Consider the following 113,070-nt stretch of genomic DNA (forward strand, 5'->3'; position numbering starts at 1 on the left):
CTCGACGTGGCGCCCCGCGTCCCCGTCACCGCCTGACCCGGCAAGGAGACTGAACGATCATGGCAACACCCGGAACGGCCAAGCGGATGTGGGCGCTCGACTCGCCCACCTTCACCGTCGACAAGTCGCTGCTATTGCTCGGGGCGAGCGGTGAGTGCACCATCCCGATGCCCGCCTTCCTGATCGAGCACCCGAAGGGCCTGGTCCTCTTCGACACCGGCCTGGTCCCGGCCGCCGCCACCGATCCCGAGGGGGTCTACGGACCGCTCGCCGAACACCTCGGGCTGAGCTTCCTGCCCGAACAGACGGTGGACGCGCAGCTCGAGGCGCTCGGGTACAAGCTGTCGGACATCAAGTACGTGATCGCCTCGCACACGCACTTCGACCACACCGGCGGGCTCTACCTCTTCCCGGACGCCCAGTTCTACGTGGGCGAGGGCGACATGAGGTTCGGGTTCTGGCCCGACCCGGCCGGGGCAGGGTTCTTCCGGCAGGCCGACATCGAGCCGCTCCGCGGCCGTAACGTGCTCGAGGTGCCCGGCGTCGACCACGACGTGTTCGGCGACGGGAGCGTCGTCATCCTGTTCACCCCGGGCCACACCCCGGGTGAGCTGAGCCTGCTGGTCCGGCTCCCGGGTCGCAACTTCATCCTCACCGGCGACACGGTGCACCTGCGGGACGCGCTGACGACGATCGCCCCGATGCCCCACGACGCGGACACGGTCCAGTCGCTGAGATCGATCCGGCGGCTCAACCTGCTCCGCGACTCCGCCGACGCCACCATCTGGATCAGCCACGACCCGGAGGACTGGGCCGAGTTCAAACACGCGCCGAACTGCTTCGAATGATCACCGGCCGGAATCCGTGTCCCAGAAAGGAACACGGATTCCGGCCGCAATCGGTATAATCTTTCCGCTAAGTACCGGGACGGACGCCCACTGGACGCCCGATGGACGCGGAGAGTGATCGATGACGATCCTTCAGCACGCGGTGGCCCACGAGCGTGAGGCATTCCTCGACGGCCTCGCCCCTTGCACGATGCGTCCGGAGATCGCCGTGTCCTGGCGTCGCTGTTCCTACCTCGACGTGCCGGTGGACGCCATGATGCCACGCTACGCCCCTGACTTCGATCACGAGGCACCCCTGGTGCGTGCCGCCCGTCCCGTGCTCGACCACGTCAACGAGCGGCTCGGCGACCTCGGCATCTCCTTCCTGCTCACCGACGCCTCGGCGCGCATCCTCGACCGCACCTCGTCGAACGCACACCTGCTCGGCCGCCTCGACGCCGTGTCGGCGGCCGAGGGATTCGTCTTCGCGGAGGGCGAGGTCGGCACCAACGGGGTCGGCACCGCGCTCGAACTCGGCCGGACGGTCCGGGTCGACGGCCACGAGCACTACGCCGGGGACCTGCACGAGTTCACCTGCGTCGGCGTCCCGATCCGGAGCGCCGACCGCAGGCTGCACGGCCTGCTCGACGTCACCTGCGCCGCCGACCACGACAACTCGCTCGTGGTGTACATCGCCGAACAGACCGCACAGCAGATCGAGCAACGGCTGTGGGCGCAGCAGTCGGGAGCGGAACGGGCACTGCTCGACCGGTTCGTGGCGGCCTCGCGACGCGTTCGTCACGACTTCTTCGTGATCAGCGAGCGGTTGCTGATCAGCTCACCTCGTGCGGCCCAGCTCCTCGACGGAACCGAGCAGGCGCTGGTCTGGGAGCAGGTCACCCGGCTGCTGCGGACCCCCGATGTCTCCGAGGCCGAGCTGGAGCTGCCGGACGGCCGGATGGTCGTGATGCACGGCGAGTCCATGCGTGACGGCGGCGACGAGATCGGCGCGATCGTCGAGATCCGGGAGGCGCCCCGTCCCGAGGGCTCGACCGGCGGTGGCCGGGGTCGGCCGGCCACCCTCCCCGGCCTGGTCGGCGCCGACCCGGCGTGGCTCCGGGCCTGTCAGGCGATCGCCGTCCGCGCACGCGACCGGGTCGTCGTCGTGTCCGGCGAGCCGGGCGTGGGGAAGACCGCGGTGGCCGAGGCGGTCCACCGCCACTTCGATGGCGGCGGATCCCTCGTCGTCAAGGACGCCGAATCGATGACGGTGGACGGCCCGTCGGCCTGGATGGCAAGTCTGCGATCGGATCTCGTCGGCGTGCCGGGCACCATCGTGGTGAGGCACGTCGACGGGCTCTCGCCCGCGGCGTTGCGCACCCTGACGTCGCTCTTGCACGGGGTGCACGCGCAGGGATGGCGTTGCCTGGTGACCGCCGGCACGCAGACTCCTCCGATGACGGCCGGCCACGATGACCAGCGGTGTGCCGTCGTCGCGCTGCCGCCGCTGCGCAACCGGACGAACGACATCCCGGCACTCGCCCGGTCGTTCGCCGCGCCGGCGCGGCTGGCGCCCGAAGTCGTCTCGCTGCTCATCCGGACCCCGTGGCCGGGCAACACGCGGGCCCTGCGGCACGCGGTCGACCAGGCGCAGACCGTGGCGCGGGGGAGCGAGGTGCACGTCGGCGACCTTCCCGACGATCTGCGCGCCCGGGCGTACCGCCGCCGCATGAGCCGGTTCGAGCGGGCCGAGCTGACCGCGATCATGGACGCGTTGAGCGAGGCGGCCGGGAACAAGAAGGCCGCCGCGTCCCTGCTGGGGATCTCCCGCTCGACGCTCTACCGGAAGCTGGAAGCGGCGGGACTCAACCTCACCTAGGTCGCGGATCACGGCGGAGACCGGCGACGGCGGACGACCAGAAAGGGCGCTGACACCCAGGAAACACGTGGGAGCCGAGGTCCGGCGCGCGACCGAGGATGGAGACTCCTTAAACTGATGCCCGGTACAGGATGGACGGCACGTTTCCCTAGGGCGGTCCTCTCTACCGATGGCAGGGACGGAGTTGGACGTGGACCGCTTGGATCAGTCGGGCCCGCGAGGTGTCGCGAGCGAGGCCCCGATGTACGGCCGTCGTCAGCCGAGGCTGCCCAAGGCCTCCGACGTCCTGGCCGACCGGTTGCGCGGGCAGATTCTCGGTAACCAGATGCAGCCGGGCGAGCCTCTGCGGTCCGAGGCCACCCTCATCGCCGAGACCGGGTTCAGTCGGGGGACCGTGCGCGAGGCGTTGCGGCTCCTCGAGTCCGATGGGCTGATCGAGATCCGGCGTGGCCCACACGGCGGCATCAGGGTGGCCGAGCCCGACCTAAGTCACGTCACCCGCTCGCTCGCCCTCCTGCTGACGCTATCCGGGACGACGATGCGGGCGTTCTCCGAGTTCCGCCAGCTCGTCGAACCCGCGGCGGCGGCCGCCGCCGCGCGCACGGCGACCGAGGAGCAGCGCGGGTGGCTGCTCGCGCTCGCGAACGCGGGATCGCCGCGCAACGGTTCGTGGGAGCCGTCGATCGAGTTCCACGAGGCACTCGGGGTCTGCAGCAACAACGAGATCGTCCGTCTGGTCATCGCGGCGTTCGGGCAGGAACTGACCTGGCACGTTCCAGGCGAGCAACTCTCCGACCGTGACATGGAGGAGACCCGCCGCGCCCACCTGAGCATCGCGCAGGCGGTGGCGGCCGGGGACGCCGACCGCGCGGCGAAGGCGATGGTCCGGCACCTGCAGCAGTTCGAGCGCGTGCTGGCCGCGAACGGCCGGCTGGACCAGCCCGTCCTGCCCCCGGAGCGCTGGCTGTCGAACTGAGCAGGCCCGCCCGGCGGTCCCGTTGACTGGTGCGCGAGGTTAGCGACGGCTAACGTAGGGTTCCTGGGTCGAGTGGGGGTGCACATGCCTGTCGTGAACGGGAGCGAAAGCACCGTGTCGCTACGGAAGTCCGCGTTGCTCCAGGCGGCGGCCGACCTGTTCGCGGCCAGGGGCTACCACGCGGTCAGCACCGATGACATCGGCCGTGCGGTCGGGATCTCGGGTCCTGGCGTGTACCGCCACTTCGCGAGCAAGCTCGAGTTGCTGATGACGCTCTGTGACGCGGCGATGGACCACCTCCTCGACGGATCCCGGGCGATCGTCGAGTCCGCTGATGCTCGCCCGGCCGCAATCGCGCAGCTCGTCGAGTTCCACGTCGAGTTCGCGGCGAGCGAACGCGCACTGCTTGCGGTCTACCTCCGTGAACAGCGGGAGCTCCCGGTCCGGGAGCTGCGACAGCTACGTCGTCGTCAGCGTGAGTACGAAGGTGTCTGGTGCGAGGCCATCTCAGCGGAACATGGGGACCTGGCCGAGCTCGACGTCCGCGCAGTGGTCAAGGTGATGCTCTCGATGCTGAACGGAACGGCGCACATCAGGGACGGCATCTCGCGGGCCCGCCTCGTCGGGCTCTTGGAGCAGCTCGCCGCGGGTGCGCTGGGCGGTGTCGGGATCGACATCAGCAGTGGCCCCGCGACCGGCTGAACGACCCGTTTGTCCATCCTCAGCTGCGTGCCGTCATGAAGTCCGGTCGGCGTAGGCCGGTGGCCGCGTGGGACCGGCGACGTCAAGACGGGTCCTCGGTCGGGGTGGCGCGGGTGGGCTCGTCGGGCAGGCCGAGCTCGTCGAGGATCCGGTCGGTGTGCTCGCCGAGGGCGGGCACGGCGCCCATCGGAAGTTCGACGTCACGGAAGGTCATCGGCGGCAGCACGCCGCGGATGTCGCCGGCCTCGGTGGACACGGCGCGCCAGCGGTCCCGCTCGTGTAGCTGCGGGTGCTCGACCAGCTGCGCGGTGGTGTTGATCTGGGCGGCTGGGATCCCGGCCGCGGGCGAGACGCTCGTCGAGCGCGGCGGTGGTCCATCCGGAGATGTGTGCGGCGACGGCGGCGTCGCAGTCGGTGCGGTGCCGGACCCGGTCGAGGTTGGTGGCGAAGCGGGGGTCGGTGGACAGGGCGGGGGCGCCGAAGACGTCGCCGACCAGGGTGTGCCAACCCCGGTCGTTCTGGACGCCGATGAGGATCTCGCCGTCCGCGGTCGGGTAGGCGTCGTAGGGGGCGATCGCGGCGTGGCTCAGGCCCATCCGCGGGATCTGGCGGCCGCCGTAGAGCTGCATGTAGAGGGGGTGGCCCATCCACTCGACCGCGGAGTCGAACATCGACACGTCGACCACGGCGCCCGCTCCGGTGCGCTCGCGCCGGAACAGGGCGGCCAGGACGGATGTGGCCGCGTAGAGGCCGGCGGCGATGTCCGCGTTGGGCACCCCCGTCTTGGTCGGGGTGTCGGGGGTGCCGGTGACGGCGACCATTCCGGACTCGGCCTGCACGAGCATGTCGTAGGCCTTGCGGTCCCGGTGCGGCCCGCCGGTGCCGTAGCCCGAGATGTTGACGACGACGAGGCGCGGATCGGTGGCCCGGAGCGTGTCGGCGTCGAGCCCGAGCCGGTCCACGACGCCGGGGGCGGTGTTGTGCAGGAACACGTCGGCCCGGGCGACGAGCTCGTGCACGACGCGGCGGCCGTGCTCGGACTTCAGGTCCACGGCGAGGGACTCCTTGCCGCGGTTGAGCCAGACGAAGTGGGTGGCCAGGCCGAGTACGGCGTCGTCGTAGTGGCGGGCGAAGTCGCCCTCCCCTGGACGTTCGATCTTGACGACGCGGGCGCCGAGGTCGGCCAGGTGCCGGGTCGCGATCGGCCCGGCGACGGCCTGCTCGAGCGCAACGACGGTGATGCCGGCCAGGGGCAGCTCCGGTGCGGGGGTCACGACCGGGCCACTGCCTGGCGGACCAGGCCGCCGCCGATGATGAGGCGCTGGATCTCGCTGGTGCCCTCGTAGAGCCGCAGCAGCCGGACGTCGCGGTAGATCCGCTCGACCGGGATCTCCTTCATGTACCCGGCGCCGCCGTGCACCTGCACGGCGAGGTCGGCGACCTTCCCGACCATCTCGGTGCAGAACAGCTTCACCGCGGACGGGGCGATGCGCCGGTCGGTCCCGTCGACGTAGGCGCGGGCGGCCTCGCGGACCATGGCCCGCCCGGCCATGACGCCGGTTTGCATGTCGGCGAGCATCGCCTGGACCAGCTGGAAGTCCCCGATACGCTGCCCGCCCTGAGTGTTCTGCGCCGCGTAGGCGACCGACTCGTCGAGTGCGCGCTGCGCGGTCCCGACCGCGAGCGCGGCGATGTGCACCCGGCCGCGGGCCAGCGAGGTCATCGCTGCCCTGTAGCCGGCCGCCTCGTCCCCGCCGACCAGGGCGTCGGTGGGCACCCGGACGCTGTCGAACGCGACGTCGGAGGTGGTCGATCCCTCCTGGCCCATCTTGGCGTCCTTCGGGCCGACGGTGACGCCGGGCGCGTGCGCGGGGACGAGGAACACGGCGATGCCGGGCGCCCCGGGCGCCGGGTCGGCGTAGCGGGCGAAGACGACGAACAGGCCGGCCGAGGACGCGTTGGTGATGTACTGCTTCTGGCCGTCGATCATCCAGTGGTCGCCGTCGCGGCGGGCCCGGGTGCGCAGGCCGGCGGGGTTCGACCCGGCGCCGGGCTCGGTGAGTGCGAACGAGGCGACGACCTCCCCGGAAGCGATCCGGGCCAGCCATTCCTTCTTCTGCGCGTCGGTGCCGAAGCCGACGAGCACCTGGCCGGCGATGCCGTTGTTGGTGCCGAACATCGAGCGCAGCGACAGCGAGGTGTACCCGAACTCCATCGCGAGCTCGGCGTCCTGGGTCAGGTCCAGGCCGATGCCGCCCCACTCGGACGGGATCGCGTAGCCGAACAGCCCCATCTGCGCCGCCACGGTGCGCAGGTCGTCGGGGATCCGGTCCTCGCGCATGATCTCGTTCTCCCGCGGGACCACCGCGGTCCGGACGAAGTCCCGGACCTGCTCGTGGATGAATCGGAAGTCCTCGGCGGACACCTCGGACATCGACGGCGCTGGCTGGCTCATGCGTCGATCGTCGCCCGCAATCCAGAGCGAGTCCAAGACTAGAATACCGGCTATTGTTGCTCACGGAGCATCAATGAGGGGCGCGAGATGGATGTGCAGAGACTGCGAATCTTTGTCGCAATCGCCGAGGAGCTGCACTTCGGCCGGGCGGCCGAGCGGCTGCACCTTGCGCAGCCCTACCTGAGCCGCTGCGTGCGCGTGCTGGAGGCCGACCTCGGTACGGACGTCTTCCGGCGCACCACGCGCAGGGTCGAGCTGACGCCGGCCGGTTCGGCGCTGTTGCCGCACGCGCGTGCGCTGCTGGCCCGCACCGACGAGGCGCGCGCGGCGGTGACGGCCGCGCGGGACGGCCGCAGCGGCCGGGTCCGGATCTCCTTCGCCGGGCCGTCGGCCCACGTGGCGGTCGGCCGGCTGGCCCGCGCGGTGCGCGAGCAGCACCCGCTGGTCGACCTCGACCTCCGGCCCGGCCGCTACGGCACCGCGGCCGTGGCCGAGCTGCTCGACGACGAGGCCGATCTGGTGCTGGCCCGGTTCGCCGCACCTCCGGTCGGGGTCGCCAACCGCAGCGTGGCGCGCGACCGGTGCGTCGTCGCCGTGCCCGTCCGGCACCGGCTCGCCGACGCCGCAGAGGTGCGGATCACCGATTTCCGTGACGAGCCGTTCGTCGCCTTCCCCGAGTCGTTCGGGTCGGCCGTGCGCGCGACGCTGGTCGAGCGCTGCCAGGCAGCCGGCTTCGCCCCGCGGTTCGCGCAGCCGGCACCCGATTCATGGACGGCCACGGCGCTCGTATCCGCCGGAGTCGGCCTGCATTTCACGACGGCCAGCGCTGTCGCGCACCTCCCCCTCGACGGCGTCCGCGTACGCGAGATCGCCGATCCGCTGCCCCTGATCGACGTGTACCTCATGTGGCGCCGCGACGACGACTCATCTGTCCTACGGCGGGTCTTGCGGACCTCGGAGGAGATACTTCCCGGACGCTGATGCCGCTACCGAGTGGTCGGTCGATGGGCGCCTTGGAGCTGGATCGCCCAACCAATACAGGACGAACGATGCCGATCCGCTCGTCGCTGCCGACGCCGACCGTGCCCCGGACGTACCGACTTCGACCACGTCGCCGACCCGCCCCCGGCTGGTCAGCGCCGACTCTTCGCTCTCGCGCCCGGTGCTGACCGCTGCGAGCTGCCTAGGCAGACGGTGAACTCGACTTGCCGGCCGGTCGGCCTCGACGTAGCGAACTCGGATCCAGTTTCCGGGTCTCCCAAGCCTCCTGATGTCTGCCGCTGCGAGGATCACGGTCAGTCGCCGGTCGAGATCCGGTAGGTCTGCAGCTTGCGGTACAGCGTTGTCCGCCCGATGCCGAGTGCGGCCGCCGCCTTCGAGCGGTTACCGCCGCAGCGGTGCAGCGCGCTGACGATCGCGTCACGCTCCGCGGTCTCGATCATGCTGAGCCCGCGGGGCGGAGCCTTCTGCATGCGCGGTGGGAGGTCGGCCGAGCTGATGCTGCGGCCGGCGCGGCGGCGCGCCAACTGTTCTACGGTCCGCCGGAGCTCGGCGAGGTTGCCGGGCCACGGCCAGGCCATGAGGGCTTGGAGCGCGTCCGAGGTGAACCGGGTGTCCCGCTGGCCGCGTGGGAGGCCGGCCACGATCTGGGAGACGAGGCGCGGCACCTCGGCGGACATCTCCGGTAGTGAGGGCAGCCGGACCGTCGTGCACAGCGCCGCGACCACGGCCGCGACGTCGTGGTGGGCGGTGTCCAGGTCGACGGTGAGCGCGACCGGCACGCTCGAGTCCTCGATGGCGGTCCTGATGCGGCGCAGGTCCTCGGCTGCCGCGTCGTGGACGTGGTGGAGCACGACGGCGGGCGCGCCGGTATCGGCGAGGGACTTCGGGCACCCGGTCCGGGCGAGGTCGACGACGAGCGGCGGCGAGCCGGTCGCCTCGGCCAACGCCGCCGTGGCCGCGGTGAGCTTCCCGCTGCCCGCGGGGCCGTCGACGGCCAGGACCTCTCGGAAGCCGACCGCGCTCCTGAGCAGGTCGGAGATGTCGGGAACCGGATGCAGAGGCACCGGCGGCGAGGCGCTGCGGCGTGCCCGCCGATGGTCGGCGGACCGGTCGGGTTCGGGGCCACGCGGTGATTCGAGCAGTCGCACGCAGAAGGCCGGGCCGGTCGGCCCGACACCGTCGACGCGCTCCACGAGGGCGTCAGCCCGGCCGCTTGCCAGCCGGACCGCGCGCCGGTGCTTGCCCGCGCGCAGCCCGGACTCCGCAAGGTCGCACCAGAGCAGGGCGTGGGTCTCCGGCGTGATGTGGATGAGCCCGGCGGTGTTGCCGAAAGCCGTGTTCTCGGTGACGACGATGACCGGCTGCCGATCGGTGCGTGTCGCCAGCAGGAAGGCCTGGATCAGGATGCGTTCGTGAGCGCCCAGCATTGCGGTGAGGTTGCCCTCGATCTGTCGCCCGACGTCGGTGGCCATCGCGGTCATCAGCGGGCTGACCTGGTCGGATCGGCAGGCCAGCGCGAACGTGCCCAGCAGTTGCCCCGTGAACGGCTCGAAGATCGGTGTGCCCGCGCAGGTGAGGGGTCCGAGCAGCTCGTTGTAGTGCTCGAAGCCATGCACCAGCAGCGGGCGGCGCTCGCGCGCCACCGTGCCCAAGCCGTTCGTGCCCATCGACAGCTCCGAGAAGTCGAACCCCTCTGCGGCACAGGAGTCGTCGAGAATCCGCAGCTGCTGGGGCTCCCCGGCGCGGCGCATGATGATGCGCCCCTGGTCGTCGCTGAGGAACATCGCCACGCGGGCGTCCCCGAGGTCGTCGCCGAGCCGGTCGAGGACCGGTGCCGCTGCGGTGTGCAGCCGCGGCTGCAGGTCGGTGACATCGGCGAGGTAGGGGACCTCGTGCCGGCCGACCGGTACCTCGGCGCCCACGCAGCGCCGCCAGCTGCGCTCGATGACCGCGCGGACACCGGACTGGGCAACAGGCGTAGCGAGAAGCCCCCGGTCCATGAGCCGCTCGAGGGCATGCCGCATCCGCGCCTGGTCGGGCTGGTTCGAGTGGGTCGGATCAGTGATGGTCGGTTCGCTTGGCAAATGCCGCTCCTCGTCGTCGAGTCGGCGTGATCGGGCACCCGCTCCCGACGGTCCACCCTAGTCGGGCGGATGGCGCCGATCTCGCGGTCGGCGCCATCCGCCCGACTGTGCGGGCAGCAGCCTCAGACGGAGGCCGGCTCGGCGTCGCGACGCATCGCGAAGCCCTCGTACCCGGCGCCTTCGACCTCGGCAAGCTTCTGCCGGTAGGCCCCCATCCCGGCCATGTAGAACATGACGGTGCTCTTCTTGCCGGCCACGTTCTGGCCGAAGATCCACGACTCGACCTTCGGGAACAGGGTCATGTTCGCGATGGTCGCGCAGAGCTCGGTCCACTCGTCCTCGGCCTGGCGCGTCGGCTCCACGGCCGCCACGCCGTCCCGCTCGGCGGTGCCGATCAGGTCGCTGATCCACTCCACCTGCGCCTCGATGCTCGGCGGAAGGTTGGTGAACGGCCCGTTGGGCCCGAGGATCATGAACATGTTCGGGAAGCCGTGCGTGGACACGCCCAGGTAGCTGGTGGGCCCGTCGGTCCAGTACTCGTCGATGTGCTTCCCGTCGCGGCCGCGCAGGTCCATGGCACGGTAGTTGCCGTCGACGGCGTCGAACCCGGTCGCGAAGACGAGGACGTCGAGCTCGTGGACGACCCCGTCGGCCGTGCGGACCCCGGCCGGGGTGATCTCCTCGATCGGGTTCTCCTTGATCGACACCAGCGACACGTTGGCCCGGTTGAAGGTCTCGAAGTAGCCCTCGTTGCACAGCGGGCGCCGGGCGTAGGTGTCGGTCGGGGTGAGCTTGCGGGCGGTCTCCGGGTCGGTCACGGTCTCGGCGATCTTGGACCGGATGAACGCCGCGGCGGCCTCGTTCGCCGCCGGGTCGGTGGCGACGTCGGCGAAGGTGCCGAACATGAACCGGAAGCCGTTGCCCTTGTCCCAGTTCTCCTGGAACACCCGCTGCCGCTCCTCGTCGGAGACGCTCGCGGCCTCGACACCGCTCTCCTGGAAGCCGAAGGCCACCACCGAGTTACGGACCTGCTCCCAGATCGCGTCGAAGTTCTCCTTCGTCTCGGCGACCTCGGACTTCTCGACCGGGCCGTTGCCGGACGGTACGACGTACTGCGGCGAGCGCTGGAAGACCGTCAGCTGGTCGGCGGTCTTGGCGGCCTGGACGATGAACTGGGTGCCGGTGGAACCGGTTCCGATCACCCCGACGCGCTTGCCGGTGATGTCGAGGTCGGCCGGCCAGGCGTTGGTGTGGGTGAGGGTGCCGGCGAAGCGGTCGATGCCGGGGATGGCGGGCATGTTGGTCTTCGCGAGCAGGCCCAGCGCCGTCACCAGGTACCGGCTGGTGAACTCCTCGCCGGTGCTCGTGCGGACCTGCCAGACGTTGCGCGCCTCGTCGAACACCGCGCCCGTGACCTCGGTGTCGAGCTGGATGTCGCGGCGCAGGTCGTAGCGGTCCACGACGTGGTTGAGGTAGCGCTCGATCTCGGGCTGCTCGAGGTAGCGGGTGGTCCAGTCCCACTCCTGCAGCAGGTCCTTGTCGAAGGAGTAGCGGTAGACGAAGCCCTCGGTGTCGGACTTGGCGCCGGGGTAGCGGTTGAAGTACCAGGTGCCGCCGACGCCGCCGCCCTTCTCGAAGGCCCGGACGGTCAGCCCGCGCTCGTTGCGCAGCTTGTGCAGCATGTAGATGCCGCCGAACCCGCTGCCGATCACGATGGCGTCGAAGTCCACGGTCGTCGTGGTGTCACTCATGAGGGTGCTCCTGTCGGTGAGGGAGGTGGGCGGGCGGCGTCAGCCGCGGTACCAGTCGGCGACCGCGGCGATCTCGGCGTCGGCCTCCGGCGCGTTTCCGGCGAGGAACGGGTAGACGTGCTGCATGCCCTCGGCGACGGTCAGGGTGACGTCGACCCCGGCGGCCTCGGCCCGCTCGGCGAGCCGGGTGGCGTTGTCCAGCAGAGACTCCGCTCCGCCCGCGTTGATGTAGAGACGGGGGAAGCCGGTGAAGTCGGCGTAGAGGGGGTTGGCCAGCGGTGTGGACGCGGGGACGGCGCCGCCCGCGAGCACGCCGGCGATCATGCCTTCGAGCAGCGGCACGGTGATGAGGGCGTCGGTGGCGTCGTTGGTCACCAGGGTCTCGCCCTTGTTCTCCATGTCCAGCCACGGGGAGAACGCGATCACCCGGCCGGGCAGCGGCTTGCCCTGCTCGCGCAGCGCCAGCGCGATCGCGACGGCCAGGTTGCCGCCCGCCGAATCGCCGATCGTGGTGATGTCGCCCGGTGCTATGCCGCGCTCGGTCAGCGCGGTGAACGCCGCGACGCCGTCCTCCACCTGCGCCGGGTGCGGGTGCTCCGGGGCGCGGCGATAGTCCAGGACGAACGCCGTGACGCCCAGCGCCTTGGCGACGTGCGCTGCGAGCTTGCGGTGGCTCGACGCCGAGCCGACGGCGAACCCACCGCCGTGCGTATAGAGCAGCACCTGCGAGGCGTCCGCACCGGCGGGCAGAGCCCAGATCCCCGGGACTCCGCCGACGACCTCCTCGCGATAGGTCACGTCTTCCGGCTCGCGGGTGGGCTGGTGCCACTCGTCGAAGATGCTGCGGAACAGCCGCATGGAGAGGTCGGGTGTGGTAGCGATGATGTTCGACCAGTCCGCGTAGAGCGCCCGCAGCGCGTCGGACTCGGGCGAGGTGGACGTCGGCCGAACCGACGGAGCCGCAGTCATGTGGTCCTCCTTGACCTGTGGCGCGAGCTCTCCCGTGCTGGGCCCGGGCTCACGCTGTGCGTTCTGGCTCACACTGTGGCGACCGTCTCGCCGCCGTAGTTGTTCCGATATGGAACGCTCCGCTGCGTCGACCGGAGGGGCGCCGTCACCTGCGCCGGTGACATGACGGCATCATGTAGGCCATCCGCAGCGGTGTAGGTGCCCGGAAGGCACCGCAGGCTCGGCCAGCTGGGGAGGCCGGTCGCGATTGACCGCGGCCAGTCCATCTCACCGTAGGCGGCCATTTACCGCCCCGGTGACGGCCAGTGTTCTCCCCGCTGGCGTCCGCCGAACAGCGACGTGCCGCCAGATATGTCCCCGGTGATCGAGCATCCGATGCCCGCGGCGAGGGTCTGCGGTGAAGCGCGGGCGAGCCCGCTGTGTCCAGCCCCGGGCCGTCGCCCGGTTTGGTCGCCCGTCGAAGGCACCGACAGCGGTTGATCCACGTCGTGGATCGTCAGGCACTGGCCTCGTGCATTGCTCCTTCAGCGTCCGACCGTGCGTCGCTGCCAGGCGGTGGGTGACCCGACCCTGCCCGCCGGCGGTCTCACGAGCGAAGGGCCGAGCCCCCGCCCGATGCCGAGTGAGACCGCTTCAGTTGGTCGTCGCCTGATCGCCATGCCCGTGCGGTCTCACATCGAAGGGACCACTGTCATGACCATAGTTCCGAGCTCGTTCCCGACGATCCCCGCCGGCCTGTTGCGCGTCGGGGACCTCATCCACCACCCTGGCCACCGCGCCGTCGCCTACGTCCTCGTGGCTCGGGTAGCCGTGGTCGACGGCGTGGTGCACCTAATGGTGTACGACGCCGCACACCCCGACGGCATCCCGGCGACCTACCGGCCCGACGAGCGGTTGCTGCTGGCGTGTCGGGACCTGATCGAACCCGCCGACGGACTTCGGGCGTGGACCGACGCGAGCTGGCGGCGCTCGCACCGGCGTGGGGCGGCGATCGCGCTGATGGACCAGATCCGTGCCCGAAGCGTCGGGGTGCCCGCGATCATCGGTGCTGACAACAACGTTGATTCGGAGATCGGTCGGCTACGCGGTCGCGACCCACTGCCGCCCCCGGGTGGTGTCGATCGCTGAGCTGGCCGATCTGTTGGACATGCAGCATTGCAACGGCTCGCTGGTGCTGGACGTCGACCAGCCCGCGGTGCGCGCTGTTCCTACCCTGTTCGTGCAGCTGAAGGACGTCGAGGGCGGTGGCGGGTCGTGGAATGGCGGGGACGTCGTCGCGATCGTGTCCGAGTGGTTTGCCCGGTTGGGGTTCGACCCGGACCGGACGCTCGACCAGCTCGGAGGTCGTGTCGTCACCACCTCCCCGAGCTGCGGCGCGGCCGGCCGCCGCCTTGGCGACGAGGTCGGCCGCCCGAGGTCGAAGCCCGATCACGACGTGCCCGGCGCGGACGGCGGGTTCGCGGTGATCGATCTGGACCGGGTCGCCGAGCTGGTCCGCGCCGCGGGTGTCGAGTGTGTGATCGACACCCTGGGTGGTGGCGTCGCCGTGCTGCTGGCCGGGGCACCGACCGAGGAGCCGGCGTGGGCGTTTCCGTGGGCGGTGCAGGCCGGACCTGGCCGATTCGACTGGGACGAACCGTCGTGGGCCTCGACCCGGGACCTGCGAGTCGGCCCGGACACCGCCGACGGGGACGCCGCGGTACTGGTTCGGGAACTCGGCGCGGTGACTGAGGAGCAGATCGCCGACCTGGTCGTCACCAGTCCATGCGCCTGGGTCGGGCGACGCTGAGCGACCACACGGTGGAGTAACCGGTGACGCCGGTGGGCGGGCGGTCGGACTGACCGCTGGGCGCGCTCGGCCGGTGTTCATCCCCCACTCCGGCCGCGTGTGCCAGCCACGACGGGTACTCCGCCTTCTGGCGGTCCGGGGCGGTGACAGCGGTTCGGACGCTGGAACGCCGTCGGGCACCGGTCGCAGAACACGTGCTGGAGCTGGTCGTGGTCGTGCGCGGTGGTCCGGAAGTCGGCCGACGGCGGTTGGTCGACCCGCCCCATGTCGTGACAGCCCGCGACAGTGGCTCAGCGGCGTGCTGGCAAACCTGGGCGTGCGGACCGGAACCTGATCAGGTCGAGACGGCGTCGACTGTGGACCATTCGCCGTTCCCGCACCGCGGGCCAGGTGCGGGCGCCGTCTGGGTCGATGTCGGGAAGAAGCGCGCGTAGCCGTTGCCGCCCAGGTACAGCGCGGCGAGCAACCTCACGACCGAGTCGTGAGTAGGCGGGGTCGACGGTGGTGACCCGAGCTGCGGGTTGATCGCGGTGCCGTACTGGGTCATCTGGGGTCGGAGGCGCCTGGGTGCGTAGCGCCGCACTCTGGCATCGCCGGCCACGGCCCTGGCCGATGAACCCGGCCGTCGCCATCGGGGTGAACCGTCGCACTGCCGACCCGGGCCGGTCACCGCTGGCTGCCGCCGGTCCACCCCGAGTGGCGCAGCCGGAATCCCCGCCCGCCGCGGACGGCGCTGCCCGGGGCGAGTGCGCCCCGCACCGGGGCGCCCGAACCGCTGGAGCCACGCTCCGGCCAACCCTTCCAGGAGCCAGCCGTGACCCTCACCGCCAACCCCGGAGACACCGTCTCCACCATCACGCGACCCGACGAGCGACCGCACGCTGCCGTCCCCACCGCCGATACCGCCGCCGCTACCGGTTCCGAGACCGATGACGCGCCACCGCGTGCGGACGTCGATGCGACCACCGGCCATGACAGTGAGCCGGTGGGCGAGCTGCTTCGTGTCGATCCGCGCACTCTGGTGATCGGCGCAAACGTGCGCCGCGACGTGGTGCTGGACCGCCCGTTCCTGCGCTCGATCTCCGACCGCGGTGTCCGGGAACCGATCATCGTCCGCCGCGACGACCACGGCGTGCTGGTGGTGCGCAAGGGTAAGCGCCGCACTCTGGCCGCGGTCGAGACCGGCCGCCCCACTGTCCCGGTGTTTGGTCGAGTCCGGCCGGCCCGGCGAGGACCCGGACGCCGAGGACCGGGGCGAGGTGATCGACCGGATCGTCGATCAGCTCGAGGAGAACCAGCATCGCGCCGCCACCCACGAGGCCGACGAGGTCCGGGCGCACCAGCAGTTGCTCGACCTCGGGTTGACCGCGGGTCAGATCGCGCGGCGCACCCACGTCCCGAACGCCCGGGTGAAGCAGACCACCGCGGTCGCGCGCAGCGAGCTCGCCGCGGCGATGGAGCGCTACGACCTCACCCTGGACCAGGTCGCGGTCATCGCCGAGTTCGACGGCCCGGACGGCCCGGACGTCGAAGCGGTGAAAGCGCTCACCGTGACCGCGGCCAAGGAGCCTGCCCAGTTCGCGCACGTCGCGCAGCGGCTTCGCGATCAGCGCGCCGACGCCCGCCAGGTCGCCGACACCGTCGCCGAGCTGACCAACCAGGCCGTGCGGGTCCTCGACCCGGAGGACACCGGCAGCGCGGCGCAGCTCAGCGGGCTGCGGCTTGACGCGCAGACCCCCAGCGGGACCGAGCTCGACCCCACCACGCACGGCGGGTGCCCCGGCCATGCGGCAACCGTCGAGGTACACCGCGGCTGGGACCGCCAGCCCCAGGTCAAGGTCGTCCACTGGTGCACCGCACCCGACGAGCACGGCCACGTCGCCCGTTGGGGCCGTGTCGCGCCGACCGACGACGGCGACGGCGGGGGCGACGGCGAGGGCGCACGCGAGCTCGCCCATGCCGCCGAGCAGGCCAAGAGCGAACGGCGCCGGGTCATCGCGAACAATCGGGACTGGGCCTCCGCCACGTCCGTACGCCGTGACTGGATGCGCGGGTTTCTCGCCCGCCGTGCCGCTCCGCGCGACGCCTTGCCCTACATCGCGACGACTCTCGCCCGTGGCGGGCACGATCTGCACCGAGCGATGGAATCGGGCCACCCCACAGCGTGCGAGCTGCTTGGCCTCACCCCGACCGGGAGCGTCTATGCCGGGAGTCCGAACCCGATCGAGGCCCTCACAGCGACAGCAACCTTGTCGAGGGCCACACAGCTGATCCTCGCGGTACTGCTCGGGGCAGCCGAGGATGCCACCAGCTGCCAGACCTGGCGCAACCCGACCCGGGACAACCGCGCCTACTTCACCGCGCTGCGGGACTGGGGCTACCCCCTATCCCCGGTCGAACAACTCGTCCTCACCGACAACGACGCCACGCCATCCCAGCCGGCCGACACCTCCACCACCGGCGGGGCCGCTCGCGACGCTGAGGACAGCGTCGATGAGCGCGCGGTCCTCGACGCCGTCACCGACGACGTCATGTCGGCCGCCGAGGAGACAACCTCCACCTGACGTAGGACCGGGTGGGGCCGCCGAGACGGCCCCACCCGGTTCTTCACCGAGAGGAGGACCGGCCATGTCCCGGGACTGCTTCACCCCCTACGACTGGAGCCGCAGCTACCTGCTGCCCGCCGACGTGGCCAGCAACATCGAGCTGCGCGGCAGCGTCGGCATGCTCGGCGCCCACAACGCCGCTCGTGGCCTGCTCGTCGAGGTCTGCCGGCACACTGGCGCCCACCCAGCTGGCCTGCACTACGCAGAGACCGTGCTGGGCGACGGCGCGATCATCGTCGTCGACGTCACCGCAACCGCGCACCGACCAACGGCGAAGCACTCTGTGTGAAGACTTGCACCCGGCACCGCCGCCACGAAGACGCTCGCAACGGCGATTGGTCGGTCAGCGTCGACGGTGTGGCGTATCCCGGGGAGGACCGGAGGCGTCCGCCGTCCCCACCGATGCAGGGCTGGATCGTGCACCGGCTGGTGCGTCGTCCGACGTCGGGCTGATTGCGCCGCGGCTGGAGCGCGTCGCCTGTGCACCGACCGCGTGCCGTCGGGACGATCTTGTTCGCGGGTGGCGTCCTGGGAGCGCGGCGTGGGCAGGAGACGCCCGAAGGTCAGCACACCGCGGGCGGGGCGAGCGGCGATGAACCCGGACCCGGTCCGACCGGGTGGGACAGGCCTCGGTGCGCTCGGACGCCTGGCGGCGTTCCCACCCGCTCGGACGAGCCCGGAACCCCCGCCGTCCCTACCGGGACCCCACCCGCGCCGCGCTGAGGCCAGGGCCGCGTCACCCACCACCACCACCGAGCACCAGGGAGCAACCGTCATGAACAAGATCACCGTCCACGGCAACCTCACCGGCAAGCCCGAACTGCGGCACTCCCGGTCCGGGGTCCCGGTGGCCACATTCACCATCGCGGCGAACCGGCGCCGCCTCAACCGGCAGACCGGGAACTGGGTGGACCTGCCGGCGGTGTTCCACCGGGTCGTGTGTTTCAACGCCCTGGCCGAGAACGTCGCCGGGAGCCTGGACAAGGGCACCCCGGTCGCGGTCACCGGCGAGTTCGCCGACGACAGCTACAAGCGCGAGGACGGCACCTCCATCCGCCGGATCCAGATCGAGGCCGCCGACGTCGCCGCGAGCCTGCGCTACGCCACCGCCACGCTCACCAAGAACCCGCGAAACGGCGCCACCGCGCAGCCTTCCGAGGAGCCCGACCGCGCCACGGACGTTGCCGAGGACGGCGCCGAGGCGGCTGAGCGGCCCGCACTGAGCGTCGTGGGAGCCGACTGAGTCGGCTACACGGCGGGCCCGGACCACAGCGGTCCGGGCCCGCCGCACTGCCGGAGAAGCGCTACCACGGTGGGCGTCCTCGCGTCGGTGTCGCACCGTGCCCGCGAACCCGGACCACGCGCCAAGCCGCTACCCGAGCACCCACACCCGGACACGATGCGGCGCGCGGCCCGGAACCACGGGCCGTCCCGGTGCTCCGACGCGAGGAGAACATCGTGAACGACGTCCCGCACCACCCATCCGCTGCGCCGACGCCCGCCCCGGGCCGGCTCGGCGCCGCAGCCGCACGCGCCGCTCGGAAGGGCTGGCGGGTGTTCCCCGCCGTTCCCCGTGGCAAGGCGCCGGCGATCGCCGACTGGCAGAACGCTGCGACGACCGACCTCGACCAGATCACCGCATGGTGGCGGGCGATGCCGTGGAACGTGGCCGTCAGTGCGGGAAGATCCGGACTTCTCGTCATCGACCTCGACGTCCGGCGTAGCGCCGCCGCAGCGCCGCGGGGGGCCAGCACGCGGGACGGGTACGCCATGCTGCGTCGGCTCGCCGCCGCTGCCGGCGAGCCGCCGCCCACCGACACCTACACGGTCGCGACGCCGGGCGGGCTGCACCTGTACTTCCGCCAGCCCGACGGCGTACAACTGCGCAACACCCAGAGTGTTCTCGGGGCCAATGTGGACAGCCGCGGCCTTGGCGGATACGTCATCGCGGCCGGCTCCGTCCGCGCCGTAGGCATCTACCGGGTCGTCAGATCCCGCCCGGTCGCAGAGCTTCCGAACTGGGTGATCGCGGCGCTCACCCCAGCGCCGACACCCGCCCCACCGACGCGTGGCCACCCGTCGATGACACCGCTGCTCAACGGCAGGGCCGAGGCCTACCTGCGTGCGGTCGTCGACGGCGAATGCGCCGCCGTCGCGGCGGCGACCGTCGGACACCGCCACCGGACACTGCTCCGCGCGGCGCGCAGGCTCGGGCACTGGGTCGGTGGATCGGCCCTCAGCGCGACCGCTGCCCGCCTCGCATTGACCGATGCGGCCAAGAGCTATGTCGGCGTCGAGGGCTACACCGCCGCGCAGGTCGCTCGCGACATCCGCGACGGGCTCGCCTACGGTGCGGGGTCCCCTCGAATCTTCGCCGATGTCGAGAACCGGACATAGCTCCGGACGTCGCGGTCGGGCCGAAGGTAGGGATGCGGCCCGGGTCGGCCGCAGCGATGGGTCGGGCCTCCGGTGCTCGGCTCAGGTGGATCGCCCGGAGGTCAGCACACCGGGGCGGGGGCGAGCGGCGATGAACCCGGCCCACCCATCCCGGTGAGATCGCGTGCGGATCCGACATCGGCCGCCGGTCGGGAGGGCGATCACACCGGGATGAGCGAGCCGGAACCCCCGCCGTCCCTGCGGGACCCCCGCCCCGGCGTGCTGAAGCTGCGCCGCGTTCCCCCAACGCCGAGCACCGGAGACCCTCATGACCATCACCGCTACCACCGAGATCACCGAGTTCGACACCCGCGCAACCCGCCTCGCGGTCCTCGAAGCCCAGGTCTGCGAGGCCCGCGACGATATCCGCGTCGCCCGCCTCTGCGACGACCTGTCCCTCGCGTTCGACGCGCTCGAGTCCCTGGCCACGCTGATGCAGCACACCCTGCAGGAGCTCGCGCACCTCGGCGTCGAGACCAACCCGCGCTGACCACCCCGGGCACGTGGCCCGCCCGGAGTCTGGGCGGGCGGTGACGGTCGTGGCGACTGGGCTGCGTCCGGGCAGGGTGTGGTCTCGAAAAGGATGGACCGCATGCATCCGGGACCCTTATCCCCTGCCGCCCCGCAGAACCGCGAAGCGGGAGAGCAGGCGGGCCGGGTGACGTTCGTGCGGCGGGTCGACGAGGCGCCACTGGGACAGCTGGCTACTTCAGCCGGTCGCGGTTCGGTTTGCGACATGGTCGCGATCCTGACCTGACATCGGTCGCACTCACCTCGCTCACGACGGTCACAGGCAGTGCAGTGCACGGTGTCTCGGCATCATGGGGCGGTCCGAGCCGGGCGAGTGATGATCACCCTAGTCCGCCGGCCGCCAGGCTGCCCAGCAGCCGAATGGGACGCCCGTGCGGACTATCCGCCGTGGCGAGCAGATTAACAATCTGGCCAACGCCTGGATGGACAGGCACATGCGGGGTGGCTTTTGCCTGCTCAGGTACCATAATAGAACGTATGTTCGAGTATGTCGCTCGGTCGTGGGCCCGGGAGCGGGTACTGACCGCGGTCGGTGACGGCCCTACGCTGCCCAACGTGGGTACCTGGTGGAGCGATGACGAGCGTGCGGCGCTTGTCGCGCTGCTGCGCACTCGGCCCGGCGGGATGAAGTGGCCGCAGATCGTGGCCGAGGTCGACGCCCGCTCCAGCGCGCTCGCGCTCTGGAACGAGTACAACCCCGCCGACCTGTTCAGCGATTCCGCAGCGCCTGGGCTGCTCCAGGCACGCGCGGATATCGACGAGTGGCGGGCCGCCGACCTCGGGTTTCTGACGTTCCTGGACGCCGACTACCCGGCGCAGCTCCGCGAGATCCACGACCTGCCGCCGGTATTGTTCCACCGGGGCAGGCTCCTCGACGACGAGATCGCCGTATCCGTGGTCGGGTCCCGGGAGGCGTCCCGGCAGGGGCTCGACGCCGCGCGTGCGATCGCGACGGGCCTGGTGGAGCGCGGCATCACCGTGGTCGGCGGGCTTGCGGCCGGAATCGACACGGCCGGTCACATGGCTGCGCTGGAGGCGGGCGGGCGCACTGTTGCGGTGATCGGCACTGGGATCCGGAAGTACTACCCGGCGGACAACCGCGAGTTGCAGGATCAGATCGCCGACTCTGGGCTGCTGCTCTCGCAGTTTTGGCCGGAGGCGCCCCCGACGAAGCAGACCTTCCCGATGCGTAACACCGTGATGTCCGGGTTTGGCCGCGCGACGATCATCGTCGAGGCGGGGGAGCACAGCGGCGCCCGAATCCAAGCCCGTCGAGCGGTCGCCCACGCCCGCCCAGTGATCCTCACCGAGATGGTGGTGCGGGTGAACAAGTGGGCACAGGCGCTGCTTGACCGCCCCGGTGTCCATGTCGCGACCAGCACCGCCGAGGTGATGTCGATCGTGGAGAAGGTGACGGCGCGACCGTCGGACATGCTGTCGTTGCTGCGGGTCGCTGCCGGGTGACAAGCAGTCTCGCCGAGTTCTCGGAGCAGGCGCGGGCGTATCTGTTTTCGCAGGTCGGTGACTGTTTTACCAACACATCGCGCGGACCTGGCCGCTGCTTGGTGTGCACGGGGCCAACCGGCATCGCCGAGGTGCAGCTGTGCGGGCAGTGCTCACGGCAGCGAGCCGAGTTCGGCGTGGGGCTCGCCGATCTGGTGGTGCCGCTCGCCTACGTGCGCGGGTGGATGACACCGCAGCACCAGTCCGAGCACCTGGTGCGCCGCTACAAGTCGCCGGTGCAGCCGTCGCGATGGTGCGCTGAACTCCTCCAGTTCATGATCCACGCGGCGTCCGCTATCCACGGGCCGTGCATCGCGGCGGCGGCCGGTAGCTGGTGGCAGGTGATGACAATCGTGCCGTCGGCGACGCGGCTGGGTGCCGACCATCCCGTGGTCGGCCTGGCGCAGCAGGTGTTCGAGCACGGCAACAACGTCGACCGCGTGCTGCTGACGCCCACAGAGCACATTGCGTCCACGGACCGCCACCCACGCCGGGACATGTTCACCCTGTCGCCAGAGGTCGCAGCGAGGGTGCGCGGCAGACACGTCCTGGTCATCGATGACACCTACGTCTCCGGCTCCAGATCGCAGTCGGCTGCCCTGACGCTCAAGACGGCCGGTGCACAGCGGGTGACCGTGCTGTGTGTCGCCCGGTGGTTGAGCTACCGATGGGACGACCACTGGCGCCTCATCGAGAGCGTCCTGGCGCCGTACGACGCACTGATCCGCCCGGTAGGTTCAGGCCCCTGTCTCGCGCCGCGTTGATCGGCGATCACCTTGCGGCTACGGAGTGCACCACGCACGGTCCTCCGCTCGTCGTCCCCGGAGCGCACGAGCGTGCCGTCGTTCCCCTGGCGTCAGAGGCTTGGCGGACGCGCGGGCTGAGCCTCGGGAGCAGATCAGCGATACGAAGTACAGCTTGGAAGTACAGCTACGCCAGCCGCCGCAGGCATCTTCTGCCAACCTCATCGTGCCCTCTGACCTGCGCAGATGCTCTCCGCAACCTCGCCGCCCGCAGTTCACACCGAAGAGGTCACTGGTTCGATCCCAGTATCGCCCACCAGCACAAACGCCCCTCACCGCATCGCGGTGGGGGGCGTTTGACACAGGTTCTGACAACAACGCGTGCGCTACTCGTCAGTCGCCGCCTGGCACGGACTGCTCAACGGCTCTGGAAACGGTGTCGGTCAGCGCTTCCTCCATGAGTTCGAGCGCCTCGACGACCGAGCTGTCGAACACCTCGCTGTAGATGCCCAGGGTCACGTTGATGTTGGCGTGACCGAGGATCATCTGTGCGTCGCGGGCTGGTACACCGAGGTCCTTCAGCAGCGTGGCTGCGGTTCGTCGCAGGTCATGGAAGACAATCCTCGGTAGAGCCTCGGCGGCCACGATCCGGTCGAAGGACCGCGACAGGTTGCGCGGCTCGATCGGCCGGCCGCTGCGGGTGGTGAATACATACCCCGACTCCTCCCAATCCTCGCCCGCATCCATCCTCTGGTCCCGCTGCTTGGCGGCCTGGGCGAGGAGTGATGCCCTGGCCATCGCGACGAGGGGGAGCGTTCTGGTTCCCGAGCGGGTCTTGGTCGGCCCCCTCACCAGGCCACCCCCGACCCGGATGAGGGTCGCCTCAACGCGGAGCCGTCCAGCGGCGAAGTCGACGTTCTCCCAGTGCAGTGCGGCTATCTCACCTCGCCGCAAGCCGTAGATCATCGCGAGGACGAAGACTACGTAGGCGCCGTCGCCCCGGGCGGCGTTGAGGAACCGGCGCGCCTGTGATGCGGTCCACGCCGTGCGGCGGTCTCGGTGTTCCTCCGGCAGCGTCGTCAGCTGGGCGACGTTGCGGGTGACGAGCTCCTCTCTCGTCGCGCGGCCGAGCGCGGAGCTCAGTACTTCGCGCATCATGCGGAGCTTCGGAACTGAGTCGCCCATCGCCCGCCGGCGGTTGAGGAACTCCTGCACGTGCCGGACGGACAGCGTGGCGAGCTTCTGTCGGCCGAGTCCCGGTCGCAGGTAGATCTCGATCGTGGATCGGTACTTCGCCATCGTGGTCGGGCGGAGCTTGGGCTCGGCTACTTCCTTCAGCCAGTAGTCGAGGTACTCGGACACGGTGGGTGTGCGCGTCGGGATGATTCCGCCGGCGTTCACGCGCTGGGTGAGCTCGGCGAGCTTCTGGGCGACATCGGTCCGGGTCTTGCCGTAGATCCATTTCCGTCCCCGGCTCCCGTCAGGGCGAGTGACGTACGCCGCTGCTACGTAGCGACCATCTGCTCTCTTGGCAATGGTCCCCTCGCCGTTTCCTCGCTTGCGTCCTCGTCCGCGGTGCGGGGCATCGGGGGAGTTCATGTGGCCTGGCTTCCGAGGTGCTCCAGGAAGCGTTCGAAGTCCTGGGCCCGCACCCGATGGCAACGACCCAGATGGACGCTGGGCAGGTCACCGGCCCAGATCAGTTGGTAGACCGTCCATCGGGAGACCTGGAGCCGCTCAGCGACCTGGTCGAGAGTGAGGAGATCCGCTGCAGGCATATGGGTGCCTCCGTAGGTCAGGCACTGCACGAGTGCCGCCGCCGTCGAGAGTTGACGTGCGTCGACGGTCCTGAGCGGTGTGGCTGCCTCGTGTCTCCGCCGTGGCTGACCAGCTCGGCGTGCCGGTCCGATGACCTCGAACGTCTCCATCCCGTGGTCCGCATCCACTGGACTCGCCCACAGCTGCGGACTGATGAGGTTGTTCACCGCGGGTCGGACTCGGGTGTGCCGAGGCCATGACCGCTGGTTGGGTAGAGCTGCCGGTCGAAGCGTTGCGGTTGCTCGACACCGTTGCTGAACCACGCCACGGGATGGCGGGTGCCGAGCTGTCCGACCACGAATCGTGTCACCGACGCGGACAGGATGCGGTGGTCTCGTGATCGGTCTGCGGCGTAGCTGCAGGCGCGGTGCTGATCGGTGAAGACGATCTCTACCGCACCCACCTCATCGGGCCGTGTCACGTGAACGGTGAACACGGTGCACGTCGTGCTGTCGTTGGTGTTGCCCATCCGTCCAGCCTTTCGGGCGACCGAATGGCCAAACAGGTCTACTGCGCTTATGGGGACAACTTCGGCCGCGGACGAGATGCCCTCGGACGATATGAGCGGTCTGTCCGAGGACCAGCTGCTCGACGCGGTGAAGCGTTCGGAGGAGGTCCGCCGTGCCGGTCGGCAGCGGACGGGGCGTCTCCTGGCTGAGTTGCATCGGCGGGGGCGGTTGTCATGGCCGGCGATCGCGCGCGTCACGGGGATCCGGCAGACGACGGCGTACGACCTCGCTCAGCCGTTCCTCACTTCGGACAGCGGGGACGAGGGTTCTCCGCGCTGAACCGGCCGATCGCCAGCCGGTGATGGCTGCGCCGGTCGGGGTGGAGCTGCCGACTCTGCCCGACGTCGCATCGCGTCGGCGAAGGCCGGCGGCCCGTCCGATGCGAGTGAGATCGCCCTCGAACCGACCTGAGGCGGGGTCTTCGGGGCGATCCCACCGTCGATCGGCCGAGCCGCCGGGGCCCTTCGCACGCGCTGCGGCGCCGGGCTGCCCGAGCCGCGCCCCACCGCCACCGGCGGGGCCATCCGGGCGACGTTCTCGGGTGTCCAGCCACAACGCGGAGTCATCATGACCCAGTCCGACACGTTCCTGACCACCCGCAACGCGACGGTCGCCGACCTTGCCCGGCTGCTGCAGGTCCAACACGCCGGCAAGCTTGACGTCGTCGCCCCGGCCTGGAGCCTGATCGCCGAGCGCGGCGACCTTCGGCTAATCGGCGTCGGCGAGCCCAGCCTCACTCCGGACGGCGTGACCGTCGGGGAGACGCGGCTGCGCCCGACCGCTCTCGCGGACGCGGCGATCGCCGACAAGCTCGGCATCCCGGGCACCTACCTGCGACGGCTGCGGGCCGAGCAGATCGGCCTGTACGACGCGAACGTCAACACCTGGCTGGCCGATGACCCGGACCGCCGGTTCCTGGTCCGCGGCCTGCGTGACCCGGCCAGCGGGACCGGGGTCGTCCGCGCTCTGCTGTCGGACTCCTACCGGGTCGTGGACAACCTCGACGTCCTGATGGCGGTGCTGGAGGGCATCCGCACCGCCGGCGTCGAGGTCGACATCGCGCGGTGCGACCTGACCGAGCGCCGCATGTACGTGAAGGTCCGGGCTCCGCAGATCGCCGAGTACGCCCCGGACCTGCTGGCCGGGTACCGCAGCCCGTTCACCGGGGCCCGTGGCGCGGACAACCCGACGGTGTTCGCGGGGTTCGTGGTGTCGAACTCCGAGACCGGGCACGGGTCGTTCTCGCTGACCCCGCAGCTCACGGTGCAGGTCTGCGACAACGGGATGACCATCTCCAAGGACGCGATGCGCGAGGTCCACCTCGGGGCGCGGATGTCCGACGGGGTGATCCGGTGGGCGGCCGACACCCAGGGTGCGTTGCTGGACCTGGTGGTCAAGCAGGCGCGGGACGCGGTCGCGACGTTCCTCGACCACGGCTACGTCCGGGCCGCGCTCGCCGAGATCACCCGGCAGGCCGGGATCGCGATCAGCGACCCGCAGGCCACCCTCGACCACGTCGGGAAGGCGCTGCGGTTCACCGCCGAGCAGCAGGCCACCATCCTCGCCCACTTCATCCAGGGCGCGGATGTCACCAGTGGGGGAGTGCTGCACGCGGTCACCTCGGCCGCGCAGACCATCGACGACGCCGACGTCGCTCACGACCTGGAGCGGTGCGGGGTGAAGGCGATGGCGCTGGCCGCCGCCCACGCGGCCTGAGGCGCGGTCGGGGTCGGTCCGGCGCTCTGCCGGGCCGGCCCCGATGGTGGCGACATGGGTAGTGGCGACGTCACCCAGGGCGAATCACCCGTACGCGGTTCGAACATGCGTTCGCTCTCGCGGTAGCGTCGGGCCTCGCGGTGGCCGGGCGTCGGGGAAGGGCGCATCGGCCGCCGCGATCTCGCGAGCACAGGGGAGGACCCACCGTGTCGGCCAACATGACACCGTCGGAGCGTCGCGGCGCGTACAACCGGGCCAACGCGCGTGCGATCGCCGAGACCGCGCAGATCCTGCGCACGGTGGCCCAGCACGACTCACACACCGACCCGTTCCGGGGCGATCTGGGCAAGGCTCAGGCGTCCGTGCTCGACGCGGTGAGTCGCCACGTCGCTACCCTGCCCCGCGAGATCACCACCGAGGCTCTCGCGGTGGTGACCGCGGTCGACCGGCTGACCGGGAACCGCCGCACGACAGGCAGCTGACCCGGCGATAGGCCGCGGTCAGCCGGTCAGGTGTCGGGTGAACCACCGGGTGAGGATCTCGTCGACCGCTCGGGCGGTGGGCCGCTGCGGGGCCGGTTCCAGGCCCGGTTCGTCGGCCAGCGGATGCGCCAGGCCACGCACGGTCACCAGCTCGACCGTGCTCGGGTCGGTGTAGCGCCTGCGCAGGGCCTCGACCAGGTCGGTGGCGTCCATGCGCAGGTCCGGGTGGTCCTGCTCGCCACTGACGAGCAGCAGCGGTGGGCGGGTGGTGAGGTCCCCGGTCCGGGCGACGAAGTCCATGTCGTCGGCCACCCGGCGCGCCTGCGGGGTCCAGCGGTACGGGTGCCCGGCGAGGTCGTCGGTGAGCCCGACGACCGACCGCAGCCGCACCGCCGGGTTGACCAGCGCGACCGATCTGATCGGGATCTCCGTCGTGGTCAGCACCTGCAGCGCCACGGCGGCGCCGAGGGAGGCGCCCAGCACGCTGATCGGCCCGTCGTCGACGGCCAGCTGATCGCGCAGCGCGTCGAGCGCTGCGGGGAACTCAGCCGCGGCCTGCCGGGTGAGCGGGGCCAGGAACGACAAGAGCGCGTCCTCGCGGGCAGCGCGATGATCGCGTCGACGCGGCCGTCGACCATCCGGGCCCCGCACATCGGCATGCCCAGGTGCACCCGCCAGGCCGGCACCCCGGTCATCGGCAGGGCGGCGGCGAACGCAGTGTCGGTCCGTGGTGCGTCGAGCATGTGCCAGGTCACGAGCAACGGCGCGGGATCGTCGCTCGGCCCCGCTGGTGGGAGCGCGGTGAACGGCACGCCGGCCGCGGTGCCGGTGATCGTGGTCATGGGTCCCCCTCGGGCGTGCGGCTCGCCACCGTAGGGGGGCTCGCCGGCGCGATGTCCTGCTTTCGCCGTGAGCCGAACCGGCCGTCGACGGCGCGTGGCCGGGCGTCAGCGTCCTGCGCGTCGGGGGGACGTGGACTGCGGCAGACCCCGGGGGTGCGGGGCGGGCACTCTGGCAGCGCCGCCCGGGCGGGGCGATGAACCCGCTTGCTGCCGTCCGGGTGAACCGGCCTTAGGAGCTCCCGCGAGAGGTATGTGCCGGCGACGTGCCGGTCCACACCGGCCGACGCAAGCAGAACCCCCGCCCCGCCCGGTCGCCGCTGCCCTGGTCGAGTGCGCCCCGCATCCGCCGGGCACCTGCAGCGCCGAGCCCGCTCGGCCCTTCCGAGGAGCACCTCGTGACGATCACCGACACCCGACCGACCACACCCGACAACGACCCGGACCACACGCCCGCACCCGAGGCGAGCACCGACACGTGGGGCGAACTGCTCGTCGTCGATCCCACCACGTTGGTGATCGGCGCCAACGTGCGCCGGGAGGTCGCGCTGGACAAGCCGTTCCTGCGCTCGATCGCCGACCGTGGCGTGCGGGAGCCGATCACCGTCCGCCGCCGCACAGACGGCGGGCTGGTGGTGCGCAAGGGCAAGCGCCGCACCCTGGCCGCGGTCGAGACCGGACGCCCGAGCGTCCCGGTCCTCGTCGAACCCGGCGCCCCCGACGACGACACCGACACAGCCGGGACGGAGGAGTCGATCGAGCGGATCGTCGATCAGCTCGAGGAGAACCACCACCGCACCAGCACCAGCGAGGCCGACGAGGTGCGCGCCCATCAGCAGCTGCTCGACCTCGGACTGACCGCCGGGCAGATCGCCCGACGCACCCACGTCCCGACCGCGCGGGTGAAGGCCACCGCCGCGGTCGCGCGCAGCGAGCTCGCCGCCGCGGTCCTGGACCGCTACGAGGTGACGCTGGACCAGGTCGCGGTGATCGCGGAGTTCGACGACGGCACCGACGCCGGGGTCGAGGCGGCCAAGGTCCTGACGGTGACCGCGGCCAAGGAACCCACTCAGTTCGAGCACGTCGCGCAGCGACTGCGCGACGACCGCACCGACGCCGCCCTGGTCGCCGAACAGGTCGCCGAGCTCACCACCGCCGGGGTCCCGATCCTCGACCCGGACGCCACCGGCACGGCGGCACAGATCAGCGGACTGCGGGCGAACACGGACCTGCCCAGCGGCACCGAACTCACCGCCGAGCAGCACGCCCTCTGCCCGGGCCACGCCGCGCAGGTGGAGATCCGCCGCGGCTGGGACCGCCAGCCCCAGGTCCGGGTCACCCACTGGTGCACCGACCCCGACACCCACGGCCACATCGCCCGCTGGGACCAGGCGACCGCCCACACCAGCGGGCCCCGGACGGGGGCGATGAGCGAGGAGGAGAAGGCGCAGCGACGGCTGGTCATCGCGAACAAGCGGGAATGGGACTCCGCGACCACGGTCCGCCGCGACTGGCTGCGCGGCTTCCTCACCCGCCGCACCGCACCCAAGGACGCGGTGACCTACCTCGCGGTCACGCTCGCCCGAGGCGGGCACGACCTGCGCCGGGCGATGGAGTCCGGCCACCCCAGCGCCTGCGAACTGCTCGGGATGACCCCGGTCGGCAACGTCTACACCGGCCGGGCGAACCCGATCACCGACGCCGCAGCCACAGCAGCCACCCCGCGGGCGACGATGCTGGCGTTGGCGGTGCTGCTCGGGGCGGCCGAGGACGCCACCGACCGGCAGACCTGGCGCAACCCGACCATGGACCACCGGGCCTACCTCACCGCCCTGAGCCGGTGGGGCTACCCGCTCTCGACGGTCGAACAGCTCGTCCTCGCTGCCCCCGAGGGCCCGGACCCCGACGCAGCCGTCAACCCCGCATCGGGTGCTGACGATGACTCCGCCGAAGGCGACGAACTCACCGAGCCGGAGACGCTGACGACCGACTGACAGCAGACCTGGTGGGCCGCTCCCCGGGGCGGCCCACCAGGCACGCCAGCCGTCATCACGAGGCGACGCTCGCAAGGTCACGGCCCGGGTCGAATGCGCAAGCCTTACCAGCGATGCCGCGATGAGCACGTGCATCACCGCCTCCGGGGCCTGGTGCTCGCCAGGAGACGCCCGAAGGTCAGCACAACGTGGGCGGGGCGAGCGGCGATGAACGCGGGCCCGGTCCGATCGGGTGGGACGGGCCTCGCTGCGCTCGGACGCCTGGCGGCGTTCCCACCCGCTCGGACGAGCCCGCAACCCCCGCCGTCCCTGCGGGACCCCACCCGCGCCGCGCTGAGGCCAGGGCCGCGTCACCCACAACCACCAGCACCTGGAGACCCTGATGAACAAGCTCACCATCCACGGCAACATCACCGCGAAGCCCGAGCTGCGGTTCTCCCGCTCCGGAGTCCCGGTCGCCACCTTCACCGTCGCGACCAACCGCCGCCGGCTCAACCGGCAGACCGGCACCTGGACCGACCTGCCCTCGGTGTTCCACCGGGTCGTCTGCTTCAACGCCCTCGCCGAGAACGTCGCGACCAGCCTGACCAAGGGCGCCACCGTCGCGGTCACCGGCGAGTTCGCCGACGACACGTACACCCGTGAGGACGGCACCACCGTCCGCCGCACCCAGATCGAGGCCGCCGACGTCGCCGCCAGCCTCCGCTACGCCACCGCCACCCTCACCAAGACCCGCCGCACCACCTCGAGCCCGACCGGGCCCGAGGACCGCGACGACGAGACCACACAGCCGCTCGACGCCGAGCGGCCCGAGCTCACCGTAGTCGGCTCGGACTGAGCCGCTTCCGTGGCGGGCCCGTCGGTTCGGGCCCGCCACGGACCCATTCCTGCCGGGTCGGGCGGTGCGGTGGCCTCGCGCCGGGATCGCACCGTTCCACGGGCCCGGGACCACGCGCCAGCCACGCATCGACCACGCCGATCGGCAACGGTGTGGCGCGCGATCCGGACCCGCGGACCTCCCGGTGCCCCCGACGCGAGGAGACCACCGTGCCCCACCACCCACACCCCCACCCTGGACGACTCGGCTCCGCCGCCCGACGCGCGGCCCGACGCGGCTGGCACGTGTTCCCCGTCCACCCCCGCAGCAAGGTCCCCGCCGTCTCGGACTGGGAGAACATCGCTACCACCGACCTCGACCAGATCGCGGCCTGGTGGCAGTCCAAGCCCTTCAACATCGGGATAAGCACCGGCCCCTCCGGGCTCCTCGTCATTGACCTCGACCCCAGCCACGGCGTCCCCGCCCCCGACCGATGGCGCGACGCTCGACACGGAAGCGACGTCCTGACCCGGCTCGCCGCCGACGCCGCCGAGCTGGTCCCCGAGACCTTCACCGTCGCCACCCCCTCCGGAGGGCGACACCTCTACTTCCACCAGCCCCACGGCGCGCGGCTGCGCAACACCCAAGGCGGGTTGGGTTGGCGCATCGACACCCGGGGCCACGGCGGCTACGTCCTCGCCGCAGAATCTCGCGGGCCAGCAGGCCGGCCCTACCGTGCCGTGAACGATCACCCCGTCGCGAACCTACCGGCCTGGCTCACCCAAGCTCTGACACCCAGCTCTCCACCACCGTGTCGAGACATCCGGGACGCAGCCCCGCGCTCGGGCACCGTCGCTCACGCACCTCGAGCGCAGGCCTACCTACGGGCCGTCATCGACGGAGAACGACACGCGGTCACGACGGCCGAGATCGGCCACCGACACGCCGCCCTGCTGCGCGCCGCACGTCGACTCGGCCATTGGGTCGGCAGCGGCACCCTCGATGAAGCAGACGCCCGCGCCGCCCTGACCGAAGCCGCGGCCCGCCACCTCGGTGTCGCCGGCTGCACCGCCCGCCAGATCGACCGCGACATCACCGACGGACTCACCTACGGAGCCCGCCGCCCCCGCTACCTCGACGACATCGCCCACCACCGGCCGAAGACCTGATCAGCAGCACCTCGCGCCCTGATTGCTGCGCCCGTCCACCGGCCCGAATAGCGCGCCGTTGTGGCGCGTCTGCGCATTCCGTGATGCCGGTGACGGGCCTCCGGAGCACGGCGGCGATGGACCGCCCGAAGGTCAGCACACCGGGGCGGGGCGAGCGGCGATGAACCCGAGCCCGACCGATCGGGTGGGACGAGCCTCGCTGCGCTCGGACGCCTGACAGCGTTCCCACCCGATCCGCCGAGCCCGGAACCCCCGCCGGCCCTGCGGGCCCCCACCCCGGCGCGCTGAGGCAAGCCGCGTTCCAGCGACACCGAGCACCGGAGGCCCACATGACCACCACCCAGCCCATCACCGCCGACACCGAGATCACCGAAACCGACACCCGCGCCACCCGACTCCAGGTACTCGAAGCCCAGGTCTGCCAGGTCCGCAACGATCTTGCCTACGCAACCGCCAATGCCGACATCGGCTACGCCCTCAGCGCGACCGAACAGCTGGCAACACTGCTCCAGCACACCCTCCAAGAGCTCGCAGAAATCGCTCGATAGCTGCGCTGGGACCTGGCTCGCTGGCCCGCCGAGTCGCGGGCCAGCGACGATTAAGCTCTGTTCTCGTTGGCTAGTTCCGTGTCAAGCAGGTCTAATGCTGCTGCCCCCAGCGCATATGCCCAGCTCAGAGGATTTTGACGTTCCCATCCATCCGTGGGAATCCGGCCGAATCCGGGCCCGTAGTTACTCAGTTAGTTACCCACTTGTCGATCTTCGAGCGGACCACATCTGCTGTCGACCCGTGGTCGATACGTGGCTGCGGGTGGTCTTCACCAGCCGGACCCTGGCGTGCGGCCAGCGGGGGGCAACCCAGATGGAGCCCGAGGGCACCTGGCCTCAGCGGTACTGCGCTTTCAGCAGCGGCCGGTCGACCTTGTTCGTCGCGGTGCGCGGGATCGCGTCCACGATCTCGATGCGTCGCGGTCGCTGCAGCCCGCGCAGGTTGGGGTTGGACGCGCAGTAGGCCGCAATGGCCTCGGGGGTGACGCCGTCACCGCGCGGGACGACGAGGGCAGTGACCTTCTGGCCCAGCCGCTCGTCCGGTGTTCCGATCACCGTGACCTCGGCGATAAGCGGGCACGCCGCGAGATGGCCCTCGATCATCTGCGGGAAGACGTTCTCGCCGCCCGAGATGATCATCTCGTCGGTGCGGTCGATGTAGTACAGGAACCCGTCCGGGCCCGAGCGGACGAGGTCGCTCGTGCGGAACCACCCGTCCTCGGTGAACTTGGCGGCGTTGACCTCGTCGAGCTGCCAGTAGCCGGGAGTCACCGCGTCTCCGCGGACCCACAGCTCCCCGACGTCGTCGGATCCGACGGGCAGCGGCTCCGTACCGCCCACCGGCACGATGCGGACCTCGGTGATCTGGTCGAGCGGGAGCCCGAGCGACCCCTCGCGGCGCGCCAGTTCGAGCGGCTCAGTGACCGACAGACCGCTCTGCTCCGTCTGACCGTAGATGTTGGCGGCCACGATGCCGGTCGCCTGCGTGAGCGCCTTGAGCCGCGCCTCGGGCAGGGCGCTGCCGCCGATGGCGCAGACCCTGATCGACTCGAGCGGCAGCTCGCGCCCGTCGAGGAAGTTGAGGATGTCGAACATCATCGCGGGAACGAGCGCGGTGATGGTCGGGCGCAGGGACACGGCGTCGTCGAGGTAGTCGCGCACCTGCCAGCGGCGCAGCGTGACCGTTCCCCCGGTCAGCAGCGTGGGCAGCGAGATCAGCTGGAGGCCGCCCACGTGGAACAGCGGGGTGCAGACCAGTGCGTGGTCCTGCGAGGTCATCGACCAGCAGTCGATGATCGCCTCGCACACGGCCGACGTGTTGCGGTGCGTCTGGCGCACGCCCTTCGGCGTCCCGGTCGACCCGCTCGTGTACATGATGAGCGCGTCGTCGCCGTCGCGGCGGGGGGTGATCGCTCCGAACGCCGTGCTCGTGAGGGCGTCGGAGAAGAGGGCGGCGGCACCCGGCACCCCGGCCTCGTCAGGCGCGGCGACGGCCACGATGTGATCGGCGGCGTCGACGCCGTCCAGAGCCTCGCGCAGCCGGGCGACGTCCGACGCCGGCGCGACGAACAGCTTCGTGCCGGAGTCGAGCGTCGCGTGCCTGATCGCCGCGGGCGGGAAGATGTAGTTGAACGGGACGGCGACGCCCCCGGCGTGCCAGATCCCGAGGACGGCCACCAGCCACTCGGGCTGGTTGTGCATGAAGATGCCCACCCGGTCGCCCGCGTGCACACCCTGCTCCCGCAGGTGGCCGGCGAACCGGGCGGCCTGCGCGACCAGCTCGTGGTAGCGGATCTCGTCGCCGCCGAACCGGATCGCCACGTTGTCGGGATGGAGCCGCGCGGCGCGGTGCAGGGCAGTCAGGACGTTCATCCGGCGGCGCGCTCCCTCGTTCGGTCGGCCCGCCATCGGACCGACGACCTCGTGTGTGATGCGCCGACGACGTTAGGGATGCGGGGACCCGCGGGTTGTTGCAGTCCGCGACAGTCGGACGCGCGGTCGGATCACGCGCGGTGGAGCGGATTGCGACACGGCGACGGCGGGGCGGCGCCTAGCGTCGCGACGACCACCGCGCTGCGGTGGTGTGGACCGACGAAGGGAGGCCGGACGATCGTGAGCGCCGGCGACGTGACCTATGCGGTGGAGGACGGGGTCGCCGTCCTGACCCTCGACCGCCCCGATTCCCACAACGCGCTGACCGTCCACATGGTGCAGCGGTTCGCCGAGGCCTCGGCCGCCGCGCAGGCTGACGACTCGGTCCGTGCCGTGGTGGTGACCGGCGCCGGGGAGAAGGCGTTCTGCGCCGGCGGTGACCTGGCCGAACTGATCCCGCGACTGACCGCGGGGGAGGTGGAGATCCTCACTCCCGACCCGGCGAAGCGGTTCCTGTCCGACGTGTTCAAGCCGGTCATCGCCGCGGTCAACGGCATCTGCGTGGCCGGTGGGCTCGAGCTGATGCTCGGGACGGACCTGCGGATCGCCGCCGACACGGCCGTGTTCGGCCTGCCCGAGGTGCGGTGGGGGCTCATCCCGGGAGGTGGCAGCCACGTCCGGCTCCCCCAGCAGGTCCCGTGGGCCTTCGCCATGCAGCTCCTGCTCACCGGGGACCACGTCCCCGCCGAGCGCGCCCACGCCGCGTGGCTGGTCAACGAGGTCGTACCGCGGGCCGAGGTGCTCGACCGGGCGCTCGCCGTCGCGCAGGGCATCGTCCGCAACGGGCCCCTGGCAGTGCGCACCGCGAAGGAGATCGCTGTGCGCGCCCTGCAGAACGAGCCGCGCTTCGCGCTCGAGGCCGCGCTCAACCAGAGGGTCCTGACGTCCCACGACGCGACGGAGGGCCCGCGCGCCTTCGTCGAGAAGCGCGATCCGCAGTTCCGGGGAGCGTGAGCCTGCTGTCCTACATCGCTACAGCACAGGGGCGCCGCAGCGTCCTACGGTCCGGCCATGGACCTCGACCTGACCGACCAGGTGGCGCTCGTGACCGGTGGTGCGTCCGGCATCGGCGCGGCGTGCGTGCGCGAGCTGGCCGCACTGGGTGCCCGCGTCGTCGTCGCTGACCTGTGCGCGGACGCCGCACGGGCGACGGCCACCGAGATCGGCGAGCGGGCGTACGTGGTCACCGTCGACGTGACCGACGCCGCGTCCGTCGCCGCCATGGTGGACGCCACGGTCGACCGGTACGGGCGGCTCGACATCGCCGTCAACAACGCGGGTGTCGGCATGCCGGTCAAGGCGGCTGTCGGCGAGACCCGGTGGGAGGTGTGGAGGCAGGTCCTCGACGTCAACCTCGACGGCGTCTTCCTCTGCATGCGCGCCGAGCTCGCCGTGATGGCGGGGGCGGGCGCCGGATCGGTCGTGAACGTGGCGTCGGTGATGGGTGCGGTCGCGTCACCCGGAGCCGGCGCTTACGTGGCGTCCAAGCACGCGGTGGCGGGCCTGACCAAGACGGCGGCACTCGACTACGCGGCGCACGGGGTGCGCGTCAACGCGGTCGCGCCGGGCTTCGTCGACACCCCGATGCTCGCCGGCCGCGGCGACGACCACCTCGACCGCATCGCCGCGGCCCACCCGGTGGGCAGGTTGGGGCGCGCCGACGAGATCGCCGCGGTGGTCGCTTTCCTTGCCTCGCCCGCCGCGTCCTTCGTGACGGGCGCCTACATCCCCGTGGACGGCGGCTACCTCGCGCAGTAGGCGCGTGCCGACCACGACGACCACGCCGACCCGGGTTCCAGGAGATCACCATGACCGATCGTTTCCGGCTGCGCAGCGCACTGGTCACCGGAGCGTCCGGCGACATCGGTTCCGCGGTCGCCCGGGCCCTCGTCGCCGAGGGTGCGCTCGTGACGCTGGTCGACCGCGACGTCGTCGCGGTGTCGGAGCTGGCCGCCGAGCTGGGAGCCTCCGCCCGCGCCGAACCGGCCGACGTCACGTCGGAGGCCGAGGTCGAGCGCGCCGTCGCCACGGCCGCCGAGTTCGGACGGGGTCTGCACCTCGTGTTCAACAACGCCGGGATCGAGGGTGCGGTCGGCCCCCTGCACGAGCTGGACCTCGCAGAGCTCACCAGGGTGCTGCAGGTGAACGTGGTGGGCGCGGCGGCGGTCCTCAAGCACACCCTGCCGCTGCTCGGACCCGGTTCCGTCGTCGTGCAGACGGCATCCACCGCCGGCCTGTCGGGGGCGCCCTTCGTGGGTCCCTACGTCGCCTCGAAGCACGCGCTGCTGGGACTCACGAAGGTGGCGTCACGAGAGGTCGCAGCGCGGGGGGTGCGGGTGGTGGCCATCTGCCCCGGACCGGTGGCCGGCCGGATGATGCAGCGTATCGACAGCGGACGAGCCGCGGCCGGGACGCCGTCGGGAGCTGCCCGGACCCCTGCCTCGACCACGCTCGACGACGGGCGGTACGCCACGGTCGACGAGGTGGTCGGAGCCGTGCTGTTCCTCCTCGGGCCCGAGGCCGGGTTCGTCAGCGGGTCGGGCCTCGTGCTGGACGGTGGACGGCTCGCCTGAGGCCGGCGCAAGGACCGGGTGCCCGCGGACGTCCCGGGGATGGAGCGGATTGCGACACCGCGACCCTCCGTCGCCTGCCTACCGTCGGTACGGCCGGGAACAGGCCGGAGCTGGGCCGTCCGTGCGTCACCACCGGACCGGGCGGGACTCGAACGTGCAGGGAACCGGAGACGACATGACCGTTGAACTCGTACCTACCATCCACCCCGATCACCGCGAGCTGGTCGAGTCGATCTTCTCTGCGGTCGAGGGCGTCCTCGCCGCCTGTCCCAGGGAGCTCTACGTCCGGCGCTCGCGCGAGAAGGCGCATGCACCGGAGCTGTGGGACGCGCTCGTCGCGGCCGATCTCCTCGCCATCGGCATCCCGGAGGAGCTCGGCGGGGCCGGCGGCGGGCTGACCGGGTGCACCGCGGTGATGGAGGCGCTGAGCCGCGCGGGGGTGCCGCCCCTGCAGTACTCGCTGACGACCTTCTCGCGCGAGGCGATCCTGCGTCACGGCACGGAGCGCCAGATCAAGGAGCACGTCCTGCCCACCATCAGCGGGCAGCGCCGCTTCTGCCTCGGGGTGACCGAGCCGGAGGCGGGTACCAACTCGTTCGCGTCGCGGACCGTCGCCAAGGCGACCGGCACGGGCTACCGCATCAGCGGGCAGAAGGTCTACATCTCGGCGGCCGACGAGGCCGACCACATCCTGCTGCTCGCGCGCACCGCCGGGCCCGGCGAGAAGGTGGGGCGACGGTCGGGGTTCGGGCTCTTCGTCGTCGACATGTCGCTGCCCGGCGTCGAGCTGCGCAGGCTCGACATCGAGTGGCACGCGCCGGAGTACCAGTTCGAGGTCTTCTTCGACGATGTCGAGGTGCCCGCCGACGCCCTCATCGGCGAGGAGGGGCTCGGGTTCGACAACATCCTGTCCTGCCTCAACCAGGAGCGCGTCGTCATCGCGGCGTGGGCCCTCGGGCTAGGGGAGTACGGGCTCCAGAAGGCCGTCGAGTACGCGAAGGTCCGCGCACCGTTCGGCACGCCGATCGGCGCGCACCAGGGGGTGCAGCACCCGCTCGCGCTGGCGAAGGCGGAGATGGAGGCGGCTCGCCAGGTCATGTACTCCGCCGCCGGGGAGTACGACTCCGGCCGGGACGCCGGTGCCCAGGCCAACATGGCCAAGCTCCTGGGCAGCCGGGCCGCGCTCGCCGCCGTGGACGCTGCGATCCAGACCCACGGCGGATCGGCCTTCGTGTACGAGACCGACGTGATCACGCTCTGGCCGATGATCCGCGTCCTGCAGATCGCGCCGATCAACAACGAGAGCGTTCTGAACTACATCGGTGAGCGCGTGCTGGGCCTGCCCCGGAGCTGACCGTGTAGCGCCTTGCGACAACCCCGTGTGGCCCGCAGTTCCTACCGTCGTGCAGGACCGGAGAGCCCTGGGCCTCCACGACCCTGACGAACGGGAGCAACGGCCACATGAGGTCAGCAGTGATCGTCGACGTCGTCCGCACGGCATCGGGCAAGGGCAAGCCGGGTGGCGCGCTGTCGGACGTGCACCCGGTGAGCCTGCTCGCCGACACCCTCCGCGCGCTGCTCGAGCGGACCGGCATCGACCCGGCCGGCATCGACGACGTCATCGCGGGTTGCGTGTCGCAGGCGGGCGAGCAGACCCTCAACATCGCCCGCAACGCCGTCCTGGCGGCCGGCATCCCCGAGTCGGTCCCCGGGACCACGGTGGACCGGCAGTGCGGGTCGAGCCAGCAGGCGGTGCACTTCGCGGCGCAGGGGGTCATGGCGGGCGCCTACGACGTCGTCCTGGCGTGCGGCGTGGAGTCCATGAGCCGGGTCCCGATGGGCTACAGCTCGGTCGACCAGCACCCGACCGCGCCGCTGCGGGCCCGCTACCCGGAGGGGCTGGTCGGGCAGGGCGTGTCCGCCGAGCTCATCGCCGCGCGGTGGAAGCTCGACCGTGAAGCCCTCGACGCCTACTCGGCGCGATCGCACGCCCGCGCCGCCGCGTTCGGTGCGGAGGGCGCGTTCGACCACGAGATCGTGCCGATCACGGTCAACGGGCAGGTCCACGACACCGACCAGACCGTGCGCGCGTCGACCACCGCCGAGGGCCTGGGTGGTCTCAAGCCGTCCTTCGCCGACGAGGCGCTCGGGAAGCGCTTCCCGGAGATCGAGTGGAGCATCACCCCGGGCAACTCCTCGCCGCTCACGGATGCCGCGTCCGCCGCGCTGATCATGAGCGAGGAGCGCGCGCAGCAGCTCGGGCTGCGCCCGCGCGCCCGGTTCCACGAGTTCGCCGTGACCGGCAGCGACCCCCTGCTCATGCTGACCGGCGTCATCCCCGCCACGCAGAAGGTGCTCGCCCGCGCCGGGATGTCCATCGACGACATCGACACCTACGAGGTCAACGAGGCCTTCGCACCGGTGCCGCTCGCCTGGCAGCACGAGCTGCACGCCGACCCCGAGAAGCTCAACCCGCGGGGCGGGGCCATCGCGCTGGGCCACGCGCTGGGCGCGTCAGGGGTGCGGCTGCTGGCCACCATGGTCAACCACCTAGAGGCCACGGGCGGCCGGTACGGGCTGCAGACCATGTGCGAGGGCGGCGGCATGGCCAACGCGACGATCATCGAGCGGCTCTGATGGCCGTGGGCAGGATCGTCGCGGACTTCTCCGGGTCCGCCGTGCTGATCACCGGCGGCGCCCAGGGGATCGGGTTCGAACTGGCGCGGTACTTCGTCGACGCGGGCGCGAAGGTCGCGGTGCTTGACCGCGACCCCGACGCGTTGAAGACGGCCTGGGACGGGCACGGCGCGGTGCGCACCTTCGCGCTGGACGTGTCCGACGCCGCCGCCGTCACGGCCGCCGTCGACGAGTTCGCCGCGTGGGCCGGGGGGATCGACGTGGCGGTGAACAACGCCGGTATCACCCGGGACACCGTGGTCTGGAAGATGACCGACGAGCAGTGGAGGTCGGTGCTCGACGTGCACCTCGGCGGCACGTTCGCGGTGACCCGGGCGGTCGTCCCGCACATGCGCCGGGCCGGTTCGGGCCGGATCGTGAACGTCACGAGCTACACCGGCATGCACGGCAACGTGGGCCAGGCCAACTACGCGGCGGCGAAGGGCGGCATCATCGCCTTCACCAAGTCTGTGGCCAAGGAGGTCGCGCGCTTCGGCATCACGGTCAACGCGATCTCGCCCAACGCCTCGACGGCGATGGTCGCCGCGATCCCCGCGGACCGGCTGGCCGAGATGACCGCCACGGTCCCGCTGGGCCGGTTCGCGGAGCCGGTGGAGATGGCGCCCGCGGTGGCGTTCCTCGCCTCCGAGCAGGCCGCGTACGTCACGGGCGTCGTGCTGCCGGTCGACGGGGGTGTGTCGATGTGACCGGCCTGAACCCGTCCGCGACGGCGCAGGACCCGGTACCGGTCCTCGGCATCGCGGCCACGCCACTGGTCGTGGAGTCGGACGCGGTCCTCGACGAGCTGGTGTTCGACGCCGTGTCGCAGGCGCTGCGGGAGGCCGGGGTCCGCAAGCAGGAGCTGGGGCTGTCGGTCACGGCGTCACTGGACGTCTACGACGGCCGCAGCATCTCCAGTGGCCTGACCAACGCCGCGTCGGGCGGCTACCTCGCGCAGTCCTACCGGATCGAGGGCGACGCGGGCCAGGCGATCATCGCCGCCGCGCAGGCCATCGCGGCCGGTGACGCGGACCTGGCCGTGGCCGTTGGCGTGTACAACCCGGAGGTCTCCGCGCCGGACCGCCGCGCGTTCCTGCAGCAGATCTCCAACCTCGGCTTCGAGCCCCACTTCGACCGGCCCGTCGGGCTGTCCGCGGAGACCGTCCTCGGCCTGCACGCCGGCCACGTCATCGACTCCGGTGAGCTGACCGAGGACGAGCTGGCCGAGATCGCGGCGGCGGAGATCAACCGGGGCGCGGCCGGGCCGCGCGCACTGCGCACCGCCCGCGTCACCGCGGCGGACGTCCTCGCGTCGGCGCCGGTCAACGGCCCGCTCCGGGAGCTGATGCTGCCCGCGGAGTCGACCGGCGCGATCGCCGTGGTCCTCGGGTCACTGGCCCGGGCCCGCCGCGCGCTGCGCCCGCGCGCCGTCCTCACCGGATGGGGGCAGGGCACGAGCGACACGACGGCGGGCGGGCAGTGGCTGACCGACCCGGCCGCGGCCACGCGCCGCGCCGCGCAGGAGGCCTACCGACGCGCCGGGCTGGACGGACCGGCTGAGGAGGTCGGGGCGGTCGAGCTGACCGCGCCGACACCGGCGCTGCAGGGGCCCGTGCTCGACGCGCTGCGCCTGGCCGACGGCAAGGCCGAGGTCACCCCGTCCGGCGGGGTGCGCAGCTCGTACCCCGGCGTCGCGAACGGGGCGTTGCGGCTGCTCGAAGCCGTGACGTGGCTGGAGCACAACGGGGGACGGGCGGTCGCGCACTCGACCGACCTGCTCCTCGGAACCGTCGCGGACACCGCGACCGTGCTCGTCGTGGAGGGGGTCTGATGGCCGCGCGTGCCGTGATAGCCGGGGTCGGGATCACCGCGGCGACCTCGCCGCGACGGCAGGAGTCGTCGTCGCTGGAGCTGGTCCAGGAGGCGGTCTGGGGCGCCCTGGAGCACTCCGGTGCCTCGCCGTCGTCCCTGGACGGGATCGTCATCGGCAACATCGACGGCTTCGAGGGCACCGTCCTGGGGGCCAAGCACGTCGTGCGCAGGCTCGGTCTGGGCACGGAGCTGCCGGTGTCGATCCTCAACACCGGGGGCACCACGGGCGGCAACCTGATGCAGGTCGCCGCGCGCCAGGTGCGCTCCGGGGACCGGAGCCGGGTGCTGTGCATCGGCGGCCCGACTTTCTTCGGATCGGTCGACCTGCAGGCCGCGATCAACACGAACTCGCCGATGGTCGTCGAGCAGCCCCTCGGGATGGGCGCCTACCACATGGGCGCGTTCTACCCGAGCGCCTACGCGGAGCGGTTCGGGGCGACCGTCGAGGACTTCGCGGTGAGCGCGGTGCAGGACCACGAGCACGCCTCGCGCAACCCCTACGCGCACCTGCGCAACACCCTCACGATCGACAACGTCGTCGGTGCCCGGCCGCTGTCGAGCCCGATGACGATGGCGATGGTCTGCCCGGTCTCCACGTCGGCGAACGCGCTGCTGATCAGTTCCGAGGAGGGTGCGGCGGACCTGGGACCGACCCCGGTGCTGATCCGCGCCATGGGCACCAGCAGCGACCCCTACCTGGGCGGCGGGAAGAACGACTTCGCCGCGATGGAGAACCTCGCCATCCTGGCGGCGCAGGTCTACCGGCTCGCCGACGTCCGCGATCCGCTCGCCGACATCGACGTGGCGGAGGTCTTCTCGCCCTACGCCCCGATGCAGCCGATGCAGCTGGAGGCGCTCGGCTTCGCGCCGCCCGGCGGCGGCATCGACCTGATCCGGTCCGGTGGCACGCGGATCGACGGCGCCATCCCGGTCAACCTGTCCGGCGGACCGCTGTGCACCAACGCCGGTGTGGCCGGAGAGCTCGCCCCGTACGTCTACGTCGCCCTGCAGCTCATGGGCGACGCACCACCGGAGATGCAGGTCCACGGCGCACGTCGCGGACTCGCCCACGGCACCGGCGGCACGTTCTTCCAGTTCGAGAACCTGGCCGTCCTGGAGAGGCAGGAACGCTCATGAGCACGCCCATCACGACCCAGCGGGTGCACTGGGACCTCGACTACGACGTCCACCTCGGAGCCACGTGGGGCCGGTTCATGGAAGGGCTGACGAGGCGCACGATCCTCGCCAACGCCTGCCCGGACTGCAGCCGGGTGTTCGTCCCGCCCCAGGCCTACTGCGAGGCCTGCTTCGTGCGCACCGACACCTGGCAGGAGCTGCCCCCGGAAGGCGTGGTCGAGGCCTTCACCGTGGCCTGGCAGAGCTTCCGCGGCGGCCCGACCCCGCCGTACGCAATCGCGGGCATCCGACTCGACGGAGCCTCCACCCTGCTCATGCACTACGTCCGCGGGCTGGACCTGTCCGACCCGTCGGCGGTGCGTGAGCAACTGCCCTCGGGCACCCGCGTGCGCGCCGTCTGGGCCGACGAGCGCACCGGCCAGATCCTCGACATCTCGCACTTCGAGAAGACCTGACCGGACCGGTCCGCGATCTGTAGCGCAATGCGACAACGACCGGCCCCCACACGCTGCCAGCCTTGAGTCCCAGGTCACACGAGCCGGCCGGTGGCCAGGCCGTGACCCCACATCTCGTGCAGTCCCGAACCGCTCTTGCGTGCGCCTAGGAGGCCCCGTGAAGGTCCACATGACCAACCTCATCCAGAACTACAACAACGCCAGCTCCGACTACGACATCTATCAGGACCAGATCGCGCTGTCGCTGCGTGCGGACGCCGACGGGTACGAGAGCATCGGCTGCGTCGAGCACCACTTCGACCCCGGCTACTCGATGTGTCCCGACAACACCCAGTTCCTGTCCTACATCGCCGGACGCACCACCAACGCCAAGGTGCACACGACCGCGGTGATCCTGCCGTGGAACGACCCGATGCGCGTCGTCGAGAAGATCGCGCTGCTCGACAACCTGTCCGACGGCCGGGCGATCTTCGGCATGGGCCGCGGGCTGGCGCGCCGGGAGTTCGAGGGCTTCGGCATCGAGATGGGCGAGTCCCGCGAGCGCTTCGACGAGGCCGCCGAGATGATCATCCGCGGTCTGGAAGCCGGGTACGTCGAGGGCGACGGCAAGTACTACGCGCAGAAGCGCGTCCCGGTGCACCCCGCCCCGCTGGCCACCTTCCGAGGCCGCACCACCTGTGTCGCGATGAGCCCGGACTCCGCGGTGGCGGCGGGCAGGCTGGGCGTGGCGATGATGGCGTTCATCCAGGGCCCGATGGAGACCATGCACCTGCCGATGATCGAGCAGTACCGCGAGGCGTACCGGGAGACCCACGGCGGTGAGGCCCCGGCACCTCTGATGATCGACCTGACCTACTGCCACCGCGACGCCGACGAGGCCCGCAGGGTCGCCTACGAGCACGTCGGCAACTACTACATGAGCTGCGTCGAGCACTACGAGTTCGGCGGCCGGCACTTCGAGAGCACCACCGGGTACGCGTCCTACGCCGCGGCGAAGCAGGCCATCGACGAGTACGGCCTCGAGGCCGTCGTCGACATCTACGTCAACGGCCAGATCTGGGGCACCCCGGAGCAGATGATCGCCAAGCACGAGGAGCGCAAGGCGATCGTCGGTGCCTACGAGCCGATCATGGTGTTCCAGTACGGCGGCCTGATGGGCGAGAAGGCGGCGGGCAGCTACGACCTGTTCACCTCGGAGGTCCTGCCCACCCTCCAGAAGATGTGACCTGACCCCGTTGATCACCGACGATCGAGGAGACCCTCATGGCGAGTGCTGAACTGTCCCGGGCCCGTGACCTGCTGACCCACCTGGTCTCCGAGCCCGAGGCCGACATGAACGACTACCGCAGGCTCTACGACGAGGTCCTCGCGAACTTCGAGCTGCCCGCCGACGCCGAGGTCGAGCACGTCGACGCCGGCGGGGTGCCCGCGATCTGGGTGAGCGCACCCGGGACGTCGCGGGACCAGGCCGTCGTGCTGGTGCACGGCGGCGGCTGGTGCATGGGCAACGCGAACGGGTACCAGGAGTTCGGCTACCGGATCTCGAAGGCCGCCGATGCTCGCGTGCTGGTCGTGGACTACCGGTTGGCCCCGGAGAACCCGTTCCCCGCCCCGCTGGACGACACGGTGGCCGCCTACCGGTGGGCCCGTGAGCAGGACGGTGTGCGCCGGGTCGCGTTCGTCGGCGACTCCGCGGGCGGCGGGCTCGTCGTCTCCGCGCTGGTGAAGCTGCGCGAGGACGGGGACCCGGCCCCGTCGGCGTCCGTGGTGTGCTCGCCGTTGGTCGACCTGGCGGGGGAAGGGGCGTCGCTGACCGAGCGGGCCCACCTCGATCCGCTGCCCGCGGCGGCGCTCGTCACCGCGATGGGCGGCGCCTACCTCGGCGGTGCCGAACCGAAGTCCACCCCGCTGGCCTCGCCGCTCTACGCGGACCTGGCCGGCCTCCCGCCGCTCAAGGTCTACGTCGGGACGGACGAGGGGCTGCACGACGACTCGGTCCGCCTCGTCGAGCGGATCACCGCGGCGGGTGGGCAGGCCGAGCTCGAGATCGGGCAGGACATGGTGCACATCTGGCCGGTCTTCTCCTTCCTGCCCGAGGCGCAGGCGGCGACCAGCGGCATCGGCGATTTCCTCCGCAAGGGTTTCGCCGCCGAGTAGCTCCGCGTGTGCGCGGTGGGTGGTGCTCCCGGGCGCCGTCCACTGCGCACCCCCCATGTCTCGACGGGCGAGGGCCGCCGCGGCCGCTCGCCCGCACACCCGATCCGAGGGCAAGGAGAACGCGATGGGCAGGTTCGACGGCAAGGTGGTCCTGATCACCGGGGCTGGACGCGGGCAGGGGCGTTCGGACGCCGTCCGCTTCGCGGAGGAGGGTGCCGACATCGTCGCCCTGGACGTGTGCCACGACCTCGACACCGTCCCGTACCCGCTGGCGACCTCGGCGGACCTCGCCGAGACCGTCAAGGAGGTGGAGAGCCGGGATCGACGGATCCTGTCCTTCGAGGCCGACACGCGGGACTACGGACGGCTCGAGGCGGTCGTCGACGAGACGGTGTCCGAGTTCGGCCGGATCGACATCGTCGTGGCGAACGCCGGGATCTGCACCGCGGCCCCCATCTGGGAGCTGACGCAGGAGACGTGGAAGGAGATGATCGACGTCAACCTGACCGGTGTCTTCAACCCGGTCCGCGCGGCACTGCCGACCATCATGGCCCAGGGTCCGGGCGGAGCGATCGTGCTGACGAGCTCGGCCGCCGGGCTGAACGCCTTCCCGAACATGGGGCACTACACCGCAGCCAAGCACGGGGTGACCGGCCTGATGCGCAGCCTCGCGGTCGAGCTCGCGCCGCACGGCATCCGGGCGAACTCGGTCCACCCGACCACGGTGGACACGCCGATGGTGCAGAACCCGGCGTTCTGGGCCCTGCTGGGTGCACAGGACGCCGAGGGTGCGCAGCCGGGTTTCCGGTCCCTCAACGCGCTGCGGGTCCCGTACGTCGAGGCCGTCGACATCAGCAACGCCGTGCTCTACCTGGCCTCCGAGGAGGCCAGGTACGTGACGGGGGTGGCACTCCCGGTCGACGCCGGCGGGGCGATGCCGTACCGCATCCCGCACAGCGCCTGACCGCGAGGCGACGACGTGGGGGGTGCGGCCGACGGCCGCACCCCCACGTCGTCGTGTCGCTACTTGACGAGCAGCCCGGCGTCGATGGGCAGCGGCACCCCGGTGATCAGCCGCGCATCCTCCGACGCGAGGAACACCAGCGCCCTGCTGATGTCGACCGGCTCGGCCCAGGCCACGGGGAGGGCGTGCATGCTCGCCGAGGCGACCTCGAAGTCGTCCCGGGTCGGGTTCTCGAGGTCGGGCCGGAAGATCTTGTAGGTGGCGTCGTTCATCAGCATCGCGGTGTCCACCTGCGTCGGGTGCACGCTGTTGACGCGGATGGAGTGCGGGGCGAGCTCCGCGGCGAGGACGCGCATCAGGCCCACCACCCCGTGCTTGGCGGCGGTGTACGCCCCGATGCCCTGGTAGCCGCGCAGACCGGCCATGGAGCTGGTGAGGATCATCGATCCGCCCCGGCCGCCCTCGATCAGGTGCGGCACCGCGGCCTTGCAGGTCTTCCACACGCCGGTCAGGTTGATACCGAGCATCTGCTCCCAGGCGTCGTCGGTGATCTCGTGCGCCGGCACCGAGTTGGCGGCGATCCCGGCGTTCGCGGCGACGACGTCGAGCCGGCCGAACTCCGCGACACCGGCGTCGAGGGCGGACTTCAGGGCCGCCCCGTCCCGGACGTCGACCTCGGAGGTCACGACGCGCCGGTCGAGCTTTTCGACCTCCGCCGCGGTCTCGGCCAGCTCGGCGGCGGAGCCCAATCGGTAGCCGAGGCCCAGTTCGGGGAGGTCGTGGGCGATGTCCACCGCGATGATGTCGGCGCCCTCGCGGGCGAGCTCGATCGCGTGGCTGCGGCCCTGACCGCGGGCAGCGCCGGTGACGAAGGCGACCTTGCCGTCGAGACGACCCATGTGAGTTTCTCCGTTCTGGAGCGAGCCGGGCGGGACCGCCGCGGCCGAGTGCGGCGGCGACGCTAGCCAGGGGCGTGGCGCCCTCGGTGTCGCAATCCGCTCCACCTCTCCTCCCGGACCCGAGGTCAGGAGCGTTGTCGCGGTTTGCGACAACCACCGGGGGCGTCTCGCTCCTAGCGTCAAGCCGAGATCGGCGGCCGTGCACGTGGTCGTCTCTGACGAGAAGGGCGACCGTGACCAGTACCGCGACCGCGCCGGGCTCGAGCGGATCCCTGGACGCGGACGGCCTCGCTGCCCGGGTTCAGGCCCTGCTCGACGACCACGACCCGGCCACCACCGACCGGATCGACTTCCTCCGCACCCGCTTCGACGCCGGCCTGGCCTGGGTGCACTACCCGGAGGGCCTCGGCGGTCTCGGTGCCGATCCCGGCCTCCAGCCAGAGGTGGACGTCGCCCTGGCCGCGGCCGGGGCCCCGGACAACCGGCCGCACACCAACATCATCGGGTTGGGCATGGCCGCGCCGAGCATCCTGCGTTTCGGCACGCCTGATCAGCAGCGGCGCTGGCTGCGCCCGCTGTGGACGGGAGAGGAGATCTGGTGCCAGCTCTTCAGCGAGCCGGGTGCCGGATCGGACCTGGCGAACGTCGCGACGAGCGCTCGGCCCGACGGTGACGGCTGGGTGGTCAACGGTCAGAAGGTGTGGACCTCGCTGGCCCACGACGCGACCTGGGCCATCCTCGTCGCGCGCACCGACCCGGCGCTGCCCAAGCACCGCGGCCTCACGTTCTTCGTCTGCGACATGAGCGCGCCCGGGGTGGACGTCCGCCCGCTGCGGCAGATCACCGGTGAGAGCGAGTTCAACGAGGTCTACCTCGACGACGTCCGCATCCCCGACGACCAGCGCCTCGGCGAGGTCGGACAGGGCTGGGCGGTCACGCAGAACACCCTGATGAACGAGCGCGTCGCGATTGGCGGCGGGACCATCCCGCGAGAGAGCGGCGCGATCGGTGAGCTGGTGAAGGCGTGGAGGGAGCACCCCGAGCGGCGGACCGCGGGCCTGCACGACCAGGTGCTTCGGTTCTGGGTCGAGGCCGAGGCGGGTCGGCTCACGGCAGAGCGGCTGGGTCAGCAGCAGGCCGCGGGCCTGCCCGGGCCCGAAGGCTCCGGCGCCAAGCTCACCCACGCCCGGCTCAACCAGCAGGTCTCCGCGCTCGAGCTGGACCTGCTGGGGGACGAGGCACTCCGGTACGGCGACTATTCCGCCCGCCGCCCCGTCCTGGTCGCCCACGCCGACAGCCCGGCGGGCTGGCGCTACCTGCGGGCCAAGGGCAACTCCATCGAGGGCGGCACCTCGGAGATCATGCGCAACATCATCGCCGAGCGGGTGCTCGGCCTGCCGCCCGAGGCGCGTGCGGACAAGGACACCCCGTGGAAGGAATTGCCCCGATGACCGCCGCCACCACATCGCACACAGCCACCCCGCGCACCGGGGACCTGCTCTACACCGAGATCGAGGACGACCTGCGCTCCAGCGTCCGTTCGCTGCTGGACAAGCGGAGCTCGTGGGACGCCGTCCTGGCCCGTACCGAGAGCGCCGACACCACCGACCGGGAGCTCTGGCGGACCCTCGCCGGCGAGGTGGGCTGCGCCGCGCTCGCCGTGCCGGAGGACCTGGGTGGCGCCGGTGCGAGCTGGCGCGAGGTGGCGGTCGTGGCCGAGGAACTAGGTCGCGCGGTGGCGCCCGTCCCGTTCCTGGGGTCCGCGGGCATCGCCGCGGCCCTGCTGCTCGCGCTGGGGGAGCGGGAGCTGCTCGCGGAGCTCGCGTCGGGGGAGCTCGTCGTCGCCCTCGCCGTCCCGTTCGGCACGGTCCCCGGCGAGCGCCCCGTCACCGTCGAGCTGCGTGAGGGCCGCTTGTCGGGGACCGTGCTCGGCGTGGCCGACGCCGCCGCTGCGCATGTGCTGCTCGTCCCGGTCGGCGACGCGCTGTACGCGGTCGGGAGCAAGGCCAACGGGCTCGCGCGCCACGAGATCGTCTCGCTGGACATGACGCGCCCGCTGGTCGACCTCGTCCTGGACGGGACGGACGCCCGCCTGATCGCGCAGGGCCCGCAGGTCCACGACGCCGTGACCGACGCCCTGCGGATCGGGGCGGTCCTCCTGGCGTCGGAGCAGCTCGGGCTGGCCGAGCGGTGCCTGGACATGACCGTCGAGTACCTGCTGGTGCGGCGCCAGTTCGGCCGGGTCCTGGGTTCCTTCCAGGCGCTCAAGCACCGGCTGGCGGACCTGTGGGTGCTGATCACGCAGGCCCGGGCCGTCGCCCGGTACGCAGCGGAGTGCGCGGCCACCGGTTCTCCCGACCTCCCGGTGGCCGCGGCGTTGGCGCAGGCCCACTGCTCGGTGGTCGTGCAGCAGGCTGCGGAGGAGTGCATCCAGATGCACGGCGGCATCGGCTTCACCTGGGAGCACCCCGCGCACCTGTTCCTCAAGCGGGCCAAGAGCACCGCGATCGCGCTCGGCACCGCCGAGCGGCACCGCGCTGCCCTCGCCGGGCTCGTCGGCATCCCGGGAGCGCAGCGCTGATGGCCATCGACCTGACCGGCCTCACCGCGGTCGTCACCGGGGGGAACAACGGCATCGGCCGTGCCATGGCCGTCGGCCTGGCCCGGGCCGGCGCGAACGTCGCGGTGTGGGCCCGCAACGCCGAGCGCAGCGCCGACGCGGTCGCCGAGATCGCCGGTCACGGGGTGAAGGCGATCGCCGTGGCCTGCGACGTCGCCGATGAGACCGCGGTGGCCGCGGCGATGGACCGCACCGTCGACGAGCTCGGCCCGCTCGGGTGCTTCGTGGCCAACGCCGGCATCGCCGAGGCGGCACCGATCACCGAGATGACGCTGGAGACCTGGCACCGCGTCCTGCGGACCAACCTCGACGGCACGTTCTTGTGCACCCGCGAGGCCGCGCGCCGGTTCGTCGACCAGGGGACCGGCGGCTCGATGATCGTCGTGTCCTCGACCATCAGCCGCTACGGCGGGGCCGGCCAGGCCGCCTACGCTGCCAGCAAGACCGGCATCGTCGGCCTCGGCCGCACGCTGGCCGTGGAGCTGGCGCGCCACCGGGTCCGCTGCAACATCCTCATCCCGGGATGGACCCGCACCGGGATGAACACCGACCTGCAGGCCGACGAGCGCTTCATGAAGGCGACGACCGGCCGGACCCCGGCCCGGCGCTGGGCCGATCCGGAGGAGTTCCATGAGATCGCGACGTTCCTCGCCGACCCCACCATGACCTTCCACACCGGCAACGAGATCGTCGTCGACGGCGGCTACACGATCTTCTGACCGCCCCGCTCCCACACCACGAGAGGACGACAATGACCGAGTCGGACGCCGATCTGATCGACGTCGAGGTACTGCGGACCGCCCTCGACGGCCGTGAGCTCCCCGGGGGAGAGCTGACCGTCGAGGCCTACGAGTCGGCCCTCGCCGACTACGCGCTGCTGGCGCCCGACGTGGACACCGAGCACGCCCACCCGCTGTGGCTGCTGGTGCTCGCCCTGCGGGGGATGGGGATCAGCGTCGACGAGCTGTGCCGGCTCGCCGGGCAGCGGGCCCAGGACACCCTGCTGTTCGGCAACTGCGAGATCGCCCAGCGTCGGCCCGTCCGGGTCGGACACCGCTTCCGGATGACGGCGTCGGCCGGTCCGGTGGCGCGCAAGGAGTCCCGCGGCGGGGGCCACCTCGACTTCGTCACCGTGCGCGTCGAGGTACACGACACCGCCGACGGCCCGCACCCCGGCGACCCGGTCGGCACGGTGACCAACGGCTTCATCTTCAAGCGAGGCGCCTGATGACCGGACCGATCCGCACTGCCCTGCCCGCGGTGGGCGACGCGGTGCCACCCTTGCGCGTCGAGAGCGTGAGCGCCGACCGGATCAAGATCATGGCGTTGGTCCTGCGCGACCCGAACCCGATCCACTTCGACCTCGACGCCGTCCGTGCGGCGGGGCTGGGGGACCGCGAGGTCAACCAGGGCGGCGTCACGATGGCGTACGTCATCGACATGCTGGTCGCCTGGACCGGCTCCCGCGCGTCGGTCCGCACGATCGACTGCCGCTTCTCCGCGAACGTGTTCGCCGGTGACACCGTCGACGTGGGCGGCACGGTCACCGCGGTGCGCGAGGAGCACGGCGTGCACCTGGTGGACTGCGAGGTCTGGGCCGACTCGGGTCAGGGCGTCCGCGCCGTCGGGGGCACCGCCACGGTGGCCTTCCTCGGAGTGCGGGTCGGTCAGTAAGAGCGCGGCAGGCCGAACGACTCGGCGAGGTTGTTGCGCGCCATCTCGTTGCTGATCGGTGCGATCCGGAACTGACGCAGGTCGCGCCAGAACCGTTGTGCGTGGGTCTCGGCGGAGATGCCCATGCCGCCGAGGATCTGGATGCCGCGGTCCGCCGCGGCCACGGCGAGCTCGGAGGTCACGACCTTCACCATGTTGGCCTCCTTGTGGCACGGCAGGCCCGACGCCTCGCGCCATGCCGCGTCGAACACCATCAGCTCGCTCTGCTTCTGACCCAGCGCGGTGTCAGCGATGTAGTGCTGGATGATCTGGTGACCGCCGATCACCTTCCCGAAGGTCTTGCGGTTCTTCGCGTACTCGACGGATTCCTCGAGGATCCCGTCGAGCATTCCCAGGGCTAGGGCCCCGCTCATCACCCGTTCGTTGTTCAGGGACGCGAGCAGGACCTTGAAGCCCTGGTGCTCGGTCCCGAGCAGCTGGGAGTCCGGGACGAAGACGTCGTCGAGGAACACCTCGCAGGAGCCCATCGCGCGCATGCCGAGCTTGGGGATGTAGCGCATGTCGATGCCGGGGGAGTCTGTCGGGACCAGCAGCAGCGTCGTGGGGGCGCGCGTCCCCGGGGTCTCCGGATCGCCGCTGCGCGCGAGCAGCAGCAGGTAGGTGGCCTCCTTCGCGCCCGTCGACCACATCTTCTGACCGTTCACCCGCCACCCGCCGTCGACCTTCTTGGCGCGGGTGGTCATGGCACCGAGCAGGTCGGTGCCGCCGCCGGGCTCGGTCACGGCGATGGAGAAGCGGATCTCGCCCGCCGCGAGCCGGGGCAGGTACTGCCGCTTCTGCTCTTCCGTGCCGCCGTGCGACAGCGCCTTCGCGCCGGCGAAGGAGGGGATGCCCCACACCCAGGACAGCCCGCCGAGGGTGCGGGCGAGTTCCCGGGCGAGCACCGCGGTGTCCACCGCATTGCCGCCCTGCCCGCCGTACTCCTCGTCGATGCCCATCGCGTGGAAACCGGCTTCCGCCATGCCCTCCCACAGCTCGTAGGGGTACTGGTACTCCCGCTTCTCCAGTTCGCTCGCGCGCTCGGGCGGGTAGTTCTTGTCCACCCACGTGCGCACGGAGTCGCGGAACGCGCGGCGGTCGTCGTCCAGGTCGAGCAGCATGGTGACGACGCTAGGAGTCGGGGTCCGCCTCCGGTTGTCGCGTAACGCGACAGCCCACGGGCGTCTGGCCCGCAGCCGGTTATCGTGCCGGACGTGGCGAGCCCGAGCACCGACGACGCGGCGGCCGGCGATGCCGGCCGCCGGATCCGGCTCGACGCCGACGACCGGCGCGACCAGATCCTCAAGGGCGCCCGCCGACTGTTCGCCGAGCGGCCGTACTCGGGCGTGTCCACGACGGAACTGGCGGCGGCGGCGGGCACGACGCGGACGAATCTGCACTACTACTTCGGCACCAAGCGCGGCCTCTACCTCGAGGTGCTGCGCGAGTTCGGGCAGCTCCCCGCGCTGCCGGCAGAGCGTGCGGGTCGGGCGACCGGCCCCGCAGAGCTCGCCCGGCTGTTCGCGCGGTGGCTCGACGTCCTCGAGCAGCACCCGCAGACCATCATGACGATGATCGGCACCACTGCCCCGGGCTCGGATCCGGAGGTGGAGGCGGTGTTCCGGGACGGCCTGCGCGCGTGGGAGGACCGGCTGATCGCCGTGCTCGAGCTGCGCGACGACCCGTCGACCCGGGCGATGATCCGGAGCTTCCAGGGGATGGTCTCCGCCGCGATCGCGGAGTGGCTCCACGGCAGCTCGTTGACCAAGGCGCAGGTCCAGGCCCTGCTCACGCGCACCCTGCTGTGCATCGCCGAGGACGTCGCCCGCTGACGAAGGTCTTCTTGACACATTGTCAGTAGCGGGGTGATGATCCGGGCTCACGATGCCGTGGTCCGCTGTGGGCAGCGGCAGTGACTCCTCGGGAGTGGACGTGGACAGCGCTGTCGTTCGACACGATCAGACCGCTCGCAGCCCGGAGGCGTCCCGTGGATGACTGGGTGCGCGCCGTTCACCACGCCCGCGAGCTGCTCGACGGGGCCGCCGCGCACATGCCCGAGAAGGCGGGTGCGGTCCGGCCGGTCGTCTACGACTCGTGGAAGCGCTCCAAGCTGCAGGGCCTCGACCCGGACAGCGTCGCGCCCGGCTACTACCCCGAAATCGAGCTCGACTCCTACCTGACCCGCGTCGTCGCACCGCTGGTGGAGAGGCGCCGCGGCGCTCTGGACGCGGCGATGTGCGCGCTGTCGTTGACCGACCAGGACGGGCGGTTGCTGCGGCGCTGGGTCCCCAACACCTCGTTCGCGGGCAGGCTGGACTCCCTGTCCGTGTTGCCGCGGTTCTCCGTCGCGGAGTCGCACGTGGGGACGACCAGCGCGATCTCCCTGCTGAGCGGCACGCCGGTGCTGGTCCGCGGCCCGGAGCACTTCTCCGAGGTCTTCCACGCGCTGAGCTGTGCCGGAGCCCCGATCGTCCACCCGGTGACCCGACGGATCGTCGGCAGCATCGACCTGACGTGCCGTCTGGAGGACACGAGCCCGTTCGTCCTATCCTGGGTGGTGGAGCTCGCGGCCGACGTGCAGAGGGCCTTGCGGGACTCGGCGTCGCGACGCGAGCGCCTCCTTCTCGACTCCTACCTCGCCCACAACCGCGACGCCCGGCACCCCCTGGTCACCCTGGACCGCAACACGATCATCACCAATGCCGCGGCGGCCCGCCTCATCGGCGGGATGGACCAGGCCGTGCTGTGGGAACACGCGTCGCGGGCCATCGGCGAGAGTGCGACCGCGGCGCGGAGCGTGGTGCTCGCCGACGGCACCCGGGTGTCGATCGAGACCCGACCGGTCACCGACGGCCCCGACGTGGTCGGTGCGGTCCTCAAGATCAAGCAGGAGTCGGCCCGTGAACCGTCGCGGCGCACCGCGCGTCCGGCCACCCCGCTGTCGGGCTTGGTCGGACACAGCGCCCGGTGGACGGCGCTGTGCGCGCAGGCCGCGCGGATCGGCCCGGTCGACCGGCTCCTGGTGGTGGGCGAGCAGGGGAGCGGCCGCGCGGCCGTCGCGCGCTCTCTGGCGCAGCCGGGGCCCGTGCGGCTGCTGGACGCGGCGCAGGCCGGCAGCTCGGGTCACGAGCGCTGGCTGCGCGACGTCGAGACCGAGCTCGACGGCCCCGACGAGAACCTCGTCCTGCGCCACGTCGATCTCCTGGACCCCGCACTGGCGCAGGCCACCGATGCCGCACTCCGGCGCCGCCCGACGGGGCGGCAGGTCTTCGCCACCTCGGAGGTCGGACCGATCGCGGCGGGTCGCCGCAACCCGCTCCTCGACACGTTCGTCGACGTCCTAGAGGTTCCGCCGCTGCGCGACCGGTTGGACGACCTACCCACGTTGCTCGCCGCGCTGACCGCCAGGTCCGTGGGTGACGGGCCGGTGGTGCGCTGGATGCCCGACGGCGTCCAGGCCCTGAGCCGGCTCGACTGGCCGGGCAACGTCGCCTCGCTCGACGCGCTGGTGCGGGGACTGGTCGCGCGCTGCCGGACCGGCTACATCGGCGCGCGCGACCTGCCTGCCGACGTCGCCGCCCGTGCCTCCCGGCGACCGCTTGCCATGCTGGAGCAGGCCGAGGCCCAGGCGATCATGCGCGCCCTGCAGGACGCGGGCGGCAACAAGCACCGCGCCGCGGAGTCGCTCGGGATCGCGCGCTCGACGCTGTACCGCAAGGTGCGGGCGCTCGGGCTGGACCTGTCCACCACGGCGTTCTGAGTCCGTCCACCGCGGGGCGGCCGGGTGGCCCGGCCGCCGGTGGTCGGCTCAGGACGACTGAGGGACCGCGCGGTCCGCCGCACCGGGCCGCGGGACCGGGCGGTAGCTCTCCTTCGTCGTGACGATCGACACCAGCGTGAGCACGGCGGCGACGGCCACGAACGCTGCGACGGCGTTGATCGTGCCGGTCGCGGCCAGCAGGGACGCGGCGATGAGCGGGGCGAACCCGCCACCCACTACGGCGCCGAGCTGGTAGCCCACCGACGCGCCCGAGTAGCGGACGCTGGTGCTGAACATCTCGGTGAAGAACGCCGCCATCGGTCCGTACAGCCCGCCGAGAACGATTCCGGCCGTCAGGGCGGCGACGAGCATCCCGGGGACGGTCGCGGTCTCCATCAACCAGAAGAACGGGAACGCCGACAGCAGCGTCGCGGCTCCGGCCGGAACCAGGACCCGCTTGCGCCCGACCCGGTCCGACAACGTCGCGAACAGCGGGATCGTCAGGACGGTCGCCCCGCTGGAGATCAGGATGATCGTCAGGATCGTGGACCGCGCGACGCCCAGTGTGCCGACATAAGACACCATGAACACGATGAGGATGTAGTAGTAGACCTGGATCACCAGGATCATCCCGCCGGACTGCAGGATCTGCCGCGGGTGGGTGCGCAGGGCCTCCACCAGTGGTGAGCGCGGCCGGATCGGGGTGGCCTCGGCGGCGCCCGGCTCGGGGGCGGAGTCCTGGAGGCTGCGGAAGTCGGGGGTGTCCTCGATCTTTAGCTGGATGTAGAGGCCCAGCCCGATCACGAGCACGCTGAGCAGGAACGGCACCCGCCATCCCCAAGAGGCGAACGCCTCCGCGGGCAGCGCCGCGATGAGGACGAGGAACACCACGTTCGAGAGGATGACCGCGAGCGACGGTCCCATCTGGGCGAAGCTGCCGTAGAACCCGCGGCGATGGGGCGGAGCGTTCTCGGTGACCAGCAGCATCGCGCCGCCGTACTGACCGCCGATGGCCAGGCCCTGCACGCAGCGCAGCAGCACCAGCAGGATCGGCGCGGCCACCCCGATGGTGGCGTAGGTGGGGAGCAGCCCGATCAGCGTCGTCGCGACACCCATCATGACCATCGCGACGACCAGCATCCTCTTGCGGCCCATCCGGTCGCCGAAGTGCCCGAAGACGACGCCGCCGACCGGCCGGAACAGGAACCCGACGCCGAACGTCGCGAACGCCGCCAGCGTGCCGACCACGGGGGACACCGACGGGAAGAACACCGTGTTGAACACCAGGGCCGCGGCTGTCCCGTAGATGTAGAAGTCGTACCACTCCAGTGTGCTCGCGGAGAGCGCTGCAGCGGCCACCCGTCGCAGCACCCGCTCCGGCGGCGCGCCGCCGCTGTCCTCGTCGACCATCTCGTCACGCCCTCGCAGGTCAGGGCCGGTGCGGTCACCGGACCGGGTCCCTGCACGGTAGGGACGGCGTGTCCGGCGCAGGTGTCGCAGAACAGGACGGCGGGGGCCGGTGTGGAGCGGATTGCGACACCGGACGCCGTGGTCGCCTGCCTAGCGTCGGCCCCGAGCGCAGCACCGCCGTTCGCTCGCGGCCGTTCCGGAGGAGTCCCTGTGACCGAGCCCGTCGTCGTCGTCGCCACCGTCGTGCCGAAGCCCGGCCGCGACGAGGAGGTGGAGGCCGCCTTCCGCACCGCGGTCGCCGCCACCCATGCCCAGGACGACGGGTGCGAGCTCTACGCCCTGCACCGCTCGGTCCGCGGCAAGGAGGGGTTCGTGGTCGTCGAGAAGTGGTCCTCGGCCGACGCGCTCCGCGCCCACGGTGGCGGTGCCGCGTTCGCGGCGCTGTCGGCCGAGGTGGCCGACCTGCTGGTCGAACCCCTCGGTGTCACGGTGCTGCAGCCCCTCCCCGCCGGGGACGAGGAGCTGGGCCGGCTCTGAGTCCTCGGCGACCTGGCGGCGGGGTTCAGGCGCGCCAGAGGTGCGGGCCCGGCCGGGTCATCGGGACGTGCGGGACCACCACTGACCGGCTCAGTCGGGTCAGCGCCACCACGAGCTCGGCGACGTCCGCGGCGTCGATCATGGCCTCCGGGCTCACCTGGTCAGCCAGGCCCGCGGTCATGTCCGTCGCCACGTAGCCGGGGCACACCGCCGTCGCCGTGACCCCACCGGAGGACTCTTCGGTGTTGAGCGTCTCGCACAGCGACGTCAGCGCCGCCTTGCTCGCCCCGTAGGCGGAGTTCAGCGGCTCCCCGGCGACGCCGGTCAGCGAGGAGACGGCGATGACCTTCGCCGTACCGCGGTCCCCGGCGGTCCGGCGCAACGCCGGCAGCAGCCGCTGGGTCAGCACGAACGCCGAGCGCACGTTGATCGCGTACAGCTTGTCGAAGCGACGGGCGGGGAAGTCGGCGAACGGTCCGATGGACCCCATGCCGGCGTTGAGCACCAGGGCGTCGATGCGGTCGTAGGTCTCGAGGTGCGCGTCCGCCAGCGCCACGACGTCGTCCTCGCTGCCCATGTCGGCGGGGACCGTTCGGACCCTCCCGCCGTGCGACCCGACCAGCCGCGCCGCCTGCTCGTCGAGGGGGCCGGCCGACCGGGCGCTGGTGGTGAGGTCCCAGCCGGCGGCGGCGAGCCGGTCGGCGATGAGGGCGCCGATCCCACGCGAGGCGCCGGTCACGAGCGCTGCGGGGGCGGTCACCGGGGCGCCATCCGGATCGCGCCGTCGAGCCGGATCGTCTCGCCGTTGAGCATCGGGTTGACGACGACGTGCGCCACCAGGGCGGCGTACTCGTCGGGGTCCCCGAGCCGAGAGGGGTGGGGGACCTGCGCCTCCAGGGATGCGCGGGCCTCGTCGGACAGTCCGCGCAGGATCGGGGTCGCGAACATCCCGGGCGCGACGGTCACGACGCGGATCAGGGATCCCGCCAGGTCCCGCGCGATCGGCAGCGTCATGCCGACGATCCCGCCCTTCGACGCCGCGTAGGACGCCTGCCCGATCTGCCCGTCGAAAGCGGCGACCGACGCGGTGTTCACCACCACGCCGCGCTCATCGTCGACGGCCTCGGTCCGGGCCATCGCCTCGGCGGCGAGCCGGATGACGTTGAACGTGCCGATGAGGTTGATCTCCACGACACGGGCGAAGCGCTGCAGGTCGAGCGGGCCGCTGCGTGACAGCGTCCGCGCCGGGTCGCCGACCCCCGCGCAGTTGACCGCGACCCGCAGCGGGCCCCGCTCCGACGCGGCCGCCACCGCGGCGCCGACCTGCTCGGCGTCCCGGACGTCCGCCGCGACGAACGTGGCCCCGCCGAGCTCCCCGGCCGCTGCGGCGCCCGCGGACGACGCGAGGTCGACGAGCACCACCTCGGCGCCGTCGGCCGTCAGCCGTCGCGCGGTGGCCAGGCCGAGCCCGGACGCACCTCCCGTGACCAGAGCCACCGCTCCTCGTACGTCCACCGTGCTCCCCTCGCCGCGTCCCGAGCCGTTCAGGACGTGCCGGCGACGTTCCCAGCCGGGGCCGCAGCGGGGTTGTCGCACTTCGCGCCAGACCCCGCGCCGTGCCGGTGGAGCGGATTGCGACACCCGGGGACGACCGCGCGGCCTAGCGTCGGAGCGAGCGAATCTCGAAGGAGGTGGACGGCCGATGATCCGGATCGATGGGGTGACGGCGGACCCGGCTGGTCTGCGGGAGGTGTTCGGCTGCTTCCCCTCCGGGGTCACGGCGGTCTGCGCGCTGGTCGACGGGGTGCCGGTGGGGATGGCGGCCAGCTCCTTCACGTCGGTCTCGGTCGACCCGCCCCTGGTGTCGGTGTGCGTGCAGGACAGCTCGACGACCTGGCCGAAGCTCCGCGGTAGGCGCCGGTTGGGGGTCAGTGTGCTCGCCGAGGGCCACGACGCCGCCTGCCGGGCGCTGTCGATGAAGCACGGCGACCGCCTCGCCGACGTGGACTGGGAGGTGGGCGAGGACGGCGGCGTCTACGTCCACGGATCGAGCGCGTGGCTCGACTGCTCCCTGCACGCCGAGCTCCCGGCCGGCGACCACTCGATCGCCCTGCTCCGGATCCACGGCGCCAGGGCCGATGCGGACCGGCCACCGCTCGTGTTCCACGGCAGCCGCTTCCGCCGGCTGGCGGCGCTGTGAGCGGCAGCCGGGTCACCGACGCGCTGGCCGCAGTGGCCGCCGGACGGCCGGTGGTGGTCGTCGACGACGCCGATCGCGAGGACGAGGGCGACCTGATCTTCGCCGCGGAGTGCGCGACGCCGGCGCTGCTGGCCTTCACCGTCCGCCACACCTCGGGGTTCGTGTGCGTGGCCCTGCCCGAGGCGGAGTGCACGCGGCTGGCCCTGCCGCCGATGCACCACACGCTGGGGGACCGGTTCGGCACGGCCTACCGGGTGACGGTCGACCTGCGTGGCACGGGTACGGGCATCTCCGCTGCCGACCGGAGCCGCACGGTCGCCGCGCTCGCCGCCGCCCACACCCGTTCCGCCGACCTGCTGCGGCCCGGGCACGTCGTGCCCCTGGCCGCGCGCGAGGGCGGCGTGCTGCGCAGGCCCGGGCACACCGAGGCCGCCGTCGACCTCGCGCGGCTCGCCGGGATGCGCCCGGCCGGTGCGCTGTGCGAGATCGTCAGCACCGCCCGGCCGGGCGAGATGGCCCGCGGCTCGGAGCTGGAGGGCTTCGCCCGGGACCACGACCTGGTACTGGTGTCCATCGCCGAGCTGGTGGCGCATCGGGAACGTACGGAGGCGCAGGTGGTGCGCGCCGCCGCCACCGCTCTCCCGACGGGTCCCGGGCAGTTCCGCGCCGTCGGTTACCGCGGTGTCGCGGACGGGGCGGAGCACGTCGCCCTGGTCCACGGCGAGGTGGGCGAGGGCCGGGACGTGCCGGTGCACGTCCACGTGGAGTGCCTGACCGGCGACGTGTTCGGGTCGCGCGCGTGCGGGTGCCGCGCGGCACTGGACGGCGCCCTCCGGACCGTCACGGCGGCCGGACGGGGTGTCGTCGTCTACGCGCGCCCGGCGGGCGGTGTCCGGGCCTGCGGCGTCCTCGACCCCCTGCGGCCCCCGTCCGGGACCGCCGTGCCCGCCGCCTCCATCCTGCGGGACCTCGGGGTGTGGTCGGTCCGGCTGGTCGGCGGGACCGGCAGCGTGCACACCGTCCTGGTTGACCAAGGCCTGTGCGGCGACGACCGCACGGCACCCCAGGCGGTGGCCGGATGACGGGCACGACGGTGTCCACGCGGGCCGCGGTGGCCGCGGTGGTCGTGGGCCGGTCCCGGGAGCTGGACCTGGTGCTGGCTGCGGTGTCGGCGGGGCGCGATGTCCTGCTGGAGGGGCCGCCGGGGACGTCGAAGTCGACGATGCTGCGCGCGATCACCGCCCATTGGGGGGTGCCGTTCGTGCTGGTGGAGGGCAACGCGGAGCTGACACCGGCCCGGCTGGTCGGCCACCACAACCCGGCGCGGGTGCTGCGGGAGGACTACTCGGCCGAGAACTTCGTCGCCGGCCCGCTGGTGGAGGCGATGCGGGCGGGCGGGTTCCTCTACATCGAGGAGCTCAACCGCACCCCGGAGGACACCCTGAACACGCTGCTGGGGGCGATGGCGGAGCGGGAGGTGACGGTGCCGCGGGTCGGGACGGTCACGGCGCTGCCGACGTTCCGGGTGCTGGCGTCGATGAACCCGTTCGACAACGTGGGCACGGCACGGATCTCCGACTCGGTCTACGACCGGTGGTGCCGCCTCGCGGTGGGCTACCAGGACGCGGGGGAGGAGTCCGACATCGTCCGGGCGCGGACCGGGTCCGAGGACGAGCTGCTGGTGTCCGACGCCGTCGCGATCACCCGGGCCACCCGCGCGCACCCCGAGCTGCGCCGCGGCTCGTCGGTGCGCGGGGCGATCGACCTCGTCGCCGTCGCGGTCGAACTGGGGAAGCTGAGCTCCTACGCCGACCGGGAGCGGCTCGTCCTCGACGCCGCACTGCTCGCGCTCTCGGCGCGGGTCGGGGTCGACGAGGCCTCGGACGCGACCCCGGAGGCGGTGATCACCGAGATCTGGGAGAACCATTTTTTCTCCTCCCCCGGCGTGCGGCGCCGGGACCTCACCGCCTGAGCGTCGACAACGCTGTCGCGCTGCCGACCGCCGAGACCCGGTCCCCGCTCGCCCCGCTGCGGCGCCGACCCAAGCAGCTCACGGAGGCACCGCAGGTGTTCGCCTCGGGGAGCGGCCCGCCGGTCGTGGTCGAGCTCGACGGCGGCCGCGGCGACGGGGCGGACGGCGCGACCGGTGGCCAGGGCGTGCTGGTGACCGCGCAGACCGCGCGGCGCCGCGATCTGACCGAACTGCTGGAGGACCGGCCCGCCGATCCCGAGGTGGCGGTGATGGCCGCGCGGATCGCCCGCCGGCTGGCGATCCGGCGCCGCCCGCGTGAGGTCCGGCGCGAGCGCGGTGGGGGCGGGTTGGCATCGGTGCCCTACCGGTACCGCTCCGACGACATCGACCTCGACCGCACCATCGAGGTGCTGACCGAGCGGCCCTTCCCGGAGGACACCGACATCGTCGTGCGGGAGAGGATGGGATCGCGGCGGGCCGTGGTGCTCGTCGTGGACGTCTCCGGGTCGATGCGGGGGGAGAAGGTGCGGATCGCCGCGGCCACGGTGGCGGCGCTGGCTGCGGACCTGTCGGGGGCGGGTGACCAGTTGGCGGTAGTGGCGTTCTGGTCCGACGCCGCTCTGCTCAAGCCCCTCACGACGCCGTCGTCCACCTCGGCGCTGCTCGACCAGCTGCTGCGCATCCCCGCCCGCGGTCTGACCGACGTCGGGTTCGGGTTGCAGGTGGCCCGCACCGAGCTGGTTCGCGACGCGGCGCGGCACCGCACAGCGGTCCTGCTGTCCGACGCGGTCCACAACGCGGGCCCGGACCCGCGACTGGTCGCACGGCGCTTCCCGGAGCTGCACGTGCTGCTCGAGACCGACGGTGAGCACGACGCCCCGCTGGGCCGCGACATCGCCCGGCTGGGGAAGGGGCGGTGCTTGCCGGTGGCGTCGCACCGCGACGTCGCACCCGCCCTGAACCGGATCCTGGCCGGCTGACTGCGACGTGTCCGCCGCCGCAGGGTTTGTCCAGTCGATCCCACCGCCGTGTTCGACTTCTGGACGGAGGTCGCGCGGTGGGCGACGAGGATGGAGATCGGTGCGGGTGAGCGGTTCGAGCTGGGCCCCCTCGGTCCCCGGCCGCGCAAGGTGTTCGGGATCGGCACGACCTTCCACGGCTACCTGGAGCAGGCCAGGCGGTCGGTGCCCGAGGTGCCGCTCGCATCTGATCTGAGGGCGAGCGCCCCAGCACACGGCCTGTCTGCGCCTGTCCGGTCGGCGTCCCCTGGTCGCTGGTCGGTTGGATGGATCGGGTGGTGTCCAGCCGCCGTTGTGACGAATCGGCACTGCGACGGTTGGTCCAGCAGGCGGATCTCGTTGCTGATCCGTGGTCATCTCGTGGCTGCGCGTGGTCCCATCCTGTAGCTGGAGGTCGTGCGGGACTGGCCGAGGGGACGTGCGTGGCGGGCTCGCGGGAGTGGGAGCGGCAGCAGCGACGGATCGCGACGGAGCTGGAGCGTGAGCGTCGCGCCACTGAGCGCGATCGGGTGGCCGAGGAGAAGGCGGCGCATCAGCTGCGGGTCGCGGAGAAGCGTGAGTGCGCGCGTCGCCGGACCGAGGAGCTGGAGGAGCGGATGTCCGCACTCCGCTCCGCTCTGCCGAACGGGCTACGACACCCGGCGGAGGTGGACATCGAGGAGATGCGCCGGCGACCGGAGACGAGCCGGCTGGAGCTGGGAGAGCTCGTCGAGCCGATCGTTGCGACCTCCTGGGAGCTCGCGGAACCTCCTCGGCCCGGTGCGTTCGCGCGGGCCCTCGGTGGGATGCGCGAGTGGCGCGACCAGCGGGATGCGGCGAAGGTGCGGTACGACGCGTACGTCGACGACGTCCGGCGTCGGGAGAGCCTCCGCCTCGAGCAGGTCGCACGCCTGCAGCAGGAGCACGCCGAGAGGATGCGCCTCGCGCTCGTAGAGGCTGATCACCACAACGCCGAGGTGAACCGCATTCGCGACGGGCTACCGGCCCGTGAGAAGACCGCGGTCGAGTCGTTCCTGCGGCATGTTCTGCTCGAGCTGCCGCTGCCGGAGGGTTTCCCGCACGAGGTCGACGTCGTGTTCAGCCCGGCCACGGAGCAGGCCCTGGTACAGCTGACGCTGCCGCCGCGGGATGTGGTGCCTGTCGAGAAGTCGTTCTCCTACATCGAGCGGTCGGATTCCGAACGCACCGCGGCTCGGCCCCCGCGGGAGATCGCGGAGGCGTACCGCAGCGTGGTCGCCCAGGTCGTGGTGCTAGCCCTTCGCCAGGTCCTCGGCGCGGACGGGGCGCTGCTGAGGGTGGGCGTGAACGCTCACGTACACGCGATCGACCCGGCGACGGGCGAGTGGGAGTACCCGTGTCTGGTGAGCGTCGATGCGGCGCGGGAGGACTTCCCACGGGAGGAAGCGCTGCGGAACGTCGATGCGGTGCAGTGCCTGAACCGACTCAAGGCGATCGTCTCCCATCACCCGTACGCCCTGGAGGCGGTCGAGCCGGTCCTGGTCTTCGACCTCACCAAGTTCGCCTTCGTGGAGGGACTGGACGCGGTAGCCACATTGGATGCCCGGCCGAACCTCCTGGAGATGAGTTCGACCAACTTCGAACACCTGGTGCGCCAGCTCTTCGAGGCCCAGGGCGCAGAGGGCTGGACCACGACCCAGAGCAACGACGACGGCGTCGACGCGGTGATCGTGAACCGCAGCAACCTCATCGGCGGGCTCGCCGTCGTGCAGGCCAAGCGCTACAAGCCCGGCAACGTGCTCGGGCCCAGCCACTACCGGGAGCTCGCCGGCACGATGGAGGAGAAGAAGGCCGGGTGGGGCGTGCTGGTCACGACGTCCCGGTTCACCGCAGGTTGCGAGCAGAAAGCTCGAGAACACGGCCGGATGCAGCTGATCGACGGGAACCGCCTGATCTGGTTGATCAAGGAGTACCTCGACAAGGACGTCCTTGTCGGCTGACAGTCCTCCTCCTCCCCTCGTGAGTTGATCCGGCAGTACGCAGCGGGCGGGAGAACAGGGCAGCGAGATATGCCGATGGCAGCCTTCTGGCGCGAAGAGGCGGGAACGGGGGCGTTCCCGACGGCACAAGCCTCGGTGCGTGGTCGATGCGGACGGCTCGGTGTTCGACGTGACCACGCTTCGATCCACTCGTCATAGTCGCCTGTCACCGTGGACGGGACGGGCCGGAGGTCGGGACGCCGAAGGGTTCGCGCCGATGAGGTGCGGTCCTGCCGGGTGGTGGTTCGGTTCTCGGAGTCGGAGCGTCGCAAGCTCAACGATGCGGCGCGCCTGGCCGGTGCCGCGCTTGCTGCCTGGATCGGGGATGCGGCTCTGCGGGTGGCTGCGGGTCGTGGCGAGGGGACCGGCGTTACCGATTTGCTACGGCTCCACGCTGACGTCGTCGCATTTGCCTCGCGAGCATCGGGCTCAGACGCTGCCGATGCGCACCGCCTCTTGACACGGCTGGATGCCGCAATCGATGCCGTAGCTGCGACTCGCGAAGACGACCGATTGTGATCACCCGGGTGGTGCACGGCTGGAATGTCGGCGGGCTGGTCACCTACCTGATGGGGCCGGGGCGAGCGCAGGAGCACGTGAACCCGCGGGTCATCGCGACGTGGGACGGACGGGAAGCCGTCTGGCAGCCGGAACCGGAGACCGGCCCGGGTGCGCTGATCCGGGCCTTGAACGCGCCGGCGCTGGCCGCCGGTCTGCCGTCGCGCAGCGTCGAGGGCAAGCGCGGGTACGTGTGGCACTGCTCGGTGCGGGTGGCGGCGGGAGACCGGGTGTTGTCCGACGGGGAGTGGGCGGAGATCGCGCGGGAGCTCCTCGACGGCTCGGGGGTGGCGGTACGGGGCGATGCGGGTGGTCCGCGGTGGGCCGCGGTTCGGCATGCCGATGACCACATCCACATCGCGGTGGTGCTGGTGCGGCAGGACGACTGCCGGCGGTTCTGGCCGTCGTGGGACTACCCGCGGTTGCGGGCGACGGCGAACCGGATCGAGAAACGGCTCGGGCTGACGATCACCGCGGCCGCCGACGGCACCGCGGCGAAGGCGCCGGGGCGGGGCGAGACCGAGAAGGCGCTGCGCCAGGGACGCGAGCCGGCTCGGGTCGAGCTGGCGCGTGCGGTGCGGAAGGCGGCCGTCGCATCGCGGGGCGTCGACGAGTTCGTCGGAGCGCTCGAGGCGGCGGGCTACGTGGTCGCGCTGCGGCGTGCGCCGTCGGGCGATCCGCTGGGGTTCACGGTCGGGCGGCGCGGGGAGGTGACGGCGGCAGGGGAGCAGGTGCTCTACAGCGGCAGCAAGCTCGCTCCGGACCTGTCGCTGCCCAGGCTGATGGCGACCTGGCGGCAGGGGAGCGGTGGGCGGGAGGTTCGGGCCCCGGTGGATGTCGCCCGGATCCGGGTCGATCGTGCCCGGGGTGCAGTGCGGGGGGCGCGCAGGGGAACAGGCAGCGAGGAGCCGGGGGAGATCGCGCACGCAGCGCTCGACGTGCTCACTGCGGTCAGTGGCTGGTCCCCGACGCTGGCGGCGGCGGCACAGGAGTTCGACCGGGCGGCGCGATCGCCGCGTGGTCACCACGTCGGCGACTACGTCTCGGGGGCGGGATTGCGGCGGGTCGCGCGTCAGCTGTTGCGGCAGCGCCGGACGGCGCGGGTCAGCGGTGACCCGGATGCGGCGTCGGTCGCGCTCGCCGTGGCCGTCGCGGCGCTGCTGCGGGAGATCGCGCTGTGGCAGCGGGAGGTCGGGCGACCGCACCAGGCACGCGCGGCGGATGCTGCGGCGACGCAAGTGGGGCGATGGGTCGGTACGTGGTCGCTGAAGCAACGGGACGAGTCGCACCAGCCGGGTCTGTTCGACCACGCCGACGTCGGCCGGCGACCACGGGTCGGAGCACCTGCTCGGTGACCGTGCCGGGTGATGCGACTCCCCACCGAGTCGCGCACCCCTCAGCAGGAGGCTCGGGTCGGATGCAGGAGCGGCAACGCCAGTCGGTCGGGGTGGTTCTCACACTCGTCGGGGTCCAGGACACGGCGGTCACCGTGCAGCACGCGGGCACCCCGGAGGCGTCGGTCGCTGTCCGTCTGGGCAAGGCGCTGATCTACCTGAACGACCGTCCCACGGCGAACGCGCTGGCCTTCGCCTGGAACGACCTGGCCCGAGATGCACGGCTCCTGCCCCGGGAGATCAGCTCGTCGCTCGTCGCGCCGCTGGCGGGAATGGCCGAGCCGGCGGTGCTGATCGAGGCAGGCGGGTTGCCGCCGATGTTGGGTCGCGTGGAGCGTCCGGTCGGGGCATATCCGCACCTGCGGCTCGTTCTGGGCCGGGTGATGTTCTCGGTGCGTGATCTCGGTGCGTACAGCTCGACGACGGCGGCGTTCCGGCGCGCCGCGGACTGCGCCGTCGCAGCGTTCCCCGGCACGGGTCGGTCGACGGCCCGGCAGCACGCCTCGGACGAGGCTTCGCGGTTGTTCGTCGCTCCCCGGGCGGTCCGCCGGACGTCCGGTAGGGAGCCGGGCCCGATGGCACCGCGGGTCGGTCCGACCAACCGGATCACCGAGCAGATGCGGAGGGAAGCCTGATGTCCGGTCCCGACTACCCGGTTCTGGGGCTACCGAGCTACGAGACCTACCAGCTTGCACATATCGCCACCTACATCGCGGAACGGTTGTCCCGGTACCGCCGCTCCCCTCCGGGCCGGGATGGTCGCGCCGAGCGGACAACAGCTGTGCGCGACCTCGCCGGGGCGGCCGCAGCGCTGGACGGGTTCGTCGACGTCCCGTCGTCCGGCGCGCTCCCGGCCCCACTCGACGTCGCGACCTACCGCTCCGCCAAGCAGCTGATCACCGGCGGTGCCCGCACGGCGGACATCGTGTCGCTCGCCGCGACCGGGCAGGCAGGGTGGGCCGTGGTCGGACACGTTCCCGGCCTCGGTGCGGTCGGTGCGCGGACCGAAGCACGCGAAATCGCCGACGCCCTCCGTACTCACTTCATGACCGAGTCTGTTCGTGGGCTTTCGCCGTGGGCGGTCACCGCGCAGCCGACGCGCATCCCCACGTTGCCCGAGCGCGTCGACCTGGCTGCGTTCGTCGAGCACCTCGACCCGTCGCGGGCCGCCGATCGGGCTGTCGCGGCCGAGCTGCGCGGCACCGACCGCCGGACCGATGCCGCCATCCAGGGCCGCTTCGCCCACGTGGATCTCGATGAGGCGATGACGCCGCCGGAGCTCCCAACCGGCGCGCGGAATCGGCGGGCCGCCAGGTTAGAAGCCGACAGCGGCCACCAGCGCGCCCACGACCAGCGCCGGCCCGTACGGAACCAGGGTGGACCGACGCCCGGGGGATAGCCCGATGAGTACGGCCGTCAGTGCCACGAGCAGCGCCATCAAGACGATCCCGGCGAGTACGGCGCCCTGCACGGTCAGCACCGCGATGAGGCTGGGGAGCAGCTTGACGTCCCCCCATCCCACGGCCGCCGCAGCTGTCATCTTGAGTACGAGCAGGAGCGCGACGGCAGCTGCGACCCCGACCAGGCTGTGGCCCGCAAGGAGAACGGCGATCAGCGACCCGACGAGAAGCGGACCGGTCAGCATGTCGGGCAGCCTCCCCTCCCGGGCGTCGACCACAGCGGCTGCTCCAGCGAGCACGATGACCGGCAGCAGCATCGCGAACTCCGCGGGTGTGCGGGCAAGGACCAGGGTGACCATCAGGCCAGCGACGGTGGTCGTCGCAGCCACGTCGCACGGACCGGGCGCATAGTCCAACGACGAGGTGCGCCGGGCCAGGGTGAGGACGACCGGGCCGGCTATTGCCGCCGCGCCGGCTCCGACGACCACGACGTTCATGGCCGGGCCCGGCGCGGTCCGGCCGGCAACAGCGCGTTGAGCACCGCGAAGCTCTCCGGCGCGAGCTCCTCCGGAACCTCGAACCCTCGGGCGTCGAGCAGTAGCGCTGCGTGCAGCTCGAGCTCGGCTCGATTGTCCTCGGCGTGGGCGATGCGCATCAGGTCGGTCAGCGGCTGGTCGAACGCGACGTCGATGTCTACGGCGCGTGCGCGTTCAGCTGCCCGCCGAGCGCGAACGGTGTCGCCGTCAGCGAGCGCGATGTCGACGAGCTCGTGCGCGGCATCGACGATGTACCCCGGGATCTGCAGGTCGTGCCGTTGGTCGTGGTTGTTGAGCCACGCGTACCCGCCAGGTCGCAGGCTCGACAGGACAGGCCCCCGGATAAGCGCCAGCGCAGCCTCGTAGTCCTCGACAGCGCCGCCGTGCCCCGCGGCGTACCGGGCCTGACCCCGCTTGCGGAGGCGGCGGAACAGGTCCCAGTCCAGGAGGTGACCGCGGAGGCGGTAGGTGCTGTCGGTCTGCATGTCGCTGACGAAGGCGGCGGCCGCATCGCCTCCCCACCCGCGCCCCGCCCATCGACGCGCTCCGTAGAACGCGTGCCGCACCGTTGCCGTGTTGACCCGACGCCCGTCGGGCCACAGGTCGGTCAGAGCCTTCTCGCTCGTCACCCCTGCCGGATGCAGGCTGAGGTACACGAGGACCTCGACGAACCAGCTCGGGCGCGCCTGCGGTGCGAGACCGGGAGCGCGGACCGTCGGTTCGCCCAGAACAGCGATCATCGGGACAGGCGGCCGCGTGTCGTCGTTGTTCCAGGCGGCCAGGTCATCGTCCAGGTGAGGGTCCTGGTGATCGACGATGCGCAGACGTCGCACCGCCTCCTCGTCCACCGCTGCCGGTGTCTCGTCGTCCTCGGCCTGTGGCTCTACCGGCAGGGAAGCCAGGCCGGGCAGGCCTCCGTCCTCGTCCATCCCCTCGGCCCAGGACTCGAACACCGGGGCGGGCTGGACGGGCTCGGCCGGTTGATCGGTCGCGCCCAGCACGGAGGCGAGCTGTGCGCCGACGCTCTCGGACAGGTCACAGGCCCGCCACGGCCCGTCATCGAGATGGATCGCGCCGAGCCGGGCGTCCGCGTCGATGTAGAGCTCGGCCCCGTAGTCGGCATCATCGGCAACGACCACCACGACTCCGGACGGCGTGAGCGAGCGAAGCCTGCGCCGGTCGGACTCGGAAGGATCGACGTCCGCGATGAGGACCAGCGGGAGCCAGCTGTCGGCTGCGACGCCCCGCAGACGTCCGTCGCGCACGGAGTCGACACCCATGCGCGCGACAGCGTCACGGTTGGCCGAGGAGCGGAGCTCGACCTCGTCGATGGCGTGCGCGAGGCTCTCGACCGACCGGAGCCGTTCCGGGTCGAGCGCGACGAGCTCGTGCCCGAACCCGACGATCAGGACCTCGACGTCCTCCGCCCACCGTGCGGTGGCGAGTTCGGCCACGACGTGTCGCATCAGGGCAGCTCCACGGACGCGGTCGCCGGTGACCCGGGTGACGACGTCCTGCTCGAGGTCGACCAGGAGCGCCCGTTCACCGTCGGTGGCCACCGACACCAGCACCGGGAAGGGGGCGCAGTACCCGCCCGCCTCGCTGACGGGCAGCGGCAGGTCGGCTTCCCCGTCGAGCTCCCAGGTGTCTCCGTCGACGCCGAGGAACGGGGCGGGTGGCGCGGTGGCTGCGGCAAGGGCGAGCGTCGCCTGTCCCCGGTCGAGGACTACGTACCGGAGCGACGGAGTCGTGTCGGTCCACTTGTGAAAGGTCAGTGATCTCAAGGCGGCGTCGAGAAAGACAGAGGTCAGGTCGGTCGGGGCCTGGGAGACCAGCCACTCGGCCCGCCCACCGCCATCCGTGGGAACGGCGATGCGGTGGCGGGCAGGGCGGAAGCGCTGCTGGCGCCGCCTGCGCACCCGGAGCGCCGTTGCAAGGCCTCCCAGCACGATCGCCGACACGGCGACGACCGCGACCGGGGTGACCACGTCCTCGTCGGACTCCGAGTTCCGCTGGTCCGGCTGGTCCGGCTGGTCAGGGGAGGAGGTCGGAGCGGGCGTCGGCACCGGAGGCGACGGTGAGACGGGAGCAGTCGGCCCAGGCGCGACGGTTCCGCTGGACGGCGGGACGATCTCGGTCTGCCGCGGCTCTACGGTGTCGAGCCCGGGCGGGATGGTGAGCAACCAGCCGGGCCGCAGCAGGTCCGGGTCGCTCAGGCCGGGACCGCCGGCCTGGACGACCCCACGGTTCGCCTCGAACAGGTCGGATGCCCGACCTGGGTCTCCGAGATGGTCGGCAGCCAGGGCGCTGAGCGTGTCACCCGGCTCCACCCGCACAACGTCTCTGGCGTCGGCCGGAAGGCGGAGCTCCCATCCCACTGCCAACGACGACGCCTCGGTCAGCGTCGAACCGTCGGGCTGAGGTCTGCCCACGTTGAGGTCGAAGATCTCGCGCCACCGCAGCGGGTCGCCGAGAGCTGACTCGGCGATCTGCCACAGCGTGTCCCGAGGCGCGACGACGTGGAGTGGCCCCGCGTCAGGGAGCTGGAGGAACTCGTCGGCGACCGCGGAGACCGAGACGACCATCGCGGCCGGCGTCGCTGCCAGCGCCGGACCGGTACCGACGATCGTGGCGACCAACGCCGCAGCGATGGTCCGGCCCAGCCGGAACCCCGGAAGGTCGATCCGCCGGGTCGGTTGCCTGCCCAGGACGGCCACGATCTCCGCCAGGATCGACAGCGCCAGGACGAGCCAGACCACGGTGGCGACGAGGAGGAGGAAGGCCATGAGCACCGTGCCGTCGTCCGGACGCAGCAGCATCGCCACAAGATCCGACCGCGACGACCAGCTGCCGGTGGCCACCAGGTGCTGGGCCAGTAGCCACAGCAGCGCAGGGACACCGAACAGGATGAACAGCACGGCAGCTGTCGCCGCAGCGCCCGCCAGGGTCCGACCCATCGTCCTCATGGAGTCCCTTCCGCGGGAACGGTCGTGAACAGCAGTGCTTCCGCCGAACCGGTGCTGACGATCTCGGTCCGCCCGACCAGCCCGAGGAGCACCGTGGGCTGCGAGATCCGGACCTGCACCCGGACCCGGTCACCGATGATCGATGCGGTGCCGTCGGCGTCCGACTGGTGGAGGTAGGCGACCGCCGCGTTCACCGCGGCCCCGTCGTCGATGACGACCCGGCCGCGTTGCAGCTCCGCCACATCGAGGATCTGGCCGGCCGCACGGGCCGCCTCCTCCGCGAGAGCATCGGCACGCGCGAGACCCTGTGCCGCGCGCACGCCGTCGATGCCCAGCCCGATCACGGCGAACAGCGCCAGCACCGCGATGGCCATGGGCGCGCTGACGGCCCCACCGCCCTGCTCGTCACCGGTCACGCGCGCTCCCGCCAGCGGTCGATCGGGCTCGTGAAGCTGGCCTCGACCGATCGACCTCCCGACGCTCCGGGGAGGCCGAGGTCCGACCAGTCCACATCGCAGCGCACTGTCGCCGTCACGGAGGCGGGCTGGCCGAGGGGCGTCGCGAACCCCGAGGTGTCGATCCGGACGGTCAACGCGGTGCAGCGGATGTCCTGCCCATCGAGGATCTGCCGGGCCGTCGACTCGGCGGCGGACTGCGCGCTCGCGGCGTCGCGGTGGAGGGACGCCACGCGAGATGCCGAACGGGCTGCGTGGTCCGTGACCGCCTCGACGGTCACGAGCCGTCCGCCGGCGATCACGAACGCGATCAGCACCCCGATCACGACAGCGAGGATTGCCGCTTCGACCGATGGGCTGCCTCCTCGCTCCGCCTCGAGCGACATCACGCGGATCATGGAGCCGGCCGTTCGATGCCGCCGACCGCCTCGCGCGCCACGGAGAGCGGAACCCCGGGGACGAGGGAGAGCGCGTCGCCCTCCACCCGGACCCGAACGGTCCCCGCGGCGTCGACGTCGGCGGTGACGATGACGTTCTGCAGCGCGGTTCCGGCGGCCCGGTCGAGGAACGCGGTCGCGTGGTCCCGGGCGGCGTTCAGCGTCGGATCCGCCTCGTAGAGCCGTCCGACGCGAACGGCGTCCTGCGCCGCGGTCAGGGCCAGCTGCCCGGCGTAGAACAGCAGCGCGACCTGCACGACGGCGAGGATGATCAACAGCATCGTCACCCACAGCAATGCCATCTCGACGCTGGTCGATCCGCCCCGCTCGTCCACAGCCCCCGCTACTCCAGTGCGCCGAGCTTCTTGGCGATGAAGGCCCCGACCGCGGTGGCGATGACGCCGGCGATCACCGCCCCGGCGGAGATGTGGAAGCCCTCGTCGGTGTTGCGGCCACCGCCGCGTTCGTCGAGCGGCTCCCAGCGGGACGCCAGCAACCAGACGGCGCGAACCAGCTGGGCCCACACGCGGGTGGTCAGGTCGGTCATCGTCGGGCTCCCATCATCAGACGCTGCTGAGCAGCGCAGTACCTGCCGGAAAGAGCACCCAGGCCGCGATCAGGAACACCTGCACCGCGCCTGGAGTGCTCATCTGCGCGCTGGCCCGGTGGGCCGCGGCGTGTTCGTCGGCCAGCAACTCGTCTCGAAGACTGTCGGCACGGGCCATGAGCGTGTCGACCACGGTCCCGCCGTCCTGCCCAGCCGTCGCCGCGATCGTCGAGAGGTCGGCGAGCTCGTCGACGTCGACGCGTTCACCGAACCGACGCAGCCCTTCCCAGGGAAGCTCGCCGGAGCGTTCGGCGAGGTCGAGCTCGTCCCCCAACCGCTGCAAGGCCCAGCTGCCCCTGAGCAGCCGCCCGGGGAGGGTCAGCGCGGTGGACACGCCCGCGCCACCGCGCCGCAGCAGCCCCACCTGCTGCAGGTACGAGACCAGAGCCGACCGCAGTTCCACCCGTGCGCCGTCGGCACGATCGCGGATACGACGCGCACTGCTGGTCCAGCCGACGAGGGCTCCGAGAAGAGTGAAACCGGCCGGAACGACCAGGGGGAGCGCGATGTCGGCTACGGCGAGAACGGCGACGAGAACCGGTCCGCTCAGTGCGTACGCCGTCGAAGTACCCGCCGCGGCGGCGAGGAACCGATCCCGGTCGAGGCCGACCAGCTCGAGATCGGCGGTCGGCACGCTGGCGGGCAGCCTGCGCAGGAGGGGGAGGACGGCGCTTCCCGCCGCGGGGGCCGGGCGCTGAGCAGGAGTCGAGATGCGCTCGTCGAGTGCGATCAGCGCATCGGCGAGGACCGGGTGCCGGTGAACCAGGGCCCCCACCGCGGTGGCGACGGAGGCACCGACGATCGCACCGGCGACGAGGATCCACACGTCGTTCACGGCATGCCTCGCGTGCCGGTGAGGAACCGGGGTGCCGGTTGTCCGACGGCGAGCCGGCGCATCCACACGAGCACCGCCCCGGTACCGACCAGCAGAACCGCCATGACGGCCTGGCCGACGGGTGTCCCGTACGGCGCGGCGAATCCGGGAACGAGAGCAAGCAGGACCAGCAGAGCCGCTTGGATGATCAGCAGCATCCGCACCGACTGCCGGGACTCCGCCCGCTCTGCCTCGATGTCGCGGCGGGCCCGCACGTCGCGGGCCACGCCGTCCGCCAGCTGCCGCAGGACCTGCCCGACGCCGGGACTCTGCGCGTGGAGCGCGAGGAGCAGGGCGGCGGCGACGGCGTCCCCGGTCCGATCGTCGACCGCGTCCGCGAAACCACGAAGCGCCTCCGACGGCCCTGTGTCGCCCTCGCGCAGCTGCCGAGCCAGCACCCGGACCGCAGGTCCGATCGGGCCGTCCGTCCGCTCCGCGGAGACGATGACGGCCTGCGCGAGACCGATCGCTCCGCCACCGGCGAGCATGTCGCCCATTCGCCGGCACCATCCCTCCAGCGCCTCCAGGGTGGCGAGCCGGTTCTCCACCACGCGACCGCCACCGAGCAGCCACGGCAGCAGCACGCCGGCGGCCGTCGTCGCCACCCCGGCCACGGGCCAGCCGCTTACCGTCCACACCGCGATTCCGAGTAAGCACGAGACCGCCGCCCGTCGCCGTACCTCGCTGCTCGACGCGGCGCGCTGAATGCGTTCGAGACGTCGACGGCGAGGCGCAGACGGTCCGGACGGCCGATGATTGACGATTCCGCCTCGGATCGCGGTGATCAGCGCGACGACGGCCACGGACAGCAGCCCGCCCGCCAGGGCCGCGGCGAGCTCGGTCGCGCTCATCGGGCTGCGCTCTGGGAACGGAGGAACGACAGATCCACACCGGCTTCGACGAAGGGCCGCCGGTCCTGCGGGAGGAGTTGGAACACCGCCCGGTGATCACCATTGCCCGCTGGGGAGAAGATGCGGTTCAGCGCCACTCGGCCGTCGTCGGAGACAGCCGAGACCTCCGCGACCTCGGCGACGAACCGGGCACGGGTGCCGTCCGGGGCGCGGACGTGGCGCATGTGGACGACGTACTTGATCCCCTGGGCCGCGAGTCGGGTGACGAACCCGTCGGACCAGCCGGATCCGGTGCCCTTCATCGCGGCGGTCACGAGCCTCTCGAAGGCCTCCGCAGCCGATCCGGCGTGCAGGGTGCACATCGAGCCGGGCATGCCGGCGTTCATCGCCTCGAGCATCGGAAGTGCTTCCTCGCCCCGGACCTCGCCCACGATCACCCGCGTGACCGACATCCGGAGGGTCTGGACGAGCAGGTCCGACAGGGTCTTCTCGCCCGCGGCCCGGCCGGTGGCGGGATCGCGCTCCGTCGAGCCGCTCCGGCATTCCGCCGCGTACATCAGCGGCGGGCTGTTCGGGAGGCGGTGCAGGTTCAGCTCGAACTCGGTCTCCAGCGTTGCGAAGCGTTCGGTCGGGTCGATCTCGCGGGCCAGTGCGCGTAGCAACGTGGTCTTTCCCGCCGCGGGCATGCCGGTGACGAGGATGCTCACCGCGGAGCGGACCAGAGCGGTGAGGAATCGAGCGATCGGCTCGGACAGCGTGCCGTTCCGGACGAGGTCGGCCAGCGTGACGTCGACCAGGCGGTGCCTGCGGATCGTGACCACGGGCCGGGGAACCACGTCGCGCATGGCTGCGAGGCGGGAGCCGTCGGGGAGCTGCATGTTGAGGAAGGGCTGGGCGGGGGAGAAGGCGCGTTCGGAGCTCCCATGGTGCGCCGCGATGAATTGGATCTGCTGGACGAGGTCGTCGTCGGACTCGGCGATCGCAGACTCCGCCTTTCGCACCGAGCCATCGGTCATTCTCAGCAGCGGCACGTCCGATCCGGCGATGTGGATGTCCTCGACTCCGGGTACGTCGAGCAGCGCCTGGATCCGCCCGAGCCCCCACACCGTGTTCTCGACGGCACGCACCACTGCCTGCTCGGCCTCCGGGCCGAGCTGCTCCTCTCCGTCGATCACCCGCCGGCGCGCCTCCCTGTCGAGCTCTGCCTGGATCCAGGCCAGCACGAGCTGTCGCTGGTCTGAGCGGTCGAGTCGCTCCCGGCCGGGATGACCGGCGAGCCGCTCCAGAATTGCGCCGTGGACGCGTCGGGCGAGTGCCTGATGGGTCGTCCGGACCGGTGATCCGTTGACCGGGCGGGTCACGCCGCACTCCACGTCGGATCCAGCCGGGCCGCCAGGCTCGCGAGACGGCGGGCTTCGCGCTGCAAGGCGCTCCGGGGGAACGACCGCGCCGGTCGGGTCCCATCGCTCCACACCTCAGCGGCCCGAGGATCGTCGGGCAGAGCACCGAGGAGCGGCAACGCGCATCCGTCGGCGATCTCCTGGGCCGAGTACGGCTCGCCCGCGCGGACCACGAGCAGCGAGACGCGTGGGTCTCCGACACCGGCGTCGAGTCCTTCTCGCAGGAGCGGCGCGACCCGACTCGCCGAGCGTGCAGCGCGCAGCGTCGATCCGCTCACGAGAAGGACCAGGTCGGCGACCCGAAGGAGCCCGACGACTCCGTCGACCGCGACGAACCGCCCGCAGTCGACGATGACGTCACCCCCGTCGAGCCGGGCCAGCTCCGGTGCTAGTCGACTCCACGGAACGCTGCTCGCCTGTCCGACGCACCCGAACCCGGCGATCACGGGTGGGCAGTGCCCGGCCGGACGGTGCACCCTCCGGTGCAGGCTCTGCTCGACCGGCCCGGTGCGCAGGTCGACCACCAGCTCGGCGAGTCCGGCGTGGGAGGGCCACTCGCCCGCTCCGAGACCTGCGCGAACGTCACCGCCGAACGGGTCGGCGTCGAGGACGAGTGCGGGGCGATGCCACTGCGACGCGATGGCCAGTGCACTGGTGGTCACCCCGGGGCTACCCTTGGCCGAGACGAGTGCGATCAGCACCTCGATCACCCTCTGCCGACGAGAACGAGGACGACGCGCTCGTCGAGCGCGGCGAGGGCGACCTCTTCGGCCTCGGCCTGGGGCACCACGACATCGACGGTGCGGCGCCCGCTCAGATCCGTCTCACCGGTCCGCACGACCGTGGCGAGGAGTGGTGGCCGCCCGGCGGAGACCAGCAGCACAGCGTCCCTCGGGTTCAGCGGGGTGGTCGGCACGTGCCCGGGGTCGGCCGGGATACCCACGACCGCCTCTCCGGGCATCGGTGTCCGTTCGCGGGTGATCGCGTCCGGAGTGAGGGTCTGACCGACGCGGAGGTCGGTCGCGGCAGTAGTGCCGATGACGCTGTCCGCGTCGCTCCAGGCGATCGTCGCCAGCCCGGTGTCGGACGGGAGGAGCACCTCGCGCAGCGCGGTCGGGTCGACCGTGTCGCCGTACGACAAGGGACGGGCCAGGGCCACGACGCCTTCCCTCGCCACCGCACTGCGGAAGGCGTACACGGCCAGCAGGGCACCGAGAGCTCCGAGAAGGACCGCTAGCAGCAGCAGTTTGGAGGTTCGGCCGGTTCGTCGACGAGTCGGTGGGACGACATGACCGTTGGTCGTGGCGGGGTGCACTGCCGTCGTCATCGGGTCTCCCCGGCTACGAGCACCTGGATCTCACCGATCTCGAGCGCGGTCGTCGCGGGTACCTCGACGATCTCCTGGCCGTCCACCGGTTCGCCGCCGGAGACCCCGTTCCACGAGACCGTCCAGACGGCCGTGGCGACGACCTCCCATGCCCCGGTTCCCGAGGTGCGCTCCGGGAGGGACCGCTGTTCGAAGACGTACCCGCAGTCAGGTGACGGGCCGCTCTGCCCGGCCCAGGGGGTCCCGGGCCCGTCGCAGCTGACGACCGCGCCGGGCGGCCCCATACGCCACTCGACGCGAGCCAGGCGTGCGGTCGCGGTGACGCGGGAGGCGCCGGCCGTCGCCGTTGCCGAGACGGGCCCAGCTGTGGCTGCACCGTCCTCGATCCACAACCAGACGGGAACACCGACGAAACCGGATCCACCGGTCGAGGTGCGGAGTGCCGGCTGATCGAGGGTGAGGAGTTCGATCGCACGCTGGGCGAGAACCGCTGCCGGAGGTGCCTCGGCCGCCGCCTCCGGTGCCGGCTCCGGGGCGAGGAGGTCCGCGGCGTCGATGGCCTCACCGACCCGCCAGGAGTCGCCGAACGGCATTGCTTCCAGCCGCGGTCGGGGTGGCGCGACAGGCGCGGTGGATGCGGCGCGGGGCGCTGCGTCGCGAGGGGCGCGGTCAGGTCCGGCTTCGTCGCGCGGCCCGCCTGGCCGACCCGGGTCGGCTGCGATCACGAGGCATCGGCCGATGCTGTCGACGACGGCGCAGCCGGGAGGCCCGGGCTCCAGCGGGGCCCCCGGCACGAGCATCGGGAGCACCACGGTGATGGCCCCGATCGCGGTCAGCACGGCTCGTCCAGAGCAGGAACGGCGCGTTCGACCAACCACTGACTGTTGGTGGAGACGACCTCGGCGCGGAACCGGTAGCGGGGGACTCGGTTGGTCAGGTCGTCGAGCACGGCGCCGGTGGTGTCGGACACCAGTCGGGAGTCACCGAGGTCGACGCAGTCGACGATCTGCACCCGTGTGCCGAGAACCTGTTGCACCGCCGGGTCTCGGGTCACTTGCCCCTCGGTGTGCGCGGGCAGGCTCGCGTAGTTCTCGACGTCGGTCACCAACGAGTCGAGGGCCGGGCCGGTCGCCACGCCTCGGAGGTCCGGCAGCCAGTCCCGCGAGCCCGGTGCGGCGAGCGCGGAGTCGGTGACGGTCCAGAAGCGCTCGTAGGCCGCGAGCGCCTCGGCCGCTGGATCGCTCGTCGGTGGTGTCGTGGTCGGTTCGGGCGGCGCGGTCGCGGTGGAACAGGACGCCGCGCAGAGCAGGGCCACGAGGAGGGCCGATCGGAGAAGTGCCGTGGTCATCCATCGCTCCCGTGCGCAGTCGTGGTCGTTGCTGATCGTGCTGCCCGCCGTGGTCGACCCGTGGTCATCGTGTGGTCGGTTCCGTGATCTCCGGATCCGATGCAGGTGGGAGTACCAGGAGCGGGCGCCCGCCCGTGGGCGAATGGGGAAGACGTCGCCCGAACGGACGATCCCTGCCGTGCGGCGACCGCAGGTCGACCACGGCTTGTCGAGCGCCTCGACCACGGAACGACCACGCCTGCGCCACGTGCTTGTACGGCCGCGCAGACAGCGTTGCGCCAGCGGTAGGGCCAGCCGGCCGCGAGGTCGGATCGGAGGTGCGGACGGGATGCCACGTGGCAGGCAGGCGGTGAAGGCTATCGTCGCGTTGGTCGGTCCGCAGGACGTCACGGTCACGGCGCACCGGCCCGGCACCGACGGCGCAGCGGTCGGGGTACGTGTCGGTGGCTCGCTGATCTACATCAACGATCTCGACACAGTCCAGGCCTTCCACGCGGCGTGGCGGTCGGGCATCGAGCAGGGGAGGACTCTCCCGACGCGGCCCGATCCGGACCTCGTACGTCCGGTGTGGGGCGTGTCGGAGCCGGTCGTGATGATGTCCGCTGCCGACGTTCCGCCCTCCCATGCGCGCCTCGAGAGGACCCCGGGGCGACCGGCGTGCCTCTGGATCACTCTCGGCCGGGTCGTCTTCGGCGTCCATGACCAGCTGGCCCTCCGGTCGGCTGCTGCGGCGTTCCGGCAGGCCGACCAGCTCGCCGCGACGACGTTCCTGCCCGAGCCCGATCTGAGCGTGCGCTACCGCGCCGAAGCGACGGTCCAGCGGCTGCTCAACGCTCCGCGGCGCGCAGGCCCTGACCGAGCAACACCTGTCGCCGCGGCTGCAGCGCCGTCGCCCCAGCGTTTTCTCCGAATGAGGAGCGAGCGAGCCCGCTGAGGTCCCTCCTCGACCGATGTTGTCCACATCGATGGCGCACATCTGGACCGGAGACGCGCAGGTGCCGAGGGTGAGGCGATGCGCATGGCAACGGTGATCATCGTGATCGGGTTCTTGGTCGGGGGCTGCACAGCCGTACCCGCGTCCGAGCTCGACGAGGGCGGTGGCTGCCACGACGTCAACGTCGAGGTCGACATCGTCAGCGATGTGTCGATCGCGATGGTGAGCGCGGACAGCTGCGTCGACGAGACCGGATCCGTTCTGCCAGCCGCTGATGCCACCGATCGGCTCGCGTCTGCTGCCTGGTCCGCAGAGTTGCCGCAGTTCGATCGCGTGGACGCCTCGGTCGTCGTGTCGGCCGAGACCTACCCGTTCGGGCGCAGGTCGGTCCGGAGCTACTCGCGTTCCGAGCTGGAGTCCCGCTGGGGAGGTCGGCCTGCCCGGCTGGATCTCGGGGCGGCTCGGCATGGTCCGACGGGACCGTGGGTCCTGCTTCCCCTCGCCGGCGTCCTGGTGCTGGGTGCGGCGCTGAAGGCGGCCTGTTCCGGTTCGGTCGTCGTCATCGGGATGCGAGCCCGCTGATCGTCAGGACGCGTAGCTGACGTGGACGTGGTCGAAGTGGCCGCCGGTGGCGTCGGTCGGGTCGTAGACTCCGCCGCCGGTGTAGGCGCGGCCCCAGCCGTCGGCATCTGTCGTCTCGGGTGACCAGAACCGCCCTTGCCAGATCAGGTAGCCGACGTCCAGTGCCTCCGCGTGCGCCCGCAGCCAGGACGCGAGCCGCCAGCCGCTGGCGAGCTCGTCACCCTGGGGGAAGAACCCGGCGGCGCCTGGGAAGTAGTCGCAGGCCCGTCCGCGCGGATGGTCGCTGTCGGGGTTCCAGGCGTGCTCGTCCCAGCAGCCCACCGACCGGATCGGTCCGCCTGGTGCTGCGGGTCCGAAGACCCGGACGATCTCGTCGTACCCGTGGCGACTGGTCGGGGTGAGGCAGCGTCCTCCCGTCGGGTCGGGGGCGGTGCACCCCGACCCGCCTCCGGTGAACGGAGTGGGCGCCGGCAGGTCGTCGATCGGGACCGGGCCGGAGCTGCGGCCGTAGGCAGCCAGGAACTCGTGGACGTGGGTCAGGTACCCGTCGACGAGGTCGACGCACGTCGCATCGCAGCCGGCCTCTCCGACCGTGGGTACGCCCGTTGTGGAGCCGGTGACACGGCTGCATCCGGCGATGTGGCACACGAGCATGGCGTCGAGCGGTGCTGTCGGCTTCCCGGTCGTCGCGAGGTGTCGGGTTGCCTCGCGGAGGTTGCGGCACACCCAGGGGATCGCCGTCCGCAGGTGTACCTCGGGTTGGAGGACGTCGGCCTCAGCAGGTGGTGGGGCCGACGCCCACGCTGCGCCGCCGGCATCGACCCAGTTCGCCTCGTTCAGCTGGTAGAGGCCCGCGGACCCGCCGTTGCGGTCGGCACGGAACGCGCTGGCGTCCCAGCCCGACTCGGCCTGGACCTGCGCGACGACCCACAGAGGCGGGAGTTCCGGGCAGGCCGCGGCGGTCACCGCTTCGATCACCGGGAGCTGCGCAGCCGCCGCGGTGGGGATCGCCGAGGGGTCCACGTCGCCGACAGGGTCGATGGTGCTGAGTCCGCCGAGCAGCGTGGCGATCAGCAGGAGGGGAAGGAGGAGGGTGGCGACGAGGCCTGCTCCGCCGACGGCGAGCGCGCGCACGGATCGCTCATCCGGTGTGCTCGAGCGGGCCGTCCGGCGCGGCGGTGGGCAGGGTCGCCAACGGGGTGTGACCGTTGAGGCTGCGGTAGCGCTCGTTGTGCGCGCAGTCGGCGAACGGGCCGAGCGGGTTGAGGAGTTCCCGCAAGCACGGGTCGAGGTGGTCCCGGAGCCACAGCGACATCGCGATGCCGGGTTCGGAGGCGAGCTCGGCCCACGCGCGGTGCAGTGCCCGCATGCGGAGGATGGCCTCCGGGTGCTCCCACCAGCGGGGACACCAGGTCAGCTCGCCGCGCAGCGGTCGGGCGATGATGCCGGTGATGCACTGGTGCACCCAGGAGACGAGGCCGTCCGCGTCGAGGTCCTCGATCGGGGCCGGATCGCTCGCCGGCTCGGCCGTGGGCATGCCATTGATGAGCTCGTCGAGGAGGTCGGTCTGGTGGTCTCGGCACGCCTCCAGGGCCTGCACCCGTGCCATCAGTGCGGCGATCTGCTCGGAGTGGTCCTGCGAGCCGGCTGCGCTGCTCATGGCGTTCCTCTCGTCAGGTTGACGGGGTTGTTCGGGCCGAGCGCGATCGCAGCTGCGCGGCACAGCTCTTCGAGGGCGGTGTCGGCGTAGCTGGAGATGTCGGTGTTGTCGCGTTCGCGGTACCAGGGGTGCAGTCGGCCGAGCCCGGCCTTGCGCCCGGTGGCGAGCAGGACCGCCTGGTCTCGGGGGAGAGCGCGGAGCACCGAGGCAGGGAGGATCGACTCCCGCGCGGTGGAGTACTGCCGGGATGCGCCACGGGTCCGGTCGATGCTGGTCGAGGTCTTCTCGACGTCGTGGTCGCCGATGAGGCCGGAGAGGCGCTGTAGGAAGGCGTGGTCGTCGACTCCGGCGCCGACGAGCTTGATCGTGGCCGCGGACCAGAGGGCTTGCATGCCCTGTTCGCCCCACACCCCGACGCCCTGCTGGTAGCTCTGCAGCATCGTGAGGACCTGGATGCCGCGGGAGCCGTAGTGGCTGTAGAGCTGGGGGAGCTGGCGGATCGGGCAGATGTTGGCTGCCTCGTCCAGGACGGCGACGACGGGCGGATCGAGGCGTCCGCCCCGGGCCTGCGCCAGCAGTTCCGCGACTTCCAGGATGCGGTCGACCAGTGCGGTGACGACGGGCGCGGCGGTGCCGGCTCCTTCCTTGGAGAGCAGGTGGACCGTGGCGCGGCCGTGCTGCGCAGCGCGGAGGAGGTCCCACAGGTCGAGCTCGGTCGGCGGGTCGACGGGCGGGGTCTGCCAGGTGTACGGCGGGGTGATCCACCGCAGGATGCGTTCGCTGGTCAGCGACCTCGTTGCTGTACGCGCGGTCTGCAGGATCCCCTTCGTCGTGACGTCGGCGCCGTGCAGGGTCGATTCCAGGTCAGCGGCCTCCGCCAGCGCGCCCGCGGCGTCGAGTGCGGCGACGGCGTCCCGACTTCCCGGTTGCAGCCAGGAGACGACATCGCGCACGGTGCCGCCGTCCTGCAGAGCGGCGGCGAGGAGCGTCGAGGTGAGCACCTGCTCGCCCGCGGAGTGGAAGAACGGGTCCCGCCGGTTGCCGCCGATGGTGCCCATGAAGTGTCCGGCGAGGCGGGCTGCGGCCTCCATCCGTTCGGCGGGCCCGACGTCGCGGATGCTGCGCAGCGGGTCCCACCACCAGGTCTGACGGGCGTGGGCGATGAGCTGAGGGTCGAAGGTCCACACCGGTCCGGCTCGTCCACGCAGACCTGAGGTCAGCGCCCACAGGTCGGCCTTGTTCGAGGTGGCGACGACGAGCCCCGGCGCGGCGAGGACGGTGGGGACGGCGAGCGCGCTGGTCTTGTTGGCGCGCGGTCCCATGACGACGAGTCCGACGTCCTCCCAGGACATCCAGACGTCCCGGCGTCCGATGGACAGCAACCGCAGACCGCGGTCGGCGGGTTCGTCGCCGTCGAGCGAGGGTCGGAGGCGGTGGGCACGTTTCGCGGCAGCGGCCCCGGAGAGGTCGCCGAGCTCTCGACGCCCCAGGAGGGACCGCTGTGGATCGGTCGCGCTGCTCGCCCTTGTCACCAGGAGCGCGATCGCCACGACGGCTCCGGCCTCCAGCAGGATCACCGTGCCCAGCACCGCGGCGAACACTGTGGTCGACGCGCCGGGTGATAGGACCGCCACCGGACCGTCGCGCAGCAGGGTGGAGACGGTCAGCGGGTCGGGTCCGTTGGCCACCCAGGTCCCGGTGCTGCTGAGGGAGGCCGCGCCAGCGGCGAGCCAGACGTCGACGCACAGCAGCGCCGCCGACCCGATGGCGGAGAGCAGCAGTAGCGGTGCTGCGGCGTCCCGCAGGAGGGCGCGGTTCACGATGTCGGCCCCTGTACGCGGAAGGCGCGGTCGGTGTCGTGCAGCTCGATCTCAGTAGGGGTGAGGGTGAGGGCGACGGGCAGGCCGAGCCGCTGGCCCGACTTGATCAGGTACTTGCCACGACCGGGGTGGGTGCGGCCGGAGTGCCACGTCGGTGGGGCCGCCCAGGAGGTGATGAGAGCGGCCTCGCCACGGGTGAGCGAGGTGAGGCGGCGGAGTCCGTCGAGCTCCTTGTCGGCCATGCCTCCGAGGAGGAGCACCCCGTTGCGCGACGCCATGCCCCGGGCCTTCGCCCGGTCGGCTTCGGTGGGGAGCGCTTCGAGGTCGTCGAGGGAGTGGGTGACCTGGAAGGACACGACCCCGCGGTGCCGGCCGAGGCGGGTGATCCGGTCGGACCGCTCCACCAGCCCGGGCGCGACCCGCAGGGCACGCCAGAGCTCGTCCTGCACCTGCACGACGTTGCGACGCCGCTCGCCGTACCCGGCGGCGTCGGCGAGTCCTGCCGACCAGGTCCAGGAGCAGAGCATGGCGGCGGCGACCACCTCGTCCTCGTCGTCGTCGAGGGCGCTGATGTCGAGTGACAGGGCGGGGGTGTCGGGGTTGAAACGGGTGCTGCTGGGGCGGTCGAAGATCCCGCGGATCGCTCCTTCGCAGAGCAGCCCGAGCGTGTTGGTGAGGGTCCGGGTGAAGCGCCGGTACTCCGCCGGTTCGTCGACTGCGGCGATGGTCGCGAGCGCGGCCGGACCAGCACGTAGGACCGACAGGATCTCCGGGATGACGGGTTCGTGGTCCGGATCTGCGTTGATGACGACGTCCAGGGCAGCACCCAGCAGCCGCCGCTCGGTGACGTCGGGCTCGGTTCGTCGGACGATCGTGATCAGTGCTTCGAGGAGGGAGAGGCGGCGGGCGCGCAGGGTCTCGGTCAGGCGCAGCCGGTCCTCGGGCGGCGCGGCACGAAGCGCCTCGCGCAGCGGGCCGGCGTCGAGGGGGTTGAGTGATTCGAGACCGCGGCCGAGCCGCCACACCGAACCGCCGAGTGCATGGACCAGGCCGGTGTACTCGCCCTTCACGTCGCCGGGGATGACGGCTCGCATGCCGAACCCGACCAGGCCGGTCACCATCCGCTTGGTGATCGAGGACTTCCCGATGCCGGGTTGCCCCTGGACCCATACGCCGGTGTTGGACACCAGGCCGGTGCGGAGCCACTGGGCCGGGTCCAGCCCGATCGGTTCGGCCGTGTGCAGGTGACGGCCGATGGGGACGCCGCGGACGTCGGAACCGGAGGGGGTGGCGAAGGGGAACAGCCCACAGATCTGGCTGGTGGTGCCGGCGAACCGGTTGCCGGGTTCGACGTGGCCGGCGCGTCCGCCTCCGGGGACGGCCCAGCCCCAGGAGCGGGGAACGGGTGCGGTCATGGTGGTCCTCTGTCAGCGTCCGCGTCGGTGGGTGATGAGGTCGGCGGGGTCGATGCCCAGCCCGAGAGCGGCGGCGAAGCCGGCGGCCTGCGAGCCGCGGAGGCGTCGCAGGCGCAGTTTCGACTGGCCGGCACGTTGCTCGGTGTCGGCGACGGCGGCGGGGAGGTCGTCGTCGTGCAGGACCGTGGTGGTCACGTAGACGGTGAACCGGCCGACGCCGGCGCCCTCGGCCTCCTCGCGGGCGGATTGCAGGGCGCGGCTGCGGTCGTCGCGCTCGCGCTGGGTCTCGTCGCGGCGGGTGCGTTCGGCCCAGGCCCGCCGGACCTGGCCAGAGGTGACCTCGTTCTCGACCTTCGCTGCGGCCTGAGCGGCGGGGTAGGGGTCGTAGAGCCAGGTGGTCCGTCGCGGGAACGGTCCGGGGGCGAGCAGCGGAGCGAGCACGGCCGGGCCCACGGCCTGGCGCGGTGCTTCGCGCAGCGCCCAGCTGACCGACAGCCCGCCCTCGTGGCGGTAGCCGTCCCACTGCTCCTGCGCTGCGACCGGGCCGGCGTCGCGCCAGGCCAGGCCGTGGCCGGCCTCGTTCAGGCGGGCGATCTGCGGCCGGGCGTGCGGATCGAACGCGGCGCGGATGCGGCCGGTCAGCCACCCCGTGGACGCCCGGCCGAGGACGGCGACGCCGCAGGCGGCGAGCTGGTTCTCGATGCCAGGCAGCCAGCGTCCTATCTCGACCGCGGAGGCCAGGAGGTCGACGGGCTTGGGGGTGGCGCGTGCGGGGTCGAGACAGACGGAGACGCGGGTGTCGACCTCGGCGCTACTGGTGGGGGTGAGGGCGACGAGCTCGTCGAGGATGCGACGAGCGACGGCGGGCGCGGTGGGATCGAGTGCGCGGGCGACGTGATCGCGGACTGTCGTGCCGCCGGCGGGGGCGGTGTCGACGGTGACGGCGATGTGTCGGATGAGGGGGAGGTGGCCGAGGTCGGCGAGCAGTGCGCCCCAGGAGGCGACCCACTGGTCGGTCTGCTCGGGGTCGGCGAGGTCGAGGCCGACGGGGGAGCAGCGCAGGACAGCGGTGAGGGTGCCGGTGCGGCGGTGCCACAGCAGGGCGTGTCGTCCGCCGCGGCCGTCGTCGACGTCGACGGGCTGCAGGGGTGCCAGGACGCCCGGCAGGTCGGCGCCGCGGGGGTGCTCGGTCAGGACGCCACCGGAGAGCTCGGTCCACCCCGCGGCGCGGGCGCGGTAGAACCGCGCCCGCCGGGTGACGACATCGACCAGGCTGATCCCACCGATCCGGATCACCAGCGCGGCGATCACGGCAGCGCTGACCCCGGCCAGCGGGAGGGCCGCGACGGGCAGAGCGGAGACGGCGAAGAGCGGAGCGAGGACGGCGACGAGGAGGATGACGGTGGACGGCGTGGACAATGCGCCGATGCCCCAGCCGCGCTCAGCTCGCCAGTTGCCGTAGAGCCTCGGCCGGTCCTCGCGTGTGGTCGGGTCGGCGGTCATGGCGTCGAGTCCTGCTCGTGCTCGCCGATGATCTGGTCGCCCGCCTTCTTGGCCGCCCCGGCGACCGCGGTGGCCGCGACCGCTGCGCCGGCGACTGCTGCTCCGCCGGCTGCGGCCGAGGAGGCCGCTCCGCTGGGCGGGTAGCTGCCCTGGACCGGGACGCTGCCCGGGCCCGTCGCGTCGACGGCGGCAGCTCGTTCGACGGACGCGGCTCGACCGTAGCCGTTGTTCATCGCCACGGCTCCGGCAGCGCCGAGGAATCCGGACCCGGCTCCGCCTCCGCCGCCGATCTGGGTGCCGGTCCAGGAGAAGAACTTCAGCAGGACCGGCATAGCGATGACTGCGAGGAGCAGCACCATGATGCCGGTGATCATCGTGGCGACGTTGCCGTCGTCGCTGGCGCTCGGTGAGGACAGGTAGGAGAAGCCGATGTAGTAGACGAACGCCGCGGCCGGCTTGTAGGCGACCATCGCAATCAGCCACACCAGCAGCCGGTCCAGCCAGCCGCGGGTGGAATGGGTCAGGGACCCGGACGCGGCGAGCGGCAGCATCGCAGCGAGCACGAGGAGCCCGGCCTGGCGCATCGCCATCAGCACCCACTGCACCAGCGACAACACCGCGGCGATCAGCGAGACGAGCAGCACAAGGAACGTGGAGTCACCCTCGAGCAGCACGTCCCGCATCAGGAGCGCGAAGTTGCTCGCGGCGCCGTCGAGCAACCGGCTGGCGACAACATCTCCGGCGCGCAACGCGCCCTGCAGCGTGACCAGCCCCAGCGCGGACACGACTGCATAGCGCAGCAGCCCGGTCGCGACCATGACAAGCGGTTCGCCCTTGCGGGACAGGATCAGCCGGATCGACTGCACCAGCACCCCGCCGACCAGCATGATCAGGACGAGGTCGCGGGTCATGCCCTGTGCGGCGACGACAGCGGGATCGAGCGGGTCGACGCTCTCGGTCTCCACCCACCAGGTGGCGGTGGTGACGACCAGCTCGGCGGTGCTGCGGGCGACCTCGGCGACGATGCCCTCGAACGCGGACTCGATCGCAGCACCGGCCTGACAGCCTAGGTCGAAGGTCCCGCACTCCTGCGACGGCGCCTGGGCCAAGGCGGCGGTCACGGCGTCGGTCCGAGCAGCGCGTAGCCGGTGGTGTCGGGCTGCAGGGACGGCCGTCGGGCCGGCACCTGCAGCTGCCAGTCCTGCCCGTACCAGCGCAGCGTCGCGTCCACCCGTGAGAGCCCGCCCCGACTGCGGGCCTGCGGGGTGTCCGCGAGCAGGGATACAACCACGTGGTCGCCGGCGGGATCACCGGCGATGACGCGGTAGTGCAGAGAGACCGGTGTCAGGTCGTCCGCAGTGGGGGAGTCGGGCAGGGGGAGCGCGGAGTCCAACGAGGCCTGCGCGTCGTCGATGTCACCGAAGCACTGCTCGGCCAGCGTCGGGCCGGAGATCGCGGCGCCGGCTGCCGCGGTGATCCGCGGGCTGATGTGGCTTGCGGCCAACGCCGCCCCGAGAGCGTCGTGGCTGAACCCCGACGCCCGTGCGCCGTCGACTCGGAACGGGCCGTGGCGGAGCGACTGCGCGGCGACGCCACCGGGCACGGCCACCAGGGCGACCTGCTCGAACCGGATGCTCTCGCTCGGGGGGCCGGTGCAGGCGACGGCGGCGAGGAGGATGGCGAGCGCGGTGATCGAGCGCTTCACAGCTGGAACGCCCCCACCAGCAGCGCCGCGACGGAGGCCAAAGCGAGCCCGCCGATCACCCAGGCCCCACCGACGAGTCCCTCGTAGGCGGTGGCGGAGCGGTTCCGCCGTCCGATGATGATCATCAGGGCGCAGACGAGGATGCCTAGGACGCCGGAGACGAGGACGCCCCACTTGAGCCAGCCCAGGAGGTCGCCGGCGAGGGCGTCGAGGCCGGGTGGCGCGATCGGCGCCGGGTCCGGCACCGCAGAGGTTCGTTGAGAGCGCATGGTCAGGGACTCCTTCTCGGGATCGGTACGGGGCCGCTGCGAACCGGCGCCGCGCGGTGAGGAGCGAGGGGCGAGATGCCCAGGGGGAGGCCGGTCACGTCGCACACAGCGCGGGCGGCGTCGGCGTAGCGACGCAGTGCGCGCGGCACCTCGCCGCGGGGGACGGCGAGCAGGCCGCGGACCTCGTCGAGTGGCGAGGTGAGGTCGCGCCAGCGCCGGATGTAGGGGAGCACCACGATCGCGGCGGTGTGCGGCTCGAGCAGCCGGAGCCGAGCACTGACGGGGCGGCTCGGTCCGGAGGCGTCCGCGGAGGTGACGGCGAGGACGGGCCGGATGCCGCTGGTCGAGATGATCAGTTGCGCGGCTCGGCCGGCACGCACCAGTGAGTCACCGGTGGCGCGGCAGACCAGGACGTCAACCGGCCGTCCGACGAACACACCCCGATCCGTCGCGCCGATCGCAGTGGCCAGGTTCGTCGTTCCGACGCCGCCGGCGACCCCGGCCACCGACCGGCGTACTGCCCCGCGGGCCGATCCGTTCGTAGGTTCCACGCTCTCGCCTCCACTGCTGGTGGGCGTAGCGCACATCCCGCCATGTGCGGCTGCGTGGTCGGGCGTGGCTGATGCGTGGTCCCGAAGGCGGAGCAGCGGTCCGGGGCCGACCACAGGTCAACCACGCTGGTCAGGATCGTTCGCGCGGCAGCGATGACTCCGCAGATCGGGCGCGCGCGGTGCCTTGACGAGGAACGCACGCCAAGAGGACAGAGGGTCGTGCATGGTGAGAGTGCCAACAACGGCTTGGGCTTCAAGTTCGGCCATGACGGACGGGTCCGTCTTGAAGGATCCGTTGAGCTAAGTCTTCGACAGGCGTAGCGCAGTCGTCGCGTCGGCTTCGTGCGTAAGACGCAGGATCTCGCGGGCGCGGGCGAGGACAGGTGCGTCGACCATGCGCCCGCGGAACCGGAACACCCCGGGCTGCCCGGCGGCGGCAGCGAGTACGTCTTCGGCCTGCGATATCTCGTCGTCGCCGGGGCGGAAGGCGGCCCGGACGACGGCGATCTGCACCGGGTGGATGCACGCCTTGGCCGCGTACCCGGCAGCGGCCGCATCGGCACTGTCCGCGGCGAGCAGGTCGAGATCGTCGAGGGCGACGAGCACTGTGTCGATCGGGGCGACGCCGGCTGCGCGGGCGGCGTAGAGGATGCGGGTGCGCGCCTCGGCCAGGGCGGGGCGGTAGGTGCCGTCGGGGGCGCGCCCGGATCGCCCGCCGAGGTCGGCGAGCAGGTCCTCGCTGCCCCACATGAGGCCGACGCTGGTCGACGCCGCCGCGATCCGGGGCGCCTCGAGGACGCCGCGTGCGGTCTCGCACAGGGCGACGACCGGGTGCGGGCCTAATGCCTCGACGTCCTCGGGGCGCTGCGCCATCGGCAGCATCAGCGTCACGTCGGGGAACGCGGCGAGCGCGGCGACGTCGGCAGCGTGCCACGGGGTGCCGGTGGCGTTGACGCGGACGACGACGGCGGCGGGGTCGAGATCGGCCAGCCCGCGCATCACGGCGGCGCGGGCCGCGTCCTTGGCGTCCGGGGCGACGGCATCCTCCAGGTCGAGAACCACCGCGTCCGACGCCGCGGCGGCCCTGGCGTAGCGGTCGGGGCGGTCCCCGGGGCAGAACAGCAGCGCCGGCCCCTTCACGACTGCTTACCTTCGAAGCGCACGGAGGCGGTGAGCGATGGCGCGGCCCCCTGCGCAGCCACCACGATCTCGGCCCCGTCGGCGGCGGGCGATCCGGTTGCCACGACCGTTTCCGGGCTGAACGTCGGCCGGACCAGTCGGTAGGCGAACTCTGCGACGCGGGCGCCGGGGGAGTGCAGGCGCGGCAGCTCCAGGGCGAGGAGCGCGAGCAGCGGGCCGTGGACCACCAGGTCGGGGTAGCCCTCGACGCCCGTGGCGTAGGGGGTGTCGTAGTGGATGCGGTGGCCGTTGTAGGTCAGGGCGCTGAACCGGGAGAGCAGCACGGGGCCGGTCTGCAGGGTGCGCTGCCAGGCACCGGCGGGTGCGGGCCCACCGCTCTCGGGACGCGGTGTCGTGCGCCGTGGGGCGCCGTCGGGCTCCGAGCGGTAGACGACGTCCTGTTCCTCGACGGCGACGGGCGCGCCGTCGGCGGAGAGCTCGTGGCGGACGGTGACGAACGCCATCTCCCCGCTGCGGCCGGTCTTGGTCGTGACCGCGGTGACCGAGGACCGGGCGTGCAGCACCGACCCGTGGGGGATCTCCCCGGACAGCTGCAGGCGCCCGCCGGCGAACATCCGCCGGCGGCCCGGGATCGGTGGCAGGAAGGGCCCGTGCGCGGGGTGGCCGTCCTCGCCGATCTCCGCGGTGGCCGGGTGGTCGAGGAGGGTGAACCAGTGCCACATCGGCGGCAGCGGTGCGCCGGCGTCGAGGGCGGGCGGTGCGGCGTCGATCAGGGCGGCGAAGGCCGCCGACGACCACGGGTCGACGCGGCGCGACGTCTCGACCGCGGGCGGGGCCCAGTGGGCCAGGTGATCGGCCAGTGCGGTGGCGCTGTCGGGCACGGTTCCTCCTCGCAGGGCGGTCAGACCATCGACCCAGTGGTCCGACGCGGCGAGCTGTCGAGATGGTGACGGCCGAACACCGGTGTCTGGTGCGAAGCAAAGTCTTTCACTAGGCTAACTATATCGCTAGTGGTGCGAGGAGCTCTCGTGACGCGGACGACGTCCGCGTCCGAGAGCGCCGGCAACGGGCGAGCGGGAGGTGGTTCGTCGTCCCCTGGCGTCGGGTCGCAGCGTGACAGCGCGTTCACCCGCAGACGGGTTGGAGCGCCGAGAGGGCCATCCGGACGATCCGGAACCCCGTCCGTCGGACGAGATGTGGAGAGTGACATGAGGTACCTGATCACCGGAGCCGCGAGCGGGATCGGTGCGGCCGTTGCCCGACTGGCTGCTGAACGCTCCGGCGCCGCCGAGGAATCGTCGTTCGTCCTGGTCGATCGCAATGCTGAACGTCTCGATGAGCTCGCCGGCGAGCTCACCGCGCAGGGGGCGCACTGTCTGCCGGTGGTCGCCGATCTGGCCGACGCGGAATCACCGTCGAAGGTCGTGGCGGCGGCGATCACGGAGTTCGGCGGGCTCGACGTGGTGGTGAGCAACGCCGGCGCAGCGGCGATCGGCGGCCTGGAGCAGCTCGATCTCGAGGGCTTCGAGCGGACGTTCGCGGTGAACACCCGCGCCACGTGGTTGCTGGCCAAGGCCGCCCATCCTGCGCTGCGCGAGTCCCGCGGTGCTCTGGTCGCCACCGCGTCGATCTCGGCGCAGTTCCCGACCCCACCGATGGGTGCGTACAGCGCGAGCAAGGCGGCGCTGCTCATGCTCGTGCGACAGATGGCGCTCGAGTGGGGACCCGACGGAATCCGCTGCAACTGCGTCTCCCCGGGGCCCACTGACACCGGCCTGACCCGCGCGGCGTTCGGAGATACCGCGAGCGACGCCGCTCGCGAGAACCGCGCGTACCGCACCGGGATGATCCCGCTCCGCCGGATCGGTGATCCGACCGACGTCGCCGAGGCCGTCCTCTTCCTGGCGGGTCCGCACGCGCGGCAGATCACCGGCGTGGACCTGCCGGTCGATGGAGGCATCTCGCTGGCGATCATGCCGATCGCGGGTGGGGTTCCGGGCTACCGTCCGGAACCGCGGCCGGTGGGTACGTGATGGCAGGCGTCGCGACGACCCTGCCCCGCTTCCTCTCCGAAGAAGTCGCCGAGGACCCCTACAGCTTCTACGCGCGTCTGCGCACCGAGTCGCCCGTGCACTACGACGCAGACCTCGGGTGCTACCTCCTGAGCCGACACGCCGATGTCGGTGCGGCCTACAAGGACCCGCGGTTCTCCACGCGGAACTACGAGGTGCACCTGGAGCCGGTGTTCGGTCGATCGCTCCTTCAGATGGACGGCATCGAGCACAGCCGGAAGCGGGCGCTGGTCACGCCGTACTTCCGTGGCAAGGGACTGGCTGCGTGGGAACCGGTGATCGCGCGCAACATCGCGGCGATCTTGGACCGGTCTGTGGGGTCGGCGACCGGTCTGCTCGCGGGGCGGTTCCGTGCCGGCGACACCGTCGATCTACTGGCCGAGTTCGGCTACTACCTGCCCGTGTACGTGATCACGGACATGCTCGGACTGCCGCACTCGGACTACGATCGGTTCCTCGCCTGGTACAGCGCGCACGTCGCCTTCCTCGGCAACCTCGCACGCGACCCGGACATCGACGCGGCGGGCCGTGCTGCGACCTCGGAGCTGTGGGATTACCTCACACCCGTCATCGCCGAGCGTCGGCGTGCGCCGGGGGAGGACCTGATATCTGCGCTCGTCGTGGCTGAGGTCGACGGCGAGCAGCTCGGCGACGCCGAGATCAAGACGCACGTCACGCAGCTCCTCAACGCCGGGTCCGAGACGACGGGCAAGGCGTTGGCCGGTCTCTTCGCTCATCTGCTGGCGGACCGGGAGCTGTACGAGGAGGTGCGGGACGACCGTGACCTCGTTGTGCCGGCCATCAGCGAGACTCTCCGCTACACCCCTCCCTCGCAGATGAACGGCCGTATGACGACCGTGGACGTCGACGTCGATGGTGTCACGATCCCAGCCGGATCGCTGGTCATGCTGCTGATGGCCTCGGCCAACCGGGACGAGCGCAGGTTCGCACATGCCGACCGCTTCGACCCGCGCCGCACTGACCTCGACCATGTGAAGGCGTTCAGCGCGACGGGTGAGCACTTCGCTTTCGGGTGGGGCCGGCACTTCTGCCTCGGTGCCATGCTCGCTCGCGGCGAGCTCCTGCAGGCGGCGTCAGTGCTGCTCGACCGGTTCCCGGAGATGCGACTGGCCGACGCCGTACCGCCGCGGTGGGCTGGGCTGAAGATGCGGTCGGTCGAGGCACTCCGAGTGACGCTCTGATCGCGCCTGCCCGGGTCCGGAGGAAACGCCTTCCGCTGGTACCGGTACTGGTCGTGGCGGTACTGGTGTCGGCAGGGGTCGTCACGCTCGGTGCCCCCCTTGTCCCGGTCGTCCAGACGCGATTCGACCTCTCGGAGACCGCGTCGCAATGGTCGTACACCATCACTCTGCTCGTCGGCGCCACCTTGACGCCCGTGCTCGGTCGACTGGCTGACGGTCGTCGACGTCGGCCCGCCGCCGTGTGCGTGTGCGCACTGGTGGCTGTGGGTTGTGGACTCTCCGCCGTCGCGGACGGGTACCCGGTATTCCTCGCCGGTCGTGCAGCGCAGGGTCTCGGGGTCGGGCTCGTTGCGTTGGCGATCGCGACCGCGCGCGACCACGTGCCGGGATCGCGCGGGGTGCGGCTGCTGGCGCTGCTGTCGGTCACCACCGCGCTGGGTGCCGGTCTGAGCTACCCGTTGACGATGGTGGTCGCGGAGCAGTGGGGGCTGGCAGCGGCCTACGGCGGAGCCGGAGTTCTCACCGCAGGAGTGGCTGTCGCGCTCGCCATCGGGATGCCACGGACGGTCGACGCTTCGAGGAGAACCGGACTCGACCTGCCCGGTGCCGTGCTGCTCACCGCGGGCTCCCTCGCGGTGCTACTGGCGATCAGCCAGGGCGGAGTGTGGGGCTGGACGGACCCGCGAACGCTCGGGTGCGCGGTCGCTGGTGTGATGGCTCTGGCGGTGTGGGTCGCCGTGGAGCTGCACGTGCGGTTCCCGCTCGTCGAGCTGCGTCTGGTGCGCCAGCGCGATGTGCTGGCCGCGCATCTCACCGCTGTGGCCATGGGCGTCAGCCTGTACTCCACGCCCGTTCTGGTCAGTCGCATGGCTCAGGCGCCGTCCGCGACGGGGTACGGCAGCGGGCTAGGACTCCTCGTGGTGGGTCTCGTCATGACGCCGATCGCCGCCGGCAACTTGGCGGGCAACCGCCTCGCGCTCGTGCTCGCGCGGCGTCTCGGGTCACGCGGTGCGCTCGCCACGGGCGGTGCCGTCGCGGCGGCGGGGCCACTCGTGCTCGTCTTCGTCCCCGGCGGTGCGCTATGGACCCTGCTGCTGGCGATGGCGTTGTCCGCCTTCGGGGCCGGGGCCACGTTCGGCACGATGACCACGATGATCGTCGGTGCCGTGGAGCCCGCCGAGACCGGTAGCGCCACCAGTGTGAACATCCTGCTGCGCCTGGTCGGCGGAGCGCTGGGCAGCGCTGCGACCGGGGCTGCGCTCGCGGCGCACCCTGGCCCGGTGGCGGGGTTCGCGTCCGCCTCCGGCCTGCGGTTCGCCTGCCTGCTGTGCGCCGCGGGCTGTGCGGTCGCGGTCGTCGTCAGCCTCGTGCTGGCTCGCCGTCGAACCAGTCCCACTCCCACGGACTGATCGTGACCATCGGGGACGAGAACTGGACGGTTTCGCCGGCCGGTGCCTCGTCGGTCCAGCTGGGCACGCGGTCGCGGAGCGTGCGGGTCGTCGCGATGACCTCGTCGTCGATGTACAGCAGGCGCAGCAGCACACCCGCCCGATCGCTGTCGTCGGCCGCACCGTCTCCCATACCGTGCGCCCCGGCGGTGAAGCGGTAGCTCCACCCGCCGGCCACCCCCGGCACATCTAGTGCGGCGGGGAACCGGACCCGGTCGAGGTCCGCGAGCAGGTCGACCGCGGCGGCCGAGCCCGGCTCGGTGAGGCGCGACAGCGTGAGGTGCACTCCTCGGTGCGGCCTGTGGGGGAGCGCCTCGGGCGCCACGAGGACCCGCGGCGCGGCGTACCCCTTGATCGGATCGAAGAAGCCGATCGGGGCCCTGTGCGTCCAGCCCAGCTCCGGGCGCCGCCCCCACCACACTGCGCGCTGGTTGAGCTCTGTCCAGGCGGCCACGGCGGTGGGATCTCGGAACCCGTATGCGACGGCGTACTGGTGTTCGCGGTGCTGCGGATCCGGCACGACGGAGGCGTCCGCGCACGCGGCGTCTCGGACCCAGCGATCGCCCCAGGACACGCCGGGCAGCACCCTGTTCTCGGGCAGGTGGTCCAACTGGTGCCAGGCGTTGTAGTCCCGGTGGTGGCGCGGGTGGTCGAGCCGCGTGAGCGTGAGGAACAGCGGACCCGTCACGAGGAGCCCAGAGCTCCGGCCGCGTGCAGTTCGGCCAGCTTGCTGTCGTCCAGGTCGAGCCAGTCGCGGAGGACGTCGTCGGTGTCCGCCCCGAGCACGGGAACCGTCGGTGTCCGCTCGCCCCACCCGCGCGAGCGGAGAGCGCTGCGAGCCACGGGGAAGCTCGCCCCGGTCGGGTGCTCCGTTTCGGCGAAGAGGTCGCCGGACCGCACCGGCGAGTCGGGCGCGTTCACCAGCTCCTCGAGCGTGCGGTAGTCGCCCCACAGGACCTGACCCTGCTCGAGCGCCACCACTACCTCGGCGTGCGTGCGAGCGGCGAACCAGGGCGCGAGCAGAGCGGAGAGCACGTCGCGATTGCGGTAGCGCGCCTCCTCGTTGCCGAAGTCGGTGTGCAGTGCACCCTCGAGCGCTCCCACGACCTCACGGGTGCCAGTCAGGTCCACCAGGTGTTGCCAGTGCCGCTCGGTGAGTGCGACCACCATGACCCGCCGTCCGTCGGTCGTGGCGAAGTCGCACCCGAAGCTGCCGTAGAGGTAGTTGCCGTCGCGCAGACGTGCGCTGCCGTTCACCGCGACGTCGGCGACGAACCCGAGCTGTCCCATCGTCACCGCCGCGACGTCCGCCAGGGCGAGTTCGATGATCCGTCCGCTGCCGCTGCTGTCGCGCTCCCGCACCGCGGCGACCACCGCCAGAGCGGTGTGCAGCCCGGTGAGCAGATCCCATGCGGGCAGTACGTGGTTGACGGGCAGTTGCGAGTCGACCGGACCGGTCAGCCAGGGGAGGCCGACCTCGCAGTTGACTGTGTAGTCCACGGCGGGGCGACCGTCACGCCGTCCCGCGATGTGCACCTGGATGAGGTCCGGACGGTGCGCGAGGAGGGCCTCGTGGGCAAGCCATCCCTGGCCCACCGCGTTCGACACGAGGATCCCGTGGCCGGGACCGGGCACGGCCAGCAGAGTCCGCACCACGTCGCGTCCGGCTTCACTGCGCAGATCCACCTCGATCGACCGCTTGCCCTGGTTGAGGCCGGACCAGTAGAGGCTCGACCCGTCCGGAGCGAGGGGCAGCCGCCGCGTGTCGGTGGCGCCTCCCAGTGGGTCCACGCGAACGACATCAGCCCCCAGCTGAGCCAGTACGGCGGTCGCCGACGGTCCGGCGACGTAGGTCGACAGGTCCACGACGTGCAGTCCCGACAGGGGACCTGCGGCCCCGCCCATCAGACGAACGGCGAGACGAAGGGGATGCCACGGGCCGCGGCGGCCTCGGCGATCCACCCCCCGATCTCGTCAGCGATCTCGTGCGAGACCAGCTCGATCCACATGCCCGGCGACTCAGGGCTGTAGTGGAAGGCTGCACGACCGATCTGTCCGTTCTCGCCGACTCCGGCCAGCTCCCGGCGAAAACCGCGCTCCTCGAGGTCTGCCGAGGCCTGGACCAGGTCGTCGGTGTAGTAGCCGAGGTGGTGAACGCGCCTGCCGCCGGTCAGGTTGAGGTAAGGGGAAGGGTCGACCTGTTCGAGGATCTCGATGAAGTGCGGACCCTGGAGGGAGTAGGTGAACCGCACCTCCCGGCCGACGACGCCGTCGGGGCACTCCATCGGCGCAGTGGAGGTCTTGGGCGGGGCCCAGTCCAGTCCCAGCGCCGTTCCCCACGTCTTCATGGCGTTGTCGAGACTGTCGACGATGATTCCGGTGTGGTAGAGCCGGAGCAGCGGCGTCGCTGTCATGGTTCCTCCTCGGCAGGTGTGGGCAAGATAGTACACTAGGTTAAGTATCTTCCTAGACCCACGGGTTTGCGCTGCTCCGAGTGGTCTCCAAGGGTTGACAGGCCGACCGCCATGGCTCAATCTCGGCAACCACTTAGTCATGTGAAACATCTCGGACGTCTGTTCCAGCCAGGGAGTAACGATGCTCTCGCTCATCATCACGAGCTTGTCGGCGACCGCCGTACTCGTCCCACTCGTCGTGTCCGTCAGTCTGGTCTTCCGCGTCAGCGGGGTCGTCAACTTCGGGGCCGGCTTCTTCTGCGTGTTCGCCGGAGCGGCGTGCGCGTCGTGGGGCGCGGCCGGTCCGCTGCTCGGCGTCGTGCTGACCCTGCTGGCCGGTGCGGTGCTGGGAGCCCTGACCTACCTCGTCGCGATCGTTCCGGCGCAGCGCAGAGGAGTGCGCGTCATCGGTCTCACGCTCTCGACCCTCGGGTTCGGTCTGCTGCTGAGCTTCGTGACCCGCCAGTGGTTCGGCGGTGATCCCTCGATCGTCCAGCCTTGGATCGTCGGGTCGGTCAGCATCGGCGACTTCCAGACGGCGTGGCAGCGCCTGCTCGTCATCGCGCTGGCACTCGTCGTCCTGCTCATCCTCTACGCCCTCTTCGACCGCACGCTGGTGGGTCGGACTCTGACGGCTGTCTCGCACGATCGCGAGCTGGCTGAGATGTACGGGGTGCGCAGTGCCCGCATGCAACTCCTCGCGTGGGTCGTCTCCGGCGTCTGCCTGATGGTGAGCGGGATCTTCCAGGCCACGCTCGCGAGCGTCTCGGTCGACGTCGCGCCCACGTTGCTCGTGCTCTCCCTCGTTGGTGCCGTCATCGGCGGCCTGGGGAGCCTGCTGGGTGCTGTGGGGGGCTCGCTCGTCGCCGGTGTCGCGATGACCGTGACCGACCAGTTCATCAGCCCGGGCTTCCAGCTCACGGCCCTGTTCATCGTCCTGTCCCTGGTGCTCCTCTTCCGGCCGGCCGGACTCTTCACCTTCCGTGGAACGGCTGAGCGCGTATGAACCTCCTGCAGAAGGTCACCCGGGCGCCCTCGGCGCGCCACGCGGCCGGACCTCTCGTCCTCGTCCTGATCGGCCTCGCGGCCGCAGGCAACGCCTACTCCATCCACCTCGCGACGGCCGCCGCCATCGCCTTCATCCTCACGGCGGCGTTCAACCTGGTGTACGGGTACGCCGGGATCTTCAACCTGTCGATCATCATGACCTACGGGTTGGGTGCCTTCACCAGCGTCTACCTCTCCGCTCAGCTCGGGGTGTCGTTCTGGGTCGCGGTGCCGGCCTCGATGCTGCTGACCGCGGCGATCTCGGTCCTCGTCGCTCTGCCCAGCCGGGGGCTCGACGAGCTGTTCCTCGCCATCCAGACCCTCGCATTCGCGCTGGCCATGGGGGAGGTGCTGCTGCACTGGGACGAATTCAGCGGCGGGACGATCGGTATCTACGCCATCGATCCGCCGACGTTCTTCGGCATCGACCTCGTCGGCGGCTTCGCCGAGTACTACTGGCTGGCCGCGCTGGGCGCGTGGTTCGCCTTCGACCTGGTGCTGCGCATCGACCGCTCGGGGATGGGGCGCGCGCTCGTCGCGCTGCGCGAGGGTCCGCGGGTCCTGGCGTCCGTGGGCGTCTCCCCGGAGACGACCCGGCTGGTCGCCTTCGGGCTCTCGGGCATGTTGGCCGGTCTCGCCGGCGGTCTCTACGCGCACTTCCAGCTCGTCATCGATCTCGACACCTTCAGCTTCGCCCGCCTGATCGCACTCCTGCTGGCGACCATCCTCGGCGGCGCGGGGTACTTCACCGGACCGATCTTCGGAGTGCTCGCCATCCTCGTGATGGATGAGCTGTCCCTCGCCACCAGCCAGGCTCAGGACCTCGTGTACGGCCTCGGCATCCTGCTGCTCGTCGCGGTCACCAGCGGCGGTATCGCCGGAGCGCTCCGGAGGGGCGCGGCACGGCTGCGGGGACGGACCCGGCAGGCCGAGGGCGAGCTGACCGGTGGGGACCGGCCGGTGCGGCCCGAGCTGGAGCTCGCCGCGCCTGCGGCGCCGGTGCCCACTCGCCGGATCGAGGTGTCCCACGTGGGGGTCGCCTTCGGTGGAACGCGTGCCGTCGACGACGTCTCGGTGTCCTTCGCGACCGGTGAGGTCGTCGGGCTCATCGGTCCCAACGGAGCAGGCAAGACGACACTGCTCAACGCGATCACTGGTGACGTGCCGGTCAGTGCAGGAACCATCGACCTCTCCGGGACCGACCTGCGCGGTCTGAGCAGCGCCGAGATCGTGCGCCGAGGGGTCGGCCGCACCTTCCAGAGCCCCAAGGTCATCCGCGAGCTCACGCTCGTCGAGAACGTGATGCTGGCCGGCGACGCCGTCGCCGGGACGAACTGGGCGCAGCAGGTCCTGCACACCCCGGCGTCTGTGCGCGCAGACCGGCGGTCCCGGGCTCGCGCACTGGCCCTGCTCGACGAGTTCGCCCTCGCCGGGCGGGCAGAGCACTTCGCCGGCGACCAGCCCTACGGCGTGCTTCGCCTGGTGGAGATCGCTCGCAACCTCATGCTCGACCCGGCCTTCCTGCTCTTGGACGAGCCTGGCGCCGGCCTCACCGAGTTCGAGCGGGAGGAGATCGCCGCCGCGGTGCGGGCGATGAGCGCGCGCGGTCTGGGAGTCGTCCTCGTGGACCACAACATGCCGCTGATCACTGCGGCGTGCGACCGCGTCGTCGTGCTGGACACCGGTCGGGTCATCGCGGACGGTGCGCCCGGCGAGGTCCTCGCCCGCCGGGACGTCATCGCCGCCTACCTGGGAGTGGCACTGTGACCGCGCTCCTGGAGGTGGACGCCGTCACCGTCGCCTACGGCAGGCACGAGCCGGTTCTGCACGACGTGTCGTTCGATCTGGCGGCGGGCGGCCTGCTCGGTCTCGTGGGCATGAACGGCGCCGGTAAGACGACATTGATGCGCACCCTCAGTGGACGGTTGCGTCCGCGCTCAGGTGCGGTCCGGTTCGACGGCACGGATATCGGCAAGGCGTCCACCGCAGCGCTGTCCCGCCGTGGAATGGTCATCCTGCCTGAGGGGCACCGCGTGCTGCGGACGCTCACTGTGGAGGAGAACCTCGAGGTCGCCGCCATGTCCCTTCGGCGGGGGCGGGTGAGGGCTCGACTGGCGGAGAGCCGCGAGCTGATCCACGACCTGTTCCCGGTCCTCACCGAGCGGCGCACCCAGCTGGCAGGACTGCTGTCAGGTGGTGAGCAGCAGATGCTGTCCCTCTCGCGCGCCATCGTGCAGAAGCCGCGTCTACTGCTGCTCGACGAACCGTCGCTCGGACTTGCGCCGCTGGTGGTCGACCGGATCTACCGCTCTCTGCAGACCCTGCGTGAGCAGGGGATCGCGATGCTCGTCGTCGAGCAGAACAGTGAACGGGTCTCCGCCGCGTGCGACCGGCTCGTCGTACTGCGCGACGGGCGCGTTCACGCACAGGGCACCCCCGACGACCTGCGTGGAGAGAAGCTCCACGCCGCCTACTTCGGCGGAACCGCCGCCGACATGCAGGACCACAACGTTCAAAGGAGAACCACGTGAGGCGTCTACTCGGTCCGGTGGCGGTGCTCGCAGCACTGCTGCTGGTCGCAGCGTGCGGCGGAGGTGCTGGTGGCGCCTCGGCAGGAGGATCCGCGGAGCCGCTCGTCATCGCCTTCCCCGTCCCGCTGACCAGCGGGAACAAGGCCGCCTCCGACGAGATGGTCAACACTGCGCAACTCGCCGTGAAGTCGATCAACGAGAGCGGCGGAGCGGGAGGGCGGCAGCTCGAGCTCCGCGTCTACGACGACCGGCTCACCGCCGATGAATCGGCGCGCATCGCGCAGCGCGCACTCACACAGGACGGCGCCGAAGTCATCATGGGCGGCTACACCTCGATCGAGGGCCTCGCGATCAGGGAGGTGACCGAGCGCCGCAACGTGGTGTACATGGCCACGTCGACCATCTCCCCCCAGCTCGTCCAGGACGCCACGTACACCTTCCGTGTCGCGCACGACCAGGGCGACTACCCGGTCCAGATGGCCGAGCTGTACGCACAGCTCGGTTTCCGCACCCCGGTGGTCGTGCACGACGACGGGCCCACCGGCTCAACGCTCTTCGGACCGATCGGTGACGCGCTGCGCGCCAACGGCCTGCAGCCGGCCGAGCCCGTGGCCTTCTCGTTGAACTCCACCGACATGTCGTCGGCGGTCGCCGCGGTCAAGGCGACGGGTCCCGATTCCATCGTCTACATCGGGTCGTCGGGAGCAGACGCCGGTCTCATGCTCAAGACCCTCGCCGAGCAGGGCGTGAACCTCCCGGTACTCGGCTTCGGGTCGCTGATCTCGGCGGAGGCGCTGAGCATCGGCGGAACGGCCTACGACCAGACGTCGGTGTACACGCTCGCCAACATCCAGCCGTCGAAGCCCCAGTGGCAGGAGTTCGTGGATCTCTACGCGGCCGAGTACGGCGGTGACCCCGAGCAGCTGCGTACCGGCCTCGTCGAGCAGACGGCGCAGACCTGGGACGCCTTCGAGCTGCTGCGGCAGGCGCTCGACGCCACCGGTGGAGACACCGAGGGCGACGCGCTCGTCGCGGCGCTCAAGAGCGTGCCGCCGTTCGAAGGCGCGGCTGGGCGCGCAGGTGGTTTCGTCAGCCTCGTGGACTCCCAGACCGCCTACCGGCAGTCGCTCGTGGCCTTCGAGCTCGAAGGCGGTAAGCCGGTCGAGGCGGCTGTCCCGGCCGGTTGAGCCCTCGGTCGTCCGGCTCGGGCACGAGTCCGGGCCGGACGATCGAGATGCCGGACCTCCGGTACTCACCTATAATTAACTACGTTAAGGAGATGTTGCCCGATGGGAATGGACCGCAACGTGACGATCCCGGACTACGCACGGCGACGGCACGTGGTTCGCCCCGACAGGCTCGGCGCGCTCTTCGGAGCGAGGAGCATCGCCGTCGTCGGTGCGTCGGCCAGCTCCAGCTGGGCGGGCAACCTGCTCCGGAGCCTCGACCTCGGCGGCGGGGTCGAGCGCCTGACCTTCGTCCACCCTCAGCACGACGTCCTGTTCGGGCGACCCACCGTGCCCTCCCTCCGTGACCTGCCCGAGCCTGCGGACCTCGCCTTCGTCATGGTCGGTCCGCACCGCGTCGAGGGAGTGCTTGCCGATGCTGCCGCCGCGGGCGTGCGCAACGCCGTGGTGCTGGCAGCCGGCTACGGCGAGACCGGCGAGGACGGACGTGAGCAGCAGCGTCGCCTGGCCGAGCTCGCTCTCGAGCTCGACATCACCGTGATGGGGCCGAATACCATCGGCTTCATCAACGCACCCGGAGGCATCGCCCCCTGGGCGGTCGCATCGTCGGCGGTTCCCCTCGCAGGGCCGGTCGGCGCGGTCTTCGAGAGCGGCTCGATGGCTCGTGCGACCTACGAGTTCGCCCAAGCTCACGGCATCGGCACGAGCATCTGGGCGTCGGTCGGGAACTCCGCGGTCCTCAGCAGCCTGGACGTCCTGGAGTACCTCGTCGAGGACCCCGGAACGCGTGCGATCGCGTTGTTCCTGGAGACCGTGCGCGAGCCGGCGCGGTTGTTCGAGCTCGGCAGGCGGGCGCTCGAGGCCGACAAGCCCGTCGTCGTGTTCAAGGCCGGTCGCAGCGAGGCCGGCAAGCGCTCCGCGATGGCCCACACAGGGGCCCTCGCGACCGACGACGCCGTCGTCGATTCGGCGTTCCGACAGGCCGGGATCGTGCGGGTCGAGAGCATCGAGGAGCTGATCTCAACCGTGGGTCTGCTCGGCTACACCACGCGCCGCCCGCAGGGGCGCCGCATGGGGGTGGTCACCTCCTCGGGCGGTGGCTGCAACATCCTCGCCGACCTTGCCGCGGTCAACGACGTCGAACTGCCGCCATGGCGTGAGGCGACTGTCGCTGCGCTGCGTGAGCACCTACCGGAGTTCGCATCCGTGCTCAACCCGCTCGACACGACCGGCTACGGACACGCGCGTGCGCGGCCGCGGCCGACCAAGGCCGAGGACGATCTCATGGAGATCGCGGTGACGGACCCGGGCATCGACTTCCTGTTCACGATGATGACGCCGCTCCCATCTGAGCAGCCGTCCGATCCGGCGTTCATCGAGAGCCGCATGAAGATCGTCGGCGACATCGTCGCCGCGGCGCCCGTGCCGATCCTGCTCTCATCGAACACCTGCCGGGACGTCGCGGAGTACCCGCGCCGCCTGCTCGCGGACAACGGGCTGCACCTGCTCCCCGGCGCGGATCTCGCGATGGCCTCGATCGGACACATGCTCCGCTGGACCGATCAGCGGGCCGGGCTCCTGGCGGCGCCGGCCCCCGTCGACGTCCCGCGCCTGCAGGCTCGGGACTCCACGGTCGCGGCGATGGGTACGTGGGACGAAGACGAGGGGCGCGCGCTCCTGGCGGAGGCGGGTGTGCCCATCGTGCCCGCGCGGCTGGTCACGACCGCCGACGAAGCCGCAGACGCCGCCGCGAAGGCCGGTGGGCCTGTGGCGCTCAAGATCTGCTCGCGCGACGTGCCACACAAGTCCGACGTCGGCGGTGTCGCCTTGAACGTCTCCGGCGCAGATGCGGCCGCTCGGGCGTTCGAGGACGTCGTCGCCGCGTGCGGCGCAGCAGTGCCCGACGCCAGGCTGCGCGGTGTCCTCGTCTCCCCGATGCGCGCCCCGGGTCCGGAGCTGCTGGTGGGCATCACCGTCGACCCCACCTTCGGACCGGTGCTCGCAGTCGGGCTCGGTGGCGTGTGGGTGGAGGTGATGGAGGACAGCGCGCTGCGGGTGCTGCCAGTGTCTGCGACCGACGTGCGGGACATGCTGGGTGAACTGCGTGGAGCGGCGCTCCTCAGAGGTGCACGGGGGACCAAGCCCGTGGACCTGGACGCCCTGAGCGAGGTCATCCTCACCATCAGCCGAGCCGCTCTGTCGCTCGGCGGCACTCTGCAGACCCTCGAGGTCAACCCGCTGCGCATCTCCGCCGACGGCATCGAGTGCCTCGACGTGCTCGTGACGACCGAGGAGGAGCAGTCATGACGGTTCCCGCCGGCGCACTGCAGGGGGTTCGCGTCCTCGACTTCTCACGCTTCCTGCAGGGCCCCTACGCCACGCGGGTCCTCGCCGACCTCGGCGCCGACGTCCTCAAGATCGAGCGACCCGGAGGGGAGTGGGACCGCAGGCTGCGGCTGGCCGATGACGGCTTCGGCGGGTTCTTCCACGGGCTCAACCGCGGCAAGCGCTCGGCGGCGGTGGACATCGCCACCCCCGAGGGGCGAGAGGTGATCCTGCGCCTGGCCGCAGATTGTGACGTCGTGCTGGAGAACTACAGGCCGGGGGTGATGGAACGTCTGGGGCTGTCCTACGAGGACTTCGCCGCCGTCAACCCGCGCATCATCTACGCGGGCGCGTCCGGGTACGGACCCCACGGGCCGCGGCACGCAGAGCCCATGTACGACATGGTCGCCCAGGCGGTGTCCGGGGTCTCCGACTTCATGCGCAGTCCCGAGGGTGTGCCTCGCCTCGCCACTCGGGGGATGGCCGACTCGGCCGGGGCGATGTTCCTCGCGATGGCCGTGCTCTCGGCGCTGTACGTGCGGGAGCGGACCGGGCTGGGACAGCGGGTGGACGCCTCGCTGGTGGGCTCGTGCCTGGCCATGCACACCGCTGAGGTGACGATCGCACTGCACGACGATCGCATGCACCGTCCGCACGGTCGCGTCACCTCGACATCGGGTGCCTTCCGCTGCCGCGACGACCGTTGGCTGGTCATCGGCGCGACGGACCAGAAGCTGTGGGTCAACCTCACGCGGGCGCTCGATCGGGAAGACCTGTACAACGACGAGCGGTTCCACCGCAGCCGGGTCCGGGAGGCGAACCGGGCAGTGCTCGAGCCCCTCCTCGAGGCCGTGTTCCTCGAGCGCGACCGCGATGACTGGGTCGAGCGGATGCGCGAGGCCAACGTCCCCGTCGCCCCGGTGAACACCTTCCTCGACCTCGTCGACGACCCCGACGTGATCGCCAACGGCTACATCGTCGAGCAGCAGGACAGGAAGTGGGGACGGGTGCGCACCGTGGGACATCCGTTCCACATGAGCCGAAACCCGGCCGTGGTCGGTGATCGGACCCCTGAGCTCGGGGAGGACACGAGATCAGCCCTGCTGGCTGCGGGCTTCGGTGACGCGGAGATCGACGGGCTCCTGGAAGCGGGGATCGTCGAGGCGGGGCTCGTCGAACCGTCCGTGATCGTGACGACGGGAGGCGCGGTATGACCCGGTACGGGACTGCCGAGAGCATCGCTGCGGCGCCGCTGCAGGTGCGGTACGAGGTCGACGCGGGTGTCGCCTACCTGACCCTCGACCGACCCGAGAAGCACAACGCGCTGAGCGTTCCGATGCGTGACCGCATCACCGACCTGATGGCCGAGGCCGGAGCTGACCCGGACGTGAAGGTCATCGTCATCCGCGGTGAGGGCAAGTCGTTCTGCAGCGGGAACGAGATCAACGAGGAGTGGGGCCAAAAGCGTCCGCACGAGCGTCGGCGGACCCTGACCGTCGGATACCGCTACGGCAGCGACATGGCCTGGGGTCGGCTCGGGTTCAGCCAGGCCATCTCGCGTTCGCCCAAGGTGACCGTGGCGCAGGTGCACGGCTACTGCGCCGCAGCGGCGTACTTCATGATCGCCTGCAAGTGCGACATGGTCGTTGCGGCGGAAGACGCACGGATCGGTGCGCTCGAAGCCCGGTTCCTCGGTCCGGCCGGCGCGGTGGCGAGCGTGCACATCAACCGGATCCTCGGTATGAAGGCCGCGCGGCGCACCGGGTACACCGCTCTGCCGCTCTCCGGCGAGGAGGCGCGTCATCTGGGGCTCGTGACCAGGACGGCCCCGGCGGACCAGCTCGCCCGAGTCACCCGTGAGGTCGTCGACGACATGACCTCGATTCCCGTCCACCGCTTGATGTACCTCAAGGCGCGACTGCGTGCGGGGGAGGGGCTCCTCGACACGAGCGTTCCTTCGATCACCGGCCTGCTCGTCTCGCACTTCCTCCAGTCCGCACCCGACGAGCTCGACTTCTGGCGGACGGCACGGGAGGTGGGCGTGGGCGGTGCGCTCGATGCCGACAAACGGCGCAAGGGTGCCGCTGACCCGAGGGCGGCGCTGACGTGAGCGTCGTCGAGGTGACCGTGGCGGAGCACTGCGCCGTCATCGAGGTCGATGACTTCAGCCCGCTGAGCCGCTACGACGCCCCGTTCGCACGGGATCTCGGACGCGCCGTGGTGGAGGCCTGCGACGACGATGCGGTCAAGGTCGTGCTGCTGCGGGCACGCAACGCCGACTTCGCACCCGAGGCGCTGCCCGCGCCGATCGCGGTGCGCGAGGTGCTGACGACGTGGCACCGGGACTTCGCCGGATCCGACGCCCTTTACCAGGCGCTCTGCTTCGCCAAGAAGGTCGTGGTCACGGAGGTGACGGGCGATGTCATCGGTGCCGGCGCCATGCTCGTCCTCTGTTCTGATCTCACGGTCGCGGCCGATACGGCGCGCATCGGATCTCCGTTCTCGTCGCACCCCGAGGCGAACTTCGCGCTCGCCGCGCTGACCATGCGCCTCAACCGGGCGAAGGCGTGGATGCTGCGGGAGTCGGTCCTCACCGCCGCCCAGGCCCTGGAACAGGGACTGGTCAACCGCGTCGTGCCCGCAGCCGATCTCACCGACGCGGTCTCCGAGCTCACGCGCTCCGTGACTGGGATGCCGCTGGACGGCGTGACCATGTCGAAGATGCTCCTCCAGTCCGTGCTCGATGCGCACGGAGTGGGCAGGGACTTCGATCTCGCGGACCAGTACGCGATCCACCTGTGGTCCGAGACGGGAGTGGCTCGATGAGCGAGCATGTGAGACTGACGGTGGAACGAACCGAGCACATCGCACGCCTCGTGGTCGACCGTCCCGAGCACGGCAACCTGATGACCGCCGCGATGGCCTCGGCGATCGTCGAACACCTCGACACCATCGAGCAGGACGACGACGTCAAGGTCGTCGTCATCTCCGGTGCCGGAGCCGACCTCTCAGCGGGTTGGGACCCGAACGAGTCGTGGGACCAGTACGTCCGTGCCCCCGGAGGAGCGGTGCGCAAGCACCCCAGTCAGAGAGCCCGTCTGGCCGCGCTGGACGCCTGGTGGGGGCCGCGCGGGCTGTTCGGTCGGCTGCTGCGCTTCCCACGCGTGACGGTGCTCCAGGCCACCGGTCGCTGCTTCGACGCCGGGCTCTACCTGGCGCTGTGCTGCGACCTCGTGGTCGCGTCCGACGACGCTCGGTTCGCCTTCCCGCGGTGGCACAACGTCGGTGTCGACGGAGACCTCTCGCTGCTGATCGCCTCGGTCGGACTGAAGCGGGCCAAGGAGCTGATGTTCTGCAACGCCGCGTGGTCAGCGGTGGTAGCACGGGAGTACGGACTCGTCGACGACGTCGCAGCCGACCCCGCGGCACGGGTCGAGGAGTACGCGCAGATGTGCGCGTCCATCATGCGGGACGGCATCGTCACCGAGAAGTACGCCGTCTTCGCCTCGCTGGAGAAGATGGGGATCGGACTCTCGTTCGCCGCCGCCACCGTGGTCGGGGCATCCCTGAGCAACATCCACTTCCAGCCCGACGAGTACAACTTCCTGGCCGACGTCCGACGATCCGGCGCCGAGGCGGCCCTCGAGCGGTCGCGGAGCGAGCTGCACACGGTGGAGCAGCCGTGATGCGCCACTCACCTGTCGGTCTCGAGCTCCGGATCACAGAGTCGTTCGAGCGCGGGCAGTGCTGTCAGCAGCGCCTCGATCTCGTCGTGCGAGAGCCGACGCAGGTGCTCGGACAACCAGACCTCCCGGGTGCGGAGCAGGTTCTCGCGCTCGGCCAGGCCGGCCGCGGTCAGCGAGACCAGCGAGGCTCGGCCGTCGGCCGGGTCCTGCTCGCGCACGACCATCCCGAGATCCAGCAGTCTCGACAGGGAGCGGGTCACCGACGGAGGGCTCACGTTCTCGCTGAGCGCAAGTTCGCCCGGCGTGACCGGTTGCAACCGGTAGATCGTGAGCAGCAGGGAGATGAGGGCGTAGCTCAAGCCGTCATCGGTCTGCTGGCGCAGCACACGACCGAGTCGCCCCAAGGTCATGCGCAGCCGTGTGAGCTGCTCGTGCGACACCACGGCAGCAGGAGCCTCCGACCGCGCCTCGGCGCTCATGCTGCCTCTCTTCTCCCGGGCTGTCGGCCGAGGATACGGCCGAGAGTTCGTGGCAGGTACTGCACACCCACCACCAGATAGTTTACGTCGTTAAACGAGAACGGAGAGCCCGATGCAGGACTTCCGCCCGGAGCTGACCTACACCAGCTTCGCCGACCACATGCACAAGGCAGTGACGCCGCTCCAGCGCAAGCACCTGGAGACTGTCGTCCACCACTCGAAGGGCGAGGTGCTGGCTGATCTGAGCATGGTGCTGCCCACCCTGTCCGACGACCCCCAGTACCACGAGTTCGGCGTTTTCGTGAACACGCTCGAGGACACCGGGCCGAAGGGGCTCGACGCGGTTCGGGCCACTTACACGGAGATGGTGTCCAACGGTTCGTACGTCATCGAGTCGAAGAAGACGCGCGTCGTCGTTTCCGACTACGAGATCGTGACCGAGGGAACGTTCCGCCAGATCCTCTCGGCCGAGGTGGCGCGCAAGATGGGACTCGTCAACTCGGACACCCCGGAGAGCAACCACTACGTCCTGTCCGCACGGACCGTCGTCTTCTGGGAGTTCGACGAGCAGGACCGCGCCAAGGGCGAGGACCGCTACGTCATGGGCCACCAGCTGGAGCCCCTTGCCGAGGAGGACCTCCCGGCCGACTACCCCGCGCAGTTCCGGACCAAGCGGTGACTCGCGCGCAGGAGCGGTCGATCGAGGACCGCCTCGACGAGTTCGAGAGCCGGACCGCCATCTCCGAACTCGTCGCCGGGTACTGCGAAGGCGTCGACCGGCAGGACCTCGACCGCTTCATGGGGTTGTGGCACGACGACGCCGCATACCTCATCCCCGGCGGTCGGGGCGACTTCCACGGCACCGATGGCATCCGTACGTCCCAGGAGGTCATCGGGAAGGCATGGAAGGAGACCTACCACTGGACCACGAACCACACCGTGCGGTTCGAGTCCCGGGACCGGGCGATCGGACGCAGCGACGTCTTCGCCATCTGCACCCACCACAGTGGACAGGTGAGCCTCGTCGGTGGGACCTATGACGACGTCTACGAACGGCGAGCGGGGGAGTGGAGGTTCTCCACTCGGACTGTGACGCGGTGGTTCGTCAGCGCGCCCGTGGACATCGACCTGCTACCGCCGTTCTAGGGAGACCGCCGTGGCCGCACCGTTCCTCACCGAACCGCACCTGGTTCTCGCCTGGGGAACGGTGCGGCACGCGTCGTTCCCGGACCGTGTGGCCGCCGCGGCCGGCGCGGGCTACGCGTCGATCGGGCTGTCGATCGGCGCCTACCAGGTCCTGCGGGACTCGGGCTGGACCGATCGTGATCTCTCGGCGGTGCTCGACGGTCACGGGGTGGGCCTCGACGAGATCGAGGTGATCTTCGGGTTCGCCGGTCCACCCGGGCCGGCGGGCCTGGCCGACCGTCCCGGTCTGGTCTACGCGGATCCGGAGGTCGAGCAGACCGCGTTCCACCTCGCGGACGTGTTCGGCGCCCGTCGAGTCCAGGCCGTTGGCCGGCTCGCCCCCGGGCGCCCCGGCCCCGAGGTCGCGGCCGCCTTCGGCGCGCTCTGCGACCGCGCCGCACCACACGGGCTCGACGTCGCGCTCGAGTTCGTCCCCTACAGCGACATCCCCGACGCCGCTGCGGCAGCTCAGGTCGTCGCCGCGGCCGGGCGGGCGAACGGAGGGGTGTGCGTCGACAGCTGGCACCTCTTCCGCGCCGGAGCCGATCCGTCCGACCTGGCGGTCCTGGACATCGCGAACGTCCTCATGGTCCAGCTCAACGACGGTCCCGCGGGTACGGCCGGGCCGGACCGGATGGCGGAGGCGGTGCACGGCAGGAAGTGTCCGGGCGAGGGCTCGTTCGACATCGACGCCTTCCTCGCGCAGCTGGACCGGCCGGGTGCGGCCCCGGTCGTCTCCGTCGAGGTCTATTCCGACGAGCTCGATCTCCTCGAACCCGCCGAGGCGGCGTGCCGCGCCGCCGCAGCGACGCGGGCCGTGCTCGCTCGGGCCGCGGCGAGATCGGAGGCCCGGCCACCGGCCTGAGCCGCTGGGACGGCCCTGCTCGCGGTCAGGCGCCGATGTCAACGATCGTCTTGCCCACCGCCGTCCCGCCGACGAGTGCGACGAACGCGGTGCCCGCCGCATCCAGGCCGGCGACGAGGTTCACGGCCTGGTGCAGGTCACCGCTGCGCACCCACTGTGCGAGCTCCGCACGGGCGTCGGAGTAGGAGTCCAGGTAATCGATGGTGCGGAACCCCTGCAGCGTCAGGGAGCGGGTGAGCATCAGGTACCAGTCGATGTCGAGCGGCGGGACGCGTCCTGCCGCCAGGCCGGTCATCTGGCCGCACAGTGCGATGCGGCCGCGGGGGCGGAGCTGTTCGACCACCCGTGCCGATGTGCTGCCCCAGACGTTGTCGAAGTAGCCATCGACCCCGTCTGGAGCCCATGCGGCGAGCTGCGCCGGCCACTCCTCGTCGTGGTGGTCGAGCGCTGACAGACCGAGATCGGCAAGAGCGTCACGCTTGCGGTCGGAGCCCACCAGGCCGAGGACTCGTGCTCCGCTGCGTCGCGCGATCTGCAGAGCCACCTGTCCGACGCCGCCGGAGGCGCCACTCACGACGAGGTGCTCGCCTTCGCGCGGTCGCAGAACACGGGTGACACCGAAGTAGGCAGTGAGTCCGCTCAGACCCAGCAGCCCGACGTAGTGGTGCAGCGGGATCGCGGAATCGGGCTCGAACGCGGTCAGTCGTCCGGCGTCGACCACCACATGGTCCGCCCAGTCGAGCTCACCGGTCACCCACGTGCCCTCGGCGAGTGCGGGCTCGCGGCTGGCCACGATCTGCCCGACCGCTCCCGCGGGCGGGGTGTCACCTGCCGTGAGGGACCGGATGCGGATGCGCTGATAGGGGTCGAGCGACAGGTGCCGTACGCGCACGAGAACCTGGCCCGGCGCGAGAGGAGACAGAACGCGTTCGGCTGTCGTGAAGGCGTCGTCGGTGAGTGGCAGGTCTCCGGGGCGGGTCAGACGAACCTCGCGAGCGATGGCGGGCATGGATTCCCCCTTTCTGGTCTGCTGGACTGGGCGGCCGGGCTCCGACCGCAGCGGCCTACACGGGTCCCGTGGCGGTCGAAGCGCGGGACTCCGCGATTCGCAGCGACGGCACGGGCCCGTCGTGATACCGACCCGATCGTCGCTTGACTGGGACGCGGAGGCGCTGACAATATCAGACTCTTTAACTAGGTGAACTAACGGTGGCGACAGGTTGATCCGGCCACCGACCTGCTCGCTCACCAACGGAGGTGTCTGATGGCCACTCTGACCAACGACTGGCCCGCGTTCCTGTCGGCGGAGGTCGCCGCCGACCCCAACGCCTTCTACCGGCGCCTGCGCGCGGAGTCTCCGGTGCACTGGGACGAGGGTCTGGGCGGATACCTGCTCAGCCGCCACGCCGATGTCGGGGCGGCGTACCGCGATCCCGCGTTCTCCACCCGCAACTACGAGGAGCGCCTCGAGCCGGTGTTCGGCCGCTCGCTGCTGCAGATGGACGGCAGCGAGCACAGCCGCAAACGGGCGCTGGTGACTCCGTACTTTCGAGGCAAGGGCCTGACGAAGTGGGAGCCGGTGATCGCACGCAACATCGCGGCGATCCTGGACCGCTCGGTCGTCTCGGCCTCCGACGCGCTCGCTTCGCGGTTCCGGCCGGGCGACACGGTCGATCTGCTCGCCGAGTTCGGCAATTACCTGCCGGTCTACGTGATCACGGACATGCTGGGCCTGCCGCACGCCGACTACGGCCGCTTCTTCGCCTGGTACTCCGCCCACATCGACTTCCTGGGCAACCTCGCCCGCGATCCGAGGATCGACGCGCGAGGTCGGGCAGCTACGGCCGAACTGTGGGAGTACCTCACGCCGATCATCGCCCAGCGGCGCGCCGAACCGGGGGAAGACTTGATCTCTGCTCTGGTCGTCGCCGAGATCGACGGGGAGACGCTCGATGACATCGAGGTCTGCACCCATGTCACACAGATCCTCAACGCCGGCTCGGAAACCACGGGTAAGGCCCTGGCGAGCATGTTCACCCACCTGCTCGAGCAGCGAGACCTGTTCGAGGCCGTGCGGGACGACCGGAGCAACCTCACACCGGCCATCAGCGAGACGTTGCGGCTCAGCCCGCCGTCGCAGATGAACGGGCGGCAGACCGCGGCAGAGGTGCAGATCGAGGGCGTCTCGATCCCGCCCGGCTCGCTGGTGATGCTGCTCATGGCATCGGCGAACCGCGACGAGCGGCGTTTCGCGAATCCGGACTCGTTCGACCCGAGCAGGACCGATCTGAACCACGAGAAGGCGTTCACCGCGTCCGGCGACCATTTCGCCTTCGGGTTCGGGCGGCACTTCTGCCTCGGCGCGATGTTGGCGAAGTCCGAGTTGGAGCAGTCGAGCTCGGTGCTGCTCGACCGTTTTCCGGACATGCGGTTCGCCGGCGGCCGGGTGCCCACCTGGGCGGGTCTGAAGATGCGGTCGGTCGAATCACTCCAGGTGACGCTCTGACCCGGCACGGCTGCCCCTGACGACGGCGGTGTCGCACGACCGGGGTTGGCTACGCAGGGTCCCCGACCAGCGAGGTTCCAGGACGAAGGAGTCCCATGGCGCTTCCCACCGGCGAGGCCGCCGACAGTGCCGGCGGACGGTCCACCGGTCTTCACGGGTTCCCGGCCGAGATGACGAGCTTCGTCGGTCGGCGGGCCGAGGTGCGCAGCGTGCGCAAGCACCTGGAGGAGTCCCGCCTGGTCACACTCACGGGAGTGGGTGGAGTGGGCAAGACCCGGCTCGCCTGCACCGTCGCCACCGAACTGCGGCGTGCG

113 protein-coding genes (2 of these 113 cut by a window edge) are annotated in these 113,070 nt (G+C 71.3%); 68 read left to right on the forward strand and 45 right to left on the reverse strand.

The window, feature by feature from the left end:
- The 5 genes from H6H00_RS19385 to H6H00_RS19405 form a co-directional block, all read left to right on the forward strand.
- Positions 1-36 carry the end of an LLM class flavin-dependent oxidoreductase gene (locus H6H00_RS19385; protein WP_185717157.1) on the forward strand. It extends 1,362 nt beyond the left edge of the window, so only the last 36 of its 1,398 coding nucleotides appear in the window; its start codon lies beyond the left edge, outside the window; its stop codon occupies positions 34-36.
- 23 nt (positions 37-59) lie between these two features.
- Positions 60-848 (forward strand): N-acyl homoserine lactonase family protein, encoded by a 789-nt coding sequence (locus H6H00_RS19390; protein ID WP_185717158.1) that lies wholly within the window; start codon positions 60-62, stop codon positions 846-848.
- A gap of 121 nt (positions 849-969) precedes the next feature.
- Complete coding sequence (locus tag H6H00_RS19395; RefSeq protein ID WP_185717159.1) at positions 970-2,706, forward strand: sigma-54-dependent Fis family transcriptional regulator; 1,737 nt, start codon at positions 970-972, stop codon at positions 2,704-2,706.
- Positions 2,707-2,896: 190 nt separating this feature from the next.
- Entirely contained in the window at positions 2,897-3,682 is a 786-nt protein-coding gene (locus tag H6H00_RS19400) for a FadR/GntR family transcriptional regulator (protein ID WP_185717160.1), read from the forward strand.
- A gap of 84 nt (positions 3,683-3,766) precedes the next feature.
- On the forward strand, positions 3,767-4,384 hold the full coding sequence (locus H6H00_RS19405) for a TetR/AcrR family transcriptional regulator (protein ID WP_185717161.1): 618 nt from the start codon (positions 3,767-3,769) through the stop codon (positions 4,382-4,384).
- 82 nt (positions 4,385-4,466) lie between these two features.
- On the opposite strand, the gene H6H00_RS32885 is transcribed toward H6H00_RS19405, so the two are convergent.
- From H6H00_RS32885 to H6H00_RS19415, 3 genes are read right to left on the reverse strand one after another with little or no spacing between them, the layout of a single operon-like run.
- Complete coding sequence (locus H6H00_RS32885) at positions 4,467-4,685, reverse strand: hypothetical protein (RefSeq protein WP_344736934.1); 219 nt, start codon at positions 4,683-4,685, stop codon at positions 4,467-4,469.
- Positions 4,585-5,658, reverse strand: a complete 1,074-nt coding sequence (locus H6H00_RS19410; protein ID WP_344735790.1) for a CaiB/BaiF CoA transferase family protein — start codon at positions 5,656-5,658, stop codon at positions 4,585-4,587. Before H6H00_RS19410 ends, H6H00_RS32885 begins: the two co-directional genes overlap by 101 nt.
- The gene (locus tag H6H00_RS19415; RefSeq protein ID WP_221775986.1) at positions 5,655-6,818 is read right to left on the reverse strand and encodes an acyl-CoA dehydrogenase family protein; all 1,164 of its coding nucleotides are present in this window, start codon (positions 6,816-6,818) and stop codon (positions 5,655-5,657) included. The genes H6H00_RS19410 and H6H00_RS19415 overlap by 4 nt, the downstream gene beginning before the upstream one ends.
- 114 nt (positions 6,819-6,932) lie before the next feature.
- On the opposite strand from H6H00_RS19415, the gene H6H00_RS19420 reads away from it, so the two are divergent.
- Complete coding sequence (locus H6H00_RS19420; RefSeq protein WP_185717163.1) at positions 6,933-7,820, forward strand: LysR family transcriptional regulator; 888 nt, start codon at positions 6,933-6,935, stop codon at positions 7,818-7,820.
- Between the two features lie 314 nt (positions 7,821-8,134).
- On the opposite strand, the gene H6H00_RS19425 is transcribed toward H6H00_RS19420, so the two are convergent.
- From H6H00_RS19425 to H6H00_RS19435, 3 genes are all read right to left on the reverse strand, one after another.
- Positions 8,135-9,865 carry a sigma-54-dependent Fis family transcriptional regulator gene (locus tag H6H00_RS19425; RefSeq protein ID WP_500801824.1) on the reverse strand — a complete coding sequence of 577 codons (1,731 nt, stop codon included), beginning with the start codon at positions 9,863-9,865 and terminating at the stop codon, positions 8,135-8,137.
- A gap of 182 nt (positions 9,866-10,047) precedes the next feature.
- Positions 10,048-11,676 carry a flavin-containing monooxygenase gene (locus H6H00_RS19430; RefSeq protein WP_185717165.1) on the reverse strand — a complete coding sequence of 543 codons (1,629 nt, stop codon included), beginning with the start codon at positions 11,674-11,676 and terminating at the stop codon, positions 10,048-10,050.
- 39 nt (positions 11,677-11,715) lie between these two features.
- Entirely contained in the window at positions 11,716-12,645 is a 930-nt protein-coding gene (locus tag H6H00_RS19435) for an alpha/beta hydrolase (protein ID WP_185717166.1), read from the reverse strand.
- Between the two features lie 693 nt (positions 12,646-13,338).
- Here H6H00_RS19435 and H6H00_RS19440 point away from each other — a divergent pair.
- The 9 genes from H6H00_RS19440 to H6H00_RS19480 all read left to right on the forward strand — a co-directional run bounded on the left by H6H00_RS19440 (position 13,339) and on the right by H6H00_RS19480 (position 22,274).
- Complete coding sequence (locus H6H00_RS19440; protein WP_185717167.1) at positions 13,339-13,773, forward strand: hypothetical protein; 435 nt, start codon at positions 13,339-13,341, stop codon at positions 13,771-13,773.
- Positions 13,760-14,434: a hypothetical protein gene (locus H6H00_RS19445; protein ID WP_185717168.1), complete on the forward strand. Its 675-nt coding sequence runs from the start codon at positions 13,760-13,762 to the stop codon at positions 14,432-14,434. Before H6H00_RS19440 ends, H6H00_RS19445 begins: the two co-directional genes overlap by 14 nt.
- Positions 14,435-15,639: 1,205 nt before the next feature.
- Positions 15,640-16,998: a chromosome partitioning protein ParB gene (locus H6H00_RS32380; RefSeq protein WP_255425265.1), complete on the forward strand. Its 1,359-nt coding sequence runs from the start codon at positions 15,640-15,642 to the stop codon at positions 16,996-16,998.
- A gap of 64 nt (positions 16,999-17,062) precedes the next feature.
- Complete coding sequence (locus H6H00_RS19455; RefSeq protein WP_185717169.1) at positions 17,063-17,329, forward strand: hypothetical protein; 267 nt, start codon at positions 17,063-17,065, stop codon at positions 17,327-17,329.
- Between the two features lie 486 nt (positions 17,330-17,815).
- Entirely contained in the window at positions 17,816-18,283 is a 468-nt protein-coding gene (gene ssb, locus H6H00_RS19460; protein WP_185717170.1) for a single-stranded DNA-binding protein, read from the forward strand.
- Between the two features lie 215 nt (positions 18,284-18,498).
- The gene (locus H6H00_RS19465; RefSeq protein WP_185717171.1) at positions 18,499-19,437 is read left to right on the forward strand and encodes a bifunctional DNA primase/polymerase; all 939 of its coding nucleotides are present in this window, start codon (positions 18,499-18,501) and stop codon (positions 19,435-19,437) included.
- Positions 19,438-19,744: 307 nt separating this feature from the next.
- Positions 19,745-19,966 carry a hypothetical protein gene (locus H6H00_RS19470; protein ID WP_185717172.1) on the forward strand — a complete coding sequence of 74 codons (222 nt, stop codon included), beginning with the start codon at positions 19,745-19,747 and terminating at the stop codon, positions 19,964-19,966.
- A 518-nt stretch (positions 19,967-20,484) separates the two neighbouring features.
- Complete coding sequence (locus H6H00_RS19475) at positions 20,485-21,471, forward strand: DNA-processing protein DprA (protein WP_185717173.1); 987 nt, start codon at positions 20,485-20,487, stop codon at positions 21,469-21,471.
- Positions 21,468-22,274, forward strand: coding sequence for a hypothetical protein (locus H6H00_RS19480; protein WP_185717174.1), 807 nt, complete (start codon positions 21,468-21,470; stop codon positions 22,272-22,274). Before H6H00_RS19475 ends, H6H00_RS19480 begins: the two co-directional genes overlap by 4 nt.
- Positions 22,275-22,646: 372 nt before the next feature.
- Here the strand turns inward: H6H00_RS19480 and H6H00_RS19485 are convergent, their stop codons facing one another.
- From H6H00_RS19485 to H6H00_RS19495, 3 genes are read right to left on the reverse strand one after another with little or no spacing between them, the layout of a single operon-like run.
- Complete coding sequence (locus H6H00_RS19485; protein WP_185717175.1) at positions 22,647-23,852, reverse strand: site-specific integrase; 1,206 nt, start codon at positions 23,850-23,852, stop codon at positions 22,647-22,649.
- Positions 23,849-24,181, reverse strand: a complete 333-nt coding sequence (locus H6H00_RS32890) for a helix-turn-helix domain-containing protein (RefSeq protein WP_369408060.1) — start codon at positions 24,179-24,181, stop codon at positions 23,849-23,851. The genes H6H00_RS19485 and H6H00_RS32890 overlap by 4 nt, the downstream gene beginning before the upstream one ends.
- 53 nt (positions 24,182-24,234) lie before the next feature.
- Entirely contained in the window at positions 24,235-24,540 is a 306-nt protein-coding gene (locus tag H6H00_RS19495; RefSeq protein ID WP_185717176.1) for a hypothetical protein, read from the reverse strand.
- A 607-nt stretch (positions 24,541-25,147) separates the two neighbouring features.
- Between H6H00_RS19495 and H6H00_RS19500 the strand changes: the two genes are divergently transcribed.
- Together H6H00_RS19500 and H6H00_RS19505 are read left to right on the forward strand one after the other, a co-directional pair.
- Complete coding sequence (locus H6H00_RS19500; RefSeq protein ID WP_185717177.1) at positions 25,148-26,296, forward strand: DUF932 domain-containing protein; 1,149 nt, start codon at positions 25,148-25,150, stop codon at positions 26,294-26,296.
- A 206-nt stretch (positions 26,297-26,502) separates the two neighbouring features.
- Entirely contained in the window at positions 26,503-26,778 is a 276-nt protein-coding gene (locus H6H00_RS19505; protein WP_185717178.1) for a hypothetical protein, read from the forward strand.
- Positions 26,779-26,796: 18 nt separating this feature from the next.
- Here H6H00_RS19505 and H6H00_RS19510 read toward each other — a convergent pair whose 3' ends face one another.
- Positions 26,797-27,363: an alpha/beta hydrolase family protein gene (locus H6H00_RS19510; protein WP_344735779.1), complete on the reverse strand. Its 567-nt coding sequence runs from the start codon at positions 27,361-27,363 to the stop codon at positions 26,797-26,799.
- A 652-nt stretch (positions 27,364-28,015) separates the two neighbouring features.
- On the opposite strand from H6H00_RS19510, the gene H6H00_RS19515 reads away from it, so the two are divergent.
- The 4 genes from H6H00_RS19515 (at position 28,016) to H6H00_RS19530 (ending at position 32,145) form a co-directional block, all read left to right on the forward strand.
- On the forward strand, positions 28,016-29,611 hold the full coding sequence (locus H6H00_RS19515) for a ParB/RepB/Spo0J family partition protein (protein WP_185717179.1): 1,596 nt from the start codon (positions 28,016-28,018) through the stop codon (positions 29,609-29,611).
- 382 nt (positions 29,612-29,993) lie between these two features.
- Positions 29,994-30,449 carry a single-stranded DNA-binding protein gene (locus tag H6H00_RS19520; protein ID WP_185717180.1) on the forward strand — a complete coding sequence of 152 codons (456 nt, stop codon included), beginning with the start codon at positions 29,994-29,996 and terminating at the stop codon, positions 30,447-30,449.
- Between the two features lie 209 nt (positions 30,450-30,658).
- Positions 30,659-31,597 (forward strand): bifunctional DNA primase/polymerase, encoded by a 939-nt coding sequence (locus H6H00_RS19525; RefSeq protein ID WP_185717181.1) that lies wholly within the window; start codon positions 30,659-30,661, stop codon positions 31,595-31,597.
- A gap of 329 nt (positions 31,598-31,926) precedes the next feature.
- Positions 31,927-32,145: a hypothetical protein gene (locus H6H00_RS19530; RefSeq protein WP_185717182.1), complete on the forward strand. Its 219-nt coding sequence runs from the start codon at positions 31,927-31,929 to the stop codon at positions 32,143-32,145.
- 336 nt (positions 32,146-32,481) lie between these two features.
- Here the strand turns inward: H6H00_RS19530 and H6H00_RS19535 are convergent, their stop codons facing one another.
- Entirely contained in the window at positions 32,482-34,017 is a 1,536-nt protein-coding gene (locus H6H00_RS19535) for a class I adenylate-forming enzyme family protein (RefSeq protein ID WP_185717183.1), read from the reverse strand.
- Between the two features lie 240 nt (positions 34,018-34,257).
- On the opposite strand from H6H00_RS19535, the gene H6H00_RS19540 reads away from it, so the two are divergent.
- The 12 genes from H6H00_RS19540 to H6H00_RS19595 all read left to right on the forward strand — a co-directional run bounded on the left by H6H00_RS19540 (position 34,258) and on the right by H6H00_RS19595 (position 45,911).
- Positions 34,258-35,031 (forward strand): enoyl-CoA hydratase/isomerase family protein, encoded by a 774-nt coding sequence (locus H6H00_RS19540; RefSeq protein ID WP_255425266.1) that lies wholly within the window; start codon positions 34,258-34,260, stop codon positions 35,029-35,031.
- A 57-nt stretch (positions 35,032-35,088) separates the two neighbouring features.
- Entirely contained in the window at positions 35,089-35,835 is a 747-nt protein-coding gene (locus H6H00_RS19545; protein WP_185717184.1) for an SDR family NAD(P)-dependent oxidoreductase, read from the forward strand.
- 50 nt (positions 35,836-35,885) lie between these two features.
- Positions 35,886-36,650 carry an SDR family NAD(P)-dependent oxidoreductase gene (locus tag H6H00_RS19550; protein ID WP_185717185.1) on the forward strand — a complete coding sequence of 255 codons (765 nt, stop codon included), beginning with the start codon at positions 35,886-35,888 and terminating at the stop codon, positions 36,648-36,650.
- Between the two features lie 175 nt (positions 36,651-36,825).
- Positions 36,826-38,004 carry an acyl-CoA dehydrogenase family protein gene (locus tag H6H00_RS19555; protein ID WP_185717186.1) on the forward strand — a complete coding sequence of 393 codons (1,179 nt, stop codon included), beginning with the start codon at positions 36,826-36,828 and terminating at the stop codon, positions 38,002-38,004.
- A 107-nt stretch (positions 38,005-38,111) separates the two neighbouring features.
- The gene (locus tag H6H00_RS19560) at positions 38,112-39,287 is read left to right on the forward strand and encodes a thiolase family protein (RefSeq protein WP_185717187.1); all 1,176 of its coding nucleotides are present in this window, start codon (positions 38,112-38,114) and stop codon (positions 39,285-39,287) included.
- Entirely contained in the window at positions 39,287-40,033 is a 747-nt protein-coding gene (locus tag H6H00_RS19565) for an SDR family oxidoreductase (protein ID WP_185717188.1), read from the forward strand. Before H6H00_RS19560 ends, H6H00_RS19565 begins: the two co-directional genes overlap by 1 nt.
- Entirely contained in the window at positions 40,030-41,157 is a 1,128-nt protein-coding gene (locus tag H6H00_RS19570) for a beta-ketoacyl-[acyl-carrier-protein] synthase family protein (RefSeq protein ID WP_185717189.1), read from the forward strand. The genes H6H00_RS19565 and H6H00_RS19570 overlap by 4 nt, the downstream gene beginning before the upstream one ends.
- Positions 41,157-42,335: a thiolase family protein gene (locus H6H00_RS19575; protein WP_185717190.1), complete on the forward strand. Its 1,179-nt coding sequence runs from the start codon at positions 41,157-41,159 to the stop codon at positions 42,333-42,335. The genes H6H00_RS19570 and H6H00_RS19575 overlap by 1 nt, the downstream gene beginning before the upstream one ends.
- The gene (locus H6H00_RS19580; protein WP_185717191.1) at positions 42,332-42,790 is read left to right on the forward strand and encodes a Zn-ribbon domain-containing OB-fold protein; all 459 of its coding nucleotides are present in this window, start codon (positions 42,332-42,334) and stop codon (positions 42,788-42,790) included. The genes H6H00_RS19575 and H6H00_RS19580 overlap by 4 nt, the downstream gene beginning before the upstream one ends.
- Positions 42,791-42,947: 157 nt before the next feature.
- A complete protein-coding gene (locus H6H00_RS19585; protein ID WP_185717192.1) occupies positions 42,948-44,015 on the forward strand; it encodes an LLM class flavin-dependent oxidoreductase in 1,068 nt (355 codons plus the stop codon).
- A 38-nt stretch (positions 44,016-44,053) separates the two neighbouring features.
- Positions 44,054-44,947 carry an alpha/beta hydrolase gene (locus H6H00_RS19590; protein WP_185717193.1) on the forward strand — a complete coding sequence of 298 codons (894 nt, stop codon included), beginning with the start codon at positions 44,054-44,056 and terminating at the stop codon, positions 44,945-44,947.
- Positions 44,948-45,071: 124 nt separating this feature from the next.
- Positions 45,072-45,911, forward strand: a complete 840-nt coding sequence (locus H6H00_RS19595) for a mycofactocin-coupled SDR family oxidoreductase (RefSeq protein ID WP_185717194.1) — start codon at positions 45,072-45,074, stop codon at positions 45,909-45,911.
- Positions 45,912-45,970: 59 nt separating this feature from the next.
- Here H6H00_RS19595 and H6H00_RS19600 read toward each other — a convergent pair whose 3' ends face one another.
- A complete protein-coding gene (locus H6H00_RS19600; protein ID WP_185717195.1) occupies positions 45,971-46,810 on the reverse strand; it encodes a mycofactocin-coupled SDR family oxidoreductase in 840 nt (279 codons plus the stop codon).
- Between the two features lie 233 nt (positions 46,811-47,043).
- Between H6H00_RS19600 and H6H00_RS19605 the strand changes: the two genes are divergently transcribed.
- The 5 genes from H6H00_RS19605 to H6H00_RS19625 are packed head-to-tail and all read left to right on the forward strand — an operon-like array spanning position 47,044 to position 51,104.
- Positions 47,044-48,261, forward strand: a complete 1,218-nt coding sequence (locus H6H00_RS19605; protein WP_379539946.1) for an acyl-CoA dehydrogenase family protein — start codon at positions 47,044-47,046, stop codon at positions 48,259-48,261.
- The gene (locus tag H6H00_RS19610; protein ID WP_185717196.1) at positions 48,258-49,391 is read left to right on the forward strand and encodes an acyl-CoA dehydrogenase family protein; all 1,134 of its coding nucleotides are present in this window, start codon (positions 48,258-48,260) and stop codon (positions 49,389-49,391) included. Before H6H00_RS19605 ends, H6H00_RS19610 begins: the two co-directional genes overlap by 4 nt.
- Entirely contained in the window at positions 49,391-50,149 is a 759-nt protein-coding gene (locus H6H00_RS19615; RefSeq protein ID WP_185717197.1) for an SDR family NAD(P)-dependent oxidoreductase, read from the forward strand. The genes H6H00_RS19610 and H6H00_RS19615 overlap by 1 nt, the downstream gene beginning before the upstream one ends.
- A 32-nt stretch (positions 50,150-50,181) precedes the next feature.
- Entirely contained in the window at positions 50,182-50,658 is a 477-nt protein-coding gene (locus H6H00_RS19620) for a hypothetical protein (protein ID WP_185717198.1), read from the forward strand.
- On the forward strand, positions 50,658-51,104 hold the full coding sequence (locus tag H6H00_RS19625) for a MaoC family dehydratase (RefSeq protein WP_185717199.1): 447 nt from the start codon (positions 50,658-50,660) through the stop codon (positions 51,102-51,104). Before H6H00_RS19620 ends, H6H00_RS19625 begins: the two co-directional genes overlap by 1 nt.
- Here H6H00_RS19625 and H6H00_RS19630 read toward each other — a convergent pair.
- On the reverse strand, positions 51,098-52,264 hold the full coding sequence (locus H6H00_RS19630) for an acyl-CoA dehydrogenase family protein (protein ID WP_185717200.1): 1,167 nt from the start codon (positions 52,262-52,264) through the stop codon (positions 51,098-51,100). The genes H6H00_RS19625 and H6H00_RS19630 overlap by 7 nt on opposite strands.
- Before the next feature lie 93 nt (positions 52,265-52,357).
- On the opposite strand from H6H00_RS19630, the gene H6H00_RS19635 reads away from it, so the two are divergent.
- Both H6H00_RS19635 and H6H00_RS19640 read left to right on the forward strand, forming a co-directional pair.
- On the forward strand, positions 52,358-52,975 hold the full coding sequence (locus H6H00_RS19635) for a TetR/AcrR family transcriptional regulator (RefSeq protein WP_255425267.1): 618 nt from the start codon (positions 52,358-52,360) through the stop codon (positions 52,973-52,975).
- 167 nt (positions 52,976-53,142) lie between these two features.
- Positions 53,143-54,903, forward strand: a complete 1,761-nt coding sequence (locus tag H6H00_RS19640) for a sigma-54-dependent Fis family transcriptional regulator (RefSeq protein WP_185717202.1) — start codon at positions 53,143-53,145, stop codon at positions 54,901-54,903.
- 48 nt (positions 54,904-54,951) lie between these two features.
- On the opposite strand, the gene H6H00_RS19645 is transcribed toward H6H00_RS19640, so the two are convergent.
- Positions 54,952-56,313 carry an MFS transporter gene (locus H6H00_RS19645; protein WP_185717203.1) on the reverse strand — a complete coding sequence of 454 codons (1,362 nt, stop codon included), beginning with the start codon at positions 56,311-56,313 and terminating at the stop codon, positions 54,952-54,954.
- Positions 56,314-56,523: 210 nt separating this feature from the next.
- Between H6H00_RS19645 and H6H00_RS19650 the strand changes: the two genes are divergently transcribed.
- Positions 56,524-56,850: a putative quinol monooxygenase gene (locus tag H6H00_RS19650; protein WP_185717204.1), complete on the forward strand. Its 327-nt coding sequence runs from the start codon at positions 56,524-56,526 to the stop codon at positions 56,848-56,850.
- 25 nt (positions 56,851-56,875) lie between these two features.
- On the opposite strand, the gene H6H00_RS19655 is transcribed toward H6H00_RS19650, so the two are convergent.
- Positions 56,876-57,610, reverse strand: coding sequence for an SDR family NAD(P)-dependent oxidoreductase (locus H6H00_RS19655; RefSeq protein WP_185717205.1), 735 nt, complete (start codon positions 57,608-57,610; stop codon positions 56,876-56,878).
- Complete coding sequence (locus H6H00_RS19660; protein WP_185717206.1) at positions 57,607-58,365, reverse strand: SDR family NAD(P)-dependent oxidoreductase; 759 nt, start codon at positions 58,363-58,365, stop codon at positions 57,607-57,609. The genes H6H00_RS19655 and H6H00_RS19660 overlap by 4 nt, the downstream gene beginning before the upstream one ends.
- A 187-nt stretch (positions 58,366-58,552) precedes the next feature.
- Here H6H00_RS19660 and H6H00_RS19665 point away from each other — a divergent pair, with 187 nt between their 5' ends.
- From H6H00_RS19665 to H6H00_RS19700, 8 genes are all read left to right on the forward strand, one after another.
- The gene (locus tag H6H00_RS19665) at positions 58,553-59,050 is read left to right on the forward strand and encodes a flavin reductase family protein (protein WP_185717207.1); all 498 of its coding nucleotides are present in this window, start codon (positions 58,553-58,555) and stop codon (positions 59,048-59,050) included.
- Entirely contained in the window at positions 59,047-60,132 is a 1,086-nt protein-coding gene (gene ribB / locus H6H00_RS19670) for a 3,4-dihydroxy-2-butanone-4-phosphate synthase (RefSeq protein ID WP_185717208.1), read from the forward strand. The genes H6H00_RS19665 and ribB overlap by 4 nt, the downstream gene beginning before the upstream one ends.
- Positions 60,129-61,022: an AAA family ATPase gene (locus tag H6H00_RS19675; RefSeq protein ID WP_185717209.1), complete on the forward strand. Its 894-nt coding sequence runs from the start codon at positions 60,129-60,131 to the stop codon at positions 61,020-61,022. The genes ribB and H6H00_RS19675 overlap by 4 nt, the downstream gene beginning before the upstream one ends.
- Positions 61,023-61,117: 95 nt before the next feature.
- Positions 61,118-62,002, forward strand: a complete 885-nt coding sequence (locus H6H00_RS19680) for a vWA domain-containing protein (RefSeq protein ID WP_255425268.1) — start codon at positions 61,118-61,120, stop codon at positions 62,000-62,002.
- A gap of 461 nt (positions 62,003-62,463) precedes the next feature.
- The gene (locus H6H00_RS19685; protein WP_185717210.1) at positions 62,464-63,999 is read left to right on the forward strand and encodes a restriction endonuclease; all 1,536 of its coding nucleotides are present in this window, start codon (positions 62,464-62,466) and stop codon (positions 63,997-63,999) included.
- Between the two features lie 608 nt (positions 64,000-64,607).
- Positions 64,608-65,951 (forward strand): relaxase/mobilization nuclease domain-containing protein, encoded by a 1,344-nt coding sequence (locus H6H00_RS19690; RefSeq protein ID WP_425566818.1) that lies wholly within the window; start codon positions 64,608-64,610, stop codon positions 65,949-65,951.
- 62 nt (positions 65,952-66,013) lie between these two features.
- Complete coding sequence (locus tag H6H00_RS19695; protein WP_185717212.1) at positions 66,014-66,625, forward strand: hypothetical protein; 612 nt, start codon at positions 66,014-66,016, stop codon at positions 66,623-66,625.
- Entirely contained in the window at positions 66,625-67,389 is a 765-nt protein-coding gene (locus tag H6H00_RS19700) for a hypothetical protein (RefSeq protein WP_185717213.1), read from the forward strand. Before H6H00_RS19695 ends, H6H00_RS19700 begins: the two co-directional genes overlap by 1 nt.
- Here H6H00_RS19700 and H6H00_RS19705 read toward each other — a convergent pair.
- The 13 genes from H6H00_RS19705 to H6H00_RS19765 form a co-directional block, all read right to left on the reverse strand.
- The gene (locus tag H6H00_RS19705) at positions 67,306-67,887 is read right to left on the reverse strand and encodes a prepilin peptidase (RefSeq protein ID WP_185717214.1); all 582 of its coding nucleotides are present in this window, start codon (positions 67,885-67,887) and stop codon (positions 67,306-67,308) included. The two genes, H6H00_RS19700 and H6H00_RS19705, sit on opposite strands and share 84 nt — an antisense overlap.
- Positions 67,884-70,844: an AfsR/SARP family transcriptional regulator gene (locus tag H6H00_RS19710; protein WP_185717215.1), complete on the reverse strand. Its 2,961-nt coding sequence runs from the start codon at positions 70,842-70,844 to the stop codon at positions 67,884-67,886. The genes H6H00_RS19705 and H6H00_RS19710 overlap by 4 nt, the downstream gene beginning before the upstream one ends.
- A 44-nt stretch (positions 70,845-70,888) precedes the next feature.
- Positions 70,889-71,308 carry a hypothetical protein gene (locus tag H6H00_RS19715; protein ID WP_185717216.1) on the reverse strand — a complete coding sequence of 140 codons (420 nt, stop codon included), beginning with the start codon at positions 71,306-71,308 and terminating at the stop codon, positions 70,889-70,891.
- Positions 71,305-71,733 (reverse strand): TadE/TadG family type IV pilus assembly protein, encoded by a 429-nt coding sequence (locus tag H6H00_RS19720; RefSeq protein ID WP_185717217.1) that lies wholly within the window; start codon positions 71,731-71,733, stop codon positions 71,305-71,307. Before H6H00_RS19720 ends, H6H00_RS19715 begins: the two co-directional genes overlap by 4 nt.
- A gap of 8 nt (positions 71,734-71,741) precedes the next feature.
- A complete protein-coding gene (locus H6H00_RS19725; RefSeq protein WP_255425269.1) occupies positions 71,742-72,119 on the reverse strand; it encodes a TadE/TadG family type IV pilus assembly protein in 378 nt (125 codons plus the stop codon).
- A gap of 8 nt (positions 72,120-72,127) precedes the next feature.
- Positions 72,128-72,331, reverse strand: a complete 204-nt coding sequence (locus H6H00_RS19730) for a hypothetical protein (protein WP_185717219.1) — start codon at positions 72,329-72,331, stop codon at positions 72,128-72,130.
- Between the two features lie 16 nt (positions 72,332-72,347).
- Positions 72,348-73,226, reverse strand: a complete 879-nt coding sequence (locus tag H6H00_RS19735) for a type II secretion system F family protein (RefSeq protein WP_185717220.1) — start codon at positions 73,224-73,226, stop codon at positions 72,348-72,350.
- Positions 73,223-74,068: a type II secretion system F family protein gene (locus tag H6H00_RS19740; protein WP_185717221.1), complete on the reverse strand. Its 846-nt coding sequence runs from the start codon at positions 74,066-74,068 to the stop codon at positions 73,223-73,225. Before H6H00_RS19740 ends, H6H00_RS19735 begins: the two co-directional genes overlap by 4 nt.
- A 44-nt stretch (positions 74,069-74,112) precedes the next feature.
- Positions 74,113-75,477, reverse strand: a complete 1,365-nt coding sequence (locus H6H00_RS19745) for a TadA family conjugal transfer-associated ATPase (RefSeq protein WP_185717222.1) — start codon at positions 75,475-75,477, stop codon at positions 74,113-74,115.
- On the reverse strand, positions 75,474-76,217 hold the full coding sequence (locus tag H6H00_RS19750) for a CpaE/TadZ family protein (RefSeq protein WP_185717223.1): 744 nt from the start codon (positions 76,215-76,217) through the stop codon (positions 75,474-75,476). The genes H6H00_RS19745 and H6H00_RS19750 overlap by 4 nt, the downstream gene beginning before the upstream one ends.
- A 5-nt stretch (positions 76,218-76,222) precedes the next feature.
- Entirely contained in the window at positions 76,223-76,843 is a 621-nt protein-coding gene (locus H6H00_RS19755) for an SAF domain-containing protein (protein WP_185717224.1), read from the reverse strand.
- On the reverse strand, positions 76,840-77,436 hold the full coding sequence (locus tag H6H00_RS19760) for an ATP/GTP-binding protein (protein WP_185717225.1): 597 nt from the start codon (positions 77,434-77,436) through the stop codon (positions 76,840-76,842). The genes H6H00_RS19755 and H6H00_RS19760 overlap by 4 nt, the downstream gene beginning before the upstream one ends.
- 239 nt (positions 77,437-77,675) lie before the next feature.
- Positions 77,676-78,191, reverse strand: a complete 516-nt coding sequence (locus H6H00_RS19765; RefSeq protein ID WP_185717226.1) for a hypothetical protein — start codon at positions 78,189-78,191, stop codon at positions 77,676-77,678.
- 349 nt (positions 78,192-78,540) lie between these two features.
- On the opposite strand from H6H00_RS19765, the gene H6H00_RS19770 reads away from it, so the two are divergent.
- Complete coding sequence (locus tag H6H00_RS19770) at positions 78,541-79,125, forward strand: hypothetical protein (RefSeq protein WP_185717227.1); 585 nt, start codon at positions 78,541-78,543, stop codon at positions 79,123-79,125.
- Positions 79,126-79,203: 78 nt separating this feature from the next.
- Positions 79,204-79,707, forward strand: coding sequence for a hypothetical protein (locus tag H6H00_RS19775; RefSeq protein ID WP_185717228.1), 504 nt, complete (start codon positions 79,204-79,206; stop codon positions 79,705-79,707).
- 3 nt (positions 79,708-79,710) lie between these two features.
- Here the strand turns inward: H6H00_RS19775 and H6H00_RS19780 are convergent, their stop codons facing one another.
- The 11 genes from H6H00_RS19780 to H6H00_RS19830 form a co-directional block, all read right to left on the reverse strand.
- A complete protein-coding gene (locus H6H00_RS19780) occupies positions 79,711-80,841 on the reverse strand; it encodes a VldE C-terminal domain-containing protein (RefSeq protein WP_185717229.1) in 1,131 nt (376 codons plus the stop codon).
- Positions 80,842-80,848: 7 nt separating this feature from the next.
- Positions 80,849-81,367 (reverse strand): DUF4913 domain-containing protein, encoded by a 519-nt coding sequence (locus H6H00_RS19785; protein WP_221775600.1) that lies wholly within the window; start codon positions 81,365-81,367, stop codon positions 80,849-80,851.
- Entirely contained in the window at positions 81,364-83,187 is a 1,824-nt protein-coding gene (locus tag H6H00_RS19790) for a type IV secretory system conjugative DNA transfer family protein (RefSeq protein ID WP_185717230.1), read from the reverse strand. The genes H6H00_RS19785 and H6H00_RS19790 overlap by 4 nt, the downstream gene beginning before the upstream one ends.
- On the reverse strand, positions 83,184-84,602 hold the full coding sequence (locus tag H6H00_RS19795; RefSeq protein ID WP_185717231.1) for a putative type IV secretion/conjugal transfer ATPase: 1,419 nt from the start codon (positions 84,600-84,602) through the stop codon (positions 83,184-83,186). The genes H6H00_RS19790 and H6H00_RS19795 overlap by 4 nt, the downstream gene beginning before the upstream one ends.
- Before the next feature lie 12 nt (positions 84,603-84,614).
- Entirely contained in the window at positions 84,615-86,105 is a 1,491-nt protein-coding gene (locus tag H6H00_RS19800) for an SCO6880 family protein (protein ID WP_221775601.1), read from the reverse strand.
- The gene (locus H6H00_RS19805; RefSeq protein ID WP_185717232.1) at positions 86,102-87,226 is read right to left on the reverse strand and encodes a TrbL/VirB6 family protein; all 1,125 of its coding nucleotides are present in this window, start codon (positions 87,224-87,226) and stop codon (positions 86,102-86,104) included. The genes H6H00_RS19800 and H6H00_RS19805 overlap by 4 nt, the downstream gene beginning before the upstream one ends.
- On the reverse strand, positions 87,223-87,810 hold the full coding sequence (locus H6H00_RS19810) for a DUF8175 domain-containg protein (protein WP_185717233.1): 588 nt from the start codon (positions 87,808-87,810) through the stop codon (positions 87,223-87,225). The genes H6H00_RS19805 and H6H00_RS19810 overlap by 4 nt, the downstream gene beginning before the upstream one ends.
- A complete protein-coding gene (locus tag H6H00_RS19815) occupies positions 87,807-88,079 on the reverse strand; it encodes a hypothetical protein (protein WP_185717234.1) in 273 nt (90 codons plus the stop codon). The genes H6H00_RS19810 and H6H00_RS19815 overlap by 4 nt, the downstream gene beginning before the upstream one ends.
- 2 nt (positions 88,080-88,081) lie before the next feature.
- Positions 88,082-88,459, reverse strand: a complete 378-nt coding sequence (locus tag H6H00_RS19820; RefSeq protein WP_185717235.1) for a hypothetical protein — start codon at positions 88,457-88,459, stop codon at positions 88,082-88,084.
- 471 nt (positions 88,460-88,930) lie between these two features.
- Positions 88,931-89,770: an HpcH/HpaI aldolase/citrate lyase family protein gene (locus H6H00_RS19825; protein ID WP_185717236.1), complete on the reverse strand. Its 840-nt coding sequence runs from the start codon at positions 89,768-89,770 to the stop codon at positions 88,931-88,933.
- Positions 89,767-90,651, reverse strand: a complete 885-nt coding sequence (locus H6H00_RS19830) for an HTD2 family dehydratase (RefSeq protein WP_185717237.1) — start codon at positions 90,649-90,651, stop codon at positions 89,767-89,769. Before H6H00_RS19830 ends, H6H00_RS19825 begins: the two co-directional genes overlap by 4 nt.
- A 327-nt stretch (positions 90,652-90,978) precedes the next feature.
- Between H6H00_RS19830 and H6H00_RS19835 the strand changes: the two genes are divergently transcribed.
- From H6H00_RS19835 to H6H00_RS19845, 3 genes are read left to right on the forward strand one after another with little or no spacing between them, the layout of a single operon-like run.
- Complete coding sequence (locus H6H00_RS19835; protein WP_185717238.1) at positions 90,979-91,803, forward strand: SDR family NAD(P)-dependent oxidoreductase; 825 nt, start codon at positions 90,979-90,981, stop codon at positions 91,801-91,803.
- Positions 91,803-93,044, forward strand: a complete 1,242-nt coding sequence (locus tag H6H00_RS19840) for a cytochrome P450 (RefSeq protein WP_185717239.1) — start codon at positions 91,803-91,805, stop codon at positions 93,042-93,044. Before H6H00_RS19835 ends, H6H00_RS19840 begins: the two co-directional genes overlap by 1 nt.
- 53 nt (positions 93,045-93,097) lie before the next feature.
- Entirely contained in the window at positions 93,098-94,453 is a 1,356-nt protein-coding gene (locus H6H00_RS19845) for an MFS transporter (protein WP_185717240.1), read from the forward strand.
- Here H6H00_RS19845 and H6H00_RS19850 read toward each other — a convergent pair.
- From H6H00_RS19850 to H6H00_RS19860, 3 genes are read right to left on the reverse strand one after another with little or no spacing between them, the layout of a single operon-like run.
- Positions 94,404-95,180, reverse strand: a complete 777-nt coding sequence (locus H6H00_RS19850) for a hypothetical protein (RefSeq protein WP_185717241.1) — start codon at positions 95,178-95,180, stop codon at positions 94,404-94,406. The two genes, H6H00_RS19845 and H6H00_RS19850, sit on opposite strands and share 50 nt — an antisense overlap.
- Positions 95,177-96,397 carry a CoA transferase gene (locus H6H00_RS19855; RefSeq protein ID WP_185717242.1) on the reverse strand — a complete coding sequence of 407 codons (1,221 nt, stop codon included), beginning with the start codon at positions 96,395-96,397 and terminating at the stop codon, positions 95,177-95,179. Before H6H00_RS19855 ends, H6H00_RS19850 begins: the two co-directional genes overlap by 4 nt.
- On the reverse strand, positions 96,397-96,906 hold the full coding sequence (locus tag H6H00_RS19860) for a VOC family protein (protein WP_185717243.1): 510 nt from the start codon (positions 96,904-96,906) through the stop codon (positions 96,397-96,399). Before H6H00_RS19860 ends, H6H00_RS19855 begins: the two co-directional genes overlap by 1 nt.
- A 181-nt stretch (positions 96,907-97,087) precedes the next feature.
- On the opposite strand from H6H00_RS19860, the gene H6H00_RS19865 reads away from it, so the two are divergent.
- From H6H00_RS19865 to H6H00_RS19905, 9 genes are all read left to right on the forward strand, one after another.
- Positions 97,088-97,951 carry a branched-chain amino acid ABC transporter permease gene (locus H6H00_RS19865; protein ID WP_185717244.1) on the forward strand — a complete coding sequence of 288 codons (864 nt, stop codon included), beginning with the start codon at positions 97,088-97,090 and terminating at the stop codon, positions 97,949-97,951.
- Positions 97,948-99,759, forward strand: coding sequence for a branched-chain amino acid ABC transporter ATP-binding protein/permease (locus H6H00_RS19870; RefSeq protein WP_185717245.1), 1,812 nt, complete (start codon positions 97,948-97,950; stop codon positions 99,757-99,759). Before H6H00_RS19865 ends, H6H00_RS19870 begins: the two co-directional genes overlap by 4 nt.
- Positions 99,756-100,523, forward strand: coding sequence for an ABC transporter ATP-binding protein (locus H6H00_RS19875; protein ID WP_185717246.1), 768 nt, complete (start codon positions 99,756-99,758; stop codon positions 100,521-100,523). The genes H6H00_RS19870 and H6H00_RS19875 overlap by 4 nt, the downstream gene beginning before the upstream one ends.
- A 17-nt stretch (positions 100,524-100,540) precedes the next feature.
- Positions 100,541-101,710: an ABC transporter substrate-binding protein gene (locus H6H00_RS19880; protein ID WP_185717247.1), complete on the forward strand. Its 1,170-nt coding sequence runs from the start codon at positions 100,541-100,543 to the stop codon at positions 101,708-101,710.
- A gap of 120 nt (positions 101,711-101,830) precedes the next feature.
- Entirely contained in the window at positions 101,831-104,017 is a 2,187-nt protein-coding gene (locus tag H6H00_RS19885; RefSeq protein ID WP_185717248.1) for an acetate--CoA ligase family protein, read from the forward strand.
- Positions 104,014-105,249, forward strand: a complete 1,236-nt coding sequence (locus tag H6H00_RS19890) for a CaiB/BaiF CoA transferase family protein (protein WP_185717249.1) — start codon at positions 104,014-104,016, stop codon at positions 105,247-105,249. The genes H6H00_RS19885 and H6H00_RS19890 overlap by 4 nt, the downstream gene beginning before the upstream one ends.
- Positions 105,246-106,145 (forward strand): enoyl-CoA hydratase/isomerase family protein, encoded by a 900-nt coding sequence (locus tag H6H00_RS19895; protein ID WP_185717250.1) that lies wholly within the window; start codon positions 105,246-105,248, stop codon positions 106,143-106,145. Before H6H00_RS19890 ends, H6H00_RS19895 begins: the two co-directional genes overlap by 4 nt.
- Positions 106,142-106,861, forward strand: coding sequence for an enoyl-CoA hydratase/isomerase family protein (locus H6H00_RS19900; RefSeq protein ID WP_185717251.1), 720 nt, complete (start codon positions 106,142-106,144; stop codon positions 106,859-106,861). The genes H6H00_RS19895 and H6H00_RS19900 overlap by 4 nt, the downstream gene beginning before the upstream one ends.
- A 20-nt stretch (positions 106,862-106,881) precedes the next feature.
- Positions 106,882-107,721, forward strand: a complete 840-nt coding sequence (locus tag H6H00_RS19905; protein ID WP_185717252.1) for an enoyl-CoA hydratase/isomerase family protein — start codon at positions 106,882-106,884, stop codon at positions 107,719-107,721.
- Between the two features lie 8 nt (positions 107,722-107,729).
- Here H6H00_RS19905 and H6H00_RS19910 read toward each other — a convergent pair whose 3' ends face one another.
- Positions 107,730-108,200, reverse strand: a complete 471-nt coding sequence (locus tag H6H00_RS19910; RefSeq protein ID WP_185717253.1) for a MarR family winged helix-turn-helix transcriptional regulator — start codon at positions 108,198-108,200, stop codon at positions 107,730-107,732.
- A gap of 112 nt (positions 108,201-108,312) precedes the next feature.
- On the opposite strand from H6H00_RS19910, the gene H6H00_RS19915 reads away from it, so the two are divergent.
- From H6H00_RS19915 to H6H00_RS19925, 3 genes are read left to right on the forward strand one after another with little or no spacing between them, the layout of a single operon-like run.
- Entirely contained in the window at positions 108,313-108,879 is a 567-nt protein-coding gene (locus tag H6H00_RS19915) for a hypothetical protein (RefSeq protein ID WP_185717254.1), read from the forward strand.
- Positions 108,876-109,346 carry a nuclear transport factor 2 family protein gene (locus H6H00_RS19920; protein WP_185717255.1) on the forward strand — a complete coding sequence of 157 codons (471 nt, stop codon included), beginning with the start codon at positions 108,876-108,878 and terminating at the stop codon, positions 109,344-109,346. The genes H6H00_RS19915 and H6H00_RS19920 overlap by 4 nt, the downstream gene beginning before the upstream one ends.
- A gap of 10 nt (positions 109,347-109,356) precedes the next feature.
- A complete protein-coding gene (locus tag H6H00_RS19925) occupies positions 109,357-110,250 on the forward strand; it encodes a sugar phosphate isomerase/epimerase family protein (protein ID WP_185717256.1) in 894 nt (297 codons plus the stop codon).
- 25 nt (positions 110,251-110,275) lie between these two features.
- On the opposite strand, the gene H6H00_RS19930 is transcribed toward H6H00_RS19925, so the two are convergent.
- Positions 110,276-111,259 carry an MDR family NADP-dependent oxidoreductase gene (locus H6H00_RS19930; protein ID WP_185717257.1) on the reverse strand — a complete coding sequence of 328 codons (984 nt, stop codon included), beginning with the start codon at positions 111,257-111,259 and terminating at the stop codon, positions 110,276-110,278.
- Between the two features lie 255 nt (positions 111,260-111,514).
- On the opposite strand from H6H00_RS19930, the gene H6H00_RS19935 reads away from it, so the two are divergent.
- Both H6H00_RS19935 and H6H00_RS19940 read left to right on the forward strand, forming a co-directional pair.
- Positions 111,515-112,756 carry a cytochrome P450 gene (locus tag H6H00_RS19935; protein ID WP_185717258.1) on the forward strand — a complete coding sequence of 414 codons (1,242 nt, stop codon included), beginning with the start codon at positions 111,515-111,517 and terminating at the stop codon, positions 112,754-112,756.
- A 95-nt stretch (positions 112,757-112,851) separates the two neighbouring features.
- Positions 112,852-113,070: the beginning of an ATP-binding protein gene (locus H6H00_RS19940; protein WP_185717259.1), read on the forward strand. Its footprint extends 2,151 nt past the window's final position; 219 of the gene's 2,370 nt are visible here — the first part of the coding sequence; its start codon is at positions 112,852-112,854; its stop codon lies beyond the right edge, outside the window.

The sequence above is a fragment of the Pseudonocardia petroleophila genome (assembly GCF_014235185.1).
Classification (GTDB): Bacteria; Actinomycetota; Actinomycetes; order Mycobacteriales; family Pseudonocardiaceae; genus Pseudonocardia; species Pseudonocardia petroleophila.

What these genes read in the sequence shown, in the direction of transcription:
- H6H00_RS19390 (WP_185717158.1), top strand. Translation starts at nt 60, where the DNA reads ATGGCAACACCCGGAACGGCCAAGCGGATGTGGGCGCTCGACTCGCCC.
- H6H00_RS19395 (WP_185717159.1), top strand. Translation starts at nt 970, where the DNA reads ATGACGATCCTTCAGCACGCGGTGGCCCACGAGCGTGAGGCATTCCTC.
- H6H00_RS19405 (WP_185717161.1), top strand. Translation starts at nt 3,767, where the DNA reads ATGCCTGTCGTGAACGGGAGCGAAAGCACCGTGTCGCTACGGAAGTCC.
- H6H00_RS19415 (WP_221775986.1), bottom strand. Translation starts at nt 6,818, where the DNA reads ATGTCCGAGGTGTCCGCCGAGGACTTCCGATTCATCCACGAGCAGGTC.
- H6H00_RS19425 (WP_500801824.1), bottom strand. Translation starts at nt 9,865, where the DNA reads ATGCGGCATGCCCTCGAGCGGCTCATGGACCGGGGGCTTCTCGCTACG.
- H6H00_RS19430 (WP_185717165.1), bottom strand. Translation starts at nt 11,676, where the DNA reads ATGAGTGACACCACGACGACCGTGGACTTCGACGCCATCGTGATCGGC.
- H6H00_RS19435 (WP_185717166.1), bottom strand. Translation starts at nt 12,645, where the DNA reads ATGACTGCGGCTCCGTCGGTTCGGCCGACGTCCACCTCGCCCGAGTCC.
- H6H00_RS19440 (WP_185717167.1), top strand. Translation starts at nt 13,339, where the DNA reads ATGACCATAGTTCCGAGCTCGTTCCCGACGATCCCCGCCGGCCTGTTG.
- H6H00_RS19455 (WP_185717169.1), top strand. Translation starts at nt 17,063, where the DNA reads ATGTCCCGGGACTGCTTCACCCCCTACGACTGGAGCCGCAGCTACCTG.
- ssb (WP_185717170.1), top strand. Translation starts at nt 17,816, where the DNA reads ATGAACAAGATCACCGTCCACGGCAACCTCACCGGCAAGCCCGAACTG.
- H6H00_RS19470 (WP_185717172.1), top strand. Translation starts at nt 19,745, where the DNA reads ATGACCATCACCGCTACCACCGAGATCACCGAGTTCGACACCCGCGCA.
- H6H00_RS19475 (WP_185717173.1), top strand. Translation starts at nt 20,485, where the DNA reads ATGTTCGAGTATGTCGCTCGGTCGTGGGCCCGGGAGCGGGTACTGACC.
- H6H00_RS19485 (WP_185717175.1), bottom strand. Translation starts at nt 23,852, where the DNA reads ATGAACTCCCCCGATGCCCCGCACCGCGGACGAGGACGCAAGCGAGGA.
- H6H00_RS32890 (WP_369408060.1), bottom strand. Translation starts at nt 24,181, where the DNA reads ATGGAGACGTTCGAGGTCATCGGACCGGCACGCCGAGCTGGTCAGCCA.
- H6H00_RS19495 (WP_185717176.1), bottom strand. Translation starts at nt 24,540, where the DNA reads ATGGGCAACACCAACGACAGCACGACGTGCACCGTGTTCACCGTTCAC.
- H6H00_RS19500 (WP_185717177.1), top strand. Translation starts at nt 25,148, where the DNA reads ATGACCCAGTCCGACACGTTCCTGACCACCCGCAACGCGACGGTCGCC.
- H6H00_RS19520 (WP_185717180.1), top strand. Translation starts at nt 29,994, where the DNA reads ATGAACAAGCTCACCATCCACGGCAACATCACCGCGAAGCCCGAGCTG.
- H6H00_RS19530 (WP_185717182.1), top strand. Translation starts at nt 31,927, where the DNA reads ATGACCACCACCCAGCCCATCACCGCCGACACCGAGATCACCGAAACC.
- H6H00_RS19535 (WP_185717183.1), bottom strand. Translation starts at nt 34,017, where the DNA reads ATGAACGTCCTGACTGCCCTGCACCGCGCCGCGCGGCTCCATCCCGAC.
- H6H00_RS19545 (WP_185717184.1), top strand. Translation starts at nt 35,089, where the DNA reads ATGGACCTCGACCTGACCGACCAGGTGGCGCTCGTGACCGGTGGTGCG.
- H6H00_RS19550 (WP_185717185.1), top strand. Translation starts at nt 35,886, where the DNA reads ATGACCGATCGTTTCCGGCTGCGCAGCGCACTGGTCACCGGAGCGTCC.
- H6H00_RS19555 (WP_185717186.1), top strand. Translation starts at nt 36,826, where the DNA reads ATGACCGTTGAACTCGTACCTACCATCCACCCCGATCACCGCGAGCTG.
- H6H00_RS19560 (WP_185717187.1), top strand. Translation starts at nt 38,112, where the DNA reads ATGAGGTCAGCAGTGATCGTCGACGTCGTCCGCACGGCATCGGGCAAG.
- H6H00_RS19565 (WP_185717188.1), top strand. Translation starts at nt 39,287, where the DNA reads ATGGCCGTGGGCAGGATCGTCGCGGACTTCTCCGGGTCCGCCGTGCTG.
- H6H00_RS19575 (WP_185717190.1), top strand. Translation starts at nt 41,157, where the DNA reads ATGGCCGCGCGTGCCGTGATAGCCGGGGTCGGGATCACCGCGGCGACC.
- H6H00_RS19580 (WP_185717191.1), top strand. Translation starts at nt 42,332, where the DNA reads ATGAGCACGCCCATCACGACCCAGCGGGTGCACTGGGACCTCGACTAC.
- H6H00_RS19590 (WP_185717193.1), top strand. Translation starts at nt 44,054, where the DNA reads ATGGCGAGTGCTGAACTGTCCCGGGCCCGTGACCTGCTGACCCACCTG.
- H6H00_RS19595 (WP_185717194.1), top strand. Translation starts at nt 45,072, where the DNA reads ATGGGCAGGTTCGACGGCAAGGTGGTCCTGATCACCGGGGCTGGACGC.
- H6H00_RS19600 (WP_185717195.1), bottom strand. Translation starts at nt 46,810, where the DNA reads ATGGGTCGTCTCGACGGCAAGGTCGCCTTCGTCACCGGCGCTGCCCGC.
- H6H00_RS19610 (WP_185717196.1), top strand. Translation starts at nt 48,258, where the DNA reads ATGACCGCCGCCACCACATCGCACACAGCCACCCCGCGCACCGGGGAC.
- H6H00_RS19615 (WP_185717197.1), top strand. Translation starts at nt 49,391, where the DNA reads ATGGCCATCGACCTGACCGGCCTCACCGCGGTCGTCACCGGGGGGAAC.
- H6H00_RS19620 (WP_185717198.1), top strand. Translation starts at nt 50,182, where the DNA reads ATGACCGAGTCGGACGCCGATCTGATCGACGTCGAGGTACTGCGGACC.
- H6H00_RS19625 (WP_185717199.1), top strand. Translation starts at nt 50,658, where the DNA reads ATGACCGGACCGATCCGCACTGCCCTGCCCGCGGTGGGCGACGCGGTG.
- H6H00_RS19630 (WP_185717200.1), bottom strand. Translation starts at nt 52,264, where the DNA reads ATGCTGCTCGACCTGGACGACGACCGCCGCGCGTTCCGCGACTCCGTG.
- H6H00_RS19645 (WP_185717203.1), bottom strand. Translation starts at nt 56,313, where the DNA reads ATGGTCGACGAGGACAGCGGCGGCGCGCCGCCGGAGCGGGTGCTGCGA.
- H6H00_RS19665 (WP_185717207.1), top strand. Translation starts at nt 58,553, where the DNA reads ATGATCCGGATCGATGGGGTGACGGCGGACCCGGCTGGTCTGCGGGAG.
- H6H00_RS19675 (WP_185717209.1), top strand. Translation starts at nt 60,129, where the DNA reads ATGACGGGCACGACGGTGTCCACGCGGGCCGCGGTGGCCGCGGTGGTC.
- H6H00_RS19690 (WP_425566818.1), top strand. Translation starts at nt 64,608, where the DNA reads ATGGGGCCGGGGCGAGCGCAGGAGCACGTGAACCCGCGGGTCATCGCG.
- H6H00_RS19695 (WP_185717212.1), top strand. Translation starts at nt 66,014, where the DNA reads ATGCAGGAGCGGCAACGCCAGTCGGTCGGGGTGGTTCTCACACTCGTC.
- H6H00_RS19700 (WP_185717213.1), top strand. Translation starts at nt 66,625, where the DNA reads ATGTCCGGTCCCGACTACCCGGTTCTGGGGCTACCGAGCTACGAGACC.
- H6H00_RS19705 (WP_185717214.1), bottom strand. Translation starts at nt 67,887, where the DNA reads ATGAACGTCGTGGTCGTCGGAGCCGGCGCGGCGGCAATAGCCGGCCCG.
- H6H00_RS19720 (WP_185717217.1), bottom strand. Translation starts at nt 71,733, where the DNA reads ATGTCGCTCGAGGCGGAGCGAGGAGGCAGCCCATCGGTCGAAGCGGCA.
- H6H00_RS19730 (WP_185717219.1), bottom strand. Translation starts at nt 72,331, where the DNA reads ATGACCGACCTGACCACCCGCGTGTGGGCCCAGCTGGTTCGCGCCGTC.
- H6H00_RS19755 (WP_185717224.1), bottom strand. Translation starts at nt 76,843, where the DNA reads ATGACGACGGCAGTGCACCCCGCCACGACCAACGGTCATGTCGTCCCA.
- H6H00_RS19760 (WP_185717225.1), bottom strand. Translation starts at nt 77,436, where the DNA reads ATGCCGTTCGGCGACTCCTGGCGGGTCGGTGAGGCCATCGACGCCGCG.
- H6H00_RS19765 (WP_185717226.1), bottom strand. Translation starts at nt 78,191, where the DNA reads ATGACCACGGCACTTCTCCGATCGGCCCTCCTCGTGGCCCTGCTCTGC.
- H6H00_RS19775 (WP_185717228.1), top strand. Translation starts at nt 79,204, where the DNA reads ATGCGCATGGCAACGGTGATCATCGTGATCGGGTTCTTGGTCGGGGGC.
- H6H00_RS19785 (WP_221775600.1), bottom strand. Translation starts at nt 81,367, where the DNA reads ATGAGCAGCGCAGCCGGCTCGCAGGACCACTCCGAGCAGATCGCCGCA.
- H6H00_RS19795 (WP_185717231.1), bottom strand. Translation starts at nt 84,602, where the DNA reads ATGACCGCACCCGTTCCCCGCTCCTGGGGCTGGGCCGTCCCCGGAGGC.
- H6H00_RS19800 (WP_221775601.1), bottom strand. Translation starts at nt 86,105, where the DNA reads ATGACCGCCGACCCGACCACACGCGAGGACCGGCCGAGGCTCTACGGC.
- H6H00_RS19815 (WP_185717234.1), bottom strand. Translation starts at nt 88,079, where the DNA reads ATGCGCTCTCAACGAACCTCTGCGGTGCCGGACCCGGCGCCGATCGCG.
- H6H00_RS19835 (WP_185717238.1), top strand. Translation starts at nt 90,979, where the DNA reads ATGAGGTACCTGATCACCGGAGCCGCGAGCGGGATCGGTGCGGCCGTT.
- H6H00_RS19840 (WP_185717239.1), top strand. Translation starts at nt 91,803, where the DNA reads ATGGCAGGCGTCGCGACGACCCTGCCCCGCTTCCTCTCCGAAGAAGTC.
- H6H00_RS19855 (WP_185717242.1), bottom strand. Translation starts at nt 96,397, where the DNA reads ATGGGCGGGGCCGCAGGTCCCCTGTCGGGACTGCACGTCGTGGACCTG.
- H6H00_RS19860 (WP_185717243.1), bottom strand. Translation starts at nt 96,906, where the DNA reads ATGACAGCGACGCCGCTGCTCCGGCTCTACCACACCGGAATCATCGTC.
- H6H00_RS19865 (WP_185717244.1), top strand. Translation starts at nt 97,088, where the DNA reads ATGCTCTCGCTCATCATCACGAGCTTGTCGGCGACCGCCGTACTCGTC.
- H6H00_RS19870 (WP_185717245.1), top strand. Translation starts at nt 97,948, where the DNA reads ATGAACCTCCTGCAGAAGGTCACCCGGGCGCCCTCGGCGCGCCACGCG.
- H6H00_RS19890 (WP_185717249.1), top strand. Translation starts at nt 104,014, where the DNA reads ATGACGGTTCCCGCCGGCGCACTGCAGGGGGTTCGCGTCCTCGACTTC.
- H6H00_RS19895 (WP_185717250.1), top strand. Translation starts at nt 105,246, where the DNA reads ATGACCCGGTACGGGACTGCCGAGAGCATCGCTGCGGCGCCGCTGCAG.
- H6H00_RS19910 (WP_185717253.1), bottom strand. Translation starts at nt 108,200, where the DNA reads ATGAGCGCCGAGGCGCGGTCGGAGGCTCCTGCTGCCGTGGTGTCGCAC.
- H6H00_RS19915 (WP_185717254.1), top strand. Translation starts at nt 108,313, where the DNA reads ATGCAGGACTTCCGCCCGGAGCTGACCTACACCAGCTTCGCCGACCAC.
- H6H00_RS19930 (WP_185717257.1), bottom strand. Translation starts at nt 111,259, where the DNA reads ATGCCCGCCATCGCTCGCGAGGTTCGTCTGACCCGCCCCGGAGACCTG.
- H6H00_RS19935 (WP_185717258.1), top strand. Translation starts at nt 111,515, where the DNA reads ATGGCCACTCTGACCAACGACTGGCCCGCGTTCCTGTCGGCGGAGGTC.